123 protein-coding genes and 1 tRNA gene (2 of these 124 only partly in view) are annotated in these 109,396 nt (G+C 71.2%); 80 read left to right on the top strand and 44 right to left on the bottom strand.

All coding sequences use genetic code 11. The annotated features are described in order from the left end of the window. The 8 genes from argS to prfA all read left to right on the top strand — a co-directional run. Nucleotides 1-164, top strand: the 3' portion of a protein-coding gene (gene argS, locus Q5425_RS14280) for an arginine--tRNA ligase (RefSeq protein ID WP_308672681.1). It extends 1,492 nt beyond the left edge of the window; only the last 164 of its 1,656 coding nucleotides appear in the window; the start codon falls outside the window, past its left edge; the stop codon is at nucleotides 162-164. A 3-nt stretch (nucleotides 165-167) separates the two neighbouring features. Further along, nucleotides 168-1,598 carry a diaminopimelate decarboxylase gene (lysA, locus tag Q5425_RS14285; RefSeq protein WP_308672682.1) on the top strand — a complete coding sequence of 477 codons (1,431 nt, stop codon included), beginning with the start codon at nucleotides 168-170 and terminating at the stop codon, nucleotides 1,596-1,598. Between the two features lie 6 nt (nucleotides 1,599-1,604). Then, complete coding sequence (locus Q5425_RS14290; protein ID WP_308672683.1) at nucleotides 1,605-2,915, top strand: homoserine dehydrogenase; 1,311 nt, start codon at nucleotides 1,605-1,607, stop codon at nucleotides 2,913-2,915. Next, complete coding sequence (gene thrC / locus Q5425_RS14295; RefSeq protein ID WP_308672684.1) at nucleotides 2,912-3,973, top strand: threonine synthase; 1,062 nt, start codon at nucleotides 2,912-2,914, stop codon at nucleotides 3,971-3,973. Before Q5425_RS14290 ends, thrC begins: the two co-directional genes overlap by 4 nt. Before the next feature lie 37 nt (nucleotides 3,974-4,010). Further along, the gene (gene thrB / locus Q5425_RS14300) at nucleotides 4,011-4,895 is read left to right on the top strand and encodes a homoserine kinase (protein ID WP_308672685.1); all 885 of its coding nucleotides are present in this window, start codon (nucleotides 4,011-4,013) and stop codon (nucleotides 4,893-4,895) included. A 410-nt stretch (nucleotides 4,896-5,305) separates the two neighbouring features. Next, entirely contained in the window at nucleotides 5,306-7,345 is a 2,040-nt protein-coding gene (gene rho / locus Q5425_RS14305) for a transcription termination factor Rho (protein WP_308672686.1), read from the top strand. A 181-nt stretch (nucleotides 7,346-7,526) separates the two neighbouring features. Next, on the top strand, nucleotides 7,527-7,757 hold the full coding sequence (rpmE, locus tag Q5425_RS14310) for a 50S ribosomal protein L31 (RefSeq protein ID WP_308672687.1): 231 nt from the start codon (nucleotides 7,527-7,529) through the stop codon (nucleotides 7,755-7,757). Between the two features lie 99 nt (nucleotides 7,758-7,856). Next, nucleotides 7,857-8,927, top strand: coding sequence for a peptide chain release factor 1 (prfA, locus tag Q5425_RS14315; protein WP_308672877.1), 1,071 nt, complete (start codon nucleotides 7,857-7,859; stop codon nucleotides 8,925-8,927). 39 nt (nucleotides 8,928-8,966) lie between these two features. On the opposite strand, the gene Q5425_RS14320 is transcribed toward prfA, so the two are convergent. From Q5425_RS14320 to Q5425_RS14335, 4 genes are all read right to left on the bottom strand, one after another. After that, nucleotides 8,967-9,413 (bottom strand): hypothetical protein, encoded by a 447-nt coding sequence (locus Q5425_RS14320; protein WP_308672688.1) that lies wholly within the window; start codon nucleotides 9,411-9,413, stop codon nucleotides 8,967-8,969. 94 nt (nucleotides 9,414-9,507) lie between these two features. Beyond that, complete coding sequence (locus Q5425_RS14325; protein WP_308672689.1) at nucleotides 9,508-10,773, bottom strand: mannosyltransferase family protein; 1,266 nt, start codon at nucleotides 10,771-10,773, stop codon at nucleotides 9,508-9,510. Then, entirely contained in the window at nucleotides 10,766-11,197 is a 432-nt protein-coding gene (locus tag Q5425_RS14330) for a GtrA family protein (protein ID WP_308672690.1), read from the bottom strand. The genes Q5425_RS14325 and Q5425_RS14330 overlap by 8 nt, the downstream gene beginning before the upstream one ends. After that, nucleotides 11,194-12,198: a glycosyltransferase family 2 protein gene (locus Q5425_RS14335; protein ID WP_308672691.1), complete on the bottom strand. Its 1,005-nt coding sequence runs from the start codon at nucleotides 12,196-12,198 to the stop codon at nucleotides 11,194-11,196. The genes Q5425_RS14330 and Q5425_RS14335 overlap by 4 nt, the downstream gene beginning before the upstream one ends. Nucleotides 12,199-12,442: 244 nt before the next feature. Between Q5425_RS14335 and prmC the strand changes: the two genes are divergently transcribed. Continuing rightward, complete coding sequence (prmC, locus tag Q5425_RS14340) at nucleotides 12,443-13,309, top strand: peptide chain release factor N(5)-glutamine methyltransferase (RefSeq protein ID WP_086840672.1); 867 nt, start codon at nucleotides 12,443-12,445, stop codon at nucleotides 13,307-13,309. A gap of 73 nt (nucleotides 13,310-13,382) precedes the next feature. Here the strand turns inward: prmC and Q5425_RS14345 are convergent, their stop codons facing one another. Beyond that, nucleotides 13,383-15,356, bottom strand: coding sequence for a M6 family metalloprotease domain-containing protein (locus Q5425_RS14345; RefSeq protein WP_308672692.1), 1,974 nt, complete (start codon nucleotides 15,354-15,356; stop codon nucleotides 13,383-13,385). Between the two features lie 410 nt (nucleotides 15,357-15,766). On the opposite strand from Q5425_RS14345, the gene Q5425_RS14350 reads away from it, so the two are divergent. The 14 genes from Q5425_RS14350 (at nucleotide 15,767) to aroA (ending at nucleotide 28,011) form a co-directional block, all read left to right on the top strand. After that, complete coding sequence (locus tag Q5425_RS14350) at nucleotides 15,767-16,417, top strand: L-threonylcarbamoyladenylate synthase (protein ID WP_308672693.1); 651 nt, start codon at nucleotides 15,767-15,769, stop codon at nucleotides 16,415-16,417. A 73-nt stretch (nucleotides 16,418-16,490) separates the two neighbouring features. After that, nucleotides 16,491-17,648, top strand: a complete 1,158-nt coding sequence (locus Q5425_RS14355; RefSeq protein WP_308672694.1) for an MraY family glycosyltransferase — start codon at nucleotides 16,491-16,493, stop codon at nucleotides 17,646-17,648. A gap of 46 nt (nucleotides 17,649-17,694) precedes the next feature. Further along, nucleotides 17,695-18,138, top strand: a complete 444-nt coding sequence (locus tag Q5425_RS14360; RefSeq protein ID WP_308672695.1) for a hypothetical protein — start codon at nucleotides 17,695-17,697, stop codon at nucleotides 18,136-18,138. Nucleotides 18,139-18,668: 530 nt separating this feature from the next. Further along, nucleotides 18,669-19,454 (top strand): F0F1 ATP synthase subunit A, encoded by a 786-nt coding sequence (atpB, locus tag Q5425_RS14365; RefSeq protein ID WP_308672696.1) that lies wholly within the window; start codon nucleotides 18,669-18,671, stop codon nucleotides 19,452-19,454. A 55-nt stretch (nucleotides 19,455-19,509) separates the two neighbouring features. Next, complete coding sequence (locus Q5425_RS14370; RefSeq protein ID WP_308672697.1) at nucleotides 19,510-19,767, top strand: ATP F0F1 synthase subunit C; 258 nt, start codon at nucleotides 19,510-19,512, stop codon at nucleotides 19,765-19,767. A gap of 29 nt (nucleotides 19,768-19,796) precedes the next feature. Further along, nucleotides 19,797-20,357 (top strand): F0F1 ATP synthase subunit B, encoded by a 561-nt coding sequence (locus Q5425_RS14375; RefSeq protein WP_308672698.1) that lies wholly within the window; start codon nucleotides 19,797-19,799, stop codon nucleotides 20,355-20,357. Nucleotides 20,358-20,363: 6 nt separating this feature from the next. Beyond that, a complete protein-coding gene (locus Q5425_RS14380; RefSeq protein ID WP_308672699.1) occupies nucleotides 20,364-21,191 on the top strand; it encodes a F0F1 ATP synthase subunit delta in 828 nt (275 codons plus the stop codon). Nucleotides 21,192-21,248: 57 nt separating this feature from the next. Continuing rightward, on the top strand, nucleotides 21,249-22,889 hold the full coding sequence (gene atpA / locus Q5425_RS14385) for a F0F1 ATP synthase subunit alpha (RefSeq protein WP_308672700.1): 1,641 nt from the start codon (nucleotides 21,249-21,251) through the stop codon (nucleotides 22,887-22,889). A gap of 11 nt (nucleotides 22,890-22,900) precedes the next feature. Continuing rightward, a complete protein-coding gene (locus Q5425_RS14390; protein WP_308672701.1) occupies nucleotides 22,901-23,848 on the top strand; it encodes a F0F1 ATP synthase subunit gamma in 948 nt (315 codons plus the stop codon). After that, complete coding sequence (gene atpD, locus Q5425_RS14395; RefSeq protein WP_308672702.1) at nucleotides 23,848-25,275, top strand: F0F1 ATP synthase subunit beta; 1,428 nt, start codon at nucleotides 23,848-23,850, stop codon at nucleotides 25,273-25,275. Before Q5425_RS14390 ends, atpD begins: the two co-directional genes overlap by 1 nt. Nucleotides 25,276-25,389: 114 nt before the next feature. Next, nucleotides 25,390-25,755 (top strand): F0F1 ATP synthase subunit epsilon, encoded by a 366-nt coding sequence (locus tag Q5425_RS14400; protein WP_013229521.1) that lies wholly within the window; start codon nucleotides 25,390-25,392, stop codon nucleotides 25,753-25,755. A 25-nt stretch (nucleotides 25,756-25,780) separates the two neighbouring features. Beyond that, a complete protein-coding gene (locus tag Q5425_RS14405) occupies nucleotides 25,781-26,215 on the top strand; it encodes a DUF2550 domain-containing protein (RefSeq protein ID WP_013229520.1) in 435 nt (144 codons plus the stop codon). 54 nt (nucleotides 26,216-26,269) lie between these two features. Next, nucleotides 26,270-26,590, top strand: a complete 321-nt coding sequence (locus Q5425_RS14410) for a putative quinol monooxygenase (RefSeq protein ID WP_308672703.1) — start codon at nucleotides 26,270-26,272, stop codon at nucleotides 26,588-26,590. A gap of 182 nt (nucleotides 26,591-26,772) precedes the next feature. Further along, a complete protein-coding gene (gene aroA, locus Q5425_RS14415) occupies nucleotides 26,773-28,011 on the top strand; it encodes a 3-phosphoshikimate 1-carboxyvinyltransferase (protein WP_308672704.1) in 1,239 nt (412 codons plus the stop codon). Here aroA and Q5425_RS14420 read toward each other — a convergent pair. Then, complete coding sequence (locus Q5425_RS14420; protein WP_308672705.1) at nucleotides 28,008-28,580, bottom strand: cob(I)yrinic acid a,c-diamide adenosyltransferase; 573 nt, start codon at nucleotides 28,578-28,580, stop codon at nucleotides 28,008-28,010. The genes aroA and Q5425_RS14420 overlap by 4 nt on opposite strands. Nucleotides 28,581-28,641: 61 nt before the next feature. On the opposite strand from Q5425_RS14420, the gene murA reads away from it, so the two are divergent. Further along, nucleotides 28,642-29,916: a UDP-N-acetylglucosamine 1-carboxyvinyltransferase gene (gene murA, locus Q5425_RS14425; RefSeq protein ID WP_308672706.1), complete on the top strand. Its 1,275-nt coding sequence runs from the start codon at nucleotides 28,642-28,644 to the stop codon at nucleotides 29,914-29,916. A gap of 1 nt (nucleotide 29,917) precedes the next feature. On the opposite strand, the gene Q5425_RS14430 is transcribed toward murA, so the two are convergent. After that, nucleotides 29,918-30,502: a TetR/AcrR family transcriptional regulator gene (locus tag Q5425_RS14430; RefSeq protein WP_308672707.1), complete on the bottom strand. Its 585-nt coding sequence runs from the start codon at nucleotides 30,500-30,502 to the stop codon at nucleotides 29,918-29,920. Nucleotides 30,503-30,595: 93 nt separating this feature from the next. Between Q5425_RS14430 and Q5425_RS14435 the strand changes: the two genes are divergently transcribed. Genes Q5425_RS14435 through Q5425_RS14445 form a run of 3 tightly spaced genes read left to right on the top strand, consistent with a single transcriptional unit; the run spans nucleotide 30,596 to nucleotide 33,031 of the window. Next, nucleotides 30,596-31,033 (top strand): nuclear transport factor 2 family protein, encoded by a 438-nt coding sequence (locus Q5425_RS14435; RefSeq protein WP_308672708.1) that lies wholly within the window; start codon nucleotides 30,596-30,598, stop codon nucleotides 31,031-31,033. Next, nucleotides 31,026-31,844: an NAD(P)H-binding protein gene (locus tag Q5425_RS14440; RefSeq protein ID WP_308672709.1), complete on the top strand. Its 819-nt coding sequence runs from the start codon at nucleotides 31,026-31,028 to the stop codon at nucleotides 31,842-31,844. The genes Q5425_RS14435 and Q5425_RS14440 overlap by 8 nt, the downstream gene beginning before the upstream one ends. Continuing rightward, entirely contained in the window at nucleotides 31,841-33,031 is a 1,191-nt protein-coding gene (locus Q5425_RS14445) for an alpha/beta hydrolase (protein WP_308672710.1), read from the top strand. The genes Q5425_RS14440 and Q5425_RS14445 overlap by 4 nt, the downstream gene beginning before the upstream one ends. Here Q5425_RS14445 and Q5425_RS14450 read toward each other — a convergent pair. Continuing rightward, nucleotides 33,028-33,507 carry a MarR family transcriptional regulator gene (locus tag Q5425_RS14450; protein ID WP_308672711.1) on the bottom strand — a complete coding sequence of 160 codons (480 nt, stop codon included), beginning with the start codon at nucleotides 33,505-33,507 and terminating at the stop codon, nucleotides 33,028-33,030. The two genes, Q5425_RS14445 and Q5425_RS14450, sit on opposite strands and share 4 nt — an antisense overlap. A 63-nt stretch (nucleotides 33,508-33,570) precedes the next feature. Here Q5425_RS14450 and Q5425_RS14455 point away from each other — a divergent pair, with 63 nt between their 5' ends. Continuing rightward, entirely contained in the window at nucleotides 33,571-33,939 is a 369-nt protein-coding gene (locus tag Q5425_RS14455) for a VOC family protein (protein ID WP_308672712.1), read from the top strand. Nucleotides 33,940-33,962: 23 nt separating this feature from the next. Here the strand turns inward: Q5425_RS14455 and Q5425_RS14460 are convergent, their stop codons facing one another. Next, a complete protein-coding gene (locus tag Q5425_RS14460) occupies nucleotides 33,963-34,589 on the bottom strand; it encodes a LysE family translocator (protein ID WP_308672713.1) in 627 nt (208 codons plus the stop codon). Then, nucleotides 34,589-35,215, bottom strand: a complete 627-nt coding sequence (locus Q5425_RS14465; RefSeq protein ID WP_308672714.1) for a LysE family translocator — start codon at nucleotides 35,213-35,215, stop codon at nucleotides 34,589-34,591. The genes Q5425_RS14460 and Q5425_RS14465 overlap by 1 nt, the downstream gene beginning before the upstream one ends. A 144-nt stretch (nucleotides 35,216-35,359) precedes the next feature. Here Q5425_RS14465 and Q5425_RS14470 point away from each other — a divergent pair, with 144 nt between their 5' ends. The 3 genes from Q5425_RS14470 to Q5425_RS14480 all read left to right on the top strand — a co-directional run bounded on the left by Q5425_RS14470 (nucleotide 35,360) and on the right by Q5425_RS14480 (nucleotide 38,591). Continuing rightward, nucleotides 35,360-35,881, top strand: coding sequence for a PH domain-containing protein (locus Q5425_RS14470; RefSeq protein ID WP_308672715.1), 522 nt, complete (start codon nucleotides 35,360-35,362; stop codon nucleotides 35,879-35,881). A gap of 67 nt (nucleotides 35,882-35,948) precedes the next feature. Then, nucleotides 35,949-36,488, top strand: a complete 540-nt coding sequence (locus Q5425_RS14475) for a PH domain-containing protein (protein ID WP_308672716.1) — start codon at nucleotides 35,949-35,951, stop codon at nucleotides 36,486-36,488. Between the two features lie 84 nt (nucleotides 36,489-36,572). Further along, the gene (locus tag Q5425_RS14480) at nucleotides 36,573-38,591 is read left to right on the top strand and encodes a protein meaA (protein ID WP_308672717.1); all 2,019 of its coding nucleotides are present in this window, start codon (nucleotides 36,573-36,575) and stop codon (nucleotides 38,589-38,591) included. Here the strand turns inward: Q5425_RS14480 and Q5425_RS14485 are convergent. Next, entirely contained in the window at nucleotides 38,584-39,126 is a 543-nt protein-coding gene (locus tag Q5425_RS14485; RefSeq protein ID WP_308672718.1) for a cysteine hydrolase family protein, read from the bottom strand. The genes Q5425_RS14480 and Q5425_RS14485 overlap by 8 nt on opposite strands. Before the next feature lie 71 nt (nucleotides 39,127-39,197). On the opposite strand from Q5425_RS14485, the gene Q5425_RS14490 reads away from it, so the two are divergent. The 4 genes from Q5425_RS14490 to Q5425_RS14505 all read left to right on the top strand — a co-directional run bounded on the left by Q5425_RS14490 (nucleotide 39,198) and on the right by Q5425_RS14505 (nucleotide 41,960). After that, entirely contained in the window at nucleotides 39,198-40,184 is a 987-nt protein-coding gene (locus tag Q5425_RS14490; RefSeq protein WP_308672719.1) for a helix-turn-helix domain-containing protein, read from the top strand. Next, nucleotides 40,163-40,930 (top strand): enoyl-CoA hydratase-related protein, encoded by a 768-nt coding sequence (locus tag Q5425_RS14495; protein ID WP_308672720.1) that lies wholly within the window; start codon nucleotides 40,163-40,165, stop codon nucleotides 40,928-40,930. The genes Q5425_RS14490 and Q5425_RS14495 overlap by 22 nt, the downstream gene beginning before the upstream one ends. Before the next feature lie 68 nt (nucleotides 40,931-40,998). Then, nucleotides 40,999-41,499 (top strand): TetR/AcrR family transcriptional regulator, encoded by a 501-nt coding sequence (locus tag Q5425_RS14500; protein WP_308672721.1) that lies wholly within the window; start codon nucleotides 40,999-41,001, stop codon nucleotides 41,497-41,499. Continuing rightward, complete coding sequence (locus Q5425_RS14505) at nucleotides 41,496-41,960, top strand: DUF2867 domain-containing protein (protein ID WP_308672722.1); 465 nt, start codon at nucleotides 41,496-41,498, stop codon at nucleotides 41,958-41,960. The genes Q5425_RS14500 and Q5425_RS14505 overlap by 4 nt, the downstream gene beginning before the upstream one ends. On the opposite strand, the gene Q5425_RS14510 is transcribed toward Q5425_RS14505, so the two are convergent. Continuing rightward, nucleotides 41,932-42,477 (bottom strand): NUDIX hydrolase, encoded by a 546-nt coding sequence (locus Q5425_RS14510; RefSeq protein ID WP_308672723.1) that lies wholly within the window; start codon nucleotides 42,475-42,477, stop codon nucleotides 41,932-41,934. The two genes, Q5425_RS14505 and Q5425_RS14510, sit on opposite strands and share 29 nt — an antisense overlap. 37 nt (nucleotides 42,478-42,514) lie before the next feature. Between Q5425_RS14510 and nucS the strand changes: the two genes are divergently transcribed. The 10 genes from nucS to Q5425_RS14560 all read left to right on the top strand — a co-directional run bounded on the left by nucS (nucleotide 42,515) and on the right by Q5425_RS14560 (nucleotide 52,044). Then, nucleotides 42,515-43,174 (top strand): endonuclease NucS, encoded by a 660-nt coding sequence (gene nucS, locus Q5425_RS14515; protein WP_285985896.1) that lies wholly within the window; start codon nucleotides 42,515-42,517, stop codon nucleotides 43,172-43,174. 1 nt (nucleotide 43,175) lies between these two features. Then, nucleotides 43,176-43,382: a DUF1653 domain-containing protein gene (locus Q5425_RS14520; RefSeq protein WP_308672724.1), complete on the top strand. Its 207-nt coding sequence runs from the start codon at nucleotides 43,176-43,178 to the stop codon at nucleotides 43,380-43,382. A 383-nt stretch (nucleotides 43,383-43,765) separates the two neighbouring features. Next, nucleotides 43,766-44,542 (top strand): hypothetical protein, encoded by a 777-nt coding sequence (locus Q5425_RS14525; RefSeq protein ID WP_308672725.1) that lies wholly within the window; start codon nucleotides 43,766-43,768, stop codon nucleotides 44,540-44,542. Between the two features lie 198 nt (nucleotides 44,543-44,740). Beyond that, nucleotides 44,741-46,438, top strand: coding sequence for a sodium:solute symporter family protein (locus tag Q5425_RS14530; RefSeq protein ID WP_308672726.1), 1,698 nt, complete (start codon nucleotides 44,741-44,743; stop codon nucleotides 46,436-46,438). A 9-nt stretch (nucleotides 46,439-46,447) separates the two neighbouring features. Further along, nucleotides 46,448-46,738, top strand: a complete 291-nt coding sequence (locus Q5425_RS14535; protein ID WP_308672727.1) for a hypothetical protein — start codon at nucleotides 46,448-46,450, stop codon at nucleotides 46,736-46,738. A gap of 47 nt (nucleotides 46,739-46,785) precedes the next feature. Further along, nucleotides 46,786-47,778: a DUF3558 domain-containing protein gene (locus Q5425_RS14540; protein WP_308672728.1), complete on the top strand. Its 993-nt coding sequence runs from the start codon at nucleotides 46,786-46,788 to the stop codon at nucleotides 47,776-47,778. A gap of 78 nt (nucleotides 47,779-47,856) precedes the next feature. Then, nucleotides 47,857-48,858 carry a dihydroxyacetone kinase subunit DhaK gene (dhaK, locus tag Q5425_RS14545; protein ID WP_308672729.1) on the top strand — a complete coding sequence of 334 codons (1,002 nt, stop codon included), beginning with the start codon at nucleotides 47,857-47,859 and terminating at the stop codon, nucleotides 48,856-48,858. Beyond that, nucleotides 48,858-49,487 (top strand): dihydroxyacetone kinase subunit DhaL, encoded by a 630-nt coding sequence (gene dhaL, locus Q5425_RS14550; RefSeq protein WP_308672730.1) that lies wholly within the window; start codon nucleotides 48,858-48,860, stop codon nucleotides 49,485-49,487. Before dhaK ends, dhaL begins: the two co-directional genes overlap by 1 nt. After that, nucleotides 49,484-50,155: a dihydroxyacetone kinase phosphoryl donor subunit DhaM gene (dhaM, locus tag Q5425_RS14555; RefSeq protein WP_308672731.1), complete on the top strand. Its 672-nt coding sequence runs from the start codon at nucleotides 49,484-49,486 to the stop codon at nucleotides 50,153-50,155. Before dhaL ends, dhaM begins: the two co-directional genes overlap by 4 nt. 119 nt (nucleotides 50,156-50,274) lie before the next feature. After that, nucleotides 50,275-52,044: a 3-hydroxybutyryl-CoA dehydrogenase gene (locus Q5425_RS14560; RefSeq protein WP_308672732.1), complete on the top strand. Its 1,770-nt coding sequence runs from the start codon at nucleotides 50,275-50,277 to the stop codon at nucleotides 52,042-52,044. Here Q5425_RS14560 and tsaA read toward each other — a convergent pair whose 3' ends face one another. Genes tsaA through Q5425_RS14575 form a run of 3 tightly spaced genes read right to left on the bottom strand, consistent with a single transcriptional unit; the run spans nucleotide 52,045 to nucleotide 53,716 of the window. Continuing rightward, entirely contained in the window at nucleotides 52,045-52,440 is a 396-nt protein-coding gene (gene tsaA / locus Q5425_RS14565; RefSeq protein ID WP_308672878.1) for a tRNA (N6-threonylcarbamoyladenosine(37)-N6)-methyltransferase TrmO, read from the bottom strand. An 11-nt stretch (nucleotides 52,441-52,451) separates the two neighbouring features. Then, a complete protein-coding gene (locus Q5425_RS14570; protein WP_308672733.1) occupies nucleotides 52,452-52,880 on the bottom strand; it encodes a nucleoside deaminase in 429 nt (142 codons plus the stop codon). Beyond that, nucleotides 52,877-53,716: an LLM class flavin-dependent oxidoreductase gene (locus tag Q5425_RS14575; RefSeq protein WP_308672734.1), complete on the bottom strand. Its 840-nt coding sequence runs from the start codon at nucleotides 53,714-53,716 to the stop codon at nucleotides 52,877-52,879. Before Q5425_RS14575 ends, Q5425_RS14570 begins: the two co-directional genes overlap by 4 nt. Before the next feature lie 93 nt (nucleotides 53,717-53,809). On the opposite strand from Q5425_RS14575, the gene Q5425_RS14580 reads away from it, so the two are divergent. Together Q5425_RS14580 and Q5425_RS14585 are read left to right on the top strand one after the other, a co-directional pair. Then, nucleotides 53,810-54,274, top strand: a complete 465-nt coding sequence (locus Q5425_RS14580) for an Lrp/AsnC family transcriptional regulator (protein WP_308672735.1) — start codon at nucleotides 53,810-53,812, stop codon at nucleotides 54,272-54,274. Further along, nucleotides 54,258-54,782, top strand: coding sequence for an adenylate kinase (locus tag Q5425_RS14585; RefSeq protein ID WP_308672736.1), 525 nt, complete (start codon nucleotides 54,258-54,260; stop codon nucleotides 54,780-54,782). Before Q5425_RS14580 ends, Q5425_RS14585 begins: the two co-directional genes overlap by 17 nt. 2 nt (nucleotides 54,783-54,784) lie before the next feature. Here the strand turns inward: Q5425_RS14585 and Q5425_RS14590 are convergent, their stop codons facing one another. Continuing rightward, complete coding sequence (locus tag Q5425_RS14590) at nucleotides 54,785-55,261, bottom strand: Lrp/AsnC family transcriptional regulator (RefSeq protein WP_308672737.1); 477 nt, start codon at nucleotides 55,259-55,261, stop codon at nucleotides 54,785-54,787. A 58-nt stretch (nucleotides 55,262-55,319) separates the two neighbouring features. Between Q5425_RS14590 and Q5425_RS14595 the strand changes: the two genes are divergently transcribed. Further along, nucleotides 55,320-56,438: a PLP-dependent transferase gene (locus tag Q5425_RS14595; protein ID WP_308672738.1), complete on the top strand. Its 1,119-nt coding sequence runs from the start codon at nucleotides 55,320-55,322 to the stop codon at nucleotides 56,436-56,438. Nucleotides 56,439-56,445: 7 nt separating this feature from the next. On the opposite strand, the gene Q5425_RS14600 is transcribed toward Q5425_RS14595, so the two are convergent. Continuing rightward, the gene (locus tag Q5425_RS14600) at nucleotides 56,446-56,661 is read right to left on the bottom strand and encodes a zinc ribbon domain-containing protein (protein ID WP_308672739.1); all 216 of its coding nucleotides are present in this window, start codon (nucleotides 56,659-56,661) and stop codon (nucleotides 56,446-56,448) included. A 45-nt stretch (nucleotides 56,662-56,706) separates the two neighbouring features. Here Q5425_RS14600 and Q5425_RS14605 point away from each other — a divergent pair, with 45 nt between their 5' ends. The 3 genes from Q5425_RS14605 (at nucleotide 56,707) to Q5425_RS14615 (ending at nucleotide 59,601) form a co-directional block, all read left to right on the top strand. Beyond that, nucleotides 56,707-57,831: an alkaline phosphatase family protein gene (locus tag Q5425_RS14605; protein ID WP_308672740.1), complete on the top strand. Its 1,125-nt coding sequence runs from the start codon at nucleotides 56,707-56,709 to the stop codon at nucleotides 57,829-57,831. A gap of 180 nt (nucleotides 57,832-58,011) precedes the next feature. Beyond that, entirely contained in the window at nucleotides 58,012-59,112 is a 1,101-nt protein-coding gene (locus Q5425_RS14610) for an NAD/NADP octopine/nopaline dehydrogenase family protein (protein WP_308672741.1), read from the top strand. Between the two features lie 183 nt (nucleotides 59,113-59,295). Then, nucleotides 59,296-59,601, top strand: coding sequence for a hypothetical protein (locus Q5425_RS14615; RefSeq protein ID WP_308672742.1), 306 nt, complete (start codon nucleotides 59,296-59,298; stop codon nucleotides 59,599-59,601). Nucleotides 59,602-59,634: 33 nt separating this feature from the next. Here the strand turns inward: Q5425_RS14615 and Q5425_RS14620 are convergent, their stop codons facing one another. Further along, entirely contained in the window at nucleotides 59,635-60,174 is a 540-nt protein-coding gene (locus Q5425_RS14620; RefSeq protein WP_308672743.1) for a GNAT family N-acetyltransferase, read from the bottom strand. Here Q5425_RS14620 and Q5425_RS14625 point away from each other — a divergent pair. Next, nucleotides 60,173-60,940: an alpha/beta hydrolase gene (locus tag Q5425_RS14625; protein WP_308672744.1), complete on the top strand. Its 768-nt coding sequence runs from the start codon at nucleotides 60,173-60,175 to the stop codon at nucleotides 60,938-60,940. The two genes, Q5425_RS14620 and Q5425_RS14625, sit on opposite strands and share 2 nt — an antisense overlap. Here Q5425_RS14625 and Q5425_RS14630 read toward each other — a convergent pair. Next, nucleotides 60,922-61,752 carry an aminoglycoside phosphotransferase family protein gene (locus Q5425_RS14630; RefSeq protein WP_308672745.1) on the bottom strand — a complete coding sequence of 277 codons (831 nt, stop codon included), beginning with the start codon at nucleotides 61,750-61,752 and terminating at the stop codon, nucleotides 60,922-60,924. The two genes, Q5425_RS14625 and Q5425_RS14630, sit on opposite strands and share 19 nt — an antisense overlap. Nucleotides 61,753-61,887: 135 nt before the next feature. On the opposite strand from Q5425_RS14630, the gene ctaD reads away from it, so the two are divergent. From ctaD to Q5425_RS14650, 4 genes are all read left to right on the top strand, one after another. Then, nucleotides 61,888-63,675 (top strand): cytochrome c oxidase subunit I, encoded by a 1,788-nt coding sequence (ctaD, locus tag Q5425_RS14635; RefSeq protein WP_308672746.1) that lies wholly within the window; start codon nucleotides 61,888-61,890, stop codon nucleotides 63,673-63,675. A gap of 117 nt (nucleotides 63,676-63,792) precedes the next feature. Beyond that, nucleotides 63,793-65,022 (top strand): phosphoserine phosphatase SerB, encoded by a 1,230-nt coding sequence (gene serB / locus Q5425_RS14640; RefSeq protein ID WP_308672747.1) that lies wholly within the window; start codon nucleotides 63,793-63,795, stop codon nucleotides 65,020-65,022. Beyond that, nucleotides 65,019-65,798, top strand: coding sequence for a peptidyl-tRNA hydrolase (locus tag Q5425_RS14645; protein WP_308672748.1), 780 nt, complete (start codon nucleotides 65,019-65,021; stop codon nucleotides 65,796-65,798). Before serB ends, Q5425_RS14645 begins: the two co-directional genes overlap by 4 nt. Nucleotides 65,799-65,814: 16 nt before the next feature. Beyond that, nucleotides 65,815-66,219 carry an OsmC family protein gene (locus Q5425_RS14650; protein ID WP_308672749.1) on the top strand — a complete coding sequence of 135 codons (405 nt, stop codon included), beginning with the start codon at nucleotides 65,815-65,817 and terminating at the stop codon, nucleotides 66,217-66,219. Here the strand turns inward: Q5425_RS14650 and Q5425_RS14655 are convergent. The 3 genes from Q5425_RS14655 to Q5425_RS14665 all read right to left on the bottom strand — a co-directional run bounded on the left by Q5425_RS14655 (nucleotide 66,216) and on the right by Q5425_RS14665 (nucleotide 69,356). Then, nucleotides 66,216-66,557 (bottom strand): hypothetical protein, encoded by a 342-nt coding sequence (locus Q5425_RS14655; protein ID WP_308672750.1) that lies wholly within the window; start codon nucleotides 66,555-66,557, stop codon nucleotides 66,216-66,218. The two genes, Q5425_RS14650 and Q5425_RS14655, sit on opposite strands and share 4 nt — an antisense overlap. 58 nt (nucleotides 66,558-66,615) lie before the next feature. Further along, entirely contained in the window at nucleotides 66,616-68,664 is a 2,049-nt protein-coding gene (locus Q5425_RS14660) for an ATP-dependent DNA helicase (RefSeq protein WP_308672751.1), read from the bottom strand. Nucleotides 68,665-68,768: 104 nt separating this feature from the next. Then, nucleotides 68,769-69,356: a biotin transporter BioY gene (locus tag Q5425_RS14665; RefSeq protein WP_308672752.1), complete on the bottom strand. Its 588-nt coding sequence runs from the start codon at nucleotides 69,354-69,356 to the stop codon at nucleotides 68,769-68,771. Nucleotides 69,357-69,566: 210 nt separating this feature from the next. On the opposite strand from Q5425_RS14665, the gene Q5425_RS14670 reads away from it, so the two are divergent. Next, nucleotides 69,567-70,184, top strand: a complete 618-nt coding sequence (locus Q5425_RS14670; protein ID WP_308672879.1) for a choice-of-anchor P family protein — start codon at nucleotides 69,567-69,569, stop codon at nucleotides 70,182-70,184. Nucleotides 70,185-70,256: 72 nt separating this feature from the next. Here the strand turns inward: Q5425_RS14670 and Q5425_RS14675 are convergent, their stop codons facing one another. From Q5425_RS14675 to Q5425_RS14685, 3 genes are read right to left on the bottom strand one after another with little or no spacing between them, the layout of a single operon-like run. Then, entirely contained in the window at nucleotides 70,257-70,901 is a 645-nt protein-coding gene (locus tag Q5425_RS14675) for a bifunctional 4-hydroxy-2-oxoglutarate aldolase/2-dehydro-3-deoxy-phosphogluconate aldolase (RefSeq protein WP_308672753.1), read from the bottom strand. After that, on the bottom strand, nucleotides 70,898-71,467 hold the full coding sequence (locus Q5425_RS14680; RefSeq protein ID WP_308672754.1) for an isochorismatase family protein: 570 nt from the start codon (nucleotides 71,465-71,467) through the stop codon (nucleotides 70,898-70,900). The genes Q5425_RS14675 and Q5425_RS14680 overlap by 4 nt, the downstream gene beginning before the upstream one ends. Nucleotides 71,468-71,497: 30 nt before the next feature. Next, nucleotides 71,498-72,799, bottom strand: coding sequence for a nicotinate phosphoribosyltransferase (locus Q5425_RS14685; protein WP_308672755.1), 1,302 nt, complete (start codon nucleotides 72,797-72,799; stop codon nucleotides 71,498-71,500). A 74-nt stretch (nucleotides 72,800-72,873) separates the two neighbouring features. On the opposite strand from Q5425_RS14685, the gene clpS reads away from it, so the two are divergent. From clpS to Q5425_RS14700, 3 genes are read left to right on the top strand one after another with little or no spacing between them, the layout of a single operon-like run. Beyond that, on the top strand, nucleotides 72,874-73,173 hold the full coding sequence (clpS, locus tag Q5425_RS14690; RefSeq protein ID WP_308672756.1) for an ATP-dependent Clp protease adapter ClpS: 300 nt from the start codon (nucleotides 72,874-72,876) through the stop codon (nucleotides 73,171-73,173). Beyond that, entirely contained in the window at nucleotides 73,170-73,727 is a 558-nt protein-coding gene (locus Q5425_RS14695) for a DUF2017 domain-containing protein (RefSeq protein ID WP_308672757.1), read from the top strand. Before clpS ends, Q5425_RS14695 begins: the two co-directional genes overlap by 4 nt. After that, nucleotides 73,724-74,719 (top strand): P1 family peptidase, encoded by a 996-nt coding sequence (locus Q5425_RS14700; protein ID WP_308672758.1) that lies wholly within the window; start codon nucleotides 73,724-73,726, stop codon nucleotides 74,717-74,719. The genes Q5425_RS14695 and Q5425_RS14700 overlap by 4 nt, the downstream gene beginning before the upstream one ends. On the opposite strand, the gene Q5425_RS14705 is transcribed toward Q5425_RS14700, so the two are convergent. Next, nucleotides 74,704-75,084 carry a hypothetical protein gene (locus Q5425_RS14705; protein ID WP_308672759.1) on the bottom strand — a complete coding sequence of 127 codons (381 nt, stop codon included), beginning with the start codon at nucleotides 75,082-75,084 and terminating at the stop codon, nucleotides 74,704-74,706. The two genes, Q5425_RS14700 and Q5425_RS14705, sit on opposite strands and share 16 nt — an antisense overlap. Nucleotides 75,085-75,165: 81 nt before the next feature. Between Q5425_RS14705 and Q5425_RS14710 the strand changes: the two genes are divergently transcribed. From Q5425_RS14710 to Q5425_RS14720, 3 genes are all read left to right on the top strand, one after another. After that, the gene (locus Q5425_RS14710) at nucleotides 75,166-75,573 is read left to right on the top strand and encodes a Mov34/MPN/PAD-1 family protein (RefSeq protein ID WP_093948156.1); all 408 of its coding nucleotides are present in this window, start codon (nucleotides 75,166-75,168) and stop codon (nucleotides 75,571-75,573) included. Nucleotides 75,574-75,638: 65 nt separating this feature from the next. Then, on the top strand, nucleotides 75,639-75,911 hold the full coding sequence (locus tag Q5425_RS14715; protein WP_086679767.1) for a MoaD/ThiS family protein: 273 nt from the start codon (nucleotides 75,639-75,641) through the stop codon (nucleotides 75,909-75,911). Nucleotides 75,912-75,914: 3 nt separating this feature from the next. Continuing rightward, on the top strand, nucleotides 75,915-76,865 hold the full coding sequence (locus tag Q5425_RS14720; protein ID WP_308672760.1) for a cysteine synthase: 951 nt from the start codon (nucleotides 75,915-75,917) through the stop codon (nucleotides 76,863-76,865). Between the two features lies 1 nt (nucleotide 76,866). On the opposite strand, the gene Q5425_RS14725 is transcribed toward Q5425_RS14720, so the two are convergent. Beyond that, nucleotides 76,867-77,067 (bottom strand): hypothetical protein, encoded by a 201-nt coding sequence (locus Q5425_RS14725; RefSeq protein WP_308672761.1) that lies wholly within the window; start codon nucleotides 77,065-77,067, stop codon nucleotides 76,867-76,869. Between Q5425_RS14725 and Q5425_RS14730 the strand changes: the two genes are divergently transcribed. After that, nucleotides 77,057-77,773, top strand: a complete 717-nt coding sequence (locus tag Q5425_RS14730; RefSeq protein ID WP_308672762.1) for an aspartate/glutamate racemase family protein — start codon at nucleotides 77,057-77,059, stop codon at nucleotides 77,771-77,773. The two genes, Q5425_RS14725 and Q5425_RS14730, sit on opposite strands and share 11 nt — an antisense overlap. Here the strand turns inward: Q5425_RS14730 and Q5425_RS14735 are convergent. Beyond that, on the bottom strand, nucleotides 77,731-78,582 hold the full coding sequence (locus Q5425_RS14735) for an arylamine N-acetyltransferase (RefSeq protein WP_396135172.1): 852 nt from the start codon (nucleotides 78,580-78,582) through the stop codon (nucleotides 77,731-77,733). The genes Q5425_RS14730 and Q5425_RS14735 overlap by 43 nt on opposite strands. A gap of 93 nt (nucleotides 78,583-78,675) precedes the next feature. Between Q5425_RS14735 and Q5425_RS14740 the strand changes: the two genes are divergently transcribed. The 5 genes from Q5425_RS14740 to rdgB are packed head-to-tail and all read left to right on the top strand — an operon-like array spanning nucleotide 78,676 to nucleotide 82,305. Beyond that, on the top strand, nucleotides 78,676-79,305 hold the full coding sequence (locus Q5425_RS14740) for a rhomboid family intramembrane serine protease (protein WP_308672763.1): 630 nt from the start codon (nucleotides 78,676-78,678) through the stop codon (nucleotides 79,303-79,305). Beyond that, complete coding sequence (gene murI, locus Q5425_RS14745; RefSeq protein WP_308672764.1) at nucleotides 79,302-80,108, top strand: glutamate racemase; 807 nt, start codon at nucleotides 79,302-79,304, stop codon at nucleotides 80,106-80,108. The genes Q5425_RS14740 and murI overlap by 4 nt, the downstream gene beginning before the upstream one ends. 29 nt (nucleotides 80,109-80,137) lie before the next feature. Next, nucleotides 80,138-80,905, top strand: coding sequence for an MBL fold metallo-hydrolase (locus Q5425_RS14750; RefSeq protein WP_308672765.1), 768 nt, complete (start codon nucleotides 80,138-80,140; stop codon nucleotides 80,903-80,905). A 24-nt stretch (nucleotides 80,906-80,929) separates the two neighbouring features. Next, nucleotides 80,930-81,706: a ribonuclease PH gene (gene rph / locus Q5425_RS14755; protein WP_308672766.1), complete on the top strand. Its 777-nt coding sequence runs from the start codon at nucleotides 80,930-80,932 to the stop codon at nucleotides 81,704-81,706. Next, nucleotides 81,703-82,305, top strand: coding sequence for an RdgB/HAM1 family non-canonical purine NTP pyrophosphatase (gene rdgB / locus Q5425_RS14760; RefSeq protein ID WP_308672767.1), 603 nt, complete (start codon nucleotides 81,703-81,705; stop codon nucleotides 82,303-82,305). The genes rph and rdgB overlap by 4 nt, the downstream gene beginning before the upstream one ends. Before the next feature lie 37 nt (nucleotides 82,306-82,342). Here rdgB and bcp read toward each other — a convergent pair whose 3' ends face one another. From bcp to Q5425_RS14785, 5 genes are all read right to left on the bottom strand, one after another. Next, entirely contained in the window at nucleotides 82,343-82,816 is a 474-nt protein-coding gene (bcp, locus tag Q5425_RS14765; protein ID WP_308672768.1) for a thioredoxin-dependent thiol peroxidase, read from the bottom strand. Between the two features lie 23 nt (nucleotides 82,817-82,839). Then, on the bottom strand, nucleotides 82,840-83,385 hold the full coding sequence (locus Q5425_RS14770; RefSeq protein ID WP_308672769.1) for a hypothetical protein: 546 nt from the start codon (nucleotides 83,383-83,385) through the stop codon (nucleotides 82,840-82,842). 190 nt (nucleotides 83,386-83,575) lie between these two features. Continuing rightward, entirely contained in the window at nucleotides 83,576-83,758 is a 183-nt protein-coding gene (locus Q5425_RS14775) for a hypothetical protein (protein ID WP_308672770.1), read from the bottom strand. A 129-nt stretch (nucleotides 83,759-83,887) separates the two neighbouring features. Beyond that, nucleotides 83,888-84,775 (bottom strand): hypothetical protein, encoded by an 888-nt coding sequence (locus Q5425_RS14780; RefSeq protein ID WP_308672771.1) that lies wholly within the window; start codon nucleotides 84,773-84,775, stop codon nucleotides 83,888-83,890. Nucleotides 84,776-84,825: 50 nt separating this feature from the next. Then, a complete protein-coding gene (locus tag Q5425_RS14785; protein ID WP_308672772.1) occupies nucleotides 84,826-85,701 on the bottom strand; it encodes an AraC family transcriptional regulator in 876 nt (291 codons plus the stop codon). 118 nt (nucleotides 85,702-85,819) lie between these two features. Here Q5425_RS14785 and Q5425_RS14790 point away from each other — a divergent pair, with 118 nt between their 5' ends. Next, nucleotides 85,820-86,902 (top strand): aldo/keto reductase, encoded by a 1,083-nt coding sequence (locus Q5425_RS14790; RefSeq protein WP_308672773.1) that lies wholly within the window; start codon nucleotides 85,820-85,822, stop codon nucleotides 86,900-86,902. A gap of 17 nt (nucleotides 86,903-86,919) precedes the next feature. Here Q5425_RS14790 and Q5425_RS14795 read toward each other — a convergent pair whose 3' ends face one another. Beyond that, the gene (locus Q5425_RS14795) at nucleotides 86,920-87,837 is read right to left on the bottom strand and encodes a helix-turn-helix domain-containing protein (protein WP_308672774.1); all 918 of its coding nucleotides are present in this window, start codon (nucleotides 87,835-87,837) and stop codon (nucleotides 86,920-86,922) included. A 70-nt stretch (nucleotides 87,838-87,907) separates the two neighbouring features. On the opposite strand from Q5425_RS14795, the gene Q5425_RS14800 reads away from it, so the two are divergent. Further along, on the top strand, nucleotides 87,908-88,849 hold the full coding sequence (locus Q5425_RS14800) for a saccharopine dehydrogenase NADP-binding domain-containing protein (RefSeq protein ID WP_308672775.1): 942 nt from the start codon (nucleotides 87,908-87,910) through the stop codon (nucleotides 88,847-88,849). Nucleotides 88,850-88,913: 64 nt separating this feature from the next. Here the strand turns inward: Q5425_RS14800 and Q5425_RS14805 are convergent. After that, nucleotides 88,914-88,987, bottom strand: a tRNA-Leu gene (locus Q5425_RS14805). A 99-nt stretch (nucleotides 88,988-89,086) separates the two neighbouring features. Between Q5425_RS14805 and Q5425_RS14810 the strand changes: the two genes are divergently transcribed. Next, nucleotides 89,087-89,308 carry a DUF3618 domain-containing protein gene (locus tag Q5425_RS14810; RefSeq protein ID WP_004559246.1) on the top strand — a complete coding sequence of 74 codons (222 nt, stop codon included), beginning with the start codon at nucleotides 89,087-89,089 and terminating at the stop codon, nucleotides 89,306-89,308. A 3-nt stretch (nucleotides 89,309-89,311) separates the two neighbouring features. Here Q5425_RS14810 and Q5425_RS14815 read toward each other — a convergent pair whose 3' ends face one another. Continuing rightward, entirely contained in the window at nucleotides 89,312-89,737 is a 426-nt protein-coding gene (locus Q5425_RS14815) for a hypothetical protein (RefSeq protein WP_308672881.1), read from the bottom strand. Between the two features lie 204 nt (nucleotides 89,738-89,941). Continuing rightward, on the bottom strand, nucleotides 89,942-90,499 hold the full coding sequence (locus tag Q5425_RS14820; RefSeq protein WP_308672882.1) for a helix-turn-helix domain-containing protein: 558 nt from the start codon (nucleotides 90,497-90,499) through the stop codon (nucleotides 89,942-89,944). Nucleotides 90,500-90,612: 113 nt separating this feature from the next. Between Q5425_RS14820 and Q5425_RS14825 the strand changes: the two genes are divergently transcribed. Then, the gene (locus Q5425_RS14825; protein ID WP_308672776.1) at nucleotides 90,613-92,070 is read left to right on the top strand and encodes an NAD(P)/FAD-dependent oxidoreductase; all 1,458 of its coding nucleotides are present in this window, start codon (nucleotides 90,613-90,615) and stop codon (nucleotides 92,068-92,070) included. Nucleotides 92,071-92,138: 68 nt separating this feature from the next. Here Q5425_RS14825 and Q5425_RS14830 read toward each other — a convergent pair whose 3' ends face one another. The 3 genes from Q5425_RS14830 to Q5425_RS14840 form a co-directional block, all read right to left on the bottom strand. Further along, nucleotides 92,139-92,609, bottom strand: coding sequence for a helix-turn-helix domain-containing protein (locus Q5425_RS14830; RefSeq protein ID WP_308672883.1), 471 nt, complete (start codon nucleotides 92,607-92,609; stop codon nucleotides 92,139-92,141). Between the two features lie 180 nt (nucleotides 92,610-92,789). Then, on the bottom strand, nucleotides 92,790-94,463 hold the full coding sequence (locus Q5425_RS14835; protein WP_308672777.1) for an LCP family protein: 1,674 nt from the start codon (nucleotides 94,461-94,463) through the stop codon (nucleotides 92,790-92,792). A 145-nt stretch (nucleotides 94,464-94,608) separates the two neighbouring features. Continuing rightward, nucleotides 94,609-96,762 (bottom strand): phospholipase A2, encoded by a 2,154-nt coding sequence (locus Q5425_RS14840; RefSeq protein ID WP_308672778.1) that lies wholly within the window; start codon nucleotides 96,760-96,762, stop codon nucleotides 94,609-94,611. A 165-nt stretch (nucleotides 96,763-96,927) separates the two neighbouring features. Between Q5425_RS14840 and Q5425_RS14845 the strand changes: the two genes are divergently transcribed. Next, nucleotides 96,928-97,908, top strand: coding sequence for a hypothetical protein (locus Q5425_RS14845; protein ID WP_308672779.1), 981 nt, complete (start codon nucleotides 96,928-96,930; stop codon nucleotides 97,906-97,908). Here the strand turns inward: Q5425_RS14845 and Q5425_RS14850 are convergent. Both Q5425_RS14850 and Q5425_RS14855 read right to left on the bottom strand, forming a co-directional pair. Continuing rightward, a complete protein-coding gene (locus Q5425_RS14850; RefSeq protein WP_308672780.1) occupies nucleotides 97,886-99,271 on the bottom strand; it encodes a GGDEF domain-containing protein in 1,386 nt (461 codons plus the stop codon). The two genes, Q5425_RS14845 and Q5425_RS14850, sit on opposite strands and share 23 nt — an antisense overlap. Nucleotides 99,272-99,555: 284 nt before the next feature. Further along, complete coding sequence (locus Q5425_RS14855; RefSeq protein WP_308672781.1) at nucleotides 99,556-100,800, bottom strand: MFS transporter; 1,245 nt, start codon at nucleotides 100,798-100,800, stop codon at nucleotides 99,556-99,558. Between the two features lie 303 nt (nucleotides 100,801-101,103). Between Q5425_RS14855 and Q5425_RS14860 the strand changes: the two genes are divergently transcribed. Then, the gene (locus tag Q5425_RS14860; RefSeq protein WP_308672782.1) at nucleotides 101,104-102,003 is read left to right on the top strand and encodes an SDR family oxidoreductase; all 900 of its coding nucleotides are present in this window, start codon (nucleotides 101,104-101,106) and stop codon (nucleotides 102,001-102,003) included. An 89-nt stretch (nucleotides 102,004-102,092) separates the two neighbouring features. Here the strand turns inward: Q5425_RS14860 and Q5425_RS14865 are convergent, their stop codons facing one another. Continuing rightward, a complete protein-coding gene (locus Q5425_RS14865) occupies nucleotides 102,093-103,949 on the bottom strand; it encodes an AMP-dependent synthetase/ligase (protein WP_308672783.1) in 1,857 nt (618 codons plus the stop codon). Between the two features lie 196 nt (nucleotides 103,950-104,145). Here Q5425_RS14865 and Q5425_RS14870 point away from each other — a divergent pair, with 196 nt between their 5' ends. From Q5425_RS14870 to Q5425_RS14890, 5 genes are all read left to right on the top strand, one after another. Next, on the top strand, nucleotides 104,146-104,802 hold the full coding sequence (locus tag Q5425_RS14870; protein ID WP_308672784.1) for a transcriptional regulator: 657 nt from the start codon (nucleotides 104,146-104,148) through the stop codon (nucleotides 104,800-104,802). 596 nt (nucleotides 104,803-105,398) lie between these two features. Further along, nucleotides 105,399-107,924, top strand: a complete 2,526-nt coding sequence (locus Q5425_RS14875; protein WP_308672785.1) for a nitrate- and nitrite sensing domain-containing protein — start codon at nucleotides 105,399-105,401, stop codon at nucleotides 107,922-107,924. Continuing rightward, entirely contained in the window at nucleotides 107,924-108,340 is a 417-nt protein-coding gene (locus Q5425_RS14880) for a roadblock/LC7 domain-containing protein (protein WP_308672786.1), read from the top strand. The genes Q5425_RS14875 and Q5425_RS14880 overlap by 1 nt, the downstream gene beginning before the upstream one ends. Next, complete coding sequence (locus Q5425_RS14885; protein ID WP_308672787.1) at nucleotides 108,337-108,708, top strand: DUF742 domain-containing protein; 372 nt, start codon at nucleotides 108,337-108,339, stop codon at nucleotides 108,706-108,708. Before Q5425_RS14880 ends, Q5425_RS14885 begins: the two co-directional genes overlap by 4 nt. Next, nucleotides 108,689-109,291, top strand: a complete 603-nt coding sequence (locus Q5425_RS14890) for an ATP/GTP-binding protein (RefSeq protein ID WP_103344348.1) — start codon at nucleotides 108,689-108,691, stop codon at nucleotides 109,289-109,291. Before Q5425_RS14885 ends, Q5425_RS14890 begins: the two co-directional genes overlap by 20 nt. A 23-nt stretch (nucleotides 109,292-109,314) precedes the next feature. Here Q5425_RS14890 and Q5425_RS14895 read toward each other — a convergent pair whose 3' ends face one another. Continuing rightward, nucleotides 109,315-109,396, bottom strand: the 3' end of a protein-coding gene (locus Q5425_RS14895; protein ID WP_308672788.1) for a DoxX family protein. Its footprint extends 359 nt past the window's final position; the window shows 82 of its 441 coding nt (coding positions 360-441); its start codon lies off the right edge, out of view; its stop codon occupies nucleotides 109,315-109,317.

Below are 109,396 nucleotides of genomic sequence, written 5' to 3' on the forward strand. Positions count from 1 at the left end.
CGGGCGCCTACCACAAGTTCTACACCGTGGGCCGCGTGCTGCCCATGGGCGACGAAGAGGCGACCCCTCTGACGCACGCCCGGCTCGCGCTGTGCGAAGCCGCCCGCCAGGTGCTGGCGAACGGCCTCGCCCTCCTCGGTGTCTCCGCTCCGGAACGGATGTAAGAAATGGCGCACCCCGCGGGCCCCAGGCACGCCGACGTCTACCCCCACGCCGACACCTCCGGGCACCAGCCGTCCGGGGTCGAAGAGCTCGACAACCTGCCCGCGAAAGTGTGGCCGCGCAACACCTTCCGCGCCGCCGACGGTGTCGTCCGGATCGCCGGGGTCGACGTCCGCGAGCTGGCCGAGCAGCACGGCACGCCGCTGTTCGTGGTCGACGAAGCCGACTTCAAGTCCCGGTGCGCGGACTACGCCGAGGCGTTCGACGACCCGTCGCTTGTGCACTACGCGTCCAAGGCGTTCCTGTCCATCGAGATCGCCCGCTGGGTGGCCGAGCAGGGGCTGAGCCTGGACGTCTGCAGCGGCGGCGAGCTCGCCGTGGCGCAGCGCGCGAACTTCCCGGCGGAGCGGATCACCTTCCACGGCAACAACAAGTCGCCCGCCGAGCTGGAAGCCGCGGTCGTCGCGGGTGTCGGCACGGTGGTGCTCGACTCCTACTACGAGATCGCGCGGCTGGCCGACATCGCCGCCCGCCACGACGTCGTGCAGGCGGTGCTGATCCGCGTCACCGTCGGCGTCGAGGCGCACACCCACGAGTTCATCGCGACCGCGCACGAGGACCAGAAGTTCGGGTTCTCGCTGGCGTCGGGCGACGCCGCCGAGGCCGTGCGCCGGGTGCTGAACGCGCGCTCGCTCAAGCTCGTCGGCCTGCACAGCCACATCGGTTCCCAGATCTTCGACGCCGACGGCTTCGAGGTCGCCGCCCGCCGCGTCGTCGGCCTGCTCGCCGACCTGGCCAAGGAGCACGGCCCGGAGCTGCTCGACCAGCTGAGCCTGGTCGACCTCGGCGGCGGGTTCGGCATCGCCTACACCGAGAAGGACAACCCGCCGCCCCCGGCGCAGATGATCACGCAGATCCGCGAGATCGTCCGCAAGGAGTGCGCGTACGCGGGCCTGCCGGTGCCGCGGATCGCCGGCGAGCCGGGCCGCGCGATCGCCGGTCCCGGCACGATCACGCTCTACGAGGTCGGCACCATCAAGGACGTCTCGCTCGGCGACGACCTGTCCCGCCGGTACGTCAGCGTCGACGGCGGGATGAGCGACAACATCCGGACGGCGCTGTACGACGCGGTGTACGACGTCCGGCTGGTTTCCCGCTCCGCGGGCGACAACGAGCAGCCGGTTCCGGCCGTGCTGTCCCGGGTCGTGGGAAAACACTGTGAATCCGGCGACATCGTCGTACGAGACTGCTGGCTGCCCGACACGCTGGCCCCCGGCGACCTGCTGGCCGTCGCGGCGACCGGCGCCTACTGCTACTCGATGGCGAGCAGCTATAACCGGCAGCCGCGCCCGGCCGTGGTCGCCGTGCGCAACGGCAGCTCGCGGCTGCTGCTGCGGCGGGAAACGACCGACGACATGCTGCGCCTGGAGGTCTGAGCAACCGTGTCTGCACCCCAACGACGTCCGATCAGGGTCGCCCTGCTCGGTTGCGGGACCGTCGGCGGCGAGGTCGCCCGGCTGCTCACCGAGCAGGCCGACGAGCTGGCCGCGCGGGCGGGGGCGCCGGTCGAGCTGGCCGGCATCGCCGTCCGCCGCCCGGACAAGCACCCCGAACTGCCGCCGGAACTGCTGACCGCGGACGCCGAGAAGCTCGTGACCAGCGACGACGTCGACGTTGTGGTCGAGCTGGTCGGCGGGATCGAGCCGGTGCGCGGCTGGCTGGTCGCCGCGCTGAAGGCGGGGAAGTCCGTCGTCACGGCCAACAAGGCGCTGCTGGCCGAGCACTCCGCGGACCTGTTCGAGGCCGCCGACGCGGCGGGCGCCGACCTGTACTTCGAGGCCGCGGTGGCCGGCGCCATCCCGCTGCTGCGCCCGCTGCGCGAATCGATGGCCGGCGACCGGATCACGCGCGTGATGGGCATCGTCAACGGCACCACGAACTTCATCCTGTCGGCGATGGACTCCACCGGCGCCGGCTACGCCGAGACGCTCGACGAGGCCAGCCGGCTCGGGTACGCCGAGGCCGACCCGACCGCCGACGTCGACGGTTACGACGCCGCCTCGAAGGCTGCGATCCTCGCCTCGCTCGCCTTCCACACCCGGGTGACGGCGTCGGACGTGCACCGCGAGGGCGTCGCCGACGTCACTGCGGCGGATCTTGCTGCGGCCCGGATGCTCGGCCGCACGGTGAAGCTGCTGGCCATCTGTGAGCGGGTCACCGACGACGACGGCGTCGAGTCGGTTTCCGCCCGGGTGCACCCGGTGATGATCCCGCGCCGCCACCAGCTGGCCGGCGTCGGCGGCGCGTTCAACGCCGTCTACGTCGAGGCCGACGCCGCGGGCGAGCTGATGTTCTACGGCCAGGGCGCGGGCGGCGCGCCCACCGCGAGCGCGGTGCTCGGCGACCTCGTCGCGGTGGCCCGCAACCGGGTCGTCGGCGGCCGCGGCCCGCGCGAATCCGCGCACGCGGCCCTGCCCGTGCGGCCGATGGGCCAGACGCCGACCCGGTACCACGTCAGCCTGTCCGTGGCCGACCGCGCCGGGGTGCTCGCCCAGGTGGCGCAGGCCTTCGCCGACCGCGGTGTCAGCATCGCCGCGGTGCGGCAGAGCGACGTCGGCGACCGCGCGAGCCTGGTCGTGGTGACGCACCAGGCGCCCGACGCGGCCTTGCAGTCCACTGTGGACGAGATCGCGAGGCTCGACGTCGTCCACGAAGTTGTCAGCGTGATGCGGGTGGAAGGCGAAGACCAGTGAGTACCCAGGCGTGGCCGGGAATCATCGAGGCGTACCGGGGCCGCGTCCCGGTACCGGACGGGGCGCGGGTCGTCACGCTCGGCGAAGGCAACACGCCGCTGCTGCCCGCGTGGCACCTGTCCGAGCTGACCGGCTGCGAGGTGCACCTCAAGGTCGAGGGCGCCAACCCGACCGGCTCGTTCAAGGACCGCGGGATGACCGTGGCCATCACGCACGCGCTCGCGAGCGGCCTCAAGGCGGTGATCTGCGCGTCGACCGGCAACACCTCCGCCTCGGCCGCCGCCTACGCCGCCCGGGCCGGCCTCACCTGCGCGGTGCTGGTGCCGCAGGGCAAGATCGCGATGGGCAAGCTCGCCCAAGCCGTGCTGCACGGCGCGCGGATCCTGCAGGTCGACGGCAACTTCGACGACTGCCTCGAGCTGGCCCGCAAGACCGCGGCCGACTACCCGGTCACCCTGGTCAACTCGGTCAACCCGGTGCGCATCGCCGGCCAGAAGACCGCGGCGTTCGAAATCTGCGACGTCCTCGGCACGGCGCCCGACATCCACTGCCTCCCGGTCGGCAACGCGGGGAACATCACCGCTTACTGGGCGGGGTATTCGGAGTACGCGGCCGACGCTGTGGTGAAGAACACGCCGCGGATGTTCGGCTTCCAGGCGGCCGGTGCGGCGCCGCTGGTGCTGGGCGAGCCGGTGCGCGACCCGGACACCGTCGCCACCGCCATCCGGATCGGCAGCCCGGCGTCGTGGACCGCCGCGGTGAAGGCGAAGGAAGCGTCCAACGGGCTCTTCGAAGCCGTCACCGACGAGAAGATCCTCGAGGCCTACCGGCTGCTGGCCGGCCGCGAAGGCGTGTTCGTCGAGCCGGCGTCGGCCACCAGCGTGGCGGGTCTGCTCGCGACGGCCGCCGACGGCAGGCTCCCACGCGGGTCTCGCGTGGTCTGCACGGTCACCGGCCACGGCCTGAAGGACCCCCAGACGGCGCTGGCGGGCAACGTCGAGGTCGAACCCCTCGCCGTGGACCCCTCGGCCGTCGCGGCGGCCCTGGACCTCCGGTGACCCCCAGCTCGCAAGCGCGCCACATCGGGGCGCTCTCGTGACCGGGTTCCGGATCACCGTCCCGGCGTCCACCGCGAACCTCGGGCCGGGCTTCGACGCCTTCGGGATGGCGCTGAGCCTGTACGACGTCGTCGAGGTGCGGGTCACCGATTCCGGGCTGAAGGTCGAGGTCGAAGACGCCGGGGCCGGCGGGGTCGCGGACGTCCCCACCGACGAGACGCACTTGGTCGTCCGGGCCATCCGGAAGACCTGCGAGCACCTCGGCGTCGAGCCGCCCGGCCTGCACCTGCGCTGCTTCAACTCGATCCCGCACGCGCGCGGCCTCGGCTCGTCCGCGGCCGCGGTGGTGTCCGGGGTGGCCGCCGGGTACGCGCTGGCGGGCCGGGAAATCGACGCCTCCGACGCGCTGCAGCTGGCCGCCGGGTTCGAAGGCCACGCCGACAACGCCGCCGCCAGCCTGCTCGGCGGGCTGGTGCTGGCCTGGTGCGACGACGGGCGCTTCCACGCCGAGCGGCTCACGCCGCACGCGTCGATCCTTCCGGTCGTGGCCGTGCCGTCGGTGCGCTCGGCCACCGCGACCACGCGCGGGCTGCTGCCGCCGACCGTGCCGCACGCCGACGCCGCGCTCAACGCCGGGCGCGCCGCGCTCGCCGTCCACGCGCTGACGGCGAAGCCGGAGCTCCTGCTCGCGGCCACCGAGGACCGGCTGCACCAGGACTACCGCGCCCCCGCGTACCCCGCCAGCACGGAGCTGGTGGCGACGCTGCGTGCACACGGAGTGCCCGCGGCGGTCTCCGGCGCCGGCCCGACGGTGCTCGCGCTGACCACCGGGGGAATACTCCCGCCCGAAGTCGGCGTTGACGGTTTCGACGTCCTCGAGCTGCCCGTGGATCTCACGGGTGTGCAGGTTGCGGCTCAGTAAAAGGTGGGTCACGTGCGCGCCGCCACGCCCGCCACGCGGGGGGTGGTTGTTGCACCCGGCACCGCCGCGGTCTACCCTCGGGGGCGTTCGATCACCGTGCGTTTCCGCACCCGATGCCGGTCCCGGGGAATCCCCCGGATCGCATCCTTCGTCGATCCGCCGAATCCGCACCGCCTGGCACGCGGGGTAACGCGGAAGGACGCAGGCGGGTTTCCGGTCTCGGCGGTGCCGAATTCCGTGTCCTCCGAATGGAGGACGCAACCCCCTGTGGTGGAGGCGCTCCAGCTGTGTTTCGCACGGCCGAAGAGCTCATCTCCCGCATCGGGGAGCAGATACGCCGGTTCGCGATCAGAAGCGAGCGGCAGTCCGCTGATCCGCCTGGAGGCGTGGATCGGTCAGGAAGGACATGTGTGAGCAACACCGATCTTTTGAGCGACGTGGGTAGCGACACGGCCGGTTCGAACGGCACGGCCCCCGCGCCCAAGCGGGCGGTCGGCGGGCTGACCGGTAAGACCGTCGCCGAACTGCGTTCGCTGGCTGGGGAGCTCGGCGTCGGCGAGACGACGGGCATGCGCAAGGGCGATCTGATCGCCGCGATCCGTGAGCGCCAGGGCAAGTCGCGCAAGCCGCGTGCGGCGGCCGAGACGCTGCCCCTGGAGGGCGTCGGCGAGCCGCCGAAGGCGGCCCCCAAGGCCGAGCCGAAGGCCGAGGCGCCTGCCGCCCCGGTCGAGACCAAGCCGGAGCCGAAGGCCGAGGCGTCCGCGCCGTCGGACACCCAGCCGCAGGCCGAGCGCCCGCAGCAGGACCGGCAGGACCGGCAGGACGGCCAGCAGGGCCAGGACGGCCAGCCCGAGGAGGGCGGCCGCAGCCGGCGTCGCCGCGGTTCCAACCGCGCCGCCGGGGCGCCCGACGGCCAGCAGGGCGGCGACCGCCAGGGCGGTGACCGTCAGCAGGGCCAGGGTGGCGACCGTCAGCAGGGTCAGGGAGGCGACCGCCAGCAGGGCGAGCGCAACCGCGACCAGCAGCGCCAGGGCGGCGGCAACCGCGGCGACAACCGGGGTGACAGCCGGGGTGAAAACCGCGGCGACAGCCGGGGTGACAACCGCCAGGACGGCAACCGCCAGCGCAACCAGCAGGACGGCAACCGCGGCGGCCAGGACAGCCGCGGCAGCCAGGACAACCGGGCCCAGCAGGACGACGACGAGGAAGGCGGCCGTCGCGGCCGTCGCTTCCGCGATCGCCGTCGCCGGGGCAGCGGTGGCGGCCGGCCCGAAGCCGGCTCGCCGGACACCGAGATCCGCGACGACGACGTCCTGCTGCCCGTCGCGGGCATCCTCGACGTGCTGGACAACTACGCGTTCGTGCGGACCTCCGGCTACCTCGCCGGCCCGAACGACGTGTACGTCTCGCTGTCGCTGGTCCGCAAGTACGGCCTGCGCCGCGGTGACGCCATCACCGGCGTCGTGCGCCAGCCGCGTGACGGCGAGCAGCAGCGGCAGAAGTTCAACCCGCTGGTGCGCGTCGACTCGATCAACGGGCTGGAGCCGGACGAGGCCAAGCGGCGTCCCGACTTCACCAAGCTGACCCCGCTGTACCCGAACGAGCGGCTGCGCCTCGAGACCGAGTCGCACAAGCTCACGACCCGCGTGATCGACCTGATCATGCCGGTCGGCAAGGGGCAGCGCGCCCTGATCGTGTCGCCGCCGAAGGCCGGTAAGACCACGATCATGCAGGACATCGCGAACGCGATCTCCACGAACAACCCCGAGTGCCACCTGATGGTCGTCCTGGTCGACGAGCGTCCGGAAGAGGTCACGGACATGCAGCGGTCGGTGAAGGGTGAGGTCATCGCCTCCACCTTCGACCGTCCGCCGGCGGACCACACCTCGGTCGCGGAGCTGTCGATCGAGCGGGCCAAGCGCCTGGTCGAAATGGGCCACGACGTGGTCGTGCTGCTCGACTCGATCACCCGCCTCGGCCGCGCCTACAACCTGGCGGCCCCGGCGTCCGGCCGGATCCTGTCCGGTGGTGTCGACTCGACCGCGCTCTACCCGCCGAAGCGGTTCCTCGGCGCGGCGCGCAACATCGAGAACGGCGGTTCGCTGACCATCTTCGCGACGGCGATGGTCGAGACCGGCTCGACGATGGACACGGTCATCTTCGAGGAGTTCAAGGGCACCGGCAACGCCGAGCTCAAGCTGGACCGGAAGATCGCCGAGCGCCGGGTGTTCCCGGCGGTCGACGTCAACCCGTCCGGTACCCGCAAGGACGAGCTGCTGCTGAACCCGGACGAGCTGGCCGTGACCGTGAAGCTGAGCCGGGTGCTGCACGCGCTCGACTCGCAGCAGGCCATCGACCTGCTGATCTCGCGGCTGCGCAAGACCAAGACGAACACCGAGTTCCTGATGCAGGTCTCGAAGACCGCCCTCGGCGGCGGCGAAGACGACTGATCCCGTCTCGAAGGGGGCCTTCCCGGTACGCCGGGGAGGCCCCCTTCGTGGGGGGAATAGCTGGTCAGCGGGGTGCGTTCCAGTACACGTCAGCCCGTCTGGCAGAATGACCCGCTGAAGTCCGGCGCCGGTTCACCCCGTGGGAACGACTGGGGACCCGGAGCCAACGAGAGAGGACACCATGAAGAGCGGTATTCACCCCGAGTACGTGGTCACGGACGTGAACTGCGACTGCGGCAACAGCTTCACCACGCGCAGCACCAAGACCAGCGGCAGCATCCACGTCGAGATCTGCTCGAACTGCCACCCGTTCTACACGGGTAAGCAGAAGATCATGGACACCGGTGGCCGGGTCGCGCGCTTCGAGGCTCGCTACGGCAAGCGGCAGAAGAAGGAAGCCGACGCCAAGTAGCTTTTTCCACGGCGCCCACCCGGTCCTCCGGGTGGGCGCCGTCGCTTTGTATGGACACGGCGTGTGACTCCGGGCTGAGAGGTGGCAGAGGTGGCAGAGGTGGATTCGAGCTCGCTCAAGGGGCTGCTCGCCGAGCACGCGGAGCTGGAGACCCAGCTGGCGGACCCCGCGGTGCACGCCGACCAGGCGCGCGCCCGCAAGCTCGGCCGCCGCTACGCCGAGCTGACGCCGGTCGTGAAGGCCGTCCGCGAGCTGGACGCCGTCCGCGACGACCTCTCGGCGGCCCGGGAGATGGCCGGGGAGGACGCGGAGTTCGCCGCGGAGGCCGAGGAGCTGTCCGCGAAGGTCCCCGACCTGGAGTCCAAGCTCACCGAGCTGCTGCTCCCGCGCGACCCGTACGACGGCTCCGACGTCGTGATGGAGATCAAGTCCGGCGAAGGCGGCGAGGAGTCGGCCTTGTTCGCCGGCGACCTGCTGCGGATGTACCTGCGCTACGCCGAGCGCCACGGCTGGAAGGCGGAGGTCCTCGACTCGGTGGACTCCGACCTGGGCGGCTTCAAGGACGTCACGCTGTCGATCAAGAGCAAGACGGCCGACGTCAACGGGGTGTGGTCCCGCCTGAAGTTCGAGGGCGGCGTGCACCGCGTCCAGCGCGTGCCGGCGACCGAGTCGCAGGGCCGCATCCACACTTCCGCGTCCGGCGTGCTCATCTACCCGGAGCCGGAGGAGGTCGAGGTCGAGATCGACCCGAACGACCTGCGCATCGACGTGTTCCGCTCCTCGGGCCCCGGCGGCCAGAGCGTCAACACGACCGACTCGGCGGTGCGGATCACCCACCTGCCGACCGGCATCGTCGTGTCCTGCCAGAACGAGAAGTCCCAGATCCAGAACCGCGCGCGGGCGCTGCAGGTGCTCCAGGCGCGGTTGCAGGCGATCGCGGAGGAGGAGGCGGCGGCCAAGGCGTCCGACGCCCGCCGTTCGCAGGTCCGGACGGTCGACCGCTCGGAGCGGGTGCGCACGTACAACTTCCCGGAGAACCGCATCTCGGATCACCGGGTGAACTACAAGGCGTACAACCTCGACCAGGTCCTGGACGGCGAACTCGACGGCGTGCTGGACGCACTGGCGACGGCGGACCGCGAAGAGCGCTTGGCGTCCCAGTCGGGCTGACCGCGAGCCGCGTCCCCCGCGGCGGCTCGCGGCCGGGGTTCAGCTGCAGGCCACGGGCCCCGCGGAGGCGCGGAACTGGTTCACCGAACCGCTGCCCAGCGACAGGTTGCCGGACACGTAGATGCACAGGCCGTCGGTGTGGGTCACCACGACCCCGCCCGCGTAGGTGGAGAACGTGCCCGAGTCGGTCACCGGGGTGGACATGAGTTCCGTGCGGATGCTGACCGACATGGAGTGCGACCCGGACGCGTTGTCGTAGACCTTCGCGCAGTTGGTGCCGCCGTTCGCGCCGGAGTACCAGAGGCGCAGGACGCCCGCCTGTTCCCCGAGCGAGTTGCTCAGCAGCTTCGGCAACCCGTAGTTGTGGATCTCGGTACCCGGGCAGGTCGCCACCGGCGCGGCGACGGCTTGCGTGGCGGGCACCGCGGTGAGCGCTGCGGCCACCGCTCCTGCGACGACGGCGAACTTCTTCAGAAACGACTGCATTCGGGAACTCCCTCGGGTGCGCGGTGCCCGAGCTGTCCCGGAGCACCGCTGCCACCACACCCGAGAGGCCGCCGCGGTTTAGCCCGGCCGGGCGTCAGCCGGCCCAGAAGCCCGTGACGAACCGGATGTAGATCGTTCCGCAGACCAGCGCGTTCGCGTACAGCACCACGTGCACCGCGCCGCGCAGCTGCGGGCGGCGCTCGCCGAACAGGACCAGCGCCACGTACATCACCAGGCACGGCAGCAGGTAGCGGTGCACCGACACCACGTTGCTGTTCATCGTCAGCATCACGATCGACGCGAACCCGAACAGCGCCAGCGGGACGCCCTTCGCCCGCAGGGCCACCAGGACGTACACCGAGGACACGAACAGCAGCACCAGGCCGATCAGCGGCAGCACGTGGCTCATCAGCGTCCACGCGTCCAGCCGGGTGTCCCCGAGCAGTGCGTGGCCGGTGATCTTGGCTTCGCCCCAGAGCGTCTCGAGGATGTTCGGGTTGAACCGGTGGTACGACCAGCTCGGCACACCCTTGAGCGCGTTGAAGCTCGCGAACGCGTCCCCGGTCTGGATCTTCATGTAGACCAGCACGGCACCGAGGCCGGCGAACGCCACCGGGAACCACAGCAGGTGCCACGACAGCAGGCCGCGCAGCTTCCAGTCCTTCGACCGCCAGAACTCCAGGAAGCACAGGCCGACGAACACCGCCGCGGTGACGCGCGAGGCCGTGAGCGGGATGAGCGTCAGCCCCATCCACAGCCATTGGCGGCGCAGCGCGAACAGGTAGGCCCAGAAGCCCAGCGCGCAGAACACCGCTTCGCTGTAGAACGAGTGCAGGAAGAACGCGGCGGGCGCGGTGAGGAAGGCCGCGACGACCAGCCACGGGGCCCGCTCGCCGTCGAAGAAGTGGCGGCCGATCTTCAGCAGCGCGACCGCGGCCAGCCAGGTGGCCACCAGGTTGACCAGGAACCCGGCGGCGAGCAGGCCGAGCGTGCCGAAGCTCGCCGTCTGCACCAGCCAGACCAGGATCGGGAACACCGGGTAGAACGCCCGCGTCGGGGCGTAGCTGCCGGTGTAGGCGTGCACGGCGATCTCGCCGTAGTTGCCGGCGTCCCACCGGTAGGTGTGCGCCAGCAGGCTCATCGTCGAGCCGATGCCGGTCTTCGGGATGCCCTCGCTGACCGGGCTGGACGGCGCGAACAGGTACGCCACGGCGATCAGGACCACGTTCCAGGCCAGCACCACGGCGAAGACGCGGGCGTAGTCGCCGTTCAGCCAGGCCCAGCGACCGGCGCGGGCCGGCTCCGGGTGTTCCGGACCCGCCTCGTCGGTCACCCGGGACGAGACGGCCGTGCTAGTCATGCGTAACCTCCGGGACCGGCGTCCCGGCCGCTGCGGGCCGGGGCCGGAAGACGACCTTGTGGTAGAGCACGTAGTTCCAGACCAGGCCGACCGCGATCCCGGCGAACTTCGGCACCAGCACGTGCACCCCGGGGAACGCGCTGGTGACCGCGAAGATGATCGCCGCCTGCACCACCCACAGCCCGAACGCGGTGACGCCGAAGAACAGCAGCGCCTGGCGCCGGACGTCGCCGTCCTTGGCGCGGAAGGTGAAGTTGCGGTTCAGGGTGAAGCTGAGCAGCATGCCGGTGGTCGTCGAGAGGAAGTTCGCGACGAACAGCGGGACGCCCAGCGTCACCAGCAGCGCGTAGCCGAGTGCGTCGACGAGCGTGTTCGCCACCCCGACCAGCCCGAAGCGCAGCTGGGTCGCCGTGATCAGCTTCACCGGGTGCCACTTCCCGCGTCGGCGCCCTCGCGGGCCTCGACCGGCACCCCCGGGCTCGTGCGCACCGACGCGACGCCGTAGAGCGGCCGGTTCTGCACCTGGGAGTACGTGCGGCCGATGTAGCTGCCGAGCACGCCGAGCATGATGATCTGGATCCCGCCGAGGAAGAACATCGCGATCCCGAGGAACGCCCAGCCGGGCACCGCGGTCTCCGGGGCGAACAGCTTGACGCCGCCGACGTAGAGGATCCCCACGAAGCTCAGGAACGAGATCAGGTAACCCATCCGCGTGATCATCCGCAGCGGCGTCACCGAGAAGCCGAGGATGCCGTCGGCGGCGAAGCGCAGCATCTTGCGCAGCGGGTAGCCCGTGACACCGGCGTGCCGTTTGTCACGGTCGAACAGCACGGCCGTCTGCTTGAAGCCGATGTAGCTGACCAGCCCGCGCAGGAAGCGGTCGCGCTCGCGGTACTTGCGCAGCTCGTCGACCACCTTGCGGTCGATCAGCCGGAAGTCGCCGGTGTTCTTCGGGATGTCGACCGCGGCCATCTTCCGCAGGAACCAGTAGAACCCGCCGGCGGTGAGCTTCTTGAACACCGAGTCCTGACGCGAGCGGCGCTGCGCGTAGACGACGTCGAAGCCCTCTTCCCACTTCTCGATGAGCTCGAGCGCCACCCGCGGCGGGTCCTGCATGTCGCTGTCCATGATGACGACGGCGTCCGCGTCGACCAGGTCCAGCCCGGCGGTGACGGCCATCTGGTGACCGAAGTTGCGGGAGAGCTCGATCACCGTGACCCGCTCGTCGCGGGCGCTGAGCTCGGTGAGCTTCGCCAGCGAACCGTCCCGGCTGCCGTCGTCGACGTAGAGGAAGCTGAACTCGTACTTCCCGGCGAGGGGGGCGGTCACCTCGTCCACGGTCCGGTGCAGCAGGTCGATGTTCTCTTCCTCGTTGTAGATCGGGAAGATGAACGCCACCCGGCGGGTGATCGGCTCTGTGGGCACTGCGGGACTCCCCGGAGTTTCGGTGCGGAACGGTTCGGGCGGCGCCGTCGAGCAGGCGAATCCCCGACCCGGTGCCCTGCATCCTAGGAGATCGGACCGGTCGCGATCCCGGGACCCGGCGGCCGGGTACTTGTCGCCCGGGCGCGGGGGGTGCCTCGATACGCTGGACGGCGTAGGACCGGCGCGTGTCCTCACGGGGGAGTTCCGCCTGGTGTGCCAGGCTTGACGAGGTGAGGGACGACGAGTGAATCGGCAGCCGCTGCGCCTGGCCATCATCGAGGCCACCCGGATCCTCGAGCGCGCGGGCGTCGCCTCGCCGAGGTTCGACGCCGAGGTGATCGCCGCGCACGTGCTCGGGGTCGAACGCGGGCGGCTGCCGATGGTGCCGCTGGTCGATCCGCCGGTCATCGAGGCCATCGGCCAGCTCGTCCAGCAGCGCGCGAAGCGCATCCCGCTGCAGTACCTGACCGGCTGGGCCGCGCTCGGCGACATCACGGTCGCGGTCGGCGCCGGGGTGTTCGTCCCGCGCCCGGAGACCGAGCTGCTGCTCGAGTGGGGCGTCAAATTTCTGCAGGGCCGCGAGTTCCCGGTGGTGGTGGACCTGTGCACGGGCTCCGGCGCGCTGGCGCTGGCGGTGGCCCACGCCCGCCCGGACGCGGTGGTCTACGCGGTGGACATCGACCCGCAGGCGCTGGCCTGGGCCCGCCACAACGCCGACGTGCACGCCGACGCGGGCAACACGCCCATCCGGCTGTACTCGGGCGACATCGGCGACCCGACGATGTTCGCCGAGCTCGACGGCCTGGTCGACCTGGTGCTCTGCAACCCGCCGTACGTCCCGGAGGGCACCCCGGTGCCCCCCGAAGTCGCCGAGCACGACCCGCCGCGCGCGGTGTTCGCGGAGGAGAGCGGCCTGGCGGTGATCCGCCACGCGATCGCGGCGGGAGCCCGGCTGCTGCGCCCGGGCGGCGGGCTGGCGATCGAGCACGACGACACGCACGGCTCGGCGGTCCCGGCCCTGGTCCGGGCCCGCCGGGTGCTCACGGGGGTCGAGGGCCACGCGGACCTGACGGGCCGGGCCCGCTTCGTCACCGCTCGCCGGCTGGGCTGAGCAGCAGGTCGCGAATGACTCATTCGGGACCTGGGAGGTCCCGAATGAGTCATTCGGGACGTTCGGCGGGGGACTAGAAGCCGAACGCCGTGCAGCTCGCCGTCGCGGTCTTCGACGGGTCGCTCACCGAGGTCGCCGTCAGCTTCACGCGGGCCGCCAGGTCACCGCCCGACGTCCGCTTCGCGTACGCCGGCACCTTCACGTGCGCGCCGAACTTCGCCGTCGCCAGCTCGTTCGGCAAGCGGACCTCCCAGCCGCGGGCGTCCGTCGACACGCTCAGCCGGTACGTGTCCGTGTCGTACGGCGCCTGGGCGCCGCGAGCCGCACCCGTGTTGAACAGGCCGAAGTCGCAGGTCGCGAGCCCACCGCGGGCGAATGCCGGGAGCGCCGGGGTCAGTGCCGCCCCGCGGGCCTGGCTGCCCGCGCCGTCCAGCGAGGCCACCGTCACCGTGTACGACAGGATGCCGCGCCGGTCCCGGGCCAGGTCCGTGATCAGGAACCGGAGCCGGTTCGCCGGGTCGGTGTACTCGTACGGGCTCGCCGCCTCGGTGCCCGCCTTGAACAGGGCGTCGTTGAGCTGCCGGTAGTCACCGATGGTGATCTTGACCGGCGTGCCGTCCGGTTTTGTGTAGTCGGTGATGCCGATGTCCTGCGGGTTCGCGTCGATCACCCAGTCGAACGGGGCGTCGTCCTTGTTCTTCGTCTTCGTGATCAGCACGCCCGAGTCCGGCGCGAACGAGTCCGCGCCCATCCGGTCGACGACCTCGACGGTGTAGTTGTCGTAGCCGCCGCCGTCGCAGAACGGGTCCTTCGACCGGTCGCACTTCGGTGCCTTGTCGCCGCCGGTGAGCTTGATGTTCAGGCCGGTGAACGCGCCCGGCTGGGCTTCGGCTTCACGCGCGGTCAGGCGGGCCGACACCGGACCCGAGGAAGCCAGCTCGTTGCGGTCGAGCTGCAGGACGTCCGCCGGGTCGACGATGCCGAGCTTCAGCTTGTTGCGCAGCTGGTGCTGGGCGCCCATCGAGCTGCCCTGCGTCGCCGGGATCTGCCAGCGGGTGTGCGGGCCGCCGGGCCCGTTGAACGTGCCGCGCGACAGCATGTCCCACGGCCCGCTGTAACTGCGGGACGGCGGGACGCCGAACGGGTTGTTGTAGTTGTCGCCGATGCCCAGGATGTGGCTGAACTCGTGGGCGTAGGTCGACTGGCCCGAGCTCTCGGCCTGCACCGAGCTGCCGTTCTGCGCGTTCGGCCAGATGCTGGCGGCCGACGCCCACGACGTCCACGGCACGTACCGGGTGGCCGCGTAGTTGGGCAGGTCGTGGTTCGGCGGCCCGAAGCTGTCGGGCACGTTCTCCTTCGTGCCGAACTTCATCTCGCCGAACTCCTGCCAGGTCGAGCTCTCGTCCTGGCCGGCGGAGAGGTAGAAGATGAAGTCGAACTGCTTCGCGGTGTCGCCGACGTCGGCGCGCCAGGCGTCCCCGGCGTCCTTGCGGATGTCCCGGGAGCAGTTCGCGCCCGCCGGGCACGCGCCGGGCTGGAACTCCATGCCGTACTCGTAGGACTTCCCGGGCATCCGGTACGGCCCGAACGCGGTCAGCTGCACGCCGAACCGGCCGCCGGAGTCCTCCATCCAGTACTCGTTGATCGTGTGGCCGTTGTTGAGGGCCTCGGGCTTGTTGAGGAAGTCCTGGTAGTACTGCGCGACCTGCGCCCGCGGGATGTCCGCCGCGGACGGCGCGGGGTTGCCGAAGACGGTCGAGCGGGCCGGCCGGGTGACGACGAAGTCCTGATCCGGGTAGTCGGCGAGGACGACGGCGCCCTTGAAGGTGCGCTGGGTCGGCTTGAGGTTCGGGTCGGCCCAGTTCGTGCCGGGGACCTTGCGGTAGTCGGACCAGGTCATGTGGTCCTGGTTCTCCCAGTGGGCGGCGTCGATCGGCGCGGGCCAGCCGCGGGTGAGCGGCTCCGCCGCGGCCGTGCCCGTGCCGAGCCCGGTCAGGACGGCGACCGCGGCGAGCAGGGCGAGCGCTTTCGGGGTTCTGGGGCGCATCTGCGGCTCCTTCGCTGGGAACCCACGCCGGTGGTGGTTCCCGGTGATCGACGGTATTGAGCCGCACTGCCGCCGGTTCCGCCGCGACGGGAGGTCTACCCGCTTGCCCCACGACGAAAGTCTGGCCGCTTGTCAGCCCGGCGACGGACGCCGCGAATGACTCATTCGCGACGCCGGAGGTCCCGAATGAGTCATTCGCGACCTCCGCCCGGCAAGCGGGACCTTCGTCCGGCAAGCGGGACCTCCGCTCGGCAGCGCGGCCGAGCGTTGGGGACAACTCCGGCCCCGCGCGCCGGGAGCGCCGGAAACTGTCGGTGCCGGCCGGTAGCGTGGAAGACGGGGGGCGCCCCCCGGGCGCCGGTGTGACGCGGCGAACGCCCGCCCCGGCCCGCGGACTACTCTTGGCGCCCATGAGCGTGGTCTACGACTGCAGCAAGCGGGAGACCCGGGCCGACGGGCTGGCCGCGGCGGCCGGTGCGGTGCGGTCGAGCAGGCTGGTCGTCCTGCCGACCGACACGGTCTACGGGATCGGTGCCGACGCCTTCGACGCCGGCGCCGTCCAGGCGCTGCTGCGCGCGAAGAACCGCGGTCCGGACATGCCGGTCGGCGTGCTCGTCGGCTCGTGGTCCACTGTGGACGGCCTGGTGCTCGGCGTGCCGCCGCAGGCGCGCGCGCTCATCGAAGCCTTCTGGCCCGGCGACCTGTCCATCGTGCTGCCGCACGCGCCGAGCCTGCAGTGGAACCTCGGCGACGCCCGCGGCACCGTGATGCTCCGGATGCCGCTGCACCCGGTGGCGCTGGAGCTGCTGCGCGACGTCGGGCCGATGGCCGTGTCGAGCGCGAACGTCTCCGGCCGCCCGCCGGCGAGCACCGCGCAGGAGGCGCAGGAGCAGCTCGGCGACTCGGTCGCCGTCTACCTCGACGGCGGCTCGAGCGGCGAGCCGGTCGCCTCGAGCATCGTGGACCTCACCGGCACCGAACCGGTGGTGCTGCGCGAGGGCGCGGTGAGCAAGGAGGCCATCGCGGAGGTGCTCGGTGTGCCCGCGGAATCGTTGGCCTGAAGCCGGATCACGGGGGATTCCGCGGCACGATAGCGTGTCGCGGGTGACCCCGACCCCGCGAGCGTGACACCCCGTGCCGCCCACATCCGGTCTCCTCCCCATCCGTGAGTACATCCTCGTCGCGCTGACCGCGACGGCCGTGACGTACCTGCTCACCGGCGTCGTCCGCCGGATCGCGATCCGGGTCGGCGCGATCGCCAACCCGCGCGCCCGCGACGTCCACGTGGCCCCGATCCCGCGGATGGGCGGGGTCGGCATCTACCTCGGCGTCGCCGCCGCGATGGGCCTCGCCCACCAGCTGCCCGCGCTGTCGCACGGGTTCGACGCCTCCTTCGACTCGGTCGGCGTGCTGTTGGCGGCCGGTGTCATTTCGCTGATCGGCGCGCTCGACGACCGGTTCGAGCTCGACGCCTGGACGAAGCTCGCCGGCCAGGTGATGTGCGCCGGCATCCTGGTCATCTTCGGGGTGCAGTGGGTGTCGTTCTGGGTGCCGTGGGGCGGCACCGGCGGCTCGTTCGGCTCGGTGCTGGTGCTCGACAAGAACCAGGGCGCGCTGCTCACCGTGGTGATGGTCGTGGTGATGGTCAACGCGATGAACTTCGTCGACGGCCTCGACGGGCTGGCCGGCGGGCTCGGCTTCATCGCGGCCGCCGCCACGTGCGCGTTCTCCCTCGGCCTGCTCGACAGCTCCGGCGGTGACGTCGGCACCTACCCGCCCGCGCTGATCGCGGCCACGCTCGCCGGCGCGTGTCTGGGCTTCCTGCCGTACAACTTCCAGCCCGCGAAGATCTTCATGGGCGACTCGGGCTCGATGATGATCGGCCTGATGCTCGCCGGCGCGACGACGTCGGCGTCCGGGCGCGTGCCGTACCCGCAGTTCAGCGGCAAGGACGCGATCGCGCTGCTCTCGCCGCTGGTGGTCGTGGCGGCGGTGCTGTTCGTGCCGATGCTGGACCTGATCATGGCGGTCGTCCGGCGCACCCGCCGCGGCGAAAGCCCGTTCGCGGCCGACAAGATGCACCTGCACCACCGCCTGCTGGAGATCGGCCACTCCCAGCGCCGCGCGGTCCTGCTCATCTACTTGTGGGCCGGGATCCTGGCGTTCGGCGCGGTGTCGGTGACGCTGTTCGACGACGCCGCGGCGCTGTGGATCATCGGGATCGGCCTGGTCTTCGCGGTGGCCGTCTCGATCGTCCCGCGGCTGCGCTCGCGCAACCAGCCGGGCACGTGACGCGCCGGGGTCTCTACACTCGGGGTCAACCGAGCAGGGAGCCAGTGTGAGCGAAACCGAACCGCAGGAGCAGGGGAACCCGCACGCCGAGGTGGTGCTGCAGGCCGCCCGCGCGATGACGAAGGCTTCGCTGCTGGTGACCCCGCCCGCCGTGGTGCTCTGCATCGCGCTGTTCACCATCCTCAACGGGCTGCCCGGCTTCCTGGGCTCGCTCGTCGGCGGGGTGCTGGCGTTGCTGGCGTCGCTGTCCACCCTGGGCCTGATGAAGTTCAGCGCGGGCCAGGACCCGATGTTCGTCATGGTCATCGCGCTCGGCGGGTACGTCGTGAAGGTCGTCCTGCTCTTCGGCGCGCTGACGCTGCTGAAGGGCGTCACCGCGCTGCACCCGATGTCGCTCGGCATCACGATGATCGTGGCCATCATGCTCGCCGCCGCGGCCGAGTTCGCCGCCTTCCGCAAGACCAAGATCCCGACGATCATCCCGTCCTGACGCTGTCCGCTTTGCCCGGGACTTCCGTGACGGACGGTGAGCCGGACTGCGGCCACCCGAGTGTGACCGGGACCACAGTCGAGAAACCCGCCATGATCGCCGGGACCCCGCCGGAGCCGGTGCCTGCGGCGTTCCGGACGCGGTCCCGGCCCGCACCGGACCTGGGTCCCGGGATCACCCGGGACCTAAGTCCTGGGCTGATCGGTTGGTTAGGAGTACGCCTGTCCGGCACGGATTGACCTGCTGGTATGGTCCGCGTCAAGGGTGGCGGCCTCGGCCGCACGCTTCCTGAGACGAACCGCGATCAGCAGTGTGGCGACCGTGTAGTTCCGCCTTCCCGCCGCTGGTCCGAAGTAGACCGCAGGGCAGTGTTCACGCGAGACAACCCGTGTGCAGAACGTGAAGTCGTGTTCATCGCACAGTGGGGCAGCCGCCTCCGACGTCCCGATACGTATCGGGTACGTTAAGTCCAGATCGTGACGATTCCCCCGGCGGAGTGAACGCCGGCCGGGAGAACCGGAAGGAGCCCAGTGGGCGCGCTGGTACTGACCGAGGGTGGCATTTTCACGCCCCCCGGTGCCGAAAGCTTCGAGTTGCCGGCGTTGGTCGCCGGAGTCACCAAGCCGATGCTGCTTGTCGTGCTTTCGGTTGTCATCATCGCGACGTACTTCCTGCTGGCGACCCGCAAGCTGCAGGTTGTGCCGGGCAAGGGGCAGTTCGTCGCGGAGTCGATCTACGACTTCAGCCGCAACAACATCGCTCGCGAGCAGATCGGTTCGAAAGACTTCAAGCCGTTCGTGCCGCTCGTTTTCGCGTTGTTCACCTTCATCCTGGTGAACAACCTCTACGGGATCATCCCGCTGCTGCAGTTCCCGACCATGGCGCGGTTCGGTTTCCCGCTCGCCCTGTCGGTCCTCGTCGTCTACCCGGTGTACCACTTCGTCGGGTTCAAGCGGCACGGCTTCAAGGGGTACTTCAAGAAGGAACTCGCGCCGGCGGGCGTGCCCAAGGCGGTCCTGCCGCTCTTCGCGCTGATCGAGTTCGCGGAGAAGTTCTTTCTCAACCCGCTCACGCTGGCCATCCGTGTTTTCGCCGCCATGTTCGCGGGTCACCTGATCCTGGCGGTGTTCACCCTCGGCGGCACCTTCCTGCTGACCGAGACCTCGGGCTGGGCGCTGAAGCCGGTTTCCCTGGTGGCGTGGATCTTCGCCATCGGGATGACGTTCCTCGAGGCCTTCATCCAGGTGCTGCAGGCCTACATCTTCGCCCTGCTGTCGGCCGGGTACATCGGCGCCGCGCTGGCGTCGGAGCACTGAGAACACAAGCCCCCGATCCACGCGAGCGCGTGGACCGAAGTGAAGGGAAATGCACGTGAGCAACATCGTTCTGGCCCAGGCCGCGGAAGCCGCCGTCAACATCAACCCCGGCCTCGCCGCGATCGGCTACGGCCTGGGCGCGATCGGCCCGGGCATCGGTGTGGGTCTGATCTTCGCCGCCGTCATCAACGGCACCGCCCGCCAGCCGGAGGCGCAGGGCAAGCTGCAGGGCATCGGCTTCTCGACCTTCGTTCTGACCGAGGTGCTCGCCCTGATCGGCATCGTCATCTACTTCATCGCCTCCGCAGGCTGAGTTCCGCTCATCTCGCTTAAGGAGACGCCGTGCTGAACAGTGCCTTGGTCCTCGCTGCAGAGGGCGAAACGCACAACCCGATCATCCCCGACATCTCGGAGCTGATCCTCGGCATCGTCGCCTTCCTGATCCTGCTGTTCATCCTCAAGAAGTACGTCGTCCCTCGCTTCGAGGCCGCGTACGAAGAGCGTGCGCAGAAGATCGAGGGAGGCATCGAGAAGGCCGAGCGGGCCCAGGCCGAAGCCGAAGAGGCGCTGGCCAAGTACAAGGCCCAGCTGCAGGAGGCCCGGACCGAAGCCGCGAAGATCCGCGACGACGCCCGCCACGAAGCCGAGCAGATCAAGGCGGAGCTGCGGGCCGAGGCGGAAGCCGAGTCCCAGCGCATCGTCGCCCAGGGCCAGGCCCAGCTGCAGGCCCAGAAGGCGCAGATCATCGCGGAGCTGCGGGCCGACATGGGCCGCAACGCCGTCGAGCTGGCCAGCCGGATCGTCGGCGAGTCGCTCGAAGACGAGGCGCGCCGCCGCGGCACCGTCGACCGGTTCCTGGCGGAGCTCGAGACCGCCGGTGCCTCCAACGGAGCGGGGAAGTAACCAGAGATGACGTTGCATGCTGCGAGCCGTGAAGCGCTCGGCCTCGCCGAGGAACGCCTCGGCGAGGTTCTGGCCGACGCCGATGCCACAGTGTCGTCCTCGGTCGGCGACGAGCTGCTCTCGGTCGTCGACCTGCTGGACCGGGAAATCGGCCTGCGCCGGGCGGTGAGCGACGCCTCGGCGACGCCGGAGGCGCGCACCGCGCTGGTGCGCCGGCTGTTCGACGGCAAGCTGTCCGAACCGGCCCTCAAGGTGCTCGACGCCGTGGCGGGCAACCGCTGGTCCAGCCCTCGTCAGCTGGTCGACGGACTCGAGTCGCTCGGGCACTCGGCTCTGCTCACCGCGGCGGAGAAGACCGGCAACATCGACGCCGTCGAGACCCAGCTGTTCCAGGTCTCGCGCGTCGTGGCCAACCACCCGGAACTCGAGACCGCGCTGTCGGACCTGGCCGGTCCCGTCGACGCCAAGCGCACCCTGGTGCGCGGGCTGTTCGCCGACAAGGTGGACGTGGTCACCGAGACCCTCGTCGAGCAGGTCGTCCGCCGGGCCAAGGGCCGCGGCGTCGGCGTCGGGCTCGACGCCCTGGTCAAGCTCGCCGCGGAACGCCGTGAGCGCTCGGTCGCCTACGTGACCAGCGCGAGCGCGCTGACCGACGAGCAGACCGCCCAGCTGAGCGCCAAGCTCGACGCCATCTACGGGCGGCCGATCGCGCTGCACGTCGAGGTCGACCCCCGGCTCGGCGGCGGGCTCGTCGTCCGCGTCGGCGACGAGGTCATCGACGGGAGCGCGGCCGGCCGGCTGGCGGCGCTGCGCAGGCGGCTGGCCCGGGCATAGGCCCAGGTCACACAAGACTTTGCATACTGGCAAGAACGAAGCGAGAGCGGGAAAGACATGGCCGAGCTGACGATCTCCTCGGATGAGATCCGTAGCGCGATCGAGAACTACGTCTCGAGTTACGCCCCGGACGTGAGCCGGGAAGAAGTTGGCACCGTGATCGACGCCGGCGACGGCATCGCCCACGTCGAAGGCCTTCCCTCGGCCATGGCCAACGAGCTGCTCGAGTTCCCCGGCGGCGTCCTGGGCGTCGCACTGAACCTGGACGCGCGCTCCATCGGTGTCGCGATCCTCGGTGACTTCGAAAGCATCGAAGAGGGCCAGCAGGTCAAGCGCACCGGCCAGGTCCTGTCGGTGCCGGTCGGCGACGGCTACCTCGGCCGTGTCGTCAACCCGCTGGGCCAGGCGATCGACGGCCTCGGCGACATCGAGACCACCGACCGCCGCGCGCTGGAGCTGAAGGCCGCCTCGGTGGTCGAGCGCCAGCCGGTGTCGGAGCCGCTGCAGACCGGTATCACCGCCATCGACGCGATGACCCCGATCGGCCGCGGTCAGCGCCAGCTGATCATCGGTGACCGCAAGACGGGCAAGACCGCCGTCGCGGTGGACACGATCATCAACCAGAAGGCCAACTGGGAGACCGGCGACCCGAAGAAGCAGGTTCGCTGCATCTACGTCGCGGTCGGCCAGAAGGGCTCCACGATCGCCGCGGTCAAGAAGTCCCTCGAGGACTCGGGCGCGATGGAGTACACCACCATCGTCGCCGCCCCGGCTTCGGACTCCGCCGGCTTCAAGTGGATCGCGCCGTACACCGGCTCGGCCATCGGCCAGCACTGGATGTACGAGGGCAAGCACGTCCTCATCGTGTTCGACGACCTGACCAAGCAGGCCGACGCCTACCGCGCGATCTCGCTGCTGCTGCGCCGCCCGCCGGGCCGCGAGGCGTTCCCCGGCGACGTCTTCTACTTGCACTCCCGCCTGCTGGAGCGCTGCGCGAAGCTGTCGGACGAGCTGGGTGCCGGCTCGCTGACCGGGCTGCCGATCATCGAGACGAAGGCCAACGACGTGTCGGCCTACATCCCGACGAACGTCATCTCGATCACCGACGGCCAGTGCTTCTTCCAGTCGGACCTGTTCAACGCCGGCCAGCGCCCGGCCATCGACGTGGGCATCTCGGTGTCCCGCGTGGGTGGTGCCGCGCAGGTCAAGGCGATGAAGTCGGTCTCCGGCTCGCTCCGGATCGACCTGTCGCAGTACCGCGAGCTGGAGGCCTTCGCGGCCTTCGCCTCGGACCTCGACGACGCCTCCAAGGCGCAGCTCGAGCGCGGCGCCCGCCTGTACGAGGTGCTCAAGCAGCCGCAGTACTCGCCGATCCCGGTCGAGGAGCAGGTCTGCACGGTGTGGCTGGGCACGAACGGCCACTACGACTCGGTCCCGACCGAGGACGTCCGCCGGTTCAACCACGAGTTCCTCGACTCGGCGCGCCGCAAGCACGACGACATCCTGGGCGCGATCCGCGACTCCGGGAAGTTCGAGGACGAGACGGCCGACAAGCTGGTCGCCGCGGTGAACGAGTTCAAGAAGGAGTTCACCACCTCCGAGGGCAAGTCCCTGGTCGAGGCGGACGCCGACGCGATGGACTCCGACAAGGTCGGGCACGAGACCGTCAAGGTCAACAAGCCCGCACCGAAGAAGTGAGCTGGTAGCTCATGGCCGCACAACTCCGGGAACTCCGGTCGCGCATCAAGGCGACCAAGTCGATCGGCAAGATCACCAAGGCGATGGAGCTCATCGCCACCGCGCGCATCACGAAGGCGCGGGCGAAGGTCGCCGCTTCCCGGCCGTACGCGGACGAGATCACCAAGGTGCTCTCGGCGCTGGCCGGTGCGGCGACCAACCTCGACCACCCGATGCTGGTCGAGCGCCCGAACCCGAAGCGGGCCGCCGTCCTGGTCGTGACCAGTGACAAGGGCCAGGCCGGTGGGTACAACTCCAACGTGCTGCGCGCGACCGAAGAGCTGCTCGCCCTGCTCCGCGAGGAGGGCAAGGAGCCGCAGATCTACGTCACCGGCAACAAGGGGCTGAACTACTACCGGTTCCGGGGCCGCGAGGTCGTGGACGGCTGGACGGGCTTCTCCGACCAGCCGGGTTACACCGACGCGGTCCGCGTCGGCGAGGCGCTGGTCGAGTCGTTCATGCGCGGTGCGGACGACGCGGACGGCAACGCCGACGGCGTCACGGGTGTCGACGAGATCCACATCGTCTACACCGAGTTCGTGTCGATGCTGACGCAGCGGCCGACCGCCAAGCGCGTCGCGCCGCTCGAGGTCGAGTACACCGACGGTGAGGAGGAGCAGCAGAAGCCCGCGGGCGAGCTGCTCCCCAGCTACGAGTTCGAGCCGAGTGCCGACAAGCTGCTGGACGCCCTCCTGCCGAAGTACATCAACACGCGCCTCTACGCGGCCATGCTCGAGTCCGCGGCGTCCGAACTGGCCGCCCGCCGGACCGCGATGAAGGCCGCGTCGGACAACGCGAACGAACTGGTGGGCAACCTGACGCGGGAAATGAACCAGGCCCGCCAGGCGCAGATCACCCAGGAGATCTCCGAAATCGTCGGTGGCGCGAACGCGCTCTCCGCAGCAGGAAGTGATGATTGATGACCAGTACTGAAGCCCCGCGCGCCAAGGGGCGCATCGTGTCGGTGACCGGTCCGGTCGTCGACGTCGAGTTCCCGCGCGGTTCCGTGCCCGACCAGTTCAACGCCCTCAAGGTCGAGATCGAGTTCGAGCAGCTCCGCAAGACGGTGACCCTCGAGGTCGCCAGCCACCTGGGCGACAACCTCGTCCGCACCATCTCCCTGCAGCCGCAGGACGGCCTGGTGCGCGGCGCGGAGGTCACCGACACCGGCGGCCCGATCACCGTCCCGGTCGGCGACAAGGTCAAGGGCCACGTCTACAACGCCCTCGGCGAGTGCCTCGACGAGCCCGGCTACGGCGAGGACCTCGAGCGCTGGGGCATCCACCGCAACGCGCCGTCCTTCGACCAGCTCGAGGGCAAGACGGAGATGCTGGAGACCGGCCTCAAGGTCGTCGACCTGCTGACCCCGTACGTCCAGGGTGGCAAGATCGGCCTGTTCGGCGGCGCCGGCGTCGGCAAGACGGTGCTCATCAAGGAGATGATCACCCGTGTCGCCCGGAACTTCGGTGGTACGTCGGTGTTCGCCGGGGTCGGCGAGCGCACCCGTGAGGGCAACGACCTCTTCCTGGAGATGAGCGAAGACGGCGTCATCAACGACACCGCCCTCGTGTTCGGCCAGATGGACGAGCCGCCGGGCACGCGCATGCGCGTCGCGCTGTCCGCGCTGACCATGGCGGAGTACTTCCGCGACGTCCAGAACCAGGACGTGCTGCTGTTCATCGACAACATCTTCCGGTTCACCCAGGCCGGCTCGGAGGTGTCGACCCTGCTGGGCCGCATGCCGTCGGCCGTGGGTTACCAGCCGACGCTGGCCGACGAGATGGGCCAGCTGCAGGAGCGGATCACCTCGACCCGTGGCCGCTCGATCACCTCGATGCAGGCGATCTACGTCCCCGCGGACGACTACACCGACCCGGCCCCGGCCGCGACGTTCGCCCACCTGGACGCCACCACCGAGCTCTCCCGGTCGGTGTTCCAGAAGGGCATCTTCCCGGCGGTGGACCCGCTGGCGTCGACGTCGACGATCCTCGACCCGGCGATCGTCGGTGAGGACCACTACCGCGTGGCCTCCGAGGTCATCCGGATCCTGCAGAAGTACAAGGAACTGCAGGACATCATCGCGATCCTCGGCATGGACGAGCTCTCGGAAGAGGACAAGCTGACCGTTCAGCGCGCGCGCCGCATCGAGCGGTTCCTGTCGCAGAACATGCTGGTCGCCGAGGCGTTCACGAACATCCCGGGCTCGACGGTGCCGCTGTCGGAGACCATCGAGTCGTTCGACCGCATCACCAAGGGTGACTTCGACCACTACCCGGAGCAGGCGTTCCTGGGCATCGGTGGCCTCGAGGACCTCGAGAAGAAGTACAAGGAAATCACCAAGAAGTGATTTTCCGGGCGCGGCGGGGGTGGTGTCCTTTGTGGACTCCGACCCCCGCCGTTCTCGTAACCAAGGACTGACCCATTACACTCGGTGGTAACACCCCGAGCGAAGGAGTGCTACGTGGCTGAGATGTCCGTGGAGCTGGTGGCCGTCGAGCGCCGTCTCTGGTCGGGTACTGCCACTTTCGTGGTGGCCCAGACCACCGAGGGTGAAATCGGCATCATGGCCGGTCACGAACCCGTGCTCGGGCAGCTCGTCGAGGGTGGCGTGGTCAAGGTGACGACCACCGACGGTGAGACGGTCTGCGCCGCCGTGCACGGTGGGTTCCTCTCCGTGACCGGCACCGGGGTGAGCATCCTCGCCGAGAGCGCCGAGCTCTCGGACGAGATCGACGTCGAAGCGGCGAAGGCGGCACTGACCGGCGACGACGAAACCGAGCGGGCGAGGGCTTCGGCCCAGCTCCGCGCAGCGGGTCAGACGGCCTGAGCGCGAGACGGGCAGGAGCCGGGCCGTGAAGATCACCGTGGTCGTAGCAGGGCTCCTGATCGTGCTTGCGGTGCTGGCCGCCTGGTACGGCCAGCGGTGGATCCGGATGCGCCGCGGTGGCGGCGTCAGCGTTGCGCTGCGGTGGCGTCCGGACAACCCGCGGTCGAGCTGGCACCTGGGGCTCGGCCGCTACGAGGGTGACGAGTTCGTCTGGTACCGCGTGTGGAGCCTGCGGACCGGCGCGGACCGCGTCTTCCAGCGCGAGAGCATGCAGATCGCCGACCGCCGTGACCCGTCCGGCACCGAGGCCTACGCCGTCCCCGAGGGCTCGACGGTGCTGCGCTGCGAGTCGGAGACCCAGGAAGCGATCGAAATCGCCATGGGCCCGGGCGCGCTGACGGGCTTCCTCTCGTGGCTCGAGTCGGCCCCGCCCGGGCGGCGTCTTCCGCGCGCGTCCTGATCTGTCTCATTCCGAGACAGCCGGCGGCGGCTTCGCGGGCTTACCGTGGAGGCCATGATTCTCATCGTGGTCAAGTGGCCGGTGAAGCCCGAGTACGCGGACTCCTGGCTCGACATCGTCGGGGACTTCACCCGCGGCACCCGCGCCGAGGCGGGCAACAAGTTCTTCGAGTGGTCCCGCAGCGTTGACGACAAGAACACGTACGTGCTGGTCGAGGGCTTCGAGGGGCAGGACGCGGCCGTCGCGCACGTCGGCTCCGAGCACTTCAAGACCGCGGTCGCCACGCTGGGGAAGTACATCTCCGACAACCCGCGGATCATCAACGTCCAGGACGCCTCCGACTGGGGCCCGATGGCCGAAATCTCCCCGCACTGACCGAAGCTGCACTTTCACGTGAAAGTGCAGCCTCGCCAATCACGCGAGTGACGCCTCGGATCATGCGAGTTCCGGGTTCCGTCAGTCAGGACGCCTCCGGCTGGGCCTCGACAGCCCAGATTTCCCGCACTGACCGAAGCTGCACTTTCACGTGAAAGTGCCGCTCTCCGTAGACTCGTGACGTGACCCTCGTCGAGATTCCCGGCTCCAAGTCCGTCACCGCCCGCGGCCTGTTCCTGGCCGCCGCCGCGCACGGGACCACCGTGCTCGGCCGTCCGCTGCACTCGGACGACACCGAGGGCTTCGCCGAGGGGCTCGTGAAGCTCGGCTACCGCGTCGACCGGCAGCCGGGCGCCTGGACCATCGAGGGACGGCCGTCGGGCCCGGGCGTCGCCGAAGCGGACGTCTTCTGCCGTGACGGCGCCACCACCGCCCGGTTCCTGCCCGCGCTGGCCGCGGCCGGCACCGGGACGTTCCGCTTCGACGCGTCCGGTCAGATGCGCCGCCGCCCGCTCGGGCCGCTGACCGACGCCCTGCAGGAGCTGGGCGTCGACCTGACCTTCGCCGGGGAGCCGGGCCACCACCCCCTGACCGTCCGCGCGAACGGCATCAAGGGCGGCGAGCTGACCCTGGACGCGGGCCTGTCGTCGCAGTTCCTGACGGCGTTGCTGCTGGTCGGGCCGCTGACCGCGGAGGGACTGCGGATCACGGTCACCGACCTCGTCTCGGTGCCGTACGTCGAGATCACGCTGGAGATGATGCGCCGCTTCGGTGTCGACGTCCGCCGTGAGGGGCAGACGTTCGTGGTCCCGGCGCAGCCGTACCGCGCCTGCGAGTACCCGGTGGAGCCGGACGCGTCGACGGCGAGCTACTTCCTCGCCGCGGCGGCGGTCACCGGCCGCACGGTCACCATTCCCGGCCTGGGCTCCGACGCGCTGCAGGGCGACGTGCGCTTCGCCGACGTGCTGCGCGAGATGGGGGCGCACGTCGACCTGACGCCGGACTCGGTGACGGTCGCGGGCCCGTCGGACGGCCTGAAGGGCCTCACGGTGAACATGCGTGACATCTCGGACACGGTCCCGACGCTGGCGGCGATCGCGCCGTTCGCGTCCGGCCCGGTGCGCATCGAGGACGTCTACAACACGCGCATCAAGGAGTGCGACCGGCTCGACGCGTGCGAGGAGAACCTGCGCGCGATGGGGATCGCCGTCGAGACGGGCCGCGACTGGATCGAGATCCAGCCGGGACAGCCCACCGGAACGCTGGTGGCGTGCCGCCGCGACCACCGGATCGCGATGGCGTTCAGCATCACGGGCCTGCTCGTCGACGGCGTGACCCTGGACGACCCGGACTGCGTGAAGAAGACCTTCCCCGGCTTCCACCAGGCCCTGGGGTCGCTGCGGGCGAGCTGGGGGATCTAGGGCTGCCCGCCCGGCTGCCAGAGCACGTCGCCGTCGGGGTTCGCCAGCCGGGCGAGGATGAACAGCAGGTCCGACAGCCGGTTCAGGTACTTCACCGCCACCGGGTTCGTCGTTTCCGGCTCCGCCTCGTGCAGCGCCCACGCGGACCGCTCGGCCCGGCGGGACACCGTCCGCGCCTGGTGGAGGAACGCCGCTCCCGGCGTCCCGCCCGGCAGGATGAACGACGTCAGGTTCGGCAGGCGCTCGTTGAACTGGTCGCACCAGGCCTCGAGCCGCTCGACGTACTTCTCCGTGATCCGCAGCGGCGGGTACGGCGGGTCGTCGGAGATCGGCAGGCAGAGATCGGCGCCGACGTCGAAGAGGTCGTTCTGCACCGCGCGCAGCACGTCCGTCACCTCGGCCGGCAGCCCGCCCACCGAGATCGCCAGGCCGAGCACCGAGTTCGTCTCGTCCGTGTCGGCGTACGCGCCCAGCCGCGGGGACGTCTTGGGCACGCGGGACCCGTCGCCGAGTGCGGTCGTGCCGTTGTCGCCGACCTTCGTGTACACGCGGTTGATGCGAACGACCATGAAGCCACCATAGCGGCCCCCGCCCGGGCCGAATCCGGGCGAGAGGGCATGATTGGCGGCCATGAGCGAGCACTTCGACGTCCATGGCGGAGCCCGGCTGGTCGGCGAGGTCGACGTGGTCGGCGCGAAGAACAGCGTGCTGAAGCTGATGGCCGCCGCCCTCCTCGCGGAGGGCACCACGACCATCACGAACTGCCCGCAGATCCTGGACGTCCCGCTGATGGGCGACGTGCTGCGGAGCGTCGGCTGCGAGGTCGTCATCGAGGGCGACACCGCCACCATCACGACGCCGGCCGAGCTGTCGCACCGCGCGGACTCGGCGGCGATGGGCAAGCTGCGCGCGTCCGTCTGCGTGCTGGGGCCGCTGGTCGGCCGCCTGAAGCAGGCCGTCGTGGCGTTGCCGGGCGGCGACGCGATCGGTTCGCGGCCGCTGGACATGCACCAGAACGGCCTGCGCAAGCTGGGCGCGACGAGCACGATCGAGCACGGCTGCGTCGTCGCGAAGGCCGAGACGCTGGTCGGCGCGCAGATCTGGCTGGACTTCCCGAGCGTCGGCGCGACCGAGAACATCCTGATGGCGGCGGTGCTGGCCGAGGGCACCACGGTCATCGACAACTGCGCGCGCGAGCCGGAGATCGTCGACATCTGCACGATGCTCATCGAGATGGGCGCGAAGATCGAAGGCGCCGGGACGTCGACGCTGACCGTGCACGGCGTGGAGCAGCTGCACCCGACCACCCACAGCGTGATCGGCGACCGGATTGTGGGCGCGACCTGGGCGTTCGCCGCTTCGATGACCCGCGGCGACATCACCGTGCGCGGGGTCAACCCGCACCACCTCGACCTGGTGCTGAACAAGCTGCAGCTGGCCGGCGCGGACGTCGAGACGTTCGGCGACAAGGGTTTCCGCGTGGCCCAGCCCGAGCGGCCGAAGGCGGTCGACTGGGTGACGCTGCCGTACCCGGGCTTCGCGACCGACCTGCAGCCGTTCGCGGTCGCGCTGTCGGCGGTGTCGGAAGGCACGTCGATGATCACGGAGAACGTCTACGAGGCGCGCTTCCGCTTCATCGAGGAGATGGTGCGCCTGTCCGGCGACGCCCGCACGGACGGCCACCACGCGGTGGTCCGCGGCGTCGAGAGGCTGTCGAGCGCGCCGGTCTGGGCGTCGGACATCCGCGCGGGCGCCGGGCTGGTGCTGGCCGGTCTGTGCGCGGACGGCATCACCGAGGTCTGGGACGTCTTCCACATCGACCGCGGCTACCCGCACTTCGTCGAGAACCTGAACCGCCTGGGCGCGAACATCAAGCGCGTGGCCGGCGACCCCGAGCGGAAGTGACTCAGCTTCCCAGCGCGCGCAGGGCGTACTCCACCAGCCGGTCCAGGTAGTCCGGGCCGGCGGGGGCCTGCCGGACCACCAGCCGCCAGTAGATCGGCGCCGCCAGCACGTCCAGCGCCATCTCGAGGTCGAGGTCTTCCGGCAGCTCGCCGCGCGCGATCGCGCGGCGCAGCATGACCTCCGCGCGGTCGCGCCGGGGTCCGCCGATGCTCGTGCGCGCGCTTTCGGCCAGCTCCGGGTTCCGCGCGCCTTCCGCGACCAGGTCCGGCAGGACCCGCGAGAACAGCGGGTGCGTGAGCCAGTCCAGCACCGCCTGGATCATCGCGCGCAGGTCGCCGCGCAGTGAACCGGTGTCCTCGACGTCCGCGCGCTGCACGCTGAACTCCGCGACGACCGCGGTGATCATCTCGTGCTTCGACCGCCACCGCCGGTACAGCGCGCTCTTGCCGACGCCGGCCCGTTTGGCCACCGCTTCCATCGACAGCCGCCCGTAGCCCTGTTCGGCGAGCTCGTGCAGCACGGCGTCGGTGATGGCCCGGGTGACTTCGGGCTGGAGGACGGCGGCGCCGGTCGGGGTGCGTGCCATGGGTGCAGTCTAGCGGGTGGACGAGACGGTACCGTCCCGGCTAACCTGTCGACGGGACGGTACCGTCTCGTCCAATCGTTTGAGGAGACTTAGATGCCGGCACGTGACCTCGTCGAGCACGCGCTCGACCTGCTGATGAAGCACGACATGACCGGGTTCGCCGGGCTCTGGGCGGCCGACGGCGTCCTCGAGTTCCCGTTCGCCGGCCCGGGCTACCCGAAGCGCGTCGAGGGGCGCGACGCGATCCGCGAGTACCTGCGCGACTACCCGAACCTCCTGGACATCCGGGAGGTCACGGCGAAGACCGTGCACGAGACCACCGATCCGGCCGTGGTCGTTGTCGAAATGACCATCGGCGGGGTTGTCGTCGCGTCGCAGAAGCCGTACGAGCTGTCCTACATCGCCGTCATCACGATCGAGGACGGCGAGATCCGTCGCTACCGCGACTACTGGAGCCCGCTCGCCGCGGCCGAGGTGCTCGGCGGCCTCGACGAGCTGACCGCGGCCTTCACCGGCGGCGGCCGTGGCTGACGTCCTGGTCCTCGGCGGCACCGGCACGACCGGGCGCCGGGTCGTCTCGGGCCTGCGCCAGGCGGGATTCGGTGCGCGGGCGGCCACGCGGAAGCCGGCCGAGGCCGGCCACGTCCGGTTCGACTGGGCGGACCGGTCGACCCACGCCGACGCGCTGCGCGAGGTCTCCGCGGTGTACCTGCTGGCCCCGATCGGCGAGGCCGAGCCGGTGGCGCTGGTCGAGCCGTTCCTGGCGGACGCCCTGGCCGGCGGGGTCCGCCGGGTCGTCCTGCTCAGCTCGTCGGCCGTCACCGAAGCCGTCCCCGGTCTCGGCGACCTGCAGCGGCTGGTGCGCACGGTGCCGGAGTGGGCCGTGCTGAAGCCGTCCTGGTTCATGCAGAACTTCACCGGCGAACACCTGGTCGCGCAGGGGGTCCGGGACGGCGAGATCGTCACGGCCACCGGCGACGGCCGGGTCGCGTTCGTCGACGCGGGCGACATCGCGGCGGTCGCCGTCCGCGCACTGACCGATCCGGTACCGCACAACACCGAACACGTCCTGACCGGACCGTCCGCCCTGAGCTACGCCGAAGCGGCCGCGATCGTCGCCGCGCGCGTCGGACATCCGGTGCGGCACCGCTCGGTCGGCACCGCCGACTTCGCCGCACGGCTGACCGCGGCGGGGATCCCCGTCGGGTTCGCGCGGGTGCTCGCCGCCCTCGACGAGGACATCCGGCGCGGCACCGAAGACCGCGTCACCGCAGCGGTCGAACAGGTCACCGGGCGACCCGCCCGCTCGTTCGAAACCTTTGCGCGGGAGGAAATCCGATGAAGCAGCTGATGTTCGAAGAGGACACGCAGTTCTGGTTCGAGACCCTGCGCCTGTTCGGCCACGCGGCCTACGGCGGCTCGGACTTCGGCGAGGTCCTCGCCGCGGCGTCGACGGTGACGGCGGGCGACTACGACAGCTGGCACGACGCCTACCGCGCGCCGGCCGACCGGCTGTACGCCGAAGCGGCCGGCGCCGGCCCCGTCACCGCTCGCGACCTGCTGCTGCGCGCGTCGACGTACTACTTCGCGGCGGAGTTCTTCCTGCACGGTGACCCGGCGGACCCGCGGATCGCGGCGGCGTACGACCGGAGTGTCGAGTGCTTCCGGCGCGCGGGAGTCGCGGAGCCGATCGAAATCCCTTACGACGGAACGGTTCTGAGCGGCTACTTCTACCGCGCGCCGGGCGACGGCCCGAAGCCGTTGCTGCTCATGCACAACGGTTTCGACGGCAGTGCCGAGGAACTGCACTACCTGGGTGCGGCGACCGGCGCGGAGCGCGGCTACCACGTGCTGACGTTCGACGGACCCGGCCAGCCGAGCGCGGTCCGGCGCGCGAAGCTCGTCTTCCGGCCGGACTGGGAGCACGTCGTGACGCCGGTGGTGGACTTCGCGCGGGCGCTTCCCGGCGTCGACCCGTCGCGGATCGCGCTGCTCGGTGTGAGCCTGGGCGGCATGCTGGCCCCGCGCGCGGCGGCGTTCGAACACCGCTTGGCGGCGGTGGTCGCGGTGGACGGCGTGTACGACGCGGGTGCCGCCGTGACGTCGATGCTGCCGTGGCCCCGCGAGGAGATCGTGCGCCGCGCCCGGGCGCCGCACGACGAGGAGCTCGACGCGCTGCTGTCGGCGGGCCGCCAGGCGAGCCCGACCCTGCGCTGGGCGTGCGACCACGGCCGCTACGTGCTCGGAGCGGCGACCGACCGCGAGTTCGTCGCGAAGTACCTGGAGTACACGCTCGAAGACGGCGTGGCGGAGAAGATCACCTGCCCGGTCCTGGTGTGCGAAGCGGCGAACGACCTGTTCTTCGGCGGCGAGCGGGAAACGGAACCGCGTCGGCTGTACGCGCACCTGGAGGCACCGAAGACGCTGCTGACGTTCACGGCGGAGGAGGGCGCGGACGCCCACTGCCACGTCGGAGCCCAGCGCCTCGCGGCGGGCCGGATCTACGACTGGCTGGACCGGACGCTCTAGTTCCCGGGGGCGGGCGCCGGGGTGCCGTCGTCGCCGTCGCGCAGGGACCGGATCATGCTCTGCAGGATCCGGAACGCGCCCGACTGCTCGGTTTCGGTCAGGCCGGCCAGCATCCTGACTTCGACGGACCGGACCGCTCCGGACGCCTTCTCGAGGATCCGCCGGCCGCGAGGTGTGAGCCGCGTGGGAAGAACCTTCCCGACGGGTGCCTCCGCGGGCCGGGTCACGTAGCCCTCTCGTTCCAGGGCCTGGAGCAGCACGTTCATCGACTGCCGGGTCACGAACGCACCCCGCGCGAGCTCGGAGTTCGACAGGCCCGGTCGTTGCGCCAGCAGTTCGAGGCAGGAGTAGCGCGTCACGTTCATCCCGAGCGGCCGCAGCACCTCCTCCATGGCCGTGCGAAGAGCGCTCGACGCCTCTTTCAGCAGGTAGCCCAGCGACGTCTCCAGGTCGACGCCGACACCGTCTTGACTCATGTCAGCATTCTGACATACATTGGATCGTGTCAGGAACCTGACACGCAACGAAGGAGCAGCACCATGCCCGTCACCGGCCCCGACTTCATCTCGCTCCAAGCGCGCGACCTCGCCGCGGCACAGGCGTTCTACGAGCAGTACCTCGGCCTCGTCCGCTCGCCGGCCGGACCTCCGCACGCCGTCGTCTTCGAGACGAAGCCGATCGCGTTCGCACTCCGCGACGTCGTTCCCGGCACCGATCTCGCCTCGGTGGCCCAGCCCGGCATCGGTGCCGCGATCTGGCTCCACGCCACGGACGTCCAGGCCATCCACGACGCTCTGGCCGCCGACGGCCACACCATCGTCTCCGCGCCGATCGACGGCCCCTTCGGCCGGACGTTCACCTTCGCCGACCCCGACGGCTACCACGTCACCCTCCACGACCGCGCCTGACCGGCCGGGCGCGTACACGCGGGTCAGGCCTCGAAAGCGAGCGCCGCGCCGAAGCCCACCAGTGCGGCACCGGTGGCGCCGTCCATCACCCGGCGGACTTTGCGCTGCTGCAACCAGTCCCGGACCCGGTGCACGAAGAACAGCAGCAGCACCTGCCACACCACACCCAGTGCCGCGACCGTGTACGCCAGCAGCAGCGCGTCGGCCTGGTCGGTCACGCCCGGGGTGAGGAACTGCGGCAGCACCGACAGGTACAGCACGATCACCTTGGGGTTGGTGAGGTTGGAGAGGAACCCTTCGCGGAACCGCCGGGCGCGGGAGGCGCGGGCCTTCCGGACGTCGTCGAGGGCTTCGTAGTTCCCGCGCCAGGCGCCGCGAAGGGCCTGGACACCGAGGAACACCAGGTACGCCGCGCCGAGCCACTTCACCGTCTCGAACAGCGGCCGGTAGCGGGTGATCACCGCGCCCAGGCCGAGCGCCGCCGCCGTGCCCTGCAGGAAGTTCGCGACGGTGATCCCGGCGCACGCCCAGCCGCCGCCGCGGGCGCCGCCGGTGAGGGCGTTCTTCAGCACGACCATCGTGTCCGGGCCCGGCATCATCGCCAGGAAGGCCATCATCCCGGCGAACCCGGCGTACGTGCTCCAGGACATCAGGATTCCAGGGCGAGGGCGGCACCGAAGCCGAGCAGCGCGGTGCCGGTGACGCCGTCCAGGGTGCGGCGCACCCGGCGGCGCTCCAGCCACGCCCGCACGCGGTGCACGAACACCAGCAGCACCAGCAACCACAGCACGCCGAGCACGGCGACGGTGTAGGCCAGCACGAGCGCGTCCCACGTCGTCGTGCGCACCGGGTCGAGGAACTGCGGCAGCACGGACAGGTACAGCACCAGCACCTTCGGGTTGGTGATGTTGGAGAGGAACCCTTCGCGGAACCGCCGGAAACCCCCGCCCCGGCGCCGCTGGGCCTCTTCGACGGCGTGGTAGTTGCCGCGGAACGCCCCGCGCAGCGCCTGGATCCCGAGGAAGACGAGGTAGGCGGCACCGGCCCACTTGAGCGTGAGGAACAGCGGCTGCGACCGCGCGACGAGAACGCCGAGACCGAGCGCCGCGGCGCTGCCCTGCACGGCGTTGCCGGTGAAGATGCCGAGCGACGCGAGCAGGCCGCCCCGGAACCCGCCGGACAGCGCGTTCTTGAGCATGATCATCGTGTCGGGTCCCGGCGCGAGAACGATCAGGACCACGATGACCAGGTAACTTCCGTACGTACTCCACGTCACGGCTGCCCACGCTAATCGACGGCACCGGCCCGGTCTCGCGGATTTCCGTCACACAGTTCGCCGGTGCTGCAGCAGCACGCGATCAGCCGGGCACAGAGGGTGCGGAACTCGGCGGGAGGGGTCCCGGCAGAGTAGTGTTCGGCCATGTCAGCAGGGGAAATCGAGCTGTTGCCCGGTGAACGCGTGCTCTGGGCGGGCGAGCCGGTCCAGCGTCCGCTCTACGTCGCCGCGGACGGGGTGATCGCCCCTGCCGGGCTCGTCCTCACCGCCGCCGCGCTCTGGTTCCTCCTCGCACAGGAGCCGAGCGGTCCCACGATGGTCGTGGCGGTCGTCGCGCTGGTGCTCGGCCTCTACGGCGCGGCCGGCCGGTCGGTCGTCCGCTACCTCGCGCTCGGGCGCACGACCTACGCGGTGACGGACAGCCGGATCATCGCGCGCTCGGGCCTGTTCCGGCAGAAGGAACGGTCCAGCGAACTGGCCCGCCTGGCCGAGCCGGTGCTCAAGCCGGGGCCGTCCCGCACCGGGACCATCACCTTCGGCGGGCCGGGAACGGTGACGCTGATGGGCGTCGGCGAGCCCAAGCGCGTCCGCGACCTGCTCACCAAGGCGATCGACGAGGCGAAGGCCCGCCAGGCCCCGCCGGAACCGGGCAGTTCGGCCGCCTGAGCGCTTCCGGGGCAACCTTTCCGGCCCTCCCGAGCGTCACCGGGCAAAGAGGACCGGGGAGGTCGCCGTGGACGTGCCGATGAAGGTCCTGCTGCCGGGTGAGCAGCTGCTGTGGTCGGGGCGGCCGCAGCGGATCGCGCCGAGGGGGCTCGACTGGTACAGCCTCGCCTTCGGCGTGGTCTGGGTGTCCGTGATCGCCGCCTCCGGGATCGGGTTCGGCCGGGAGGGCCGCACCTTCTACATCGGCGCGGCTTTTGCGGTCTTCGGGCTCGCGACGGCCTGGGGGCCGGTGATCGGGCGGCTGTGGGCGCTGCGCCGCGCGGTGTACGCGGTGACCGATCAGCGGGTCGTGGTGGCCGACGGCGTCTCGGGCCGCACCCGCGCGTCGGCGTACCTGCGCGCGTTGCCGCCCCCGGTCACCCAGCCCCGCGAGGACGGCGTCGGCACGGTGACCTTCGGGGAGGCGGGCGGGTTGCTGAGCCTCTTCGGCGGCGCGCAGGCGACCGCGGGATCGAAGTCATCGCAGGTCCCGATCGTGCTGGTGGCGGTGCCGGAGGCCGAACGGGTCCGCGACCTGATCGCACGGGGCCAGGCCGCCGGCGCCTGAGTCACCCGGACGTGTTCGATTCCACTGCCACGTTAAGTTACCGGCCGGTACACTCGACAAAACGTCCACCGCCGGAGGTGCCCCGTGCCGTATCCCACGGACCGCGAACGAGACCGTCCGTGGGTGATGCGCACCTACGCGGGGCACTCCTCGGCGGCCGCGTCGAACGAGCTCTACCGGCGCAACCTCGCGAAGGGCCAGACCGGCCTCTCGGTGGCCTTCGACCTGCCCACGCAGACCGGCTACGACCCGGACCACCAGCTCGCCCGCGGTGAGGTCGGCAAGGTCGGCGTGCCCGTGTCGCACATCGGCGACATGCGGCGGCTCTTCGACGGCATCCCGCTCGCCGAGGCGAACACGTCGATGACCATCAACGCGCCGGCCATGTGGCTGCTCGCGCTGTACGTCTCCGTGGCCCGCGAGCAGGCCGAGGCCGAGGGCCGCGACGTCGACGAGGTCCTCGCGAAGCTCGCCGGCACCACGCAGAACGACATCATCAAGGAATACCTGTCCCGCGGCACCTACATCTTCCCGCCGGGGCCGAGCCTGCGGCTGATCACCGACGTGATCGCGTGGACCGTGCACCACGTGCCGAAGTGGAACCCGATCAACATCTGCAGCTACCACCTGCAGGAAGCCGGGGCGACGCCGACGCAGGAAGTCGCGTACGCGCTGTGCACCGCGATCGCCGTGCTCGACGCCGTCCGCGACTCGGGGCAGGTCGACCAGGCCGACATGGCGAAGGTCGTCGCGCGGATCTCCTTCTTCGTCAACGCCGGCGTCCGGTTCGTCGAGGAGATGTCCAAGATGCGCGCGTTCACCGCGCTTTGGGACGAGCTCACGCGGGACCGGTACGGCGTAACGGATCCCAAGGCGCGCCGGCTGCGTTACGGCGTGCAGGTCAACTCGCTCGGGCTGACCGAGGCCCAGCCGGAGAACAACGTCCAGCGGATCGTGCTGGAGATGCTCGCGGTGTCGCTCTCCCGCGGCGCCCGCGCCCGCGCGATCCAGCTGCCCGCGTGGAACGAAGCCCTCGGCCTGCCCCGGCCCTGGGACCAGCAGTGGGCGCTGCGGATGCAACAGGTGCTCGCGTTCGAGACGGACCTGCTGGAGTACGAGGACATCTTCGACGGCTCGCACGTCATCCAGGCCAAGGTCGACGAGATCATGGCCGGTGCCCGCGAGGAGATCGCCCGCGTGCAAGACCTCGGCGGCGCGGTCGCCGCGGTCGAGAGCGGCTACATGAAGTCGCAGCTGGTCACCTCGCTGGCCGAGTACCGCCGCGAAATGGAGAACGGTGACCGCGTCCTCGTCGGCGTCAACAAGTTCGGGACGACCGAGCCGTCGCCGCTGCAGGCCGAAGGCGCGAAGGCGATCGAAACGATCGACCCCGCCGTCGAGAAAGCCGCCGTCACCGCCATCGAGGAATGGCGCTCCGGGCGCGACAACGACGCCGTCGAGCGGTCGCTGGCCACGCTGAAGGAACGCGCGCAGACCACGGAAAACCTCTTCGAGGCCACTGTGGACTGTGCGCGGGCCGGCGTGACCACGGGCGAGTGGGCCGGCGCGCTGCGCGAGGTGTTCGGCGAATACCGGGCGCCCACCGGCGTTTCCGCGTCCGCGGTCGCCGGCACGGGTGATCCCGAGCTGGAGCGGGTCCGCACGCGGGTCCGGGAAACCGAAGCCGAACTCGGCGAGCGGCTGCGGATCCTGGTCGGCAAGCCGGGCCTCGACGGGCACTCCAACGGCGCCGAGCAGGTCGCCGTCCGGGCGCGCGACGTCGGCTTCGAGGTCGTCTACCAGGGCATCCGGCTGACGCCCGAGCAGATCGTCGCGGCCGCGGTGCAGGAAGGCGTGCACGTCGTGGGGCTGTCCGTGCTTTCGGGCTCGCACCTCGAGGTCGTCCCGCACGTCGTCGACGGCCTGCGCGCCGCGGGTGCGGGCGACGTGCCGGTGATCGTCGGCGGGATCATCCCCCCGGACGATGCCGCGCTGCTCGCCGAACGCGGCATCGCCCGGGTGTTCACGCCCAAGGACTACGAGCTCACCGGGATCATGGACGGCATCGTCAGCCTGATCCGGGAGCGGCACGGCCTCAGCTGAGCTCCGCCAGGATGTCCTTCGCAGACTTCACGGTGGCGAACTGGTTCGCCAGGTTCGCCGCCGTGACGCGGTACAGCTCGTCCGCGGTCACCTCCGGGAGGTCGAACGTGAACGTGGCGTCGAGGGCGAAAGTCACGTCGTAGCCGAGGTTTCCGCCCATCCGCGCGGTCGTTTCGCAGCAGAAGTTCGTCTGGATGCCGGCCACGACGAAGCTCGTGATGCCCCGCTTGCGCAGCCACGCGTCGAGGTCGACGTCGCCGATGAACGCCGAGTTGACCTGCTTGCCGAAGACCAGGTCCGGCCGGGCGCCGTCGAGTTCGGGCTTGAAGTCGTTGCCCGGCTGGCCGGGCCGCAGCGGGGAGCCGGGCTTGGGGGAGTCGTGGCGCACGAGCACCACCGGCAGCCGCCGCTCCTGCCACGCGTCGAGCAGGGCCTTCATGTTCGCTTCGGCGCCGGGGTTGTTGCGCGGACCCCAGAACTCCGCTTCGTCGAACCCGCGCTGGACGTCGATCAGGATGAGTGCCGTTTCGGTCATGCCGTCGAGTTTCGCGGTCTCCGCCGTCCGAGGGGAGTGGCAGAAGGCGCGCGATGCGGTACTTTCCTGCCATGCGCACGATCGGCGTTCTGCTGCTGCCGGGCACCCGGATGTTCGACCTCGCGGTGATCGGCGAGGTCTGGGGCCAGGACCGGACCGACAGCGGGATCGGCCCGTTCACGGTGCGGCTGTGCAGTCCCGGCCGGGTGCGCACGCCCGCGTCGCCGTTCGGTGACGTCGCGGCCACGCACGGGCTCGCCGGGCTCGACGGCTGCGACCTCGTGCTGGCGCCGGGCCGCGACGACCCCCTTTCCCCGGTGCCCGCGTCGGCGGTCACCGCGTTGCGGCGGGCACACCGGGACGGGCGCACCGTCGCCGGGTTGTGCTCCGGCGCGTTCACGCTGGCGGCCGCCGGCCTGCTCGACGGCCGCCCGGCGACCACGCATTGGCGCGACCTCGACGCGCTCGCCCGCGTCGCGCCGCGGGCGGACCTGCAGCGCGACGTGCTCTACACCGACGACGGCGGTGTCCTGACGTCCGCGGGCGTCGTCGGCGGGCTCGACCTCTGCCTGTACCTGGTCCGGCGCGACCACGGGGCCGACGTCGCCGCCGCGCTGGCCCGCCGGCTGGTGATGCCGCCGGCGCGGGAAGGCGGGCAGCGGCAGTACGTCGACAACCCGCTGCCGCCGCCGTCGGCCCAGCCCGGCATGGCGTCCACAATGGACTGGGCGCTGGCCCGGCTCGGGTCCGGCATCGGCGTCGAGGACCTCGCCGAGCACGCGCGGATGAGCGAGCGGACGTTCCACCGGGAGTTTGCCGCGGCCAGCGGCGTGACGCCGGGACGCTGGCTGCGCGTCCAGCGCGTCCGGTACGCGCAGCGGCTGCTGGAGACGACGTCGCTGCCGGTCGAGCGGGTCGCCGAGCGGTCCGGGCTGGGCACGGCGGCCAATCTGCGGCGGCGGATGCGCGCCGAGGTCGGCGTCGGCCCGGACGGTTACCGGCGCACATTCCGGTCCGGAGGGGTTACCGTCGAGGGATGTACGAGCACCTCCTCGTGAAGCGGGACGGCGGGACCGTCACGATCACCATGAACCGGGCGGCGCGGCGCAATTCGCTGTCCGCGGACCACCTCGCCGAGCTGCTCGCCGCGTTCCGCGAGGCGGGCACGTCCGACGCGACCGGCATCGTGCTGGCCGGCGCCGGACCGGTGTTCTCCGCCGGGCACGACTTCGGCGACGTGGCCGCGCGCGACCTGATGGGGGTCCGCGAGCTGCTCACGCTGTGCACCGACCTGATGAAGACCATGCAGTCGGTCCCGCAGGTCGTCATCGCGCGGGTGCACGGCCTGGCGACGGCGGCGGGCTGCCAGCTCGTGGCGTCGTGCGACCTGGCCGTGGCCGCCGAGTCGGCGGGTTTCGCCCTGCCGGGCGGCAAGGGCGGCTGGTTCTGCCACACGCCGGCGGTCCCGGTGGCGCGCTCGATCGGCCGCAAGCGCCTGATGGAACTGGCCCTGACCGGAGACGTCATCGACGCGCCCACCGCGCTCGACTGGGGCCTGGTCAACCGGGTGGTGCCCGACGAGCAGCTCGACGACGCCGTCGGAGACCTGCTGGCCCGGGCGACGCGCGGCAGCCGGGCGAGCAAGGCGGTGGGCAAGGCGACGCTCTACGCCCAGCTCGACCGGCCCGAAGCCGACGCGTACGCGATCGCGCTGGAGGTCATGGCCGCGGCGTCCCAGCTGCCCGGCGCCCGCGAGGGCATGGCCGCGTTCCTGGAGAAGCGCAAACCCTCCTGGCCCGACTGATCCCGAGCTTTCACGTGAAAGCTCGGTTTTGCGCTGTCGGCGAACGTACCATACGGTATGGTATGGATATGGTGGGCAAGCGGGACTGGCTGGACGCGGGGTTGGTGCTGCTGGCGGAGCAGGGTGCGCCGTCGGTGACCATCGAGCGGCTGACCGAGCGGCTCGGGCTGTCGAAAGGCTCCTTCTACCACCACTTCAAGGGCATGAGCGGCTACCGCACCGCGCTGCTGGAGCACTTCGAGGCCGAACGCACCACGCGGTTCGTGGCGCAGGCCGAACAGGCGGGCGGCGACCGGCTGCGCACGCTGATGGACCTGGTGACCGCGCCGGGACCCGCTCCCGGGCTCGAGATCGCCGTCCGGGCCTGGGCCTTGCAGGACGCCGAGGCGCGGACGATCCAGGAGCGCATCGATCGCACCCGCGTGGATTACCTGACCGAAGTCTGCGGTGACGCGGAACTCGGCCGGGCGCTGTACCTCGTTGTCGTCGGCGCCGGCCAGGTCGTGCCGCCGCTGTCCGGACGGCGGCTCAGGAGCGCGTTGGAACTCGTACTGGGGAGAACAAGATGACCGAGCCCTACCTCGACGGCGCCGACTACGTCGAATTCAAGGAAATCGAAAGCGAAAACAGCCTGCGCGAGTTCGTCGCCGGTGTCTTCGGCTGGTCGCCGGCCTGGGTGAAGGTCCTGTTCGGCGCCCGGTACCTGCTCACCAAGGCGCTGCGGCTGGACACAGCGTCAGTCCCGCGCTCCGGCCGCCTCCGGCCGGCGGACGTCGGCTTCGAGCCCGGCGACCGCGTGGCGTTCTTCACCGTGCGGGCCGGGGACCCGGAGCACTACCTCGTCGCCGGGGTCGACGACAGCCACCTGACCGGGTACCTGACGGTCGAAGCGGTGCCGCGCGGCTTCCGGCTCGGCACGATCGTGCACTTCCACAACCGCGTCGGCCCGGCCTACTTCACGCTGATCAAGCCGTTCCACCACCTGGTGATCCGCGGGATGCTCAAGGCCGGTGCCGCTCGGCCAGCATGAGCTGCGCCCACGCGGCGATCGACTGCGCGTCGGTGATGTCGCCCGTGAGGATCATCTTCTCGACGTCCGCGCGCGCGAACCACGCGCTGCGCATGTCCTGCTCCTCGTGTTCGCGCTCCGGCTCGCCCTCGGTGATGTCCGTGGCGAGGAACACCCAGCCGCGCTGGCTGCTCATGCCGGCGGCGACGTCGAGCTTGCCGAGCGGGACCATCGAGCCGGCGCGCAGCCCGGTCTCCTCGCGCAGTTCGCGCGCGGCCAGCTCCGCGGGCGGGACGTCGGCGAGGTCCGGTGCGGTGCCCTGCGGGAACTCCCACCGCCGTTCGCCGAGCGGGTAGCGGAACTGCTCGACCAGCCGGAAGCGGTCGCCGTCCTGGGCGATCACCAGCGCGTACGACGGCTTGTCGATCACGCCGTAAATGCCCGCCGAGCCGTCGGGACGGCGGATTTTGTCCTCCCGCACCGTCATCCAGTTGTTCCGGTACACCTCGCGGGACGCGACACGCTGAATGGGGTCCACGCGCCCAGTATCACCGACCCTGTCCTACCCTCCTCGGGTGCGTCTCGTGATCGCGCGGTGCCAGGTCGACTACGCCGGCCGGCTCACCGCCCACCTGCCGATGGCCACCCGCCTGCTGCTCGTCAAGTCCGACGGCTCGGTGTCGGTGCACTCCGACGACCGTGCGTACAAACCGTTGAACTGGATGAGCCCGCCCTGCTGGCTGATCGAGGACGGCAAGCTCTGGATCGTCGAGAACAAACAGGGCGAGAAGCTGGTGATCTCGATCGAGGAGGTCTTCCACGACTACTCCCAGGCCCTGGGCGCGGAACCGGGCCTGCAGAAGGACGGTGTCGAGGCGCACCTGCAGGAACTGCTGGCCGAGCACATCAAGACCCTGGGCGACGGTTACACGCTCGTCCGCCGCGAATTCCCCACGGCGATCGGCCCGGTCGACATCATGGCCCGCGACGCCGACGGCCGCTCGGTGGCGGTCGAGATCAAGCGCCGCGGCGAAATCGACGGCGTCGAGCAGCTGACGCGCTACCTGGAACTGCTCAACCGCGACCCGCTCCTGGCACCGGTGCAGGGCGTGTTCGCAGCCCAGATCATCAAACCGCAGGCCCGCACGCTGGCCGAGGACCGCGGCATCCGCTGCCTGACCCTGGACTACGACGAACTCCGCGGCATCGAGTCCGACGAGTTCCGGCTGTTCTGACGTGCAGCCGGGCCGGTACGTTCACTACAAGGGCGGCGAGTACGAGGTGCTGGGCGTGGCCCGGCACAGCGAAACCGAAGAGGAACTGGTGGTGTACCGGGCCCTCTACGGCGAGCGGGGGCTGTGGGGCCGGCCGGCGGAGATGTTCGGGGAGACGGTCGAGACGCCGGCGGGCGCGGTTCCGCGGTTCCGGCGCGTGGCGGACTGAACGCCTTGCGTTGAAAAATTGACCCTCAGGCTGCCCGAACGGGCGGTCTCGGTGCCGATACCGAATCGATGCCGAAATCGACGTATCTGATTCGCTGATTGTTGCTCCGCCAGGAAATCGTTAACCCGATAGTCGGCCGCGCAGTGAGAAGAAACTTTTTCGGCGCCTTTTGTGCGCTGTTCGGGTGAGTTCGGGTTCTTGTTCGCCGTTGTCGTGCGACACTCGATTCGAGGGGTTCCGCCGGTGCGTCCGGCGTGGCCGGAGGGTGGTGCGCTCGGCCGTCTTTCTTCGTCGTGCCAACGTTTCAGTCCGCCTTCGAGCTCAGGGTGTGCATGTCATCCGGTCGGCGTGCGCGCATTTTCGCTTGCACGGAGGAGGAAGTCATGCGTTATCGCCCACTCGGTTCCGATCCGTCCGACCCGCGCCTGGGCCGGTTCATTCCGGACGACTGGCGGCACGTGGAAAGGTATCCGCTCGGCGCGCTGTCCGACGACGACCGGCCCACCCGCTCGCCCGTTGTGATCGGTGTCAACTGGTACTCGGCGTTCGACCAGCCGGAACAGGACGAAGCCTCCGGCGAGTTCTTCATCGCGAGGGGCGGGGTCGCGAAGCTCGGCCGGATCCGCGGCGGGCACTGCGTGTGCCTCGAGCCGGGCGGCACCCCGGACACCGACGCCTGGTACGCGTTCTACGACCAGGGCCACGAAGGCGCCTGCGTCGGCTTCGGCTGGTCGCGGTGCATGTCGATCTTCAACGGCAGCGAGTACGCGGCCCGCTGGCTCTGGGACTCGGCCAAGAAGCGCGACGAGTGGCCCGAAACCAACCCCGGTGACGAGAACGGCACGTCGGTCCGGGCCGCGGCCGAGGTGCTCAAGGACACCGGGCACGTCCTGTGGGACGAGTCCTACGACGGCGACGACTGGCACACCCGGGAGAAGTACACCGCCGAGGCCAAGCAGGGCATCAAGGCGTTCCGCTGGGCGAAGTCGGTCGACGACGTGCACTCCGTGCTCGCCAACCCGCGGGCCGACGAGCTCGGCGCCGTGCCGATCCTCAACTCCTGGGGCCCGGGCTACCCGCACCGGACCTACCTGCCCGACGCGGTGCTCGCCAAGCTGATCGAGGAGGACGGCGAGGTCGCGGTGCCGACCGACCGGTGAGGTCCAGCCGCTCCCGCGGCGCGTGACGAGGGCGCGTTTCCCCTGGTGGTGACCGGGGGAGGCGCGCCCTCCGGCCATTGTGGACCCGTCAACGTGCCGACCCTGAATCCATGCAGTACTGTCCCGATCCGACGGGATGCTGGTGATTCCTGTCGGATGTTGTCCTCTTTGAAAAAGGTACAGCCGGAGGTGGGTCGGGTGCTCGTCTTAGCCGATGCGAACCTGCGACTCGACGCGAATGCGATCGACTACATCGAGTTGGCGTTCTACTTCGTGCTCGTGCTCGGCATCGGGTACCTGGCGCGACGGCAGGTGTCGAGCAGCCTCGACTTCTTCCTGTCCGGCCGTTCGCTGCCCGCCTGGGTCACCGGCCTGGCGTTCATCTCGGCGAACCTCGGCGCGGTCGAGGTCATGGGCATGTCGGCCAACGGCGCCCAGTACGGCCTGCCGACCGTGCACTACTTCTGGATCGGCGCCATCCCGGCGATGCTGTTCCTCGGCATCGTGATGATGCCCTTCTACTACGGCTCCAAGGTCCGCAGTGTCCCGGAGTTCATGCGGCGGCGCTTCGGCAAGCCGGCCCACTTGGTCAACGGCGTCAGCTTCGCCGCGGCCCAGATCCTCATCGCGGGCGCGAACCTCTTCCTGCTGGCCAGCGTGGTGAACCTGCTGCTGGGCTGGCCGCTGTGGGTGTCGATCATCATCGCCGCCGCGATCGTGCTCTCCTACACCGCGCTCGGTGGCCTCTCCGCCGCGATCTACAACGAGGTCTTGCAGTTCTTCGTGATCGTCATCGCGCTGGTGCCGCTGACGATCATCGGCCTGGTCAAGGTCGGCGGCTGGCAGGGACTGGTCGACAAGGTGACCAACAGCCCGGGCGGCTCCGCGCAGCTGCACTCGTGGCCCGGTGACAACCTGACCGGCTTCGGCAACAGCGTGCTTTCGGTGCTGGGCATCGTCTTCGGCCTCGGGTTCGTGCTCTCCTTCGGTTACTGGACGACGAACTTCGTCGAGGTCCAGCGCGCGATGGCGTCGAAGAGCATGTCCGCCGCGCGGCGCACGCCGATCATCGGCGCGTTCCCGAAGATGTTCGTCCCGTTCATCGTGATCATCCCCGGCATGATCGCCGCGGTCACGGTGTCCGAGTACGTCAAGGAGAAGCAGGTGCTGCTCGACGGCGGCACGGCCGAAAGCGGCGTCACCTTCAACAACGCGCTCCTGCTGCTGATGCGCGACCTCCTGCCGAACGGCATGCTCGGCATCGCCATCGCCGGTCTGCTCGCGTCCTTCATGGCCGGCATGGCGGCGAACCTGAGCTCGTTCAACACGGTCTTCACGTACGACATCTGGCAGACGTACGTGAAGAAGGACAAGCCGGACCACTACTACCTGAACCTGGGCCGCATCGTGACGTCGGCCGGCACGATCCTCGCGATCGGCACCGCCTTCATCGCGTCGAACTCCGGCAACATCCTGAACTACCTGCAGGACCTGTTCTCCTTCTTCAACGCGCCGCTGTTCGCGACCTTCATCCTCGGCATGTTCTGGAAGCGGATGACCCCGCACGCCGGCTGGAGCGGCCTGGTGCTCGGCACCGCGTCCGCGATCACCGTGTGGGGCCTCTCGCAGGCCGGGGTACTCGGCCTCACCGGCCAGGGCATCAGCTTCGTCGCCGCCGGGACCGCGTTCGTCGTCGACATCGTGGTGAGCGTCGCCGTCTCGCTGGCGACCAAGCCGAAGCCGGACGAGGAGCTCGTGGGTCTCGTCTACTCGCTGACGCCGAAGGAAACCCGCCGGCACGATTCGACCGGCGAGAACGCGGGCTGGTACCGCAAGCCGGGCCTGCTCGCCGGCATCGTGCTCATCCTGACCATCGCCCTCAACGTCATCTTCTAGGAGGTCGGAATGGCTACCGAGTCGCAGCCGCGCGCACGCAAGGCAGGCGCCTTCGACATCCGGCTGATCATCGCCCTGCTGATCGGCGTCTACGGTGTCATCCTCACCGTCATGGGCATCGGCTTCACCTCCGACGAGGAGATCGCGAAGGCCGCGGGTGTGAACATCAACCTGTGGGCCGGGATCGGCATGCTGGTGGTCTCCGCGCTGTTCGTCATCTGGGCCGTGACCCGCCCGCTCGTCGTGCCGGCCGAGACCGAGACGGAGACGGGCGACACACCGACGGTGGCGGGCGAATAGCCGGGTTGTCCGGACAGCGGCGCGCGGGTGCCGCTACCGTGCATCGCGTGTTCCCAGACGTTCGGCACCGCCGTCTCCCGACGCTGTTCCTGCTGGTCACCGCCCTCGCGCTGCCGTTGACGGCGTGCGGGCAAGACCTCGGCAAGTCCAACTTCGCCCGGACGACGGTGCCCGCGGCGGCCGGCACCGGCCAGGTCGCCGACGGCCCGATCACCGACGCCGCCGTGGCGGCGGACGTCCTCCGCACGATCCAGCCGTGCCAGTTCCTGACCAAGGACGCCCTCGGCGCGCTGGGCCTCGGTACGGTCGAAGCCGACCCGTCGCCGTCGTCGATCGCCTTCGACAAGTGCAGCAACAAGGTGAAGGACCCCGGCGGCAAGGAGATCCGGTTCGCGCTCGAGATCGGCAGCACCACGGCGCCGCGGGCCGACAAGACGACCGGGCAGGCCGGCGGGCTCCCGTTGCGCGTGAACAAGACCGGCGACACCGACTGCACCGTCGCGGCGATGACGGCGTTGAACCCCGACCTGGCGCTCGCGGTGTCGGTCACCTACGCCGGTGATCCCTGCCGCCCCGGCCAGACCCTGGTGAACGCCGTCGTCCAAAAGGTGCACAACTCGCCGGAGAAGTACTCGACGCCTTCGGGCACCGTGCTGACCGCCGACCCGTGCGCGATGGCCGACACCGCGGTGGTGGCCGCCGCCGTGCCGTCCGCGAAGTCCGCGCCCTCGGGCCTGCACTCGTGCGAGTGGCGGGACCGGGGCCCGGCGGTGACGGTCGGGTTCCTGCCGGGCCTGCCCCCGATCGTCGGCGACGGTTACTCCAAGGTGGACCTCGGCAACGGCGTGACCGCGTTCCAGAAGCAGGCGACCGAGGGTTCGGCCCGGTGCAAGGTCCAGTGGCAGCACCGGCCGTGGCAGGGCGACGACGTCGAACTGGCCCAGGTGGACTACCAGGGCTACGACGACGACAACGGCGACCCGTGCGGCAAGGCGGTGACCGTCGCGAAGAACGTGGTCACCAAGCTCCCCAAACCTTGATCCGGTCCTGACCTGGCGGCAGCCCGCGCGGGGAGGTAGGAAGGGGACACCCCACCCGCCGATGTGCCGGAGGCTGCCGTGAAGAAGATCATCAACGATCCGGCGAACGTGGTCGCCGAGTCGCTGCGGGGGCTCGCCGCCGCGCACGCCGACATCCTCCGCGTCCAGTACGACCCGGACGTCGTGATCAGAGCCGGCGCGCCGGTCGCGGGCAGGGTCGCCGTGATCTCCGGCGGCGGGTCCGGGCACGAGCCGCTGCACGGTGGCTTCGTCGGCCACGGCATGCTCGCCGCCGCCGTGCCCGGCGCGGTGTTCACCTCGCCGACCCCGGACGCGGTGCAGGCCGCCGTCACCGCGACCACCGGCGACGCGGGTGCCCTGCTCATCGTGAAGAACTACACCGGCGACGTGCTGAACTTCGAGACGGCCGCCGAGCTGGCCGCCGCCGAGGGCCTCGAGGTCCGCAGCGTCGTGATCGACGACGACGTCGCGGTCAAGGACTCGACGTACACCGCGGGCCGCCGCGGGGTCGGCGGCACGGTGCTGCTGGAGAAGATCACCGGTGCCGCCGCCGAGCGCGGCGACTCCCTCGACGCCGTGACCGCGCTGGCGCAGAAGGTGATCGGCCAGGTCCGGTCGATCGGTGTCGCGCTCACCGCGCCGACCGTGCCGCACGCCGGCACCCCGAGCTTCGACCTCGACGAGGACGAGGTCGAGTTCGGCATCGGCATCCACGGTGAACCCGGCCGCGAGCGGATCCCGCTGGAACCGGCCGATGCGCTGGTGGCGCGGATGGTCGAGGCGGTCGTTTCGGATCTGCCGTTCGCCGCGGGCGACCGCGTGCTGCTGTTCACCAACTCGATGGGGGGCACCCCGCTCGTCGAGCTGTACCTGGCCCACGGCATCGCCGAGCGGCTGCTGGCCGACCGTGGGATCGTGGTCGAGCGCCGGCTGGTCGGCCCGTACATCACCAGCCTCGAGATGCAGGGGATGAGTCTGACGTTGCTCAAACTGGACGACGAGCTGACCGAGCTGTGGGACGCCCCGGTCAACACCGCGGCGCTGCGGTGGGGGCTCTGATGGCCTGCACGGCCGAGGGGGTCGCGGCGGCGGTGCGCGCCGCCGCGGCGGTGATCGCCGAGCACCGCGTGGAGCTGATCGACCTCGACCGCGCGATCGGCGACGGCGACCACGGCGAGAACCTGAACCGCGGCTTCACGGCCGTCGTGGCGGCCCTCGACGCGGGTGCGCCGGACACACCGGGCGGGGTGCTGAAGCTCGTCGCGACGACGTTGATCTCCAAGGTCGGCGGAGCCGCGGGCCCGTTGTACGGCACGGCTTTCCTGCGTGCCTCGGCCAAGCTGGGCACCGCGGGTGACCTGGACGTCCCGGCGTTGCTCGACGCGCTGCGTGCCGGCCTCGAAGGCGTCCAGGCCCGCGGCAAGGCGGTGGGCGGCGACGCGACCATGGTCGACGCCCTGATCCCCGCGGTGTCGGCCGCGGAGAAGGCGGCCGGGGACGGCGGGGACGTCGCCGCGGTGCTGACCGCGGCGGCCGACGCGGCCGACGGCGGTGCGGAGTCCACGGTGGACCTGGTGCCCCGGAAGGGCCGCGCCTCCTACCTCGGCGAGCGCGCGGTCGGGCACCTGGATCCCGGCGCCCGGTCGTCGGCGCTGCTGCTGCGCGCGTTCGCGGAGGCGGCCCGGTGAGCGTGGGAATCGTGCTCGTGTCGCACAGCGCCAAGCTCGCCGAAGGCCTGGCCGAGCTGGCCGCCCAGATGGCGCCGGACGTCACCATCCGTCCAGCCGGTGGCCTGGCCGACGGCTCGATCGGCACGGACTACGACGAGGTCGTCGCCGCCACCCAGCGCGCCGACTCCGGCGACGGCGTCGTGCTGCTCTACGACCTGGGCAGCGCCCAGATGACGGCCGAACTCGCCGTCGAATCGCTGGCCGATCCCTCGGCCGCGATCGTCGCGGACGGCCCGCTGGTCGAGGGCGCGATCGCGGCGGCGGTCGCCGCGCAGGCCGGCGAGGACCGCACGGCGGTGGCGGAAGCCGCCGCGGCGGCCGGGATCCCCGAGGACCTGGCGCCGGCCGAGCCCGCGGCCGACGCCGCCGAAACCGAGCTGGAGCTGCGCAACGAGGTCGGGTTGCACGCCCGGCCGGCCGGGTTGCTGGTGCGCACGCTGAGCGGGATCGACGCCGAAGTCTCCGTGCGGCTCGGCGACCAGGAGGCCGACGGCCACAGCGTGCTGGCCCTGATGTCGCTGGGCGCCCGTCAGGGCGACCGGATCCGCGTGCGGGCGCGCGGACCCCAGGCGGAAGCCGCGTTGGCCAAGGTCAAGGAGCTGGTGGACGGCAATTTCGGTGAGTGAAGCCGGGTGCTCGGCCGGGTGACTTGAGCCGTACTGACTCGATTCCGTCTGGGCTTCCGGTGGTGCCGCGTGGCAGTATCGAGGCCAATTACCAGCGAGTAACATCTCTGGAGGCCTTGATGGCGCGGGACATCTCGACGGTCGGAGTGGTGGGCCTGGGCACCATGGGGGCCGGCATCGCCGAAGTGCTCGCGCGCAGCGGGCTCGACGTCGTCACGGTCGAGCTCGACGAGGCGGGGGTCGCCCGCGGCCGCGGCCACCTCGAGCACTCCACCGAACGGGCGCTCTCCGGCGGCAAGCTCGATGCGCCCGGGCGTGCGGCGCTGTTGGGCCGGATCCGGTACAGCACGTCGCTGTCGGATCTGTCCGAAGTGGACCTGGTGATCGAGGCGATCCCGGAAAGCCTCGAACTGAAGGCCGACGTCTTCACCGAGCTCGACAAGATCACCCGGCCCGAAGTGGTGTTCGCGTCCAACACGTCGTCGCTGTCGATCACCGAGATCGGCGTGCACACCGCGCGTCCCGGCAAGGTCGTCGGCATGCACTTCTTCAACCCGGCGCCGGTGCAGAAGCTCGTCGAGATCGTCAAGACCGTGGTGACCGAGCCGGACGTGGTCGCCGAAGTGGTCGAGTTCGCCGAGCGGCTCGGCAAGGTGCCGGTGGTGATCGGCGACCGGGCCGGGTTCATCGCGAACGCGCTGCTGTTCGGCTACCTCAACCACGCGGTCCGGATGTACGAGCAGCGCTACGCCACCCGCGAGGACCTCGACGCCGCGATGCGCTTCGGCTGCGGTTACCCGATGGGCCCGCTCGCGCTGCTCGACCTGATCGGCCTGGACACCGCGAACGAAATTCTCGACACGATGTACCACCAGTCCCGCAACCGGCTGCACGCGCCCGCGCCGCTGCTCAAGCAGATGATCACGGCGGGCTTGCTGGGCCGCAAGACCGGCCGGGGCTTCTACACCTACGACGCCCCGGACTCGCCCAACGTGGTCTCGGACGCGGCGGCCGTGTCTACTGTGGACACCGTGCCGCCGCGGCCGGTGGCGCGGGTCGGTGTGGTCGGGACGGGCACGATGGCCACCGGCATCGCCGAGGTGTTCGCCAAGCGCGGCCTCGACGTCGTGCTGCGCGCCCGGAGCCTGGAGAAGGCGCAGGCGTCCGTGGCGAAGGTGAAGAAGTCGCTCGACAAGGCCGTGGTCAAGGGCAAACTGTCCGAAGAGGACGCTGCGCTCGCGTTGGCGCGCATCACCCCGGTCACCGACTTCGAGGCACTGGCCGACGTCGACCTCGTCGTCGAGGCGGTGGCCGAAGAGCTGTCGGTCAAGCAGGCGGTGTTCGCGGCACTGGACGAGGTCGTCCGCCCCGGCGCGGTCCTGGCGACGACGACGTCCTCGCTGCCGGTGATCGAGTGCGCGGCAGCGACGTCCCGCCCGGCCGACGTGGTCGGTCTCCACTTCTTCAACCCGGCCCCGGTGATGAAGCTGGTCGAAGTGGTGTCGACGATCGCGACCGCCCCGGACGTGGTGGCGACGGCGAGCGCGGTCTGCGCCGCGGTGGGCAAGCACGCCGTGCACTGCGGTGACCGGGCGGGCTTCATCGTCAACGCGCTGCTGTTCCCGTACTTGAACGACGCGGTGAAGATGCTGGAAGCCCACTACGCGGGCGCGGACGACATCGACACGGCCATGAAGGTCGGCTGCGGCCTGCCGATGGGCCCGTTCGAGCTGCTGGACGTCGTCGGCCTCGACGTCTCCCTGGCCATCCAGCGGACGCTCTACAACGAGTTCCGCGAGGAAGGCTTCGCGCCGGCGCCGCTGCTGGAGCACCTGGTGACGGCCGGTCGGCTCGGCCGCAAGACCGGGAAGGGCTTCAAGGACTACTGATCAGCGCTCGGCCACCTCGCCGAGGACCGGTTTCACGTCCAGCACCGGCGTGCCGTCGATGGCTTCCGACCCCGTGACGGTGAGCGCGCCCTCCTCGACCGCCGTCACCGTCACGGTGTGGAGGCCGATCGGGTTCGGGCGGTCCGGGGACCGGGTCGAGAACACCCCGGTGCTCGGGCGGTCCCGGTCGCCGCGCGGGTGGACCGCCTGGACGTCGCGGTCCGCCTCGTGCAGCCAGGTCAGCAGCACCAGGCGGTCGCCGGGGCGGAGGTCGGCCGCGGCCGCGTGGAACTCCGGCGCGAACACCACCCGGGACGGCGGCGCGCCCTCGTCGCCCTGCTTCGGAGCCGTCGCGCGGTCCGTCAGGGACGACTCGATGCGCGCCACCGGGCGCACCTGGTAACCCGTCACTGGTAGTAGCCCTCGACCGGCACGCGGGCCTCGTCGAACAGGGCGGGGCCCTCCAGCTGGTGCTTGCCCCACGTGACCGGCGGGCGCAGGGTGAGGAACTGCTCGGTCGACAGCGCGAAGACGACCCGCCCCAGCCCGGACCGCTCGATCGCCCCGGTGCACATCCCGCACGGCTGCGTGCTGGTGAACATCGTCGTGGCCGCCGCGGTTTCCGGGTCCAGGTTCTGCGCTGCCCAGCGGGCGAGCTTCAGCTCCGGGTGGGCCGTGATGTCGTTGTCGGTCAGCGAGGTGTTGCGGTCCTCGGCCAGTACCTTCCCGTCGGCGTCGGCCAGCAGGGAGCCGAACGGCGGGTTGCCGTGTTCCTCGCGCGCTTCGCGGGCGAGCTCGATCGCCCGCCGCAGCAGGGCTTCTTCGGTGTCCTTCACAGGTTCTCCCTCCAGGATGCGGCTACCGCCGCGAGGTCACGCCACGCCACCTCCGGGTGCAGCGTTTCGGCCGGGTCCGCGTCGAACGGGTCGAGCACGACGGTGTCCGCCCCCAGTGCTCGCAGCTGCGCCAGGTCCTCGAGGACCTGGTCGAGCGTGCCTTCCCCGGCGCGCCGGTCCGGGCCGGTCACCGGGGCCGCGGTCACCCGCAGCAGGATCCGCGGCGCGAAGGCGGGCACCGGCCGGTCGCCCGCCAGCTTTTCCAGGCGCGCCAGCCCGTCCCGGAACCCGGCCGGCGTCAGCCGCAGCGGGTGCCACGCGTCGCCGAGCTCGACCGCGCGGCGCAGCCCGGCGTCGCTGTGCCCGCCCAGCCACAACGGGATCGGCCCTGCGCGGTAGTCGTCGCGGTCGGCCCACGCGGCGCGGATCGTCCGCAGGTACTCGGTGGTGAGCTTGCCGCGCCCCTCGAACGGCACGCCCAGCGCGTCGAACTCCTGCTTCGCCCAGCCGATGCCGGCGCCGAGCACGAACCGGCCGCCGCTGAGGGCGTCGAGGGTCGCCGCCATCCGCGCCACCAGCAGGGGGTGCCGGTACGGCACGACCAGCACGGTCGTGCCCAGCCGCACCCGCTGCGTGACGCCGGCCAGCCACGACAGCGTCGTGAACGGCTCGTAGAACGGCGCCGGGTACTGCTCGGCGACGTCCGGCGTGATGGCGACGTGGTCGGACACCATCAGCAGGTCGTAGCCGAGCCCTTCCACCGTCTGCGCCCAGGCGCGCAGGACGCCCGGGTCCGTGCCGGGTCCGAAATTGGGGACGTTCACGCCGATCTTCACCGCAAAAGGCTATCGACGCACCGGCTCCGACCGGAAGGGATCGATCACGGCGTTCCGCCCGTTCCGCCGTGGATCCCACGGTATGTTCGCCGGATGACCGAGAGCCTCGATCCGACGGACTGGGCCATCCTGGCCGAGCTCCAGCGCGACGCCCGGCTGCCGCTCACCGAGCTCGGCCGCCGGGTGAACCTCAGCGCGTCCGCGGCGACCGAGCGGCTCCGGCGGCTCGAGACGGCCGGCGTGATCACCGGCTACCGCGCGGAAATCGACCTCGGCAAGGTCGGCTACCCGGTGCTCGCCGTGGTCCGGCTCAAGTACCCGGGCAGCCGCCACGAGCCGTTGCACAAGCTGCTCGGCGAGCGCTCCGAGATCCTCGAGTGCCTGCGCACCACCGGCGACGACTGCTACACGCTCAAGATCGCCGCGGCCTCCATGGCCCACCTCGAGCAGACGGTGGACGAGCTGGCCCAGTTCGGCAGCACGACCACGAACCTGGTCTACAGCCAGACGCAGCCCTACCGCGGGCCGCGGGAGCCCGCCCGTGAGCTCGGTGCCTGACCGCATCGTCGTCGTCGGCGTGACGGGCTCGGGCAAGTCGACGCTCGCGGCCCGGATCGCCGAGCGGACCGGCCTGCCCCACCACTGCGCGGACGACATCGGCTGGCAGCCGGGCTGGGTCGGCACCCCCGACGACGAGCAGCGCCGCCGGATCGCCGAGGTGTGCGCGCAGGAGCGCTGGGTCCTCGACGCCGTCTACAGCAAGTGGCAGGACATCGTCCTGCCCCGCACGCAGCTGATCGTCGGCCTCGACTACCCGCGCTGGCTTTCGCTGGGCCGCCTGGTGCGCCGGACGTTGGTGCGGGCGGTGACGCGCAAGCGGATCTGCAACGGGAACGTCGAGTCGTTCCGCCAGATGTTTTCCGCCGACTCGATCATCCGCTGGCACTTCCGGTCGTTCGCGAAGAAGCGGGCGCGCATCCGCGCCTGGGCCGCCGAGCCGCCCGGAGCGGTCGTCGTGCGGTTGACGTCGCCGCGCGAGACCCGCCGCTGGCTGGAGAGCCTCTGACGTCAGGATCCCGGCGGCAGCAGCGGGCCGCCGCTCCAGTGCTGGAACACCAGGTTGGTGTGGACGCGCGCGACCTCGTCCCGCGCGGTCAGCTCGTCGAGGACCAGGCGCTGCAGCTCCCCGGCGGAGCTGGTCGCGACGTGCGCGAGGAAGTCGTCCGGCCCGGTCAGGTGGTAGACCGCGCGCACCTCCGGCAGCGACAGCAGGTGCTCGATGAACGGGTCCACCAGCGGCCGCCGGTGCGGGCGGACCTGGACGAAGAGGAACGCCTCCAGCGGACGGCCCAGCTTGGCCGCGTCGACCGACGCGTGCTGGCCGGTGATGACGCCGGTGTCCCGCAGCCGGGCGACGCGGTCCAGGCACGTCGACGGCGCGATGCCGACCGCGGCCGCCAGGTCCTTGTTGGTGATCCGGGCGTCGTTCTGCAGCAGCCGCAGAATCTCGAGATCAACCGGGCTCAGTTCGACGGAATCGGACATCGTCGAATGATATCCGAGACTGTTGCTCCCGGCCCGTGGAAAGCTCGACCATGCTGGCATGACTTCCTCGCTGCGCACGCGAGCCGTCCACGCCGGCCGTGACGACCTCACGGACCTCGGCGTGCACGCCGCTCCGCTCGACCTGTCCACGACCTACCCGTCCCGCGACAGTGCCGCCGAAGCCGCCCGGATCGACGCCTTCGCCGCCGGCGTCGAGCTCGACGGCCCGCCGATCTACGGCCGGGTGGGCAACCCGACCGTCGAACGGTTCGAGCGGGCCCTCGCCGAGCTCGAGGGTTTCGACCACGGCGTCGCGTTCGCCAGCGGCATGGCCGCCGTCTCGGCGTGCCTGCTTTCCGCGGTGGCGCAGGGGAAACGGCACGTCGTCGCCGTGCGCCCGCTGTACGGCTGCAGCGATCACCTGCTCGAGTCCGGGCTGCACGGCACCGAGGTCACCTGGGCCGCGCCCGACGCCGTCGCTGCCGCGCTGCGGCCGGACACCGGGCTCGTGTTCGTGGAGACCCCGGCGAACCCGACCCTGGCCGAAGTGGACATCGCCGAGCTGGCTCGTGCTTGCGGAGAGGTGCCGCTGGCGGTCGACAACACGTTCGCCACGCCGGTCCTGCAGCGGCCCGGCCGCCACGGCGCCCGGATGGTGCTGCACAGCGCAACGAAGTTCCTCGGCGGCCACGGCGACGTGATGGGCGGGATCGTCGCGTGTGACGCGCCGGAAGCGGCGCGGCTGCGCCAGATCCGCTTCGCGACCGGCGGCGTGCTGCACCCGCTCGCCGGATACCTGTTGCTGCGCGGGCTTTCCACGCTGCCGCTGCGGGTCGACGCCGCGTCCGCGACGGCGACGGTACTGGCCGCACGGCTGGGCGAGCACCCGGCCGTGACCGCCGTCCACCACCCGCGGATCGGCGGGCCACTGGTGGCGTTCGAGGTCGACGGCGATCCCCACGCCCTGATCGGCGCGGTCCGGCTGATCACGCCGGCCGTCAGCCTCGGCAGCGTCGACACGCTGATCCAGCACCCGGGCTCGATCAGCCACCGGATCGTCGGCGAGGACGACCGCCACGGCGCCGGGGTGTCCGACCAGCTGCTCCGCCTGTCCGTCGGCCTCGAGGACGTCGAGGACCTGTGGGCCGATCTCGAGCAGGCGCTGAAAGCTCTCTGAGCCGGGCTCAGCCGCAGCAGCCGCCGCCGCCGCAGCAGCCACCGCCGCCACCGGCCGGGGCCGCGGAACCACTCGCGGCCCCGGTGAGGGCGACCGTGGTGAGCAGCTTGACGGTGTCGGCGTGGCCCTCCGGGCAGGCCGCCGGCGCACCGGATTCGCTCATCGGGCGCAGGAGCTCGAACGTCTCGGTGCACTCGCGGCAGCGGTAGGCGTAGGTCGGCATACCGCGATTATCGCCGGACGCGCCCGTGGATGGGAAGCTGGGCGCGTGCAGCCGCCTTCGCTCGCCGACGTCCCGCACCTCGGCCAGGTCGTCCCGTCCCTGCTCGCCGCGCTGGGGGTGCCCGGCTGCGGAGACACCCTCGCCCTCCCGGAGGCGCGCAGTGCTTGCGTGCTGCTCGTCGACGGGCTCGGCTGGGAGCTGCTCGCCGAGCACGCCGCGGACGCCCCGGTGCTGACCGAGCTCGCCCGCGAGCCGCTGCGCGTCGGCTTCCCGTCGACGACGGCCGCCGGGGTCGCCGCCATCGGCACCGGGCTCGCGTCGGGCGAGCACGGCATGGTCGGCTACACCTTTGAAATGCCCGGCACGGGCGTGCTGAACGCGTTGCGCTGGTGCAGCCACGAGGACGGCGGCGACCTGCGCGGCGCGCTCCCGCCCCGCGAGGTGCAGCCGCTGCCGACGACGTTCGAGCGCGCCGCCGCCGCGGGTCTCGACGCGGCGGTGGTGTCGGCGGCCAAGCTCGCCGACACGGCACTGACCCGGGCCACCCAGAGCGGGGCGCGCTACGCCGGCGTCCACGCGCTGGGCGACCTCGCCGCGCGGACGCTGTCGGTGCTCGACGGGCGGGCGTTCTGCTACGCCTACCACAGCGAACTCGACCTGCTCGGGCACGTCTACGGCCCTGGCTCGGCCGCCTGGCGGATGCAGCTGCGGCAGATCGACCGGCTCGTCGAGTCCCTTGTGGACGGTCTGCCGCCCGGTGCGCTGCTCGCGGTGGTGGCCGACCACGGGATGGTGGCCGTCGACGACCAGCTCGACCTCGAAGACGCCCCCGAGCTGCTCGCCGGGGTGCGGACGTTCGGCGGCGAGATCCGGGCCCGCCACGTCTACACCGAGCCGGGCGCGGCCGCGGACGTCCTCGCGACCTGGCGGGAGGTGCTCGGCGAGCGGGCGTGGGTGCGCTCGCGCGAGGAAGCCGTGGCCGAGGGCTGGTTCGGGCACACGGTCAGCGACCGGGTGCTGCCGCGCATCGGCGACGTCGTCGCCGCGGCCCGCGACCGGTTCGGGATGGTGCGGGGGCTCGCGGAAGCCGTGGAGACGTCGCTGGTCGGCCAGCACGGCTCGCTCACCACTGCCGAACAGCTGGTGCCGCTGGCGCTCGCGCAGGGGTGAGCCGCACCCGTCCGGGCGACACGCGCTCCCGGCGGACCACACGCGTACCCGGCCGAGCGACCCACGTACCCGGACGGGCGACACGGGCGTCCGGATTTCCGGGAACGTGCTCCGGCGGGAACTTTCCCCCTCCCGGTGCCGACCAGTCCACTGCGTACCGGACTGACGGGAGTGGGCGGAATGAGCGTGCTGGACGGGATCGGGGTCGTCGGGGCGGGCGGTGAGGGACGGGCCGTGGCCGCCCACCTCGCCGCGCGGGAGCTGCCCGTGCACCTGTACACGCGGGATCTCGGGGCCGTGGGCGAGATCGCGCGCCGCCGGGAGATCGTCGCGCGCGGGGTGCTCGACGGGCGGTTCCCGCTCCGGGAGGTGACCGCGGACCCGGCCGGGCTGGCCGCGCGCGCCGTCGTCCTGGTCGCCACCGTGACCACCGCCTACCCGGAGGTCGCCGCCCGGGTCGCGCCGCACCTGCGCCCGGGGCAGGTCGTGGTGCTGTTCTCCAGCAAGCTCTGCGGGAGCGTCGAGTTCGCCCACGCGCTCGCCGCCGCCGGGGCGCCGGACGTCGACGTCGTGGAGACCGACGCGCTGTTCGCCGCCCGGCCGTCCGGCACCGACGGCGTCACCGTGCTCGGCGTCAAGGGCTGGAACCTGGTTTCCGGCAGCACCGCGGCCGCCGTCGCCCGGCGTGCCGGGCTGCTGCGCGAGTGGTTCCCGATGCTGGAGATCGCGCGCAACCCGGTGGAACGCGGCCTGCACGACTTCGGCGCGGTCGCGCACGTGCCGATCGCGCTCGCCAACCTCGGCACCATCGACCGCGCGGAGGAACTGCTCTTCTACGTCGAAGGCGTTTCGGCGCGCACGATCGCCTTGCTGGAGCGCACCGAGGCCGAGTTCGCCGCCGTCGCGCACGCCTACGGCGCCCGGTTGCTGCCCATGACCGAGGTCCTCGACCGCTACTACGGCTGCCCGGCCACGACGCTGCTCGACGCGCTGCGGACCGTGAAGCCGTACCGGACGATCGCCGCGCCGACGAGCCTCGACCACCGATTCCTCACCGAGGACATCCGCTCCACGCTGGTGCCCCTGCAAGCACTCGCGCGGTGCGCCGGCGTCACCACGCCGATGGTCGACGCCGCGATCACGATCATGTCCGTGCTCGGCGGCGAGGACTTCCGCCGGACCGGCCGGACCCTCCACCGCCTCGGCTGGGACGGCCTCGGCCACGACGCGATCCTGGACCGCTTGCGGGCCGGCGACCGGCCGGCGGACCGGGCGGCCTGAGCTCCGGCGGGTTTCTCACGTGATTGGACGGGCATCACGCGTGACTGGACGGGCATCACGCGTGACTGGACGGGCATCACGCGTGATTGGAGGGGCATCACCTGTGATCGGAGGGTCGGTTCGCGGGCCGGGACGGTCGGTTCGGTGGGGGCTGGGTGTGGCGGGGCGGCTACCGTTTCGGGCGTGCCACGACGCAACCGTCCCGGCCGCCGTTCGGACGGCGGGCTGCCCGAACGGGACCTCGGTGCCGCCACCGGGTGGGCCCGGGCCGAATCCGGGTCGGACGGCGACTGGCTGGTCCGGACCGTGCCGGGGGCCCAGGCCACCAAGTTCTACCGCTGTCCCGGCTGCGACCACGAGATCCGGCCGGGCACGCCGCACCTCGTCGTCTGGCCCGCCGACGAGACCGGCTCGGTCGCCGACCGGCGGCACTGGCACCGCCCCTGCTGGGACGCCCGCGCGCGGCGACGGCCGCACCGCCGCCGGTGATTTTCGCTCTGGAGTTGTCAAACACCGCCCGGCTCAGCGCCGGTAGTGCCGCGACATCGCGCCGTCGTACATCTCCTCCGTGTACTCGGTGAAGCCGAGCCGTTCGGCCACCCGCAGCGACGGCTTGTTGTCGAGGCTCACGCTCGCCAGCACCGGCAGGGACGGCAGCTCGCGGGCGCACCACTCCAGGACCGCCTGCCCCGCCTCGACCGCGTAGCCCTTGCCCCACGCCGACGGCCGGAACCGGTAGCCGAGGTTCAGCACCTTCTCGCCGTGGAACTCCCGGAACCGCACGCCGCACACGCCGATCACCTCGGCGCCGCCGCGTTCGAGCACCGCGGGGTAGCCGAACCCGTGCTCGGCCCAGTGCGCCAGCCAGGCCGAGAACATCGCCGACGCGCCCGGGACGTCGGGCGGGTCGGGGTTGAACCGGTTGGTGCGCGGGTCGGTGTGGATGTCGACCATCGCCTGCCGGTCCGCCTCGCGGGGCGGACGCAGCAGGAGCCGGTCGGTTTCGATGTCGGTGAACACATCGGCGAAGCTAGCCAGGGGGTCCGACAAAATGACGCGCATGACCGAACTGCCGCTGGTCCTCCTCCACGCCTTCCCTCTGGATTCCCGCATGTGGGACGCGGTGCGCGAGCCCCTCGCTTCACACCTTCGGGTGATCACACCGGACCAGCGCGGGCTCGGCCGCTCGCCGCTGCCGGAGACCGATCGCGAACCGAGCCTCGAAGACGCCGCGCGCGACGTCGTCGCCCTGCTCGACCGGCTGGAACTCGACCGCGTCGTGCTCGGCGGCTGCTCGATGGGCGGCTACCTCGCCATGGCCGTGCTGCGGTTCGCGCCCGAGCGCGTCGGCGGGCTCGTACTCATCGACACCAAGGCCACGCCCGACACGCCCGAGGCCGCGCAGACGAGGCTGGACGTCGCCGAGCGCGTCGACGCGGAGGGCATCAAGGGCTGGCTGGCCGAAGCCAACCTGCCGAATCTGCTGACCGAGTCCACCCGGGCCGAGCGTCCCGAGGTCGTCGAAACCGTGCGGGCGATCATCGAGGCACAGCCGCCGACCGGGATCTCGTGGACGGCGCTGGCGCTGCGGACCCGGCCCGGCTCGCTGGACCTGCTGCGGGACTCCGGCGTCCCGGCGCTGGTCATCGTCGGCGAAGAGGACCCGATCACCCCGGTGGCGGCGGCGAGCGAGATGGCCGAGGTCATGGACGGCGCGACGCTCGTGGTGGTGCCCGGCGCCGGGCACCTGACCCCGCTCGAAGCTCCCGCGGACGTCGTCGAGGCGATCCTCTCCTGGTACCCGTCGACTCACGAACGCGAGAAGTAGGCGGCGAGCGCGGAGCGGGCTTCGGGGAGCCGGTGCGGGAATCGCTGGGCGACGACGAAGCGCCAGGCGACGGCGAAGAGTTCTCGCAGCCGCGTGTACGCGCGAAGGGCGTCGCCGGGCACCGTGCCGGGGTAGGCGGCCAGGTACTCCGGGCCGCCCTGCCGCGCGAGGATGCCCAGGTCCCAGGCGAGCGGCCCGCGCCAGGTGTCCTCGAAGTCCAGCCAGCAGGGCCCGGCCGCCGTCGCGATCAGGTTGCCGGGGTGCGCGTCGCCGTGCAGCGGCTGGACGGGGCCGTCCGGCAGCGCGGCTTCGACCCGGGCGGCCTCGGCGCGCAGGCGGGGTGCCGCGCCGTCCAGGTCGTGCCGGCCGAGGACCCGGTCCAGCTCGTCCAGCGGCCCGCGGCGGGGCAGTTCGCCGGGGTACTCGCGCAGGGTCGCATGCACCTCGGCGAGCGAGCGCGCGACGACGTCCGGTGCGTACCGGTGGCCCGGTTCGTGCGGCGTGTGGTGCCAGAGCGTGACCGGCAGCCCGTCCGCGAAATGGGGTCCGGCCGGGGGATCCGCGGTGGGTGAGACGACGAGCACACCACGGTCCGTGAGGAACCGCGAGAGGGCGACGTCGCGCGCCAGCGAGGGGGCCGGTTCCGGCCGGAGCAGCCGGGTCGTCGCGGGCACCCTGGCGACCAGCGGACCCAGTCTCACCAGCACGTTCGACCGCTCGTGCAGCACGTCGGGATCGTGGGCGGGCAAGCCCAGCCGGGTGGTCACGGCGCGGGCCGCGCGCACCGCCGCGCGGGTGTAGTCGTCGGCCACGCCCCGATCTTGCCAGCCGGTGCGCGCGACTGTCGGTAGCGAGGGCTACGATCCCCCTAAGCCACCGGATCAGGCCTTCACGGGCCCCGGTGGCGCGACGATGACCACCACAAGGTTTCAGTGTTGGAGGCAGGAGTGACGGCCGTAGCCCCCAAGCCGATCGCGACGCGCCCGTACCCCGCGCGCGAGTCGGTCAAGGGTTCGTACCTGCTGCGGTTGTTCCGCACGACGGACCACAAGCAGATCGGGATCATGTACCTGGTCACGTCGTTCGCCTTCTTCATGGCGGGCGGCGCGATGGCCATGCTGATCCGCACCGAGCTGGCGCGGCCCGGGCAGCAGTTCCTTTCGCAGGAGCAGTACAACCAGCTGTTCACCATGCACGGCACGGTGATGCTGCTGCTGTACGCGACCCCGATCCTCTTCGGCTTCGCGAACTTCATCCTGCCGCTGCAGATCGGCTCGCCGGACGTCGCCTTCCCGCGGCTGAACGCGTTCTCGTACTGGCTGTACCTCTTCGGCGGCCTGATCGTGATGTCCGGCTTCCTGACGCCGGGTGGCGCCGCCGACTTCGGCTGGTTCGCCTACACCCCGCTGTCGGACGCCATCCACTCGCCGGGCGTCGGCGCGGACCTCTGGATCTCCGGCCTGGTGATCGGTGGTCTCGGCACCATCCTCGGTGCGGTCAACATGATCACCACCGTGGTCTGCCTGCGCGCGCCGGGCATGACGATGTACCGGATGCCGATCTTCACCTGGAACATCCTGGTCACGAGCATCCTGGTCCTGCTCGCCTTCCCGATCCTGACCGCGGCCCTGATGGGCCTGCTGGCGGACCGGCACCTCGGGGCGCACGTGTTCGACCCCGAAAACGGCGGCGTGATCCTCTGGCAGCACCTCTTCTGGTTCTTCGGCCATCCCGAGGTCTACATCGTCGCGCTACCGTTCTTCGGGATCGTGTCGGAGATCTTCCCGGTGTTCAGCCGCAAGCCGCTGTTCGGCTACAAGAGCCTGGTCTGGGCGACGCTGGCCATCGCGGCGCTGTCGGTCGCGGTGTGGGCGCACCACATGTACGCCACCGGCGCCGTGCTGCTGCCGTTCTTCTCCTTCATGACGTTCCTGATCGCCGTTCCGACCGGCATCAAGTTCTTCAACTGGATCGGCACGATGTGGAAGGGCCAGCTGTCCTTCGAGACGCCGATGATCTTCTCGATGGGCTTCATCGTCACGTTCCTCTTCGGTGGCCTGACCGGCATCATGCTGGCCGCGCCGGCGATCGACTTCCACGTGTCGGACAGCTACTTCGTCGTCGCGCACTTCCACTACGTGCTCTACGGCACGATCGTGTTCGCCACCTTCGCCGGCATCTACTTCTGGTTCCCGAAGATCACCGGCCGGATGATGGACGAGAAGCTCGGCAAGTGGCACTTCTGGACCACGTTCATCGGCTTCCACATGACGTTCCTCGTCCAGCACTGGCTGGGTGCCGAGGGCATGCCGCGCCGGTACGCGGACTACCTGTCCAGCGACGGGTTCACCACGCTGAACACGATCTCCACGATCGGCGCGTACATCCTCGGTGCCTCGACGCTGCCGTTCATCTGGAACGTCTTCAAGAGCTACCGGTACGGCGAGATCGTCACGGTGGACGACCCGTGGGGCTACGGCAACTCGCTCGAGTGGGCGACGTCCTGCCCGCCGCCGCGGCACAACTTCACCGAGCTGCCCCGGATCCGCTCCGAGCGGCCCGCGTTCGAGCTGCACTACCCGCACATGCTCGAGCGCATCCACAACGAGGGCGAGATCGGCTTCTTCGGGAAGCAGAAGGTCAACAGCCACGCGGCGCCTTCGCAGCTGCTCACCGAAGCGGTGATCCCGGGAGACCACTCCAAGGACAACGCGAGCGAGCAAGGCGACAAGTAACACCCCCGATCGAGTGAGCGCGTGCCCGGCTTTTGTGAAGCCGGGCACGCGCTCTACTTATGTCCGACCGCGGACCGGCAGACTGGCTGGGCAGCGTTGCCGAACGAGGGATGACCAGTGACCCAGACCCCCGTCCTGATCACGACGACCGGCCCCGACAAGCCGGGTGTCTCGTCCGTGCTGTTCGCCGTGCTGACCCGGCACGACGTCGACGTGCTCGACGTCGAGCAGGTGGTCATCCGCGGCCAGCTCGTGCTCGGGGTGCTCGCCGGGGTCTACCGCGACCCGGAGGGCCTGCAGGAGACGGTCGAGCAGGCGATGGCGTCCGTCGGCATGCAGGTCGAGGTCAAGATCGGGGCGGCGATCGGGGACGACCCGTTCGCGCTCGGCCGCCGGGATTCCTCCCACGTGCTGGTGGTGCTGGGCCGCCCGGTGACCGCGCGGGGCTTTTCCGAGGTGGCGCGCCGGCTGGCTTCGCTGGGCGCCAACATCGACGCGATCCGCAGCGTCGCCGACTACCCGGTCACCGGACTCGAGCTGTACGTCTCGGTCGACGAGGACACCCCCGAAGCCGACGCCGAACTGCGCTCGGAGCTCGCCGACGCCGCCGTCGAAGCGGGGGTTGACATCGCCGTGGAGCGGGCCGGCATCACGCGCCGGGCGAAGCGGCTCGTCGTGTTCGACGTGGACTCGACCCTCATCCAGGGCGAGGTCATCGAGATGCTGGGCGCGCACGCCGGCGTCGAGCCGGAGATCCGCGAGATCACCGAAGCGGCCATGCGCGGCGAACTGAACTTCACCGAGTCGCTGGAACGGCGGGTCGCGCTGCTGGCCGGCCTGCCGGCGACGGCGATCGACCAGGTCGCCGCGGCGATCGAGCTGACCCCGGGCGCCCGCACGACGATCCGGACGCTCAAGCGGATGGGCTTCCGCACCGGCGTGGTTTCCGGCGGCTTCAACCAGGTGATCGGGGGCCTGGTGGAGGAGCTCGGGCTCGACTTCGCGGTGGCGAACGAGCTCGAGATCGTGGACGGCAAGCTCACCGGGAAGGTCATCGGCGACGTCGTCGACCGCGCGGGCAAAGCGAAGGTGCTTCGCCGCTTCGCTGCCGAGTACGACATCCCGCTCGAGCAGTGCGTCGCCGTCGGGGACGGTGCCAACGACATCGACATGCTTTCGGCCGCCGGCATGGGCGTCGCGTTCAACGCGAAGCCCGCGCTGCGCGAGGTGGCCGACACCGCACTGTCGCACCCGTACCTCGACGCCGTGCTGTTCGTGCTCGGCCTCACCCGCGGTGAGGTCGAAGCGGCCGACGCCGCCGACGGGCTCGAGCTGATGCGTCCGTGAGCAGCGTTCTCGACCCCCTGGGAGCCCGCTACGCCTTCTGGCTGGGGCTTCCGGCCGAAGACACTTCGGACACCTCCGGTGAGCTCCCGGAGCAAGTCCGGGCGATGCCGGTGATCCTCCGCATCGAACGCGCCGAGCCTCCGGGCCGCACCCCGCTGCTGGAGGCCGCGGCGACGGCCGCGTTGGCCGTGTGCCTCGACGAGCGTTCGCAGCCCGGCGGCGAGTGGGCCGAGCCGATGCACGCGTGGCTCGACAACCGGATCCGGAAGGTCGCGCGGCGGGCGCGAGGCACGCACTGGGCGGCCGTTCAGGACCTGCCGGGCATCACCGTCGAGATCGGCGGTGCCGAGGCCAGGGCGCTCGTGCCGGGTCTGGTCGCCGAGACGCCCAAGGAGGTCGCGCGGCTGCAGATCTCGGGCAGCGAACTGCCGCCCGACGAGCCCGGCCCGGCCCCCGAAGGCGTGCCGCTGCTGCTGCTCAACCCGCACGTGCCGATGACCGTCGGCAAGGCCGCCGCGCAGGTCGGCCACGCGACGATGCTCCTGGCCGCCCTGCTGGCCGACGAGCAGCGCACTGCTTGGGCCGCGCAGGGCTACCGGGTCGCCGTGCGCGCGGCGAGTGTCGCGCAGTGGAAGGAACTGCACCCCGGTGACGACCCCGAAGGCGCGTGGCGGCGCGACCGGGTGATCGCCGTGCGGGACGCCGGGTTCACCGAGGTCGATCCGGGCACGATCACGGTCCTGGCCCAGTGGGCGCCGGAACAAGCGTCCGCCTGAGCCGGTTGGAGCGGGCATGGAACTCGAAGTACAGCGCGACGGGCAGCACGCGTTCGTGGGGCGCAACGACCGGGGTGCCGAGGTCCGGATCGGCCGAAAAGGCGCCGAAGGGGCCTTCTCGCCCGCGGAGCTGCTGCAGCTCGCCGTTGCGGGCTGCAGCGCGGTGACCGCGGAGGAGCTGATCACCCGGCGGATCGGCGAAGACGCGAAGTTCCGGGTCGGCGTCACGGCCGATCGGCGTGAGGGCGCTTCGGAGCTGGACGCCGTCCACGTCGCTTTTGATGTCGACGTGTCGACTTTGACGGCGGATCAACGGGACGCGCTGGCCGGCGCCGTGGACCGGGCGATCGACCGGCTCTGCACGGTGAGCCGCACCCTCAAGAAGGGGATTCCGGTGACGGAAACCTTCCCGCAGGCCTAGTTCGAAGCGGATTCCCAGACCACGTAGGCCTGGTCGGCGTCGGTCGTCATGGCTTCGATGAACTTCTCGTTGTCGAAGCCCGGCAGGGACTGCAGGCGCTCGATGAGCGCGTCGGCCGCCGGGTCGCCGCTGGGGACCGCGGTGCCCTTGCCGTCGGTGCCCACGAGCATGAAGAACACGTCTTCGTTCCACGGGCCGTCGGGGATGACCCGCACCATCACCGAGGACAGCTCGGACCACGTGACGGCCTCTTCGCTGCCGTCCGCGAGCCGCCGCCGCACTCCGGTGTCGTCGACGCTGACGGTCCGGGACTGGGCGCTGGACGAATCCTGGGTCAACCGGTGCTCCCTTGTTGCTTCGGTTGCTTCACCGTACCGGGCGCGGCCGTGGACCGCGTCACGCGGGCGCGGCTGCGTCCAGCCGGCGCAGCGCTTCCCGCACCACCTTCGGGTCCATCGTCGGCCAGAACGGCGGCAGCGACGCGCGCAGGAAGCCGCCGTACCGGGCGTTCGCCAGCCGCGAATCCAGCACCGCGACGACCCCGCGGTCGGTGACCGAGCGGTGCAGCCGCCCGGTGCCCTGCGCCAGCAGCAGCGCCGCGTGCGTGGCCGCGACGGTGAGGAACCCGTTGCCGCCGCGGGCTTCCACCGCCCGCTGGCGCGCCGAGGACACCGGATCGTCCGGACGCGGGAACGGGATCCGGTCGACCACCACGAGCTGCAGCGACGGCCCGGGGACGTCCACGCCCTGCCACAGGCTCAGGGTACCGAACAGGCACGTGCGGACGTCCTCGGAGAACTTCTGGACCAGCAGCGACGTCGCGTCGTCGCCCTGGCAGAGGATCGGGAAGTCCAGCCGCTCGCGCATCTCCTCGGTGGCCTGCTTGGCCGCCCGCATCGAGGAGAACAGCCCGAGCGTGCGCCCGCCCGCGGCCTCGATCAGCTCGGCCAGTTCGTCCATTGTGGACGACATCAGGCCGTCGCGCCCCGGCGGCGGCAGGTGCTTGGCCAGGTACAGGATGCCGTTGCGCCGGTGGTCGAACGGCGAGCCGACGTCCAGGCCGGTCCACTTCGGGCCCGAGTCGTCCGACGGCGCTTCCTTGTCCGTCGCCGCGCCGGGCGCCTTCTCGACCTTCGCGGCCCCCGGCGGGAGACCCCATTGCCGCGCCATGGTGTCGAACGTGCCGCCCAGCGTCAGCGTCGCCGACGTCAGGATCGTCGTGTGCTGGTTGAAGACGCGCTCCCGCAGCAGGCCGGCGACGCCCAGCGGAGCCACCTTCAGCGCCGGCGGCCGCGGGTTCGATGAAAACTTGTCGCCGGAGAGCCAGACGACGTCGCGCTGGTGCGCCTGGTCCTCGTCGAACGCCTCCAGCAGCCGGACCGCGGTGTCGTGCACCTCGTCGAGCAGCGAGCGCGCCAGCTTGCGCGCGGTGGCCCCCTCGACGTCCTCCTTGCGGTCGGAGCCCAGCGCCGTGATGCACCGGTGCGCGGCGTCACGCACTGCCGGGATCGCGCCCTTCAGCGGCCGCGGCAGCTCGTCCAGCCGGCCCGCGGGCAGGTCGTCGACGATCAGCGCCAGCCCGTCACCCGCTTCCAGCAGGCCGTCGGCGACGTCGGCGTCGATGAGCTTGCCGCAGCGGCGTGCGGCCGCCGCGCACATCGCGCTGGTCAGCTCGCCGGTGGCGACCGAGGTGACCCGGTCGACGAGGTCGTGGGCCTCGTCGATGATCACGACGTCGTGGTCCGGCAGGACCTGGTAGCCCTGCAACGCGTCGATCGCCAGCAGCGCGTGGTTCGTGACGATGACGTCGGCGCGGCCGGCTTCGGCGCGGGCCTTCTCGGCGAAGCAGTCGGTGCCGATCGGACAGCGCGAAGCGCCGAGGCATTCCTTCGCCGTCACCGAAACCTGGCGCCACGCCTGGTCGGTGACGCCGGGGACCAACTCGTCGCGGTCGCCGGTTTCGGTGTCCGACGCCCACTCCCGCAGCCGCGTGACTTCCTTGCCCAGCCGGGAGACCGCGAACGGGTCGAAGAGCTGGGCGTCCTCCGGCTCGTCCGGCGCGCCGGAATCCAGCCGGTGCAGGCACATGTAGTTGCGGCGGCCCTTGAGGATGGCGAAGGTGGGTTCGCGGCCGAGCGGCTTCTTCAGCGCCTTCGCCAGGCGCGGGAGGTCGCGGTCGACGAGCTGGCGCTGCAACGCGATCGTGGCCGTGGAGACCACGACCGTGGCCTCCTTCTCGACGGCGTGGCGGATCGCGGGCACGAGGTAGGCCAGCGACTTGCCGGTGCCGGTGCCGGCCTGCACGGCCAGGTGCTCACCGGTGCGGATGGCGCGGCCGACCGCGTCGGCCATCTGGACCTGCCCCGGTCGTTCGGCACCGCCTACGGACTCCACCGCGTGGGTGAGGAGTTCGAGGACGCCGGGGAAATCGGTTCGGGCGGGCACAGCGACACACATTAGCCGCCGCCCCCGACAAAGATCGGTGCTCCGTCGCGAACGGGCCACTCGCGTCGCGGGACCTCCCGTGCGGAAGGTCCCGCGACGATCGGTCAGTCTTCGGTGCGGCCGGAGACCAGCTTCCAGGTCAGCGGCAGCAGACCGGCCGCCACGACGATCTTGATCGCGTCCCCGATCAGGAACGGCGTGACCCCCTTGGCGAACGCGGTGGACAGGTCGAAGCCGGTCGAGGCCATCAGCCACGGCACGCCGAACGCGTAGACCACCACGTTGCCGAGCACCATGGTGCCCGCGGTGCGCACCGGCGTCCGGTCGCCGCCGCGGCGGGCGAGCGCGCCGACCAGCGCACCGGCGAAGACGAACCCGACGATGTAGCCGGCGCTCGCGCCGGACAGGCCCGCGGTGCCGTGCTGGAACCACGGCACACCCACCGCGCCGACCAGCAGGTACACCAGCATCGACGCGGCACCGCGCGACATGCCGAGCGACGCGCCGACGAGCAGCGCGGCGAACGTCTGGCCGGTCATCGGCACCGGGCTGCCCGGGACCGGGATCGTCAGCTGCGCGGCGGCACCGGTGAGCACGGCACCGCCGGCGACCAGCGCGATGTCCCGTACGAGCGAGCCGGGCACGAGGTCGGCCAGCACGGGCCGCTTGCCGGCGAAGGACAGCGAAGACACGAAACCTCCCGAGGTGAACAGGCGACGACCGAGGTTAACGCTCGTTACCGTCCCGTGGGTCCGCCGAGTTGCGTTCCTCACCGGCCACTCGTCCGGGTGGACCCGATCAGGGCGGGTGCCGGACCGGCCGATGACGTAGTGGGTGACTGCGAATTGTCACGGAACCGAGGAGGCCGGAGCATGCGGAACGCCAGGAAGAGGACATATCGGTTGCTGGCCGTGACGGCGCTGGCCGGGCCGCTCCTCGGCGCGGCGGCCCCCGCGACGTCCACCGGATGGGCGGCTTCGGGCTCGGTGGACGTGACGATCGACAACCAGCACATCGTCACCGGCGAACTGGCGAAATGCACCGTCGACGGCCCGTACAAGGGCTGGACGCAGGGCGGCGCCACGGGCGACATAGCCGTGTTCGGGGCCGGCGAAACCGGCTGCGGGCGCACCGGCGAGGTGTCGAACGCCCAGGCGACCGGGCGCCGGTTCCGGGCGACCGTGCTGCAGCGCTACGGCGGACCGGAGCTCAGCGTGCGCACCTTCGCCGCGAAGTGCGCGACGACCGCCACCGGCAGCGTCGGGGAGGTGTCGATCGGCGCCGTCGAGGGGGTCACCGTGCCGGAGGAGATCCCGCCGAACCACCGGATCGTCATCCCCGGCGGCGCCGCCGGCACCGCGCTGGCGACGGTGGTCCTCAACGAGACCGTCACGCCCCAGCCGCCGGACGGCAGCCTGGTGACGCACGCGGTGCACATCAAGCTGTTCCCGCAGGGCGGCCCGGCGAGCGGCGACATCTACCTGGGCACGGCCGCCTGCGACCCCTTCGCCACGAAGTAGCCGCGCGCCACTTTCCCTACGAAAGTGATCCGGAGGTGGGCGCTCCGGATCACTTTCACGTGAAAGTGCGGCTCAGGTCGTGGTGAAGCGGGTGGTGGCTGCGACGAACTCGCTTGCTCGGGTGGCGAGGTTCGGGAGGCTTCCGCTGGGAGAGAGGGCATCGCCCAGGAGCGGGGTGGCCGCGGCGATCGCGATTGCGCCCGCGCGCAGGTAGCCCTCGACGTCGGCCAGGTGGACGCCGCCGGTCGGGATCAGGGGGACGTCCGGCAGTGGTGCTCGCACCGCACGGAGGTACGCGACCCCGCCCACGGCGGCGACCGGGAACACCTTCACCGCGGCCGCGCCGAGCCGCCACGCCTGGTCGATCTCCGTCGGTGTCAGCGCGCCGCAGATCACCGGGGTGTCCAGGGCCGCGGCGCGCTCCAGGACCGCCGGGTTGACCGTCGGCGTGATCAGGTACGCGGCGCCCGCGTCGACCGCGATGTCCACATCGGACGGTTCGCGGACGCTGCCCGCGCCGATCAGCGCGTCTTCGCCCAGCGCCAGGCGCAGCGCGGTGATGGCCGCGGGTGCGCCCGGTGTCGTCAGCGTCGCCTCGAGCAGGCGGATGCCCGCCGCGTGCAGCACCATCGCCGCGTCGGCGAACCGCGACGCGTCGGCGGCCCGCAGGATCGCGACGAGCCGGTGTCCGGCCAGCGCCGCCTGCAGGTCCTTCACCCGACGTGCGCCGTTCCGGTGTGCGTGACGCCCGCTTCGTCGAAGTCCCGCAGCGCGCGGTCGACCGAAGCACGCGCGATCCCGGCCGTGTGGTCGAGCAGGACGCGCACGCCGAAGCCGGCTCGCGCCGCGTCCAGGGCCGTCGCGCGCACGCAGTAGTCGGTGGCGATGCCGACGATGTCCACGTCGGTCACGTCGTGCTCGCGCAGCCAGGTCTCCAGGGACCGGCCGTCCCGGGACGCGCCTTCGAAGCCGGAGTAGGCCGCGCTGTACTCGCCCTTGGAGAACACCTCGCCGATCGGGACGACGTCGAGGGCCGGGTGGAACGACGCGCCGGGCGTGCCCGCCACGCAGTGCGGCGGCCAGCTGTCCGTGAAGTCCGGCGTCTCGCTGAAGTGGGCGCCCGGGTCGATGTGGTGGTCACGCGTGGCCACCACGTGCGAGTAGCCGCCGGTCGCGCTGAGCGCCGAGATCGCCGCGGCGGCCGCCGCGCCGCCGGCGACGGCCAGCGAGCCGCCTTCGCAGAAGTCGTTCTGCACGTCCACCACGATCAGCGCGGTACCCATCGGTCGGTCTCCGTTCGGCGGCAGCGTCGGTTACAGGAACTGCGTCGGGACAGCGGGTTCGCCGTGCGACAGCTTGAGGCCCTCCCACGGCAGGCTGACCAGGCCGCGGCGCAGCCGCTGCCTCGCGTCGTCGAGCGTAGGCAGGTCCGGTTCCGGACGGCCAGCGCGGATCAGCGGGATCTGCAGCGGCCGGTCGTTCGGCTCCGGCTCGGGCGCCTTCGAACCGGAAGCCCAGACGACCTCCTCGACCGCCGTGCCGGTGCCGCGGTGCCGCCGCAGGGCCGACTTGCGGCCGCCGCGGGACTCCTTGTGCGCACTGCGCTTGGCGACCGGCCTGCCGTCCACCTCGACCAGCTTGTAGACCATGCCGGCGGTCGGTGCGCCGGACCCGGTGACCACCGAGGTGCCGACGCCGTACGCGTCCACGGGCTCCGCGCGAAGCGCCGCGATGGCGTGTTCGTCCAGGTCACCGGACACCACGATCCGGGTGTCCTTCGCGCCGAGGGCGTCGAGCTGCTCGCGGGCGCGGCGGGCGAGCGGGCCGACGTCGCCGGAGTCGATCCGGATCGCGCCCAGCTCGGGGCCGGCCACGCGCACGGCGGTCTCGATGCCGGCGGTGATGTCGTAGGTGTCGACCAGCAGCGTCGTGTCCGCGCCCATCTTGTCCACCTGGGCGCGGAAGGCCGCCTCCTCGCTGTCGTGCAGCAGCATGAAGGCGTGCGCGACGGTGCCGCGGGTCGGGATGCCGTAGCGGCGCCCGGCTTCGAGGTTGGACGTCGTCGCGAAGCCGGCCAGGTAGGCGGCGCGCGCGGCCGCGACCGCGGCGTACTCGTGCGTGCGGCGGCCGCCCATTTCGATGATCGGGCGGCCGTGCGCGGCGCCGGACATCCGGGCCGCCGCCGACGCGATGGCGCTGTCGTGGTTGAGGATCGACAGCACCAGCGTCTCCAGCAGCACGCATTCGCCGAACGAGCCGGTGACGGTGAGGATCGGCGAGCCGGGGAAGTACAGCTCGCCCTCGGGGTAGCCGTCGATGTCACCCGAGAACTCGTAGTCCGCCAGCCAGGCGAGCGTCGCGTCGTCGACGACCGCGGTGGCTTCCAGCTGCGCGAGCTCGGCGTCGGTGAAGCGGAAGTCCGCGATCGCATCGAGGACCCGGGCGGTGCCCGCGACGACGCCGTAGCGCCGCCCGTCCGGCAACCTCCTGGCGAAGACCTCGAATACGCAGGGCCGCGCGTGCGTCCCGTCGGCGAGCGCGCTGCCCAGCATGGTCAGCTCGTAGTGGTCGGTGAGCAGCGCAGTGCTGGCCGTGACCGGCTCCGGTGAACCCATGGGGTCAGCCTATTCACCCACATGGCCGGACCTGGCGCGGCGTACCCCGTGACCCCCGTGACACCATGGGGTGCATGTCCACGCCTGTCGCATCCGAACAGACGCAGGTCGACCCGGTCGGTGCCGAAGTCGCCGAGTCGGACACACCGTGGCGGACCGTGGTGTGGAACGACCCGGTCAACCTCATGTCGTACGTGACCTACGTCTTCCAGAAGCTGTTCGGCTACAGCCGCGACCACGCCACCAAGCTGATGCTGGACGTGCACCAGAAGGGCAAGGCGATCGTGTCGTCCGGCAGCAAGGAGAAGGTGGAGACGGACGTGGCGAAACTCCACGCGGCAGGCCTCTGGGCCACCATGGAGCAGCCCTCGTGAACGGTTGGCGGCGCAAGGGCGCGGTGATCCACGCGGGCTTCGAGCAGCAGGAAGCGGCCGTGCTGCGCGGGCTGGTCAGCCAGCTCGAGGACATGCTCACCGCGCGGGCCGAAGAGGCGCCCCAGGACGAGCTCGCCGAGCTCACCGGCATCCGGACCGGGCCCACCGAGTCCCCGGACGACCCGGTGCTGTCGCGGCTGCTCCCGGACTTCCACAAGCTCGACCCGGACAACCCGTCGCGGGAGGACATCGACTCGGTCGCGGCGATGCGTTCGCTGCACGAGCCGGAGCTGCTCGACCTCAAGGTCGGCGTGGCCAAGATCGTGCTCGACACCCTGCCCCGCGACGGCGGCCACGTCCGGCTGACCGAGGAGCAGGCCGACGCGTGGCTGGGCGCGCTCAACGACGTCCGGCTGGCGCTCGGCACCGCGCTCGACGTCACCGAGGACATGCCCGACGAGCTGCCCGAGGACGACCCGCGGGCGCCGCACCTCGGCGTCTACCACTGGCTGACCTGGGTGCAGGAGACGCTGATCCAGGCGCTGACGGGATGATCACCGACGTGCCGGGTGTCCTGGTGGGGCACCACGAGCGGGTCGGCGACGGCTGGGCCACCGGGACGACGGTGGTCCTGGTGCCCGAGGGCGCGGTCGGCGCGGTCGACCAGCGCGGCGGCGCTCCCGGCACGCGCGAGACGAACCTGCTGGAGCCGGAGAACCTCGTGCAGCGGGTCAACGCCGTCTGCCTCTCCGGCGGGTCGGCGTACGGGCTGGCCGCGGCCGACGGGGTGATGCGGTGGCTGGCGGAGCGGAACCTGGGCTTCCCGGTGGGCACCCAACCGCACGAGGTCGTCCCGATCGTGCCCGCGGCCGTGCTGTTCGACCTGCCGCGCAGCGAGTGGGGCAACCGGCCCGACGCGTCCTTCGGCTACGCGGCCTGCGACGCGGCTTCTTCCGGCTCGGTGCCGCAGGGCACGGTCGGCGCGGGCGCGGGGGCGGCTGTCGGCTCGTTGAAGGGCGGGATCGGCACGGCGAGCGAGGTCGTCGGCGAGTACACGGTGGGCGCGCTGGCGGCGGTCAACGCGGCCGGCGAGGCCGTGGACCTGACGACGGGCCGGGCGTACGCGGCCGACCACGGCGACTTCGGCGTGACGTGGCCTTCGCGGCCCGCCGACCTGCCGTCCCGCCGGACGGACCTCAACACGACGATCGGTGTGGTCGCGGTCGACGCGGCGCTGTCGAAGGCCGAAGCGCGGCGGATCGCGGTCGCGGCCCAGGACGGCCTGGCGCGCGCGGTGCGCCCGGCGCACTCGATGTTCGACGGCGACACGGTGTTCGCGCTGGCCACGGGAGCGCGCGAGCTCCCGGAAGCGAGCGGCCCGTTCGGCGCGGCAGCGCGCCCGGCGGCACTGGACACGCTGTGCGCGGCGGCGGCGCGGGTGTTCGCGCGGGCGATGGTGCACGGGCTTTTGGCGGCGACCACGGCCGGTGGGGTGCCTGCTTACCGGGACGTGTGGCCGGAGGCCTTCGGTCAGCCGCCCGGGTAGGGGTCCTCGGGCAGGGCGTCGCCGCTGATCTCCAGGTTCGCCGCGCGCACCGCCGCGATGTACTCCTCGTCGATCTCGAGGTCGATGCCGGCGACGGACAGGATCGGCCCGAGCGACGGGTGGATGTCCAGCGGGCCCAGTTCGGTGCTGCGCGGCAGGCGTTCCCAGATCTGCTTCGGCCGGTTCAGGCTCCAGCGGCTGCACGCCAGGAGCGTGACGTGCCGGTCGGTCACCATGACCAGGAAGCCGACCCGGGCGCGCATGCGGTTCACGTACAGCGACATCCCCGGGATCACGTACTGGATCCGCTCGTCCGTGCCGAGGTAGCTCCGGCGCCGATCGCGCACTTTCGACGACAACGGCATCGGCCCAGTATCCCGAGAACCGCTGGTGAGCGGTATATCTCAACATCTGGACCGGCTTTGTCCACCACCTAAGATGTCGGTGTGCTCCGGATCCGCCGTGAACTCGTCGACGAGATCGTCGCCCACGCCCGCCGTGACCACCCCGACGAGGCGTGCGGGGTGATCGCCGGGCCCGAGGGCTCCGATTCGCCCGAGCGGTTCATCCCCATGCTCAACGCCGCCCGGTCGCCGACGTTCTACGAGTTCGACTCCGGTGACCTGCTGAAGCTCTACCGCGAGATGGCCGCGAACGACGAGGTGCCGGTGGTCATCTACCACTCGCACACCGCGACCGAGGCGTACCCGTCGCGGACCGACGCGAACATCGCGGCCGAGCCGGACGCGCACTACGTGCTCGTTTCCACCCGCGACCCCGAAGTGCACGAGTTCCGGTCGTACCGGATCGTGGACGCCGAGATCACCGAGGAGCCGGTCGAGATCGTCGGCTGAGACCTCGGAATAAACCGCCGCGCCACCGGCGTCTGCGTGTAAGAACCCACCGGAGGTAAGAACCCATGGCCGTGACCGTCTCCATCCCGACGATCCTGCGCACCCACACCGGCGGCGAGAAGTCCGTCGAGGCGAAGGGCGCGACCGTCCTCGAGGTCATCGACGACGTCGAGTCCCGCCACGCCGGCATCAAGGGCCGCCTGGTGAAGGAGGAGAAGCTGCACCGCTTCATCAACGTCTACGTCAACGACGAGGACGTGCGCTTCGCCGGCGGGCTCGAGGCCGAGGTCAAGGACGGCGACACCCTGACCATCCTCCCCGCCGTGGCCGGTGGCTGATCGATGGCTCGCTTCGAGTCCCTGCTCGACGCGCTCGGCGGCACCCCGCTGGTCGGGCTGCCCCGGCTCTCGCCGACGCACGACGTGCGCCTGTGGGCGAAGCTGGAGGACCGCAACCCGACCGGCTCGATCAAGGACCGGCCCGCGCTGGCCATGATCGAAGCCGCCGAGCGCGAAGGCAAGCTGCGGCGCGGCTCCACGATCCTGGAACCGACGTCGGGCAACACCGGGATCTCGCTGGCCATGGCCGCCAAGCTCAAGGGCTACGGGCTGGTCTGCGTGATGCCGGAGAACACCTCCACCGAGCGCAAGCAGCTGCTGCAGGCTTACGGCGCGCGGATCGTCTTTTCACCGGCCGCGGGCGGTTCGAACGAGGCCGTCCGGCGGGCGAAGGAGCTGGCGAAGGCGAACCCCGAGTGGGTGATGCTCTACCAGTACGGCAACCCGGCCAACGCCGACGCGCACTACCGCGGCACCGGGCCCGAGCTGCTCAAGGACCTGCCGACGCTGACGCACTTCGTCGGCGGCCTCGGCACGACGGGCACGTTGGTGGGGGTCGGGCGGTACCTGCACGAGGCGAAGCCGGACGTCCAGATCATCGCGGCCGAGCCGCGCTACGGCGAGCTGGTGTACGGCCTGCGCAACCTCGACGAGGGGTTCGTGCCGGAGCTGTACGACCCTTCGGTGCTCAACGGCCGGTACTCCGTCGGGGCGTACGACGCTTTGCGGCGCACCCGGGAGCTGTTGGAGCACGAAGGCATCTTCGCGGGCATCTCGACGGGCGCGGTCCTGCACGCGGCGCTGGCGGTGGCCGAGAAGGCCGCGGCGCGGGGTGAGCAGGCGGATGTCGCTTTCGTCGTCGCGGACGCCGGGTGGAAGTACCTGTCCACCGGCGCTTACGCGGGGTCGCTCGACGAGGCCGCCGAGCGGCTCGACGGGCAGCTCTGGGCCTGAGTCACCCGGCCGTCCACAGTTCGGGGAGGGCGAGGTCGACGCCCTCCTGGACCTTCCGGGTCGAGGGTGAGCCGGCCAGCGTGGCCCCGGTCAGCTCGGCGACGACGGCGAGGGCGGCCGACCTCCCGTCGGTGACCAGGACGTCCGAAACCCCGGCGAAAGCCGTGCGCAGTTCGGGCATCATGGCTCCCATGATGGTCATCGGGCTGCTCGGCGGGATGAGCTGGGAGTCGTCCGCGGAGTACTACCGGCTCGTGAACGAACGGGTGAAGGCCCTCCTCGGCGGGTTCCACTCGGCGCACACCGTGCTCTACTCCGTCGACTTCGCCGCGATCGAAGCCATGCAGGCCGAGGGCCGCTGGGACGACGCCGGAGCCGAGCTGAACCGGGCCGCCAAGGCCCTCGAAGCAGCCGGGGCCGATTTCGTCGTGCTCTGCACCAACACCATGCACAAGGTCGCCGACCGGCTGGAAGACGGCCTCGGCATCCCGCTGCTGCACCTCGGCGACGCGACCGCCGCGGCCGTCAAGGCCGCCGGGATCCGCCGGATCGGGCTGCTCGGCACCGGCTTCACCATGGGACAGCCGTTCTACCGCGACCGCCTCGCCGCGCACGGCCTCGACGTGCTCGTGCCCAGCGCCGAAGACCGCGACCTCGTGCACCGCGTCATCTACGACGAGCTGGTGCTCGGCGTCGTCGAAGACGCCTCGCGCGAGGCCTACCGCGGCGTGATCGCGCGGCTGGCCGAAGCGGGCGCCGAGGGCGTCATCTACGGCTGCACCGAGATCGAGCTGCTCGTCGGGCCGGAGGACAGCCCGGTGCCGACGTTCCCGACGACCCGCCTGCACGCCGAAGCCGCGGTGGACTACGCGCTGGGCACCACCTCGCTGCCCCGGCCGCCGACGTGAGCCTCGTGCTGCGCGACGCACTGCCGCCACAGCCGCTCGCGCTCTTCCGCCGTGAACAACGCCGCCGGGATGCCGAACACGTCACCCGCGGCCGCCCACCAGTCGCCCGGTGACTCGACCTGTTCCCTGGCGCCGTGGCGGTTGAGGGTCAGCGCCCGCAGGGTGTCGACGCCCGCCGCGTCCCGCCGCTGCAGCACGCAGACCCGCACGAACCCGGACTCGGGTGCCGTCGACAGCCAGGTGTGCTTCTCCGCGAAGTCCGCCATCTCCGCGACGCCGGGCGCGAAGTCCATGCCGGTGAAGCTGCCCGAGGGGTCGTGGTCGAACCGCCAGCCGCCCGGCGCCACCTCCGACGGCCGCAGCCGGTAGGTGTGCGGGCCCTGGACGTAGGTGCCTTCCCGTAAGGGAAGCGGCTCGTGGGGCCCGTCACCCAGTCCGGTGTCCACCAACCAGGCCGCGGACGGGTCCCCGGGCAGGCCCGTGACGGTCAGCGCCAGGTGGTTCCGGTCGACGTTCGGCGCGTCCGCCGCACTGCCCTGCACCCCGCCCAGGTGCCGGGTGACCTGGTAGCCGAGCGCCGCCAGCAAGGCCGAGAACGCCCCGTTCAGGTGGTAGCAGTACCCGCCGCGGCCCCGCAGGATCCGCGCCAGCGACGCCGCCGGTTCGAGCGGGGTCGGCCGCCCGAGCTGCACCTCCAGTGCCTCGTAGGGCACGCGTTCGACGTGCGCCGCGTGCAGCCGCCGCAGCGCCCCCAGGCCCGGCGGCTCGGGATCGAGGCCGAGCCGCGCGAGATAACCGATGACGTCCATGCCCGACAAGCTAGCGGCGGGCACCGACAAAACCGCGGGATCAGGGATTTCACCCGAGGTGGGAGGGCGGTGCCCGGACGTAGCCTCGAAGACGTGAGCACACTGAACCCCGCCCCGGAAACCGCCGCCGCCAAGCGCGTGCTGCCGCCCAAACCGGTGGCGGCCGCGATCGTCGCGCTGTCGTTCACCCTGCTGCTCTACCTGGTCGAGCTGGTCGACGTGATCCTGCCCGGCGACCTCGACCAGGGCGGCATCCACTCGCGGGCACTGTCCGGCCTGGACGGCGTGCTGTTCGCGCCGGTGCTGCACGCCGGCTGGTCGCACCTGTTCGCGAACACCGTTCCCGTGCTGGTGTTCGCCTTCCTCGCGATGGCCGCCGGGATCGGCCGGTTCGCGCTGGTCACGGCCATCATCTGGGTGGTGTCCGGGCTCGGCGTGTGGCTGATCGGGCCGTCGGACGGCGTCACCGTCGGCGCGTCCGGGCTGGCCTTCGGCTGGCTCGCTTACCTGCTGGTCCGCGGCCTGTTCAACCGCGCGGCCGGGCAGATCCTGGTCGCCGTCGTCCTTCTCGGCGTCTGGAGCGGCATGCTGGCCGGGCTGCTGCCGGGCAACCCCGGCGTGTCCTGGCAGGGGCACCTCTTCGGCGCGCTGGCCGGCGTCCTCGCGGCCTGGCTGACCACCCGCGGGTCCCGCAAGGCGGTCCCGGGTAACCTCGAAGGGTGACGTCTCCGCCCGCTGATGCCCCGATCGGCGTGTTCGATTCCGGCGTCGGCGGGCTGACGGTCGCGAGGGCCATCCTCGAGCAGCTCCCCGCCGAGCAGCTCCGCTACGTCGGCGACACGGCGCACAACCCCTATGGCCCGCTCCCGATCGCCACCGCCCGCAGCTACGCGCTCGCGGCGCTCGACGAGCTGGTCGAAAGCGGTGTGAAGGCCTTGGTGATCGCCTGCAACACGGCGTCCGCGGCCTGCCTGCGCGACGCGCGCGAGCGCTACGACGTCCCGGTGATCGAGGTCGTCCTGCCGGCTGCGCGCCGCGCAGTCGTGGCCACGCACACCGGCCGCGTCGGCGTGATCGGCACCGAGGGCACCGTGCGGTCGCGAGCCTACGAAGACGCCTTCGCCGCGGCGCCGGGCATCACGCTCACCAGCGTCGCCTGCCCGCGGTTCGTCGACTTCGTCGAGCGCGGCATCACGACCGGGCGCCAGGTGCTCGGGCTCGCGCAGGGCTACCTCCAGCCGCTGCTCGACGCCCAGGTCGACACGCTCGTGCTCGGCTGCACGCACTACCCGCTCCTGCAAGGTGTGCTGCAGATCGTGATGGGCCAGGAGGTCACGCTCGTCTCGAGCGCGGACGAGACCGCGAAGGACCTCGTCCGCGTGCTCACCGAGCGGGACCTGCTGACCACGAGGGACACCCCGCCGCGCCACGAGTTCCTCGCGACCGGCTCGGCGGAGCCGTTCACCCGGCTCGCCCAGCGGTTCATGGGCTTCGCTCCGGGTGTCCTCGCTCCCACCACCGCCTAATCGCGGCGGCGGACGCTTAGGGTGTCCTCGTGCGACTGACCATCCTCGGGTGCTCCGGCAGCATCCCCGGGCCGAACACCGCCGCGTCCGGTTACCTGGTCGAGGCCGAGGGCTTCCTGCTCGGCCTCGAACTCGGCAACGGCACGCTCGCGCAGCTGCAGGCCGTGGCCGATCCGTTCGACCTCGACGCGCTCGTGCTCACGCACCTCCATCCGGACCACTGCGCCGACGTCAGCGCGCTCACCGTCCTGCGGCGCTACCACCCGGCGCCGCCGTACCCGGCGCGCCCGCGGCTGCTGCCGCTGTACGCGCCGCCGGACGCCCCGACGCGCTTGGCGAACGCGTACGCGCCCAACGAGACCGAGCGGGCCGTTACGGACCTCTCGGACGTCTACGCCTTCCACCCGCTGCGGCCCGAGCCCTTTCGCATCGGGCCGTTCGAGGTGGTCGCGGTCGAGGTCGACCACCCGACCCCGGCGTACGGCCTGCGGATCTCCTACGGCGGCCGGATCCTCGCGTTCACCGGCGACACCGGGCCGTGCGCGGCGCTGAACGAGCTCGCCGACGGCGTCGACCTGCTGCTCGCCGAAGCGTCCTGGACCGACTCGGCGGAGCGGCCGATCGGGGTGCACCTGTCCGGCAAGCAGGCCGGTGAGCTGGCGCGCGACGCCGGTGTCGGGCGGCTGCTGCTCACGCACATCGCGCCGTGGACCGACGCCGGTGCGGTGCTGGCCGAGGCCTCGGCCGGGTTCCCCGGCGCCGAGGTCGTCAAGCAGGGTGCCGTCTACGACGTCTGAGCGGTGCGGTCATAGAGTGCACCTGTGGCTCGTAAAGATGGCAGGAACGACGACCAGCTCCGCGACATCAAGATCACCCGGGGGTTCCAGCAGTGGCCGGCGGGGTCGGTGCTGGTCGAATTCGGCAACACGCGGGTGCTGTGCGCGGCGAGCGTCACCGAGGGGGTGCCGCGCTGGCGGGCCGGGTCCGGCCTCGGCTGGGTGACGGCCGAGTACGCGATGCTGCCGTCCGCGACCAACACGCGCGGTGACCGCGAGTCGGTGAAGGGCCGGATCGGCGGCCGCACGCACGAGATCTCGCGGCTGATCGGCCGGTCGCTGCGGGCCTGCATCGACCTGGCGGCGCTGGGCGAGAACACGATCGTCATCGACTGCGACGTCATCCAGGCCGACGGCGGCACCCGCACGGCCGCGGTGACCGGCGGGTACGTGGCGCTGGCGGACGCGATCACGTGGCTGAGCGCGGCGAACCGCCTCAACGACCCGCAGCCGCTGTCGTCATCGGTGGCGGCGGTCAGCGTCGGCGTCGTCGACGGCCGCGTCCGGCTCGACCTGCCGTACGAGGAGGACTCGCGCGCCGAGGTCGACATGAACGTGGTGGCGACCGACGCGGGCACCCTGATCGAGGTCCAGGGCACCGGCGAGGGCGCGACCTTCGCCCGGTCCACATTGGACACCATGCTGGACATGGCGCTGGCGGGCTGCGCGGAACTGACCCGGCTGCAGAACGAGGCGCTGGCGCTGCCGTACCCCGGCGAGCTGCCGGAACCGCGTCCGGACAAGAAGAAGGGCTCGAAGTGACGAAGCTGCTTCTGGCGACGCGCAACGCGAAGAAGCTCGGCGAGCTGCGGCGGATCGTTGCGGCGGAAGGTCTTTCGGGCCTCGAGGTGATCGGTCTTGCCGACGTGCCGCCGTTCCCCGAGGCGCCCGAGACGGCGCCGGACTTCGAGGGCAACGCCGTCGCGAAGGCTCGTGACGCGGTCGCCGCAACCGGGTTGCCCGCCATCGCGGACGACTCGGGAATCGCGGTCGACGCGTTGAACGGGATGCCGGGGGTGCTGTCGGCCCGGTGGTCCGGCCGGCACGGCGATGACGACGCGAACCTGGACTTGGTGCTGGGCCAGCTTTCCGACGTTCCCGACGAGCGCCGCGGGGCACAGTTCGTGTGCGTGGCGGCCCTGGTGCTGCCCTCGGGCGAGGAGACACTGGTCCGCGGCGAGTGGCGCGGCACGCTGGTGCGGGAACGGCGCGGGTCGAACGGGTTCGGGTACGATCCGATCTTCCGGCCGGACGGGGAGAACCGGACGTCGGCTGAGCTGGAGCCTGCGGAGAAGGATGCGGTTTCGCACCGGGGGCTGGCTTTGCGGGCGCTGGTGCCGGCGCTGCGGGAGCTGGCTTAGCTCCCTTCAGCGCCGGTCCTCCGGGCTGGTCGTGGCGTCAGGAAGCCAGGCCGAGGTCCCGGATCAGCTTCGCCACGTGGCCGGTCGCGCGGACGTTGTAGAAGGCGTGGGCGATCTTGCCCTTCGGGTCCACGACGAACGTCGAGCGAATGACACCCAGGTACGTCTTGCCGTAGTTCTTCTTCTCGCCGTACGCGCCCCAGGCCTCGATGACGGTCTTCTCGGGGTCGCCCAGCAGCGGGAACGTGAGGCCCTCGTTCGAAACGAACTTCGCGAGCTTCGCCTGCTTGTCCGGCGAGATGCCGATCACCTGGTAGCCGGCGTCGTTCAGCTCGGCGAGGTTGTCGCGGAAGTCGCAGGCCTGCTTGGTGCAGCCCGGCGTGCTCGCCGCCGGGTAGAAGTACACGACGACGGACCGGCCGCGGAAGTCGCGCAGCGACACCTCCTTGCCCTCGCTGTCGGGCAGGGTGAAGTCCGGGGCGTCGTCACCGGGGGAAAGGCGCTCGGTCATGCCCCGAGCCTAACGGCGCCGCGTCAGGCGGGACCGCAGTAGGTGACCGCGACGGCTTCGGTCGCGCTCGGCCGGATCTGCAGGCGCAGCTGCGTCGGCTCGCGCGATACCGCGAAGGCCAGCGTGATGTGGACCGAGCGGCCCGGCAGCACGTCCTTGCCCGCGTCGGTGATGCCGGTGAAGCCCTGCGTGGTGTCCACGACCTGCTTGACCGCGGTGCCACCCGCGGTGGCGGTGACCGTGAGCCCGGAGAGCTTGTACGTCGTCGAGCCGTCGTTGGTCAGCTGGACGTCGAAAGCCGCGCCGCGCGGGCTCTGCGGGTACGCCGACGGGCTGGGCCGGAACGACTGCGGGGAACCGACCGAGATGGTGAGGCCGCTGGCGAACCGGTGGTCCGCGCCGAACTTGAGGTCGTTGCCCGCCGGCGAAGCCGAGGCGCCGGCCCCCGCGGGGGAGCCGGCCGCGCCCAGCGCCGCGGTGCCGTCGTGTGCCGAAGGGACCCCGCACGCCACCGCCAGGCCGAGCAGTCCTGAGGTGAACATGATCTTGCAGGTGCGCGCGAGCGCCATTGCGGGTACTCCAGTCGGCGGGTCGGGTGCCGTCGGCATCGGGGGATTGCCGGGCGAACCCGCTCCACTCTGGCCGTGATCGCGCGTGGTTACGAGGCGCAACGGGGGGTTGTCGCGCACCTGGTGCCACCCCGTGGCCAATCCGTGACCGGAACGGCACGGCTGGTGACAATCTCTGCCCACATGCCACTTAAACAGCAAGCGCGAACAAGAGGATGAAGATCGCGACGCCGGCCACCCACGCCGCCATCAGCCAGCCGAAATCCCGGACCGGATCGACCGCGCGGCTCTCCTCGCCGGGGACGTACACGCCGCGCTCCTCGAACCAGTCCGCCCACTGGGCGAACCAGCGCAACGGGTTGCGCGACGACATGCTCCACCTCCGGGCACCGGTTTTCCCCGTCACAGTACGCGTTCGGGTACGCACACCGGAAGACGCGGGCGGCCGTCCACATCCGACACGCCACGGTCGGGTGAACTCCGGCGTCGCTCGTGTAGAAGTTCAGGCGAGACCGTGACGGCGCAGGATCGACACCGCACGGACGGTCGCGTAACCGCGCCATTCGAGCGCCGCGGCGGGTGAGTAGCTCGCGAAGTCGACCCGCCAGCCGCCGTCGTCCTGCTGCTCGCCCGCGAGCCGCCGGAGTTCGGCGTCGATGACGCCGTTGTCGAACAACGCGCGCGCCGGGCGGTCCGGCCACGGCGCGAAGTCCAGGGCGCGGAGCGTTTCGCCGTCCGCACCGCCGTCCACCGGGGCCAGGCCGTCGGCCGGGACGAACGCGGCGAGGTGGGCCAGCAGCGCGGCCGCCTCCTCGTGGAGTTCGTGCGCCGCGTCCACGAACTGCACCGCGAAGGACAGCGCGATCGCGTGCGGCGGCGAGGAAAGCTCGCGGATGGCGCGGAAGCAGTACTGCGTCGCCGCGCTCAGCCACGGATGTTCGCGCACGGCCCGGTCGTGGCGGGCGACGCGCAGGGCCACGCCGGCGGTGAACGCGGTGCTCTGCAGGGTCGCCTCCGCCGGATCGGCCTGGACCCAGAAGGGCGCGCAGCCCGCCGGGTCCGCGACGGGCAGGGCGAAGGGCAGGCCACCGTCCGGACGGGACGCCGAAGCCAGCCAGTCGCAGAGCTCCGCCGCGTGCGGTGCCGTGTCCGGGGCGATCTCCTCGAACACCTCGAAGGCGTGCAGGGCGCCGCCGGGCTGGCTTTCCGGTGCTCGCAGGTCCGGTTCGAGACCCCAGCCGTAGCCGCCGTCGGGGTTGCGGTAGCCGTCGACGGCGGCCAGCACCGCGCCGGCGTTCGTTTCACCGCCGAGCAGTTCGAAGCGCCGTCGGTCCAGGAGGCGGGCGTGCGTCGCCATGAAGGACGCCGCCGCGGGAAGGTTCACGGACATGCCGCCAGCGTCGCACCCCGCGTGGCCGGCGGTCTTGAACGGATCGGACGTCAGGGCAGCTGCGGCGCGGCGGGGGCCTCGCGCAGCCGGGCCGCGTCCTGGCCGGGCGGGGCACCGAACAGGCGGCGGTACTCGCGGTTGAACTGCGACGGGCTGTCGTAGCCGACGAGGTGCCCCACCCCCGCGACGTCGCCCGCGTCCGCCAGCAGCAGCGAGCGGGCCTCCTGCAGGCGGATGCGCTTCTGGAACTGCAGCGGGCTCATCGCCGTGACCGCGCGGAACTGGCGGTGGAACGCCGACGCGCTCAGCCCGCTCAGCCGGGCGAGCTCCTCGATCCGCATCGGCTCGGCGAAGTTGTCCCTGATCCACCGGATCGCGCGGCCGACGTGGGCGGTGCCGCTGTCGGCCAGGCCGATCCGGCGGACGAGGCCGCCGTGCGGGCCGGTCAGCAGCCGCCAGAGGATCTCCCGCTCGATCAGCGGCGCGAGCACGGGCGCGTCGGACGGGTGGTCGAGCAGCCGCAGCAGCCGGCGTGCCGCGTCGAGCAGCTCCGGACCGGCGTCCCCGACGGCGATGGGGGACGCCGGTGGCGTGCGGGGCGTGGCCTCGAGCAGCAGCGGGGCGATCGCCGCGGGCCGCAGGGCCAGGCCCACACCCAGTGCCGGCGTCCGCGGGGTGGCGCCGACGAAGTGGCCGGTCACCGGCAGATCGGTGCCGACCAGCAGGTACTGGCCCGCGCGGTACTCGTGCACCTGCTCGCCGAGCAGCAGCCGCTTGCCGCCCTGGGCCATGACGACCAGCAGCGGCTCGGCGAGCGAGTGGTGCGGTTCGCTCGTCTCCACTTTGGACAGCAGCAGGCCCGGCACCGGGGTGCGCAGGTCCCCGTGCGCGTGCCGGGCAACGAGGTCGCGGAGTTCGTCGAGCACCGGACCAGGAAACCGTGGTCGAGAGGATTGTGCAAGAGATCGCGGCGATCGGTCTACCGCTGAGCAGGTCATCAGCGGTTTCCTTGAGTGGTCGATCCGACCACGCAAGGAGAGTTTCGTGTCACTCGATCACTACGTCACCCTCGGCCGCTCCGGCCTCCGCGTCAGCCCCTTCGCACTCGGGGCGATGACCTTCGGGGAGGACGCCGGCGGTGCCGGCTGCAGCGTCGAAGAGTCCGAGAAGATCCTCGCGACCTACCTCGACCTTGGCGGGAACTTCGTCGACACGGCGAACTTCTACACCAACGGGCATTCGGAGAAGATCCTCGGCGACTTCTTCGCCGCCCACCCCGGCCGTCGCTCGCGGGTGGTGCTCGCGTCGAAGTTCTTCGGCAACATGTTCCCCGGCGACCCCAACGGCGGCGGCGCGGGCCGGGCGTCGATCACCGCTCAGCTCGACGAGACGCTCCGGCGGCTGCAGACCGATCACCTCGACCTGTACTGGCTGCACAACTGGGACCGCAGCACGCCGATCGAGGAGACCATGCGCGCCCTCGACGACCTGGTGCGCGCGGGCAAGATCCGGTACGTCGGTTTCTCCAACACCCCGGCGTGGGTCACCGCGCAGGCGCAGACGACGGCGTTGCTGCGGGGCTGGACGCCGTTGATCGCGCTGCAGGTCGAGTATTCGCTGCTGGCGCGGACGGTCGAGGGTGAGCTGGCGCCGTTCGCGCTCGACCAGGGCCTGGCGCTGGTGCCGTGGAGCCCGCTGAAGAACGGTTTCTTGTCGGGCAAGTACCGGCGCGGCTCCGCGGCGCCGGATTCGGCCCGCGCGGCTTTCGTCGGCGGGCCGTCCGAAGCGGAGTTCGCGGTCATCGAGACCGTCGCGGCGATCGCCGGGGAACTGGGGACGACGTCCGCGGCGGTGTCGCTGGCGTGGTTGCGGGCGCGGCGCGGAACGGTGGTCCCGATCGTCGGTGCGCGACGGCTGGAGCACCTGACCGGCAACCTCGCCGGCCTCGAGGTGACGCTGACGCCGGCGCAGCTGGCTCGGCTGGACGAGGTGTCGGCACCGACGCTGGATTACCCGGCTCCGATGCACGGCGCCCAGCGGGCGATGCTCCAGTTCGCCGGTGCGACGGTCGACGGTGAACCGTCCACTGTGTACCCGCCGTTGCTGCAGAGCGACGCCCGTTATTGAGCGTCCCCGGGCCGGCGTCAGCTCCGGAACGTGCGGCGGTAGGTGTCCGGCGGCACGCCGACCGTCCGGTTGAAGTGCCGCCGCAACGTCGCCGCGGTGCCCATGCCGACCGCCTCCGCGACCGCGTCGATGCCCGCGTCGGTGTTCTCCAGCAACTCCTGCGCGCGGCGGATGCGCTGGTTCAGCAGCCACCGCAACGGCGTCGTGCCCGTGGCCGAGCGGAAGTGGCGGCCCAGGTGGCGGGTGCTCATGTTCACCCTGCGCGCCAGGTCCTCGACCGTCAGCGGCCGGTCGAGGCGGGCCGTGATCCACGGGAGCAGCGAGGCCAGCGGGTGGTCGTCGCGGGTGGGCACCGGCGTGGTGACGAACTGGGCCTGGCCGCCCGCCCGGTGCGGTGGCACGACCAGGCGGCGGGCGATCGTGTTGGCCGCCGCCGGGCCGTGGTCGGCGCGGACCACGTGCAGGCAGAGGTCCATCGCCGCCGCCTTGCCCGCCGAGGTGAGGACCTGGCCGTTGTCGACGTAGAGGACGTCCGGGTCCACCGTCACCCGCGGGTAGCGGGCGGCGAGGACGTCGGTGTGCGCCCAGTGCGTGGTGGCGCGCAGGCCGTCCAGCAGGCCGGCCGCCGCCAGCACGAACGCGCCGGTGCACAGCGACGCCACCCGTGCGCCGCGCGAGTGGGCCGCGCGCACCGCGTCGACCAGGTCGGCCGGTGGGTCCGCGTCGACGTCGGCCCAGCCCGGCACCAGCACCGTGTCCGCGCTCGCCAGCCGGTCGAGGCCGTGGTCCGGCTCCAGCAGGAACCGGCCGACCCGCACCGGGCCCGAGCCGCAGACCGCGAAGCCGTACCGCGGATCGTCGCCGAACACCTCGGTCGCGATGGTCAGCTCGAAGGAGAGCATCCCGTCGGTGGCGGCGAGCGCGACAGCGTGCATGTCCGAAAGTGTACGCAGCACGTCGTTCCGGACACTGGTGACGACCGTCTGCCGTCGCCAGGATGGCCCCATGACTTCGGTACTGGTTTACGGCGCTTACGGACACACCGGCCGCTTCGTGGTGGCTGAGCTGCGGGAACGCGGGTTCGACCCGGTCCTTTCCGGACGGAACGCCGCCAAGCTGCCGGGCGGGCGCCCGGCGTCGGTCGACGACCCGGTGGCCCTCGACCGCGCGCTCGACGGCGTGGCGGCCGCGATCAACTGCGCCGGCCCGTTCGCCGAGACGGCGCTGCCGGTGGCGCAGGCCGCGATCCGCGCCGGCGTCCCGTACGTGGACGTCGCCGCGGAGATCGAAGCGAACCTCGACACCCTCGACCTGAGCGCCGAAACCGCGGTGGTGCCCGCGATGGCGTTCTTCGGCGGTTTGGGCGACCTGCTGGCGACGGCGGCGATGGGCGACTGGACGGCCGCCGACGAGATCCACGTCGCGTACGGGCTCACCGGCTGGCGCCCGACGGCCGGGACCCTCGCCGCGGGCCGGGTGTCCCGGGAACGCCGTGACGGCAAGCGAATCCGCTTCGCGGGCGGCCGGCTGGAGTACCGCGAGGACGCCCTGCCGAGGCGCGAGTGGGCGTTCCCCGAGCCGCTCGGCACCCGGCCCGTCTTCGGCGAGTTCTCGATGGCCGACATCGTCACCATCCCGCGGCACCTGCAGGTGCGCGACGTCACCAGTTATATGACGGTCGACGCGGCCGAGGGCTTGGCGGCGGCCGGCGAGCGCGACGCGGCCGAGACGTTCGTGGTGGACGTCGTGGTGCGCGCTGGGGACGCCGAACGCCGGATCGTGGCGCGGGGCGAGGACATCTACGCGGTCAGCGCACCGCTCGCGGTCGAGGCGGTGGACCGGATCCTGACCGGGCGGACGAAGGTGAAGGGTGTGGCGACGGCGGGCGAGATGTTCGACGCGCCGGACTTCCTGCGGGCGCTGGCGCCGCACATCACGATCGGCTAGACGACACCACCGAGCCGGTCGTCCGCCTCCTCGGCGGACCTGTGGCGGGGTGGACACACTGGAGTGGGCCCGGAGAGACTCGAACTCTCACTGGCATGGACCTAAACCATGTGCCTCTGCCAATTGGGCTACGGGCCCCCAGCCCTCCGAAGCGTAGCGTGCGGCGTGGCCCCTGCGGAGGCGGCAGGGCGGTCGACTAAGTTGGGGCCCGGAAGTCCCATGCGGCGAGGAGGACACGTGGCCCGCGATCCCGAGACGATCGAGCGTGAGATCGAGCAGGCTAGGACCGCGCTGGCGGCGACGCTCGACCAGCTGACCGTCAAGGCCGACCCGAAGAAGCTCGCCGACGCGGCCAAGGACGGCGTGCGCGCCAAGCTGGACAACCCGAAGGTGAAGTTCCCGCTGATCGGTGCGGGGGTCCTCGTGCTGGTCCTGCTGGTGCGCAAGCTGCTCAAGTAGCGCTCAGGCCTGTTTCGCCGGCGCCTTGCTCTCGGCAGCGGGCGCCGGCGCCGCCGGGCTCTTGCGGTCTTCGACCGCCTTCGGGAGCTGCTTGCTCGGTGGCAGCTGCGGCTTCTTGTCCACCGACGCCGAGGCGGGGGTCTGCTGCTTCGGCACGCTGCCGGGCGGCGGGACCTCGAGCGGCGGGAGCTTCGGGAGCGTCAGCCGGGCCGTCATGTACGCGCTGGTGAAGTCCAGTGCACTGCCGTTGAGCAGGTGCACCACCGTGGTCTTCGCGTCGCCGGCGAGCTCCTCGACCAGCTGGTCGGCCCGGTCGCGCGCGGCGATGATGCCGGGCGCCCGTGCGGTCAGCTCCTTGTCACGGCCGCTGACCGTGATGGCCCAGTCGGCGTCGTCCTGGACGTACGTCGCCGTGATCGTTTCCACCATCTGCCTCACGCCCCTCTCCTCCACAGCATGCTTCACACAACCGTGACGCGGCCACCGTATTCCCATGACGCCGGTGGGGCGCCCCTCCTCCGGTCGTGAGACTCCAGCACACTTTCTACCGTGTCCTCGATACCGTAGAGCAACTCTGTGTCACAGGACACGACAGCGCTGAGTAACGACCAGATGGCCTAGTGCACGCGCAGGCTAACGTGCACGCTGCCGCAGGCCGGTCCACAGCACGTCCATGGCGTATTCGGTGGCCGTCTCGGGGTTCACTTCGTCGTGCCGCTCGCACCAGATCGCGAGCCGTTCGCACGCTCCGACGACGAATTCCGCGGCCGCTTCGGCCCTCAGGTCGTCGCCGCTGTCGAAGTAGCCGCTCATCAGCGCGGCGATGAGGTCGGTCTGCTGGCGGCGGGTCTCCTCGACCTCGTCGGCGGCCGGCGTGCCGATGAGGGCCATTTCGTGCCGCAGCAGCGACCACGCCTGGCGCCGCTCCCGGATGAAGACGAAGAAGGCCAGCAGGCCGCGCCGCAGGGCGTCCTCGGCGTCCGCCGCGCCGACGGTCGCCTGCTCGGTGACCTCCCGCAGCACGGCGCGCGACTCCTGGATGCAGGCGAGCAGCAGGCCCTCTTTCGAGTTGAAGTACTCGTAGAGCATCGGCTTCGAGACGCCCACCAGTTCGGCGATCTCGTCCATGGACGCCGCCGCGTAGCCGCGTGCCGAAAAGACCTGCTCGGCGACCTCGATCATCTGCCGCATCCGGTCGGCCCGTGGCATGCGCTTGCGCTTCGCGGTGGTCACGGGCCACACTCTACCGCTGGTAACCTACTCCCAGTAAGATGGACGACGAGTAACAGGAACCGGGAGGCGTCATGGGCAACCGCACGGAGACCGGGGTCGTCATCGTCGGGACCGGGTTCTCCGGTCTCGGCATGGCGATCCAGCTGCGCAAGGAGGGTCGCGACGACTTCGTCATCCTCGAGAAGGCCCACGACGTCGGCGGCACCTGGCGGGACAACAGCTATCCCGGGTGCGCCTGCGACATCCCGTCGCACATGTACTCGTTCTCCTTCGAGCAGAACCCGGGCTGGTCGCGGGCCTACTCGCCGCAGCCGGAGATCTGGCGCTACATGCGGGAAGTCGCCGACAAGCACGACCTGCGCCGGTTCGTCCGGTTCGGCCAGGAGATGACCGGCGCCCGCTGGGACGCCGAGGAGAACCGGTGGCACGTCGCCACGAGGGGCGGCGACGAGTTCGTCGGGACCGCGCTGGTCGCCGGGGTCGGCGCCCTGCACCTGCCGATGGTCCCGGAGCTGCCCGGGATCGAGAAGTTCGAGGGCCCGGCCTACCACTCGGCGCGGTGGCGCCACGACGTCGACTTGAAGGGCAAGAAGGTCGCCGTGATCGGCACCGGCGCCAGTGCGGTCCAGTTCGTGCCGAAGATCGCGCCGGACGTCGAGGAACTGACGCTCTTCCAGCGGACGCCGCCGTGGATCATGCCGAAGGCCGACCACGAGATGTCCGGGCGGACCCGCGCGCTGTTCAGGGCGTTCCCGCCGGCCCAGCGCGCCTACCGGACCCTGCTCTACTGGCTGCTCGAAGCCCGCGCCGTCGGCTTCAACGGCCAGTCGTGGGTGATGAAGCTCGGGCAGCGGATCGCCCAGCGCAACATCCACCGCGCGATCAAGGACCCGCAGCTGCGGCGCAAGGTCACCCCGGACTACACGATGGGCTGCAAGCGCGTGCTCATCTCCAACGACTACTACCCGGCCCTGGCGCGCGACAACGTCGGCGTTGTGACCGAGGGGGTGCGGGAGGTCCGCGAGCACAGCGTCGTCGACGCGGCGGGGGTAGAGCACGAAGCCGACGTCATCATCTACGGCACCGGCTTCCACGTCACCGACGCCTTCGACGACCTGGAGATCGTCGGCCGCGACGGGCGCAACCTCGGCAAGGAGTGGGCGACCGAGGGGATGCGGACGCACCTCGGGATCACCGTCGCCGGGTTCCCGAACCTGTTCTTCCTGCTCGGCCCCAACACGGGTCTCGGGCACAACTCCGTCGTGTTCATGATCGAGGCCCAGATCTCCTACGTCGCCGAAGCGCTGCGGCTGGCCGGTGGCCGGGCGATCGAGCCGAGGCCCGAAGTGCAGGAGCGGTTCAACCAGCAGATCCAGCGCAAGCTCGCGAAGGGCATCTGGACCCGCGGGGGCTGCAAGAGCTGGTACCTCGACGCGAAGGGCGTCAACCGGACGATCTGGCCGGGCTTCACCTGGCGCTACTGGCTGGACACGCGCAAGGTCCGGCGCGACGACTTTCAGGTCGGCTGAGGTGTCGTGAGTGTTTAGGCGGGTTAGAACCCGCCTAAACACTCACGACCGCCGGGACCCGCCGGGGATCAGCGGGAGGTGTAGCGGCGGAGGTGGGCGATCAGGTCCACGGTCGGCAGCCGGCACAGCTCGGCCATGCGCTCGAGCGCGGGCAGGTCGAGGGCGATCTCGCTGCCGCCCTGCTCGACGGCGTGGCGGAGGCGGTCCTCGGCCCAGCGGCGCAAGGGCAGCAGGTCGGGCGAGGCGTCGGCGACGAGCTTGCGCAGGTCGACGCGGACGCGGCCCGGCTCGTCGACGAACACCCGGCGGTGCACCTTGGCCAGCAGGTCCTGGGGCAGTTCGTCCATCGCGACGCACAGCTCGACCAGGCGCACGACGGAGCACTGTCTGGTGCCCAGTTCGTAGGTGGCCAGCGTCTGCAGCGAGATCTCGCTCTGCAGGTGCTGGTTCAGCTCCTTGCGCGTCCACCCTCGGCTGCGCCGGAGCTTGCGGAGCTCGTCTCCGAGGACCCGCTGGTACTCCTCACCGTCGATCAGCACATCAATGTCCCCTGCCGTGCGCTCCCACGGCACCCGCACGGGCGTGATAATTCCCGTGCAGGTGCACCCTCACGTGTATGTAAGTGCGCTGAGGCCCGGCCCTTACGCGATTTCGGGCATGTCTTTGATACCGATTGCGCGAGTTAGGCCGAACGGGTTAACGGCACCGCGCCGACCGGGTCAGTTGACGCAGGGAACGCCCTCGGCGGTGATCGGCTTCTCGTCGTCGGCGGCGGCCGGCGGAGGGGCGCTGACCTGCGACGTCGCTCCGGCGGCGCCCGCTCCCGAACCGGCGTTGGCGCTCGTGCCCTCGTAGTCGGCGCCGAGGAACACCAGCACGTGTCCCGATCGGACGCTCTTGTCCTCCTGGACGGTCGGCGAGCCGCCGAGCGCGTCGGCGACGGCCTGACCGGCATCCTTGCCGCCCTTCGGCACCCAGATCACCGTGGTCTTGCGCGCGGTCGCATTGGCCGTGTCGCCGGAGGTGAAGCCCTTTTCCTCGAGGGTCTTGGCGACGCTCGCCGCGAGCCCGGTGCGGCCGGAGGCGTTGCGGACGTCGACCGTGGTCGCCTTGTTGGCGGGGTCGGCCTGCTCGGCGGGCGGCGCCGGCTCGCCCGCCTGCGGCCCGGCGATCCCCTGCACGAACTGCTTCACCGCGGCCGGGTCGACCTGGATGGCCACGCCGTCCTCGGGGGTCTTGTACTCGACGTTCTTCACGGGGATCGTGCGGAACTCGAGCTGGCCGCCGGTCAGGCCCTTCATCTGCTGGGCGAACCCGAAGATGTCCCAGTTCTGGTTGAGCACGACCGACTTCTTGATCGCCTCGATCAAGTCGTCGAGCTTGCCCGGGTTGGTCAGCGTGCCCGCCGAGAGCACCTTGCGCGCCATACCGGCCATGAACACCTGCTGGCGCACGACGCGGTCGAGGTCGCCGTTGGGCAGGCCGTGGCGCTGCCGGACGAACTCGAGGGCCTCGACGCCGGAGATCGTGTGCCGGCCCTTGCTGAAGTTCGCGCCGGAGTACTGGTCCTTGACGTTGTTGTTCAGGCAGACGTCGACGCCGCCGATGGCCTTGGTGATCTCGCTGAAGCCGAGGAGGTTCACCGCGGCGTAGTTGTCGATGGTCGACCCGGTGAGCTTCTCGACGGTCTCGATGAGCTCCTTCGCCCCGGCCTGGTTGGCCTTGACGTCGAGCTCCTTCGGGTCGGAGACGCCCTGCTTCTGCAGGTCCTTGCGGGCCGCCAGCATCGCTCGCGCGTACGCGGAGTTGATCTTGTGCTTGCCGTAGCCGCCGGGGATGTCGACGTAGGTGTCGCGGGGCAGCGAGATCGCGACGGCCTTGCTGCCGTCGTTCGGGATGTGCACGAAGATCAGCGAGTCGGTGTTGAGCTCGCCGTCGGCGTCGCCGGCGCGCAGCTCGTCGAGCACCTCGCGCGGCAGGGGGTTGCCCTGGGCGTCGGTGCGGCTGTCGAGGCCGACCAGCAGGATGTCGCGGGCGCCGTCGGCGGGCTTGTCGCCACCGCCGCCGTCGCTGAGCACGTTCGTGTAGTTCAGCCCGTTGACCAGGCCCTGCATGGCCGCCCACGCGTAGCCGGTCAGGCCCACCACCAGCAGCGAGACGACGGCCAGAGAGATCTTCGCACCGCGGAACGAGCTGCGGCGGGCGGGCGGGGCCGGCCGCGGCTGCGGACGGCGGATCGGCGACGGGGCCGCGCGGCGGGCGTCCACCGGCTCGCGGCGGGGTGCGGGGCGGCGCGGCGAGGTGCCGCGCCGGGCGTCGTCCCGGCCTGGCTCGTCCTGCCGGGGCCGGGCGGGGCGGCGGTCGCCTTGCCCGTTCCGAGGCGGGTGATCCACGCGGGCGACTCCTCACTCCATCGATCGGGTGGTGCTAGGGGATGGGACGCATGGTGCCGTCCCCTGGTTGCCGTAGCGTTACACATCCCCCCACGAATGTGTCATGCACCACCCAGTTTCCCGCACGTTCGACGGTTTCGCCTGGTCAGGACGTCACATTCGCCGGTGGCCGAGCCGGCAGGAGAGTACCCGCGGCGGCCAGCAGGGCAAACGCGGCTGTCACGGCGTGGAGCGTGACGCCGAGGAAGCCGGGCCTCCCGCCGTCGGCCGCGAACAGCAGCGAAGGCGCGCAGGCGAGTGCTGTCGCCAGCCACGTGCCGGTCGCCGCGCCGGCCCCGATCCGGATCGTGTGCAGCAGGAAGACCCCGAGCAGCAGGTGCACCAGGTTCTGGATCGGGTCGAGCCGCAGGCCGAGCAGGTCGGCGTCGGCGGCCACCCCGCCGAAGCGGGTCAGCGCGAAGCCGAACACACCCAGGGTCGCGTAGCCGATCCCGAGCCCGGCCGCGGCCCGGGTGAGCACCGCCGTCCGGCGGCCGGGGTGGTCGGCCGCGCGCGGCTCCCGTGCGCCGTGGGTGTGCCGTTCGAACCACCAGAAGACCAGCGTCGCGGGCACCGCGAGCAGCCCGACCGCGACCAGCGTGCGCGGGCGGATCAGCCAGCTGAGCCCGTCGGCGATCCGGCCGGGCAGGTACACGACGGCGACCAGCAGCAGCATCGCGGCGAGGAAGGCCAGGTAGAGGCTCATCGGCGCGCGCAGGACGAACCGGCAGGCCCGCGTGACGCCCGGCCGGTTGCCGAGCCTGCCGAGCGGGCGGGCCAGCAGCCCGAGCACACCGAGCTGGACCAGGCCGAGCAGCAGCACGCCCCACGGCGGGGCCGAGAACGCGGCGGGAGCACCCGGGCTGCCGAGCAGGACCGGTGGCCCGTCCCGCAGGACGCTCATCCCGGCGAGGCCCGCGACCCCGGCCGCGGCGGCCGCGGCGAGCAGACGTCGTGCCGGACGGACGCCGTCGGCGTGCGCGAAGGCGAGTTGCTGGGCGAGGAGGGCGAGGGCGAACGTCGCCGCGTACCGGGGCAACGGGGACCCGGACCAGACGGCGGCCAGTTCCCCGGCGGCGACCAGGGCGAGCAGCCCGGTCGCGGCGCTCGCCGGTGCCCGGCGGTGCAGCGCCAGCAGCGGGGGTGCGCACACGATCGTCAGCAGGTAGACGCCGAGCAGCCAGAGCGGGTGCAGCGCGATCCGCATCACCGTCGCCGTCGTCCCCGCCGGGCTGCCGAGCAGTTCGAGCGCGAGCGGCGTCAGCAGCGCGACGACCGCGAAGATCAACGCCGGCCGCAGCAGCGGGCTCGCGCGTTCGGCCAGGAAGTGGCGGTAGCCGCCGCCCGCTTCCTGCTCGGCGCGCCAGCCGGCCGCGTTGGCGTGCCCGCCGGCGAAGTAGATCAGCGGGGCGAGCTGGGCGAGCCAGGTCAGCGGCCACAGCGCCGGCTCGGGGGCACCCGCCCAGTGCGCGAGCGCCGTCACCGATTCGCCGAGCAGCAGGAGGACGACGCCGCCGGCGCCGAGCAGCGCCCACCGGCTGACCTCCGCGGGCGCGGCGACGGGCACGGGCACCCGCGGCTCGCGGCGGGCCCGCAGCCAGCCGCGCAGCCGGAACACCAGCAGGCAGCCGATCACCAGCACCCCGGCGACCATCGGGCCGATCGGGTCGCCGACCGGCGGGCCCCAGCGCTGGTGCCACGAGTTGACCACCAGACCCGCCGAGTAGAGGGAGGCGACGACCCGGCAGGTGAGCGCCGAGTCCATCGGGTTGAGGTCGCAGGCGTGGTGCATGTCGGAGGACAGCCGGTCGTCCAGGGCCTCCCGGACCTCCGGGCCGAGCGGGTGGCCCTTGCGGTCGGCGTACCGGAGCAGGTCGTAGCCCAGGTCGTGGGCCTTGCACGGCACGGCGTAGTCCCACTTCGTGTTGTCGTCGCCCCACGGCGTCGAGCAGCCGCCGTCGACGTGGACGGCGCGGACCGTGCCGTCGCGGGCCGGCATCGCGCCCGGGGTGACGCCGCTGAGCGCGGTGAAGTCCTTCGGCAGGCGCGCGAGCGCGTCGGGGTGCGGGCCGGGGTGGACCAGCGCCTCGATGGCGCTTTGCGCGGCCAGCACGTCGCCGGTGGGCGGGCCCTGGTCCGGCGGCGACGGCGGACGCGAGGCGATGAGGCCGAACGCGAAGACCACCAGCAGGACCAGCAGCAGCCACCCGGACGTCGACCAGGGTCGGCGGGTGCGTGGCGGATCGGTCGGGGCCGGCATGGGTTCCAGGGTGCCAGCCGGGGCGCGGGGCCGACATGGGGCTAACCGCAGGGTTGGGCTGTGGTTTCCCCTAGGCTGCCCGGACGGCTGCCCGTTCTTCCCTTCCACCGCCACGCGGTCCCCGTGAGACTCGGGAGAGGGGGGTGCGGCGACCAGGAGGCTGCAGTGCGCTCGACCGAGCTCGCCGTGCCGGTGGACAACACCGTGCGCGCACTGCGCCGGCTCGCTCCCGGCGCCTGCCTGCGCGAGCTCCGCACGCCTGAGCTGCGCGTGCTTGCCGGAGCGTTGCGCGGGTGTTCGCCTTCGGAGCTGGCCGGGGTGCATCCCGGGCCGGTGGCCCGGGTGGTGCTGGCGAGTCAGCTGCGGGCGCTCGACCGGGCGATGACGGGGTTCTTCGGGCCGGCGCCCGGGGGCCCGGAGGCGGCTCGGCTGGTTCGGGCGGCGCGGTACAGCAGGATCCGGCGGCCGTCGCTCGATCGGGTGGCTACCGAGCCGGGGTTGCGGGTGGCCGCGCTGGCGTGGGCCGAGGTGCTCGGGTACCGCATGCTGGCGGGGGAACTGCGCGGGGTGCCGGAGGTCCCGGCGGAGGAGGACGGGCGGCTGGCCGCGGAGCTCGTGGTGGCGGCATTGCTGCCGCGGGTCGAAGGCGGCACCGGGGGGCGGGAGGTTCTGGTGCCGTGGGCGGACGGCGGTGCGGGGGCGCTCGGCTCGCCGCTGCGGACCGATGCCGGCGAGGATCGGCCGTCGCGCAGCGGTGCCGGTGATGAGAGCAACCCAGCAAGTGCCTTCCTCCAGGTGCACTCGGTGCGCGTCGGCGATCGCGGCTTCCGGGTCGACGTCCGGGCCGACCCGCCGGTCGAACTCCTCCGCGACGGTGATGGCCTCACCCTGCGCGCCCTCCGGTGGAACGGCCTCGGCCGGGTCGCCGACGATCTCGGGCACGAATACCTGATCCTCGCCAGGGACGACGCCGGGAGCGGGACCGTCCGGCACTGGTGCCACCCCCGCCCCGCGCCCGGTGCGCGCGTGCTGCGGCTGGAGTCCGCCGGCTACCGGGGTGAGCGGCTGCGGCTCGAACCCGCCTCCGCCGGGACGTGCGCCGAGGTGCTCGTCAAGCTCGAACTCACCGTCCGGCTGGGGGCGTGACCGTGTCCGGGGCGAAGCACACCTGGTCGCGGCCGTTCTCCTTCGCCAGGTAGACCGCCGCGTCGGCGGACTGGAGCAAGCGCTCCAGCGTGTCGCCGTGGCGGGGGTGACGGGCCACGCCGATCGAGGTCGTGCGGTCGGCGATCGTGGCCGGGTCGCCGCGCTTGTCCGTCGTCACCATGTGCAGCTTGGCGATCGCGATCCGGATGCGCTCGGCGGCGTCCCACGTCGCCTCTTCGTCGATGTCCGGCAGCAGAACCAGGAATTCCTCACCGCCGAAACGGCCGACCAAGTCGCTCGGTCGGGTCACTTCGTCGAGGGTTTGCGCAACGGTGCGGAGCACGTCGTCGCCCGCCGGATGTCCATAGGTGTCGTTAATCCACTTGAAGTGGTCGAGATCGACCATCAGCAGCGCCAGTTGATCACCTGAACGAGCGGTCCGTTCGAGCGCCCGCTCGGCCGACTCCGACCAGCCGCGCATGTTGAGAATGCCCGTTTTCGGGTCCGTCCGGACGTCGTTCTGGAGCTGGTCGAGTTCGGCGAGGCGATTGAACACCACGGTGACCACGGCCATCACCGCCACCATCGGCGGGACGGCGGCGAGCAGGATCGCGGTCACCGCGCCGAGGCCGATGGTGATCGCTTCGAGCATGTTGTCGGCCGGACTGCCCAGCACGTTGCGAACCGTGCGCCCGGCGGGGGTTCCGAGCAGCAGGACCCCGCCCACGTACGCGATCTGGATCGCCTCGTAGATGGCCCCGGTGACGACGATGGTGCCGAACTCGCGGAGGAAGTCGCCCCACCCGGGACGGCCGAGCAGGTGCGGCCCGAGCGCCGTGTAAGTGAGGTGGGCGAGCGCGCCGGCGAGGCCGTGGGTGATGGACGAGAAAATGAAGTTGTGCGCGGGCCGCCGCGCGATGAACCAGTGCTGCAGCCGGATGACGGCGATGACGGAAAGGATGAGCGGTACCGGCAGGATCATCGCGGCGGAAAACGTCCACACGGCGGTGAGGTCGATCAGCACCGTTTTGGTCCGGTTGCGCCGCCGTTCCTCCTGGCGCTGGGTCAGCTGAATGTGGACGGTGGCGCCCGCCGCCAGAATCGCGAAATTGATCCAGTCGTTTCCGGACGGAATCGGCGAGCGCGCGAACGAGACGGCGAGAATGGCGACCGCGACGGCTTCCGCCACCAGCATGAACGCCACCTGCACCGGCCGGCGGCGCCAGAGCGCCCAGTTGCGCGGCCGGTACGCGTGGCGAACCCGGGCGGTCGCGAGCGGACCACTGGTCGTGTTCGCGGGCGCACCCGCCGGCACGCCCGGTTCGCCGGGCGCTGCCGGGTCCCCGTCCGGTCCTGGATGCAATTGGTCACCTCCTTTCCAGCCTAGTCCCGGCCTTGAGTAATCTCATCGGTACCTGGCAGAGTGTTCACGCATTCCGTAACCGGGTACCATCCCACAGCAACGGATCGGCCGAGTCCCCGGAGTAACTGCCGGGAACGCGGCGCAAAAGGTTCTGCGAGACTCTCCCCGCATGGAGGTGGCCCCCATGAGCAACCGCGACTTCTGAACCACCCTTGAATTGTCACCCGTGCCGTCCGCGAATGCCATTCATGATCTTGGTCGTACCCGGAGGTGGCACCGGGCGCTCATGACGGCCACGGCGGTTCCGCCCCGCGCACCCGGCGCCAGGCGAACGCCACCGGCACGGCCAGCAGCAGTCCCGTCGCGCCCGCGAGCGCGATGGTCGCGTGCGCGGACCCGAGCGCCTGCGCGACCAGCCCGCCCACGCCGACGCCCACCCCCTGCGCCACCCGCAGCCCGGTCCGGTACAGGCCACCCGCACTGCCCCGGATGTCGTTCGGCACCCACGTGATGAACGTGGCCGACACCGTGATGACGTACGCGCCCGTCGCGCCGGCCAGTGCGAGCAGGAGCAGCGCGAACGCCAGGTTCGGCCGCAGCGCGAACGCCGTCAGCGCGGCCAGCGGGAGCACGGCCAGCACGCCGAGCAGCTTGCGGCGGTGCTCGGTCGTGACGAACCGCGACAGCAGGAACGTCCCCAGCACAAAACCCAGCGGGTCGGCGGCCAAGAGCCAGCCGACGGCCTGGTCGCCGGCGCCCAGCTGTGCGGCGAGCGGCGCGGCGAGCCCCTCCGGGATCACCGCCAGGCCGACGAGCCAGGACAGGTAGAGCAGCACCCGCAGCCGTTCGTCGCCGAAAACCTGCCGGACGGCGCCGAACCACGGGGCACCGCCGTTGCCCGCAGCGGGCCGCCGCAGCACCAGCAGCCGCACGGCGACGGCGGCCACCAGGAACGTCAGCGCGTCGATCGCCAGCGCCCACGACGTCCCGATGGTGGTCACCAGCAGCCCGCCGGCGGCGAGACCGGCCAGCATCGCGGTGTTGTTCGTGATCCCGCGCAGGTCCTGGCTCTGCAGGTAGACGTCGTCGTCGGCGAAGACCTCGCGGCCGAGCGCGTTCTGCGCCGCGTTGCCGGGCGCGTTCGCCAGCCGCGCGAAGACGAACAGCACGAACAGCCAGCCCATCGGCATCCCGGGGAGGGCCATCAGCCCGATGAGCAGGGCCTGGGCGAACGAGCCGGTCACCAGCACCGCCCGCCGGGGGAACCGGTCGGCGAGCTGGGACAGCCCGAGGCCGCCGGCGAGCGCGGGCAGGAACGTCAGCGAGTAGACGACGGCCGACAGCAGCGGCGACCCGGTCCGGTCGAAGGTGAGGATGGCCAGCGCGACGATGGTCAGCTGGTCGCCGAGCATCGACTGCGTCTCGGCGAACCACAGCGCGCGGAACTCCCGGTTGGCCAGTACGGCCCGGAGCCGGGGTTTTGCGCGCGTCGTCACCTCGTAACCACCGTCCCCCGATCGAGTGAACATGGACCGTCCGCATTGTGCCTCTCCGGTGACGATCCCGTCCGGGGGTGTCACGGTCGACCACCGGGAAGCACCCACAGTATGGCGCCGGTTACGCGCCGGTGTCCCCTGAATGCGAGCCGGTCACCCCCTCGTGACCGGCCCACCGGTACGTCCGGCTGATCGAACCCGACTCGCTCGGCGCAAGGCGGCGGCCGCTCGTCGTCGCGGCGATGCCGCGTTGGACCGAATGGGCGAAGACTGGACGGAGGGCCGGCCGGGGTGGGCGGACCGCGCGCCGCCGGCGCCGCAGATCGGGGAGAAGCGATGGACGGGTTGATGCAGGGCAAGGCGGTCGTGGTCACCGGTGCCGGGCGCGGCCTGGGGGAGGCGTTCGCGGTGCACGTCGCGCGGGCGGGCGGGGCGGTGGTGGTCAACGACGTCGACGCCGACCTGGCGGAGCGGACCGCGGAGAACATCCGTGCGTACGGCGGCCGCGCCGTCGCCAGCGGGCACAGCGTGGCCGAGGCGGGCGAGGCGCAGGAGATCGTCGACCTGTGCGTCAAGGAGTTCGGCGGGATCGACGGGCTGGTCAACAACGCCGGGCTGAACTACGAGGCGCTGCCCTGGGAGGACGACGCCGAGCAGGCGCGGGAGCTCGTCGCGGTCAACGTCCTCGGCGTGGTGAACACCGGGCTGGCCGCGATCAAGGCGATGGTCGACGCGGGCACCGGCGGTTCCATCGTCAACATCTCCTCCGGCGCCTCGCTCGGGCAGCGCAAGCTCGGCGTGTACGCGGCGAGCAAGGGCGCGGTCGCGTCGCTGACCTACTCATGGGCCCTCGACCTCGAGGACGTCGGGATCCGCGTCAACGCCGTCTGCCCGCTCGCGCACACGCGGATGGTGTGGAAGTCCGAACGCTCGCTGCGCGCCTGCCCGCCGGACCGCACGCCGTCGCGGATCGCGCCGGTCGTGCTGTTCCTGCTCGGCGACGGCTCGGACGGCATCACCGGCCAGATGATCCGGTGCAACGGCCCGCAGCTGCACGTCATGGGCCAGCCGTTCCTCAAGCAGCCGATCCTCGAGCGCCCGGTGTGGGACACCGAGACCGTGCAGAAGGCGTTCGACGAGGTCTTCTCCGCCCACCTGGAGAACTACGGCCTGGAGAAGCGCGTCCCGCCGCGCCTGCGCAAGTGGACGGAGTCAACCTCACCCCGCACCGCCTGACCCGCTTTGCGTCTCAAAGCTGCACTTTCATAGGGAAAGTGGCGCTTTGCGTTTCAAAGTGGAGCTTTCACGTGAAAGCTCGGGGTGGGTCAGGAGGGGGTGGCTGGGGAGGGGTCGCGGACTGTTGCGTAGAGGGCCTCGATGTCGGCTGAGTAGCGGTTGTTGATGACCCGGCGCTTGAGCTTCAGCGTCGGGGTCAGCTCGCCGGACTCGGGCGTCCACGTCTTCGGGAGCACGTGGTAGCGCTTGATCTGCTCGATCCGTGCGAGCCTGCTGTTGGCCGACTCGACCGCGCGCTCCAGCTCGGCCCGCACCGCCGGGTGGTCGGCGAGCTCTTCCGGCGACGCTTCGACGCCGTTCGCCGCGGCCCAGCCGGGGGCGATCTCGTCGTCGAGGACGATCAGCGCCGTCACGTACGGGCGGTCGTCGCCGATCGCGACCGCCTGGCCGATCAGCGGGTGCTCCTTGAGGAGGCCCTCGATGCGGGTCGGCGCGATGTTCTTGCCGCTCGAGGTGATGATCAGTTCCTTCTTGCGGTCGGTGATCGTCACGAAGCCGTCTTCGTCGATCGTGCCGATGTCGCCGGTGGCGTACCAGCCGTCGGCGTCGGTGGCGCCGGCGATGGTGCCGTCCTCCTGCAGGTAGCCGAGGAACACGATCGGGCCGCGGACCAGCAGCTCGCCGTCCTCGGCGACCTTCACCTCGACGCCTTCGACCGCCTTGCCGACGGTGCCCGCGCGGAACGCCTCCGCGGAGTTGGACGTCGCCGCGCCCGTCGTCTCGGACAGGCCCCAGACCTCGCAGATCTCGATGCCGAGCCCGGCCAGGAAGTAGATGATCTCCACCGGGATGGCGGCCGCGCCGCTGGAGGCGACGAGCACCTTGTCGAGCCCGAGCAGCGCGCGGATCGGGGCGAGCGCGGCTTCGTCGGCCTGCCGGATCCGCTCGGCCAGCTCCTCGGGCACCGGCTTGCCGGCGCTGCGCAGCTTGTAGCCCTGCTGCAGCAGCTCGTTCGCCTGCAGCAGCGCGGTGCGCCGGTCCTCCGGCACGCCGCCGAGCATGTTCTTGAGCCCGGCCACCATCTTCTCCCACACGCGCGGGACGCCGAAGAAGCTCTGCGGGTGCACCTGGCCGAGCGCGCCGACGACGCCGGACGGGTCGGCGAGGGTGTGGACGTGCCCCGCCCAGACGATCGGCAGGTAGATCGACAGCTCCCGCTCGGCGATGTGGGCGAGCGGCAGGTACGCGATGTTCGTCGCGTGCATCGGCGGGTGGTGCAGCTCGGTGACCGCGTACGCCTGGTGGATCGCGTTGCGGTGCGAAAGGACGACGCCCTTCGGGTCACCGGTGGTGCCGGAGGTGTAGATCATCGACAGCGGGTCGTCCGGCTTGATCTCCTGCCAGGACCGTTCGAAGACGTCGGGGTCGGCGGCAAGCGCTTCCCGGCCCCGGGCGCGCAGATCGGCGAAGGAGAGGAAGCGGTCGTCACCGGCGGGGATCGCGGTTTCGTCCATGACGACGACGTGCCGCAGCGCCGGGAGGTCGTCGAGCACCGGCCGCCAGCGCGCCAGCTCGGCCTCCCCGCCGAGCACCACGACCGGCGCCGCGCTGTGCCGGGCGACGAACCGGACCTGGTCCGGGCTGAGGGTGGCGTAGGCGGTGCAGGGGATCGCGGACAGGTGCGTCGCGGCGAGGTCGGCGACGATGTGGTCCGGGCACCCGGGCGCCATGATCAGCAAGCGGTCGCGCGGGGCGAGCCCCAGCCCGGCCAGTCCGCGGGAGACCTCGGCGATCGCGGTGCGGAACTCCCGCCAGGTCAGCGTCGGCTGTCCTTCGAGGTCGAGCGAAGTGATCGCCGGCAGGTCCGGGTACTCGACCGCGTTGCGGTGCAGCAGCCGCGGGATCGTCTGGCCTTCGGTCTGCTCGGCGACGGACGGGGTGGTCAACGCTGGCCTCCTCGGTGCTCCGGATGGCCACACTGTAGGGGCTCCCGGCGCGGGGGGATAGAGAATCGCGGCCACGTCAACCGTCGCCGTCGAACCGGACATAGCGGTCAGGTCCCCACGACCGTCCACTGTGTACACGGGCGGCCGCACCGGAACCACGCTTCAATGGAGGGACCACGGACTCCAGGGGGAACCGATGACGCGGTCGGCGCGCAAGCTGCTCGAAGAGATCCAGGCCGAACTCGGGCCGCGCGACGCCGACAACCGGCTCGTGCCGCTGATCACGGCGGGCCGCGCGCCGCGCGCGGTGTTCGCCGCGCTCGCCGCGGAGGAAAAGCTGATCACACTGAGCGACTGGCGGAGCTTCCACGAGCTGGCCGCCCGGGCCGGCGAACCGAACGCGCGGACCTTCTTCGGCGGTCTCGCGCCGGGCGAGCAGCAGGCGAACGGGATGCTGGACGCGTTGCTCGCGGCCACTGGTCCGGACCACGGCGAGGAACGCCCGCGCGCGGGCTGCCAGGCCTACCCCGCATACGTCGCCTGGCTCGCGCTGAACGGCGAGTCCGCGGCCACCGCGGCGGGCATCTTCGCGAACTTCGCCGCCTTCGGCCGGTACTGCCGGGACGTCGCCGCCGGCATGCGCGAGCACTACGGGTTCACCGACGAGCAGTGCGCGTTCTTCGACTTCTTTGCTGCGGACGTTCCGGAAATTGAAGAACAAGCGCTCGCCGCGATCCAGGCGGGCCTCGACGCGCGCCGGCTCGACGAGCGGGAGGCGCACCGTTGTGCGCGGCTCTTCCAGAGCTACGAGCTGCTCTTCTGGAACACCCTGGCCGACGAGTTCCCCGGCTGAGCGGGCGGGCGGGCCGCGGAACCGGTTCCGGGACCACGCGGAGTGTCCGAACGGGCACGTTTGCGGAATTGCGGTAATTCCGGCTCACTCCCCGGTGAATCCGCGGTTACGCTCGTCGACGCCGCGTATTCCGCTTTCCGGAAGCGATCATGCCCGGATGAAGCGCCCGCGCGCGGGCGCGGTCGGGGGTCCGTGATGTTTCTCACCGAACGATTCGGCGCTGTCGTACGTAGCGGGCCGGCCGGAGCGTCCCGGGTGGACCGTGACCGGTTCCGGACCGCACCCGGTGCGGTGGAACGGATGTCGAGCTGGGACGCACGTCACGACTTTCGGTGGTGGACTTTCCAAGCGCAGGCAGCAAGTGTGGACGGGTCACCGTTTCAAGATCACGTTCTCGCCACGGACTTGACGCGCCCTGGAGGGCTGCCTAACGTCGTCGCGGGCGAAGCAGACCACGGTGATGTTGATCCGGCTGGTCGGAATCCGGGTGCAGACCACCTCGGGCGACCCGAAACCATGTACTGCCGGAAGGAAAACGGACCCAGGTGAAGCAGATTTCTCTTCGACGCAACCGGGGATCCTCGATTCGGAAGCGCGTGCTCACGATCGCGCTCGTCCCCAGTGTCGCGCTGTTGCTCGTCGGCGTGGCTCTCGCGGGCTACCTCATCTACGACGCGGTCACCGGCCGGGACTACACCAACCGCATCCGCGGTTCCGAAGCACCGTCGATCCCGTTCCTCGCCTCGCTGCAGCAGGAGCGCCAGGCCACCCTGAGCTTGCTCGCGGGCCAGAGCAGCCAGCGCGCCGCGCTCGCGGCCGTCCGGCCGAAGACGGACGAGAACGCCGCGAAGACGATCCAGTACCTCAGGGACAACTTCGCGGACTACGACGACACCCCGCCGAGCGTTCTGAAGAACATCACCACGTTCTTCGGTCTGTACCAGCAGCTGGCACCGAACCGTCAGGCGATCGACGGCGGCCAGATGCAGATCAACCAGGCCTTCGCCTACTACAACAAGATGATCGACCAGTTCACCGACGGCGTGGCCGGGCTCGCGCAGAACGCGCGCGGCGCCCAGAACGCGTTCGACCGGCTGACCGCCATCCCGCTGTTCACCGCGGCCGACGCGATGCAGCGCAGTGACGCGCTCGCCGCCGCCGGGCTGGCCGCGGGCGGGCTGACCAACGACGACTTCCGCGCCTACGTCGGCCAGGTCGGTGCCTACCACGCCCAGCTCGACGCGTCGGCGCCGAAGCTGATCCCCGAGGTCAAGGCCAAGTACGACGAGTTGCTCGCCAGCCAGCCGTGGCAGGTGGTGACCCAGGTCGAGACCGCGTTCCTGCGCGGCGACCTGTCGAAGCTGCCGGTGCCGCAGGACCAGTGGCGGGCCGCGGCCCGCCAGGTCGGTGCCGCGCTGATGGGCATCTTCATCCTGCAGAGCTCGAACGCGAGCCAGGCCGCGATCAACGACGCCGACTCGACGTTCACCGAGTCGCTGATCGCCGGTGTGATCGCCGTGCTGTTCGCGGTCTTCGTGGTGTTCGTCGCCGTCCGGCTGTCGAACCGGCTCATCGGCCGCCTGCACCGGCTGCGCGAGGACACCCTCGACGCGGCCGAGGTCCGGCTGCCCGAGCTGGTGGCGCGCGTCCAGGCCGGCGAGCCCGTCGACCTCGAAGAGGGTGGTCACTTCCTCGACCACGGCACCGACGAGATCGGCCAGGTCGCCGACGCGTTCAACAAGGCGCAGCAGACGGCCATCGCGGCCGCCATCGAAGAGGCGAAGATCAAGGAGGGCACCAAGACGGTGTTCCTCAACATCGCCCACCGCAGCCAGGTCATCGTGCACCGCCAGCTCAAGGTGCTCGACCAGGCGGAGCGCAAGCAGGAGGACCCGGACCAGCTGGACACGCTGTTCCAGCTCGACCACCTCTCCACCCGCGCCCGCCGGAACGCCGAGAACCTGATCATCCTCGGCGGCGGGCAGCCGGGCCGTCAGTGGCGCAACCCGGTCGGGCTGGCCGAGCTGGTCCGCGGCGCGTCCGCCGAAACCGAGGACTTCGCCAGGGTCAAGACGGCGGTGCTCCCGCAGATCGCCATCCGCGGCCCGGTCGTCGGCGACCTCGTGCACCTGCTCGCCGAGCTGATCGACAACGCGACGGCGTTCTCGCCGCCGCAGTCGCGGGTCGAGATCCGCGGCAACGTGGTCGGCAAGGGCGTTGTGATCGAGGTCGAGGACCAGGGCCTCGGGCTCGAGCCGGACCAGACCGAAGAGATCAACACGATGCTGGCCGACCCGCCGGACTTCGGGATCATGGCGCTGTCGGACGAGCCGCGCCTCGGGCTGTTCGTGGTCGCGCGGCTGGCCGCGCGGCACGGCATCCAGGTGCACCTGCGGGAGTCGGCCTACGGCGGCACCCGGGCCATCGTGCTGGTGCGCACCGACCTGTTGGCCCCATTGGCGGAGACCGAGCCGGAGCAGCCGATCACCCCGCCGAAGCCGGAGCTCGTCCCGAACCCGGTCGAGCCGGAGACGACGGCCAACGACGAGGTCGCGCCGCTCAAGCGGCCGGTGCGCCGCCCGGCCCGGCACCGCACCGAACCGCCGGCGCCCGTGACGGCGCCCGCCGCCGTGACCCCGCCGCCCGCGGCCGTCCCGCCGGTGACCGTCCCGCCGCCGGCCCCGGTGCAGCCGCCGTCCGCGCCGACGCCGGTGCCCGCCGGGTCCGTTTCGGAGCCGGTGAGCCAGCCGACCCAGGCCCAGCCGGTGGTCCCGGTCCGGCCGACCGCGCCGCCCGCCCGGACCTCGCGCCCGGCGCGGCCCGCCGCGCAGCAGCCGGTGTGGCCGCCGCAGGAGCCGCGAGCCGCCTCGACGCCCGAAGGCCGTCCGCAGCAGCCGCGCCGCCCGGAGGCGCCCGGCCGCCCGCCGCTGCCGCAACGGCGACGTCAGCAGAACCTCGTTCCCCAGTTGCGGGAAGATAAGCCCGCACAAGAACGGGAAGAGGTCCGGCTGGACTCGCCGGAGGCCGCCCGCAGCAGGCTGTCCGCCTTCCAGCAGGGCACCCGCCGGGCCCGTGACGAAGAGTTTCCCGAGAACGACGACAGGTACGGAGAGCGCGAGTAATGGTCAACTCAGGCGCCCACGAGCTCGACTGGCTGCTGGACGACCTCGTCAAGCGGGTCGCCGGGGCGGACCGGGCGGTGGTGCTGTCCTCGGACGGCCTGCTCATCGGGCGGTCGGGCAACCTTTCCGAGGAGGACGCCGAACACCTGTCCGCGGTGGCTTCGGCGTTCCAGAGCCTGGCCCGCGGGACCGGGCGGCACTTCGGCGGCGGCAACGTCCGCCAGACGATGGTCGAGATGGACCACGCGTTCCTGTTCGTGACGGCGGCCGGGCGGGGCGCCTGCCTCGCCCTGCTGGCGCGCGAGGACGCCGACATGGGGCTGGTTGCGTACGAAATGAACCTGATGGTGAAGCGAGTCGGCCAGGTACTCACTTCCGCGCCCCGCACGGGCGCCGGCGTCCAGCCCACACTATGAGCGCACGGCACGAAGCCTGGTTCGACGACGAGGCCGGCCCGCTGGTCCGGTCGTACGCGGTCACGGGCGGCCGCACCCGGTCGGACACGCTCGGGCTCGACCTCATCACGCTCGTGGTCGCCCTGCGCACCGCGCACGAAGCGGGCATGCTCGAACCGGAGTACGCGCGCATCATCGCCTTGTGCCAGCGGCCGGTCTCGGTGGCCGAGGTGGCTGCCCGGGTCGATCTCCCGCTGCCCGTGGTGAAGGTGATGCTGAGCGACCTCATCGAGCAGAACCTGGTGCTGTTCCGTACCGCGGCACCGGCCCAGGAAACTCCCAACCGACACGTATTGCAGGCGGTTCTTGATGGCATCCGGAAACTCTGACCCCCGGCGGAACCTGACCGCGACCGCGGTCAAGGTACTCATCGCCGGCGGGTTCGGGGTCGGCAAGACCACGATGGTCGGTTCGGTGAGCGAAGTGCCGCCACTGCGGACCGAGGAGGTCATCACCACCGCGTCCGAGGGTGTCGACGACCTGTCCGGCGTCGAGCAGAAGACCACCACGACGGTTGCGCTCGACTTCGGCCGCATCACGATCAACCCCGACCTGATCCTCTACCTGTTCGGCACGCCGGGGCAGGACCGGTTCTGGTTCATGTGGGACGAGCTGGCCGAGGGCGCGCTCGGCGCCGTCGTGCTGGCCGACACGCGGCGGCTCGACAGCTGCTTCGCCGCGGTGGACTTCTTCGAGCGCCGCAACCTGCCGTTCGTCGTCGGCGTGAACTGCTTCGACGGGGCGTACCGCTACGGCACGGAGGAGGTCCGGCAGGCGCTCGACGTCGGCATGGACGTCCCGCTGCTGCTGTGCGACGCCCGCGAGCGCGACTCGACGAAGCAGGTGCTGACCAGCCTGATGGAACACGTGATGGCGCGGTCCGATCTCGCGGCCGCCCAGGGCGGCTACTGACCGGACCGCGCTCGGTCTTCTCCTCAGCGCCGGCGCTTGATCAGCGCGTCGACGGCGAACCGGCCCGGGCCGATCGCGGCGAACAGCAGGAAGACCCACGCGTAG

The sequence above is a fragment of the Amycolatopsis sp. A133 genome, assembly GCF_031082405.1.
GTDB lineage: Bacteria > Actinomycetota > Actinomycetes > Mycobacteriales > Pseudonocardiaceae > Amycolatopsis.

What these genes read in the sequence shown, in the direction of transcription:
- lysA (WP_308672682.1), top strand. Translation starts at nt 168, where the DNA reads ATGGCGCACCCCGCGGGCCCCAGGCACGCCGACGTCTACCCCCACGCC.
- rpmE (WP_308672687.1), top strand. Translation starts at nt 7,527, where the DNA reads ATGAAGAGCGGTATTCACCCCGAGTACGTGGTCACGGACGTGAACTGC.
- Q5425_RS14320 (WP_308672688.1), bottom strand. Translation starts at nt 9,413, where the DNA reads ATGCAGTCGTTTCTGAAGAAGTTCGCCGTCGTCGCAGGAGCGGTGGCC.
- Q5425_RS14325 (WP_308672689.1), bottom strand. Translation starts at nt 10,773, where the DNA reads ATGACTAGCACGGCCGTCTCGTCCCGGGTGACCGACGAGGCGGGTCCG.
- Q5425_RS14345 (WP_308672692.1), bottom strand. Translation starts at nt 15,356, where the DNA reads ATGCGCCCCAGAACCCCGAAAGCGCTCGCCCTGCTCGCCGCGGTCGCC.
- Q5425_RS14350 (WP_308672693.1), top strand. Translation starts at nt 15,767, where the DNA reads ATGAGCGTGGTCTACGACTGCAGCAAGCGGGAGACCCGGGCCGACGGG.
- Q5425_RS14380 (WP_308672699.1), top strand. Translation starts at nt 20,364, where the DNA reads ATGACGTTGCATGCTGCGAGCCGTGAAGCGCTCGGCCTCGCCGAGGAA.
- atpA (WP_308672700.1), top strand. Translation starts at nt 21,249, where the DNA reads ATGGCCGAGCTGACGATCTCCTCGGATGAGATCCGTAGCGCGATCGAG.
- Q5425_RS14390 (WP_308672701.1), top strand. Translation starts at nt 22,901, where the DNA reads ATGGCCGCACAACTCCGGGAACTCCGGTCGCGCATCAAGGCGACCAAG.
- atpD (WP_308672702.1), top strand. Translation starts at nt 23,848, where the DNA reads ATGACCAGTACTGAAGCCCCGCGCGCCAAGGGGCGCATCGTGTCGGTG.
- Q5425_RS14410 (WP_308672703.1), top strand. Translation starts at nt 26,270, where the DNA reads ATGATTCTCATCGTGGTCAAGTGGCCGGTGAAGCCCGAGTACGCGGAC.
- Q5425_RS14420 (WP_308672705.1), bottom strand. Translation starts at nt 28,580, where the DNA reads ATGGTCGTTCGCATCAACCGCGTGTACACGAAGGTCGGCGACAACGGC.
- murA (WP_308672706.1), top strand. Translation starts at nt 28,642, where the DNA reads ATGAGCGAGCACTTCGACGTCCATGGCGGAGCCCGGCTGGTCGGCGAG.
- Q5425_RS14430 (WP_308672707.1), bottom strand. Translation starts at nt 30,502, where the DNA reads ATGGCACGCACCCCGACCGGCGCCGCCGTCCTCCAGCCCGAAGTCACC.
- Q5425_RS14435 (WP_308672708.1), top strand. Translation starts at nt 30,596, where the DNA reads ATGCCGGCACGTGACCTCGTCGAGCACGCGCTCGACCTGCTGATGAAG.
- Q5425_RS14445 (WP_308672710.1), top strand. Translation starts at nt 31,841, where the DNA reads ATGAAGCAGCTGATGTTCGAAGAGGACACGCAGTTCTGGTTCGAGACC.
- Q5425_RS14450 (WP_308672711.1), bottom strand. Translation starts at nt 33,507, where the DNA reads ATGAGTCAAGACGGTGTCGGCGTCGACCTGGAGACGTCGCTGGGCTAC.
- Q5425_RS14455 (WP_308672712.1), top strand. Translation starts at nt 33,571, where the DNA reads ATGCCCGTCACCGGCCCCGACTTCATCTCGCTCCAAGCGCGCGACCTC.
- Q5425_RS14460 (WP_308672713.1), bottom strand. Translation starts at nt 34,589, where the DNA reads ATGTCCTGGAGCACGTACGCCGGGTTCGCCGGGATGATGGCCTTCCTG.
- Q5425_RS14470 (WP_308672715.1), top strand. Translation starts at nt 35,360, where the DNA reads ATGTCAGCAGGGGAAATCGAGCTGTTGCCCGGTGAACGCGTGCTCTGG.
- Q5425_RS14485 (WP_308672718.1), bottom strand. Translation starts at nt 39,126, where the DNA reads ATGACCGAAACGGCACTCATCCTGATCGACGTCCAGCGCGGGTTCGAC.
- Q5425_RS14490 (WP_308672719.1), top strand. Translation starts at nt 39,198, where the DNA reads ATGCGCACGATCGGCGTTCTGCTGCTGCCGGGCACCCGGATGTTCGAC.
- Q5425_RS14495 (WP_308672720.1), top strand. Translation starts at nt 40,163, where the DNA reads ATGTACGAGCACCTCCTCGTGAAGCGGGACGGCGGGACCGTCACGATC.
- Q5425_RS14500 (WP_308672721.1), top strand. Translation starts at nt 40,999, where the DNA reads ATGGTGGGCAAGCGGGACTGGCTGGACGCGGGGTTGGTGCTGCTGGCG.
- Q5425_RS14505 (WP_308672722.1), top strand. Translation starts at nt 41,496, where the DNA reads ATGACCGAGCCCTACCTCGACGGCGCCGACTACGTCGAATTCAAGGAA.
- Q5425_RS14525 (WP_308672725.1), top strand. Translation starts at nt 43,766, where the DNA reads ATGCGTTATCGCCCACTCGGTTCCGATCCGTCCGACCCGCGCCTGGGC.
- Q5425_RS14535 (WP_308672727.1), top strand. Translation starts at nt 46,448, where the DNA reads ATGGCTACCGAGTCGCAGCCGCGCGCACGCAAGGCAGGCGCCTTCGAC.
- dhaL (WP_308672730.1), top strand. Translation starts at nt 48,858, where the DNA reads ATGGCCTGCACGGCCGAGGGGGTCGCGGCGGCGGTGCGCGCCGCCGCG.
- Q5425_RS14560 (WP_308672732.1), top strand. Translation starts at nt 50,275, where the DNA reads ATGGCGCGGGACATCTCGACGGTCGGAGTGGTGGGCCTGGGCACCATG.
- Q5425_RS14580 (WP_308672735.1), top strand. Translation starts at nt 53,810, where the DNA reads ATGACCGAGAGCCTCGATCCGACGGACTGGGCCATCCTGGCCGAGCTC.
- Q5425_RS14590 (WP_308672737.1), bottom strand. Translation starts at nt 55,261, where the DNA reads ATGTCCGATTCCGTCGAACTGAGCCCGGTTGATCTCGAGATTCTGCGG.
- Q5425_RS14595 (WP_308672738.1), top strand. Translation starts at nt 55,320, where the DNA reads ATGACTTCCTCGCTGCGCACGCGAGCCGTCCACGCCGGCCGTGACGAC.
- Q5425_RS14600 (WP_308672739.1), bottom strand. Translation starts at nt 56,661, where the DNA reads ATGCCGACCTACGCCTACCGCTGCCGCGAGTGCACCGAGACGTTCGAG.
- Q5425_RS14610 (WP_308672741.1), top strand. Translation starts at nt 58,012, where the DNA reads ATGAGCGTGCTGGACGGGATCGGGGTCGTCGGGGCGGGCGGTGAGGGA.
- Q5425_RS14625 (WP_308672744.1), top strand. Translation starts at nt 60,173, where the DNA reads ATGACCGAACTGCCGCTGGTCCTCCTCCACGCCTTCCCTCTGGATTCC.
- Q5425_RS14620 (WP_308672743.1), bottom strand. Translation starts at nt 60,174, where the DNA reads ATGCGCGTCATTTTGTCGGACCCCCTGGCTAGCTTCGCCGATGTGTTC.
- Q5425_RS14650 (WP_308672749.1), top strand. Translation starts at nt 65,815, where the DNA reads ATGGAACTCGAAGTACAGCGCGACGGGCAGCACGCGTTCGTGGGGCGC.
- Q5425_RS14680 (WP_308672754.1), bottom strand. Translation starts at nt 71,467, where the DNA reads ATGGGTACCGCGCTGATCGTGGTGGACGTGCAGAACGACTTCTGCGAA.
- Q5425_RS14685 (WP_308672755.1), bottom strand. Translation starts at nt 72,799, where the DNA reads ATGGGTTCACCGGAGCCGGTCACGGCCAGCACTGCGCTGCTCACCGAC.
- clpS (WP_308672756.1), top strand. Translation starts at nt 72,874, where the DNA reads ATGTCCACGCCTGTCGCATCCGAACAGACGCAGGTCGACCCGGTCGGT.
- Q5425_RS14700 (WP_308672758.1), top strand. Translation starts at nt 73,724, where the DNA reads ATGATCACCGACGTGCCGGGTGTCCTGGTGGGGCACCACGAGCGGGTC.
- Q5425_RS14705 (WP_308672759.1), bottom strand. Translation starts at nt 75,084, where the DNA reads ATGCCGTTGTCGTCGAAAGTGCGCGATCGGCGCCGGAGCTACCTCGGC.
- Q5425_RS14715 (WP_086679767.1), top strand. Translation starts at nt 75,639, where the DNA reads ATGGCCGTGACCGTCTCCATCCCGACGATCCTGCGCACCCACACCGGC.
- Q5425_RS14720 (WP_308672760.1), top strand. Translation starts at nt 75,915, where the DNA reads ATGGCTCGCTTCGAGTCCCTGCTCGACGCGCTCGGCGGCACCCCGCTG.
- Q5425_RS14730 (WP_308672762.1), top strand. Translation starts at nt 77,057, where the DNA reads ATGATGGTCATCGGGCTGCTCGGCGGGATGAGCTGGGAGTCGTCCGCG.
- Q5425_RS14725 (WP_308672761.1), bottom strand. Translation starts at nt 77,067, where the DNA reads ATGACCATCATGGGAGCCATGATGCCCGAACTGCGCACGGCTTTCGCC.
- Q5425_RS14735 (WP_396135172.1), bottom strand. Translation starts at nt 78,582, where the DNA reads ATGGACGTCATCGGTTATCTCGCGCGGCTCGGCCTCGATCCCGAGCCG.
- bcp (WP_308672768.1), bottom strand. Translation starts at nt 82,816, where the DNA reads ATGACCGAGCGCCTTTCCCCCGGTGACGACGCCCCGGACTTCACCCTG.
- Q5425_RS14770 (WP_308672769.1), bottom strand. Translation starts at nt 83,385, where the DNA reads ATGGCGCTCGCGCGCACCTGCAAGATCATGTTCACCTCAGGACTGCTC.
- Q5425_RS14775 (WP_308672770.1), bottom strand. Translation starts at nt 83,758, where the DNA reads ATGTCGTCGCGCAACCCGTTGCGCTGGTTCGCCCAGTGGGCGGACTGG.
- Q5425_RS14780 (WP_308672771.1), bottom strand. Translation starts at nt 84,775, where the DNA reads ATGTCCGTGAACCTTCCCGCGGCGGCGTCCTTCATGGCGACGCACGCC.
- Q5425_RS14795 (WP_308672774.1), bottom strand. Translation starts at nt 87,837, where the DNA reads ATGCACGCTGTCGCGCTCGCCGCCACCGACGGGATGCTCTCCTTCGAG.
- Q5425_RS14800 (WP_308672775.1), top strand. Translation starts at nt 87,908, where the DNA reads ATGACTTCGGTACTGGTTTACGGCGCTTACGGACACACCGGCCGCTTC.
- Q5425_RS14815 (WP_308672881.1), bottom strand. Translation starts at nt 89,737, where the DNA reads ATGGTGGAAACGATCACGGCGACGTACGTCCAGGACGACGCCGACTGG.
- Q5425_RS14820 (WP_308672882.1), bottom strand. Translation starts at nt 90,499, where the DNA reads ATGCGGCAGATGATCGAGGTCGCCGAGCAGGTCTTTTCGGCACGCGGC.
- Q5425_RS14825 (WP_308672776.1), top strand. Translation starts at nt 90,613, where the DNA reads ATGGGCAACCGCACGGAGACCGGGGTCGTCATCGTCGGGACCGGGTTC.
- Q5425_RS14840 (WP_308672778.1), bottom strand. Translation starts at nt 96,762, where the DNA reads ATGCCGGCCCCGACCGATCCGCCACGCACCCGCCGACCCTGGTCGACG.
- Q5425_RS14855 (WP_308672781.1), bottom strand. Translation starts at nt 100,800, where the DNA reads ATGTTCACTCGATCGGGGGACGGTGGTTACGAGGTGACGACGCGCGCA.
- Q5425_RS14860 (WP_308672782.1), top strand. Translation starts at nt 101,104, where the DNA reads ATGGACGGGTTGATGCAGGGCAAGGCGGTCGTGGTCACCGGTGCCGGG.
- Q5425_RS14870 (WP_308672784.1), top strand. Translation starts at nt 104,146, where the DNA reads ATGACGCGGTCGGCGCGCAAGCTGCTCGAAGAGATCCAGGCCGAACTC.
- Q5425_RS14880 (WP_308672786.1), top strand. Translation starts at nt 107,924, where the DNA reads ATGGTCAACTCAGGCGCCCACGAGCTCGACTGGCTGCTGGACGACCTC.
- Q5425_RS14885 (WP_308672787.1), top strand. Translation starts at nt 108,337, where the DNA reads ATGAGCGCACGGCACGAAGCCTGGTTCGACGACGAGGCCGGCCCGCTG.
- Q5425_RS14890 (WP_103344348.1), top strand. Translation starts at nt 108,689, where the DNA reads ATGGCATCCGGAAACTCTGACCCCCGGCGGAACCTGACCGCGACCGCG.